Here is an 88,953-nt window from a genome sequence, read left to right as displayed (position 1 = left end):
GCGGCATGAAGCCGGCGATGACGGCGATCTCGTCATTTTCCTGCGCGGCTTCGCCGAGACCTTCTCCACCACGACCGCCTTGCTGCGGCCATGGCTGAAGCTCTGGCGAACCGTGCTGTGTTCGGGTCCGGCGGGTTTCTTCAGACTGAGCGTTTTACCGGTCAGGCTGATGGTCTTCTCGCCAGGGGTCTTCTCATCGGTCATTCGGTTCTGGTCCTGCGCCTAGCGGCTGGTCCTTAAGAATTTCAGTGTTTCGGCTCGTTGACGGGAGCCGGAAGTGCTCCGCCCGTCATGTCACCGGTGCGGAAAACCTCGAGGGCCGTGCAGCGCGCGAGAAAATGTGAGCTCGGCCCGCCGGCGAGCAGCGCTGCATGTACCACATTCATGCGCCCCAATGCCAAATCCAATTGTGTCGAGGTGAACAGGGCGACACGCGGCAGCCTGTCCTCCCCGTCATCCCGGCTGCGGCGGACGGCCTGGGCCATCTTTCTCACCCCGTCGTCCCCGGCATCGCTGGCGTGGACGAGCGCGGCAAGATGGCCCGACGCGATCGCCGCGTCCACCTTGGCGAAGCCCGTCACCACCGTGCCCGCCTTGTTGGCGAGCGAAAGGGCATCGAGCGCCTGGGCCTCCAGGAGATGATCGACGAGATCGGCAAGTCCCGCCGCCGCCGTCACCGGCCGCTTGAACGCGCGGGCGAACAGATTGCGCCGGACGGCCTCCTCGAGCGCCGCCCGGGTCGGCGTCAGCCAGGCCCCGCGGCCGGGCAGGCGCGCCTTGAGATCCGGCACGACGGCCTCGTCGGGGCCGACGACGAAACGCATGAGCTCGCCGGGCGTTCCCGCCCGGCGGTTGACGATGCAGGTGCGCTCGCTCGCGCCGCGGCGGACCTTGGGTCCCGCGTCGAGCCACAGCTCCTTGATGTCGTCATGCGCTGTCATCATGGGTGGTTAGCGTCTCCGAAGCTCAGGCCTCGGCCTCTTCCTGCGCCGGCTCGGCCTCGGTCTCGGCGGCGGCCTCGATCCAGCCCGCCTTGACGCGCGCCGACATGATCATGGCCTCGGCCTCGTCCTTCGACAGCTCGAAGCCGTCGAGGAAGCCGGCATGCTTGGTGGTCTGGCCGTCCTTGCGCTCGGACCAGCCGATGAGATCGTCGGGCACGCAGCCGGCGAAGTCCTCCAGGGATTTGACGTCGTTCTCGCCGAGCTTGACCATCATGGCCGTGGTCATGCCCTCGACCTCGCGCAGGTCGTCGGCAACGCCGAGCTCCTTGCGCCGGGCATCGTGCTCGGCTTCGACCTTGGCGAGATAGTCGCGGGCGCGGCGCTGCAGCTCCTCGGCGGTCTCCTCGTCGAAGCCTTCGATCCCGGAGAGATCGGACGCCTCGACATAGGCGACCTCCTCGACCGTGCGGAAGCCCTCGGAGGTCAGCAGCTGGCCGACCACCTCGTCGACGTCGAGCGCGCCCATGAACAGCTTGGTGCGGGCCTCGAACTCGGCCTGGCGCCGCTCGCTCTCCTCCTGCTCGGTCAGGATGTCGATGTCCCAGCCGGTGAGCTGCGAGGCGAGGCGGACGTTCTGGCCGCGCCGGCCGATCGCCAGCGACAGCTGCGGATCGGGCACGACCACCTCGATGCGCTCGCGGTCCTCGTCGAGCACCACCTTGGCGACCTCGGCGGGCGCCAGAGCATTGACCACGAAGGTGGCGATGTCGGGGTTCCAGGGGATGATGTCGACCTTCTCGCCCTGCAGCTCGGCGACCACCGCCTGGACGCGCGAGCCGCGCATGCCGACGCAGGCGCCGACCGGGTCGATCGAGGAATCGCGCGAGACGACGGCGATCTTGGCGCGCGAACCGGGATCGCGGGCGACCGCCTTGATCTCGACGATGCCGTCATAGATCTCGGGCACTTCCTGGCCGAACAGCTTGGCCATGAACTGCGGATGGGTGCGCGACAGGAAGATCTGCGGCCCGCGCTGCTCGCGGCGGACGTCGAACAGATAGGCGCGCACACGGTCGCCGTTGCGGAACATTTCGCGCGGGATCAGCTCGTCGCGGCGAATGATGCCTTCGCCGCGGCCGAGATCGACGATGACATTGCCGTATTCGACCCGGCGCACCAGGCCGTTGACGATCTCGCCGACGCGGTCCTTGTACTCGTCGAACTGGCGGTCGCGCTCGGCCTCGCGCACCTTCTGGACGATGACCTGCTTGGCCGACTGGGCGGCGATGCGGCCGAAATCGAAGGGCGGCAGCGTTTCGGCGATCCAGTCGCCCGGCTGGGCGGCCGGATTGCGCCGGCGGGCGTCCTCGGTCGCGATCTGGGTGGCGAGGTTCTCGACGTCGTCGACCACCAGGAGGAGGCGCGACAGCCTGATCTCGCCGGTCTTGCCGTTGATCTCGGCGCGGACCTCGGTCTCCTGGCCGTAGCGCGAGCGCGCGGCCTTCTGGATCGCGTCCTCCATGGCTTCGAGCACGATCTGCCGGTCGATCTGTTTCTCGCGAGCGACGGCGTCGGCGATCTGAAGCAATTCGAGGCGGTTGGCTGAGACGGCCATGTCTCTCTCCCCTTTAGCGGGTCGGCTTTGGTTTGGCATAGCGGCCCGGGCCTTTCGGCTGCGGGCCTCGGGGACCGGCGCTGGGCCGGCCGGGCTTCAATTTTTTCGGCTGCGGCGTCGTCCTGACCGGCCGCGGCGACGGCTGGCGGATCACCAGGATGTCGTCGGCCGCATCATCGTCGAAGGCCTCGTCGGCAGGACCGTCCGCCGCGTCCTCGTCATCCTCGTCGTCATCGAGAGCGCGGCCCGCGGCCTTGCCGCGGCGCAGCGCCTCGCGGATGAGCTCGTCGGTCAGGACCAGGCGGGCCTCGCCGATCTCCTCGATCGGCAGGGCGACCTCCGCCGGCTCGTCCTCCCTGGCATCCGTCCGCCTGAGGCGCGCCGTGGCGCCCTCGGCGCCGAGCACGATGCCCTTGAAACGCTTGCGGCCGGCCTGGGCCACCGCCATCTCGATGCGGGCCTCGTAGCCGGCCCAGCGATCGAAATCACCGGCGCGAACCAGCGGCCGGTCGATGCCCGGCGACGAGATTTCCAGGTTGTAGGCCTGGACGATCGGGTCTTCCACGTCGAGCACCGGCGACAGCGCGCGGCTCGCCGCCTCGCAATCGTCGATGGTGAAGGTGCCGTCGGGCCGCTCGGCCATGATCTGCACGGTCGAGCCGCCACCGGCCGCACCCGACAGGCGCACGCGCACCAGCCGGAAGCCCATGCCGTCGAGAACGGGCTCGACGATGGCCGCGACGCGGGCGGCCATTCCGGTTTCGACGATGAGGCGCGGGTCGTCCGCCGACAATGAGGAGCTCCAGGGCTTTGAGTGGATTCCCGAAACAAAAAGAGCGGGCCCCCGAGGGAACCCACTCTCATGATCGCGTCCAATGGACGTTATGAGATGACGTGAAGTCGGCTCTCACATACGCCGGATCGGCGGTTTTCGCAAGAGGCGCCGGCGCCCCTTGCCGAAAGCTCACTGTTCGTCGTCGGTCTCGATGCCGTCGCCGATCAGGTCGGAGACGTCGTCGCCCTCGTCCTCGTCTTCCTCGAGGAAGGCATCGTCGTCGTTGCCGTCATCCTCGACCTCGACGTCGAGATCGTCGTCGTCGACCGGCGCCGCCTTGCCCGGCGCCGCCGCCTCGTCGTCGGCCTCCTCGAGGCTGACGAGTTCGACGTCGGAATTCTCAAGCTCCGTGTCCTCTTCCTCGGCCGGAGCGGGCTTCGCGGCCGCCGCGCCGCGCCGCGCGGCCGGCTCGAACATGGCGCGCTGCAGCACCTCGCCCGTATAGGGCGAAACGATCGGGTCGCGGTTCAGGTCGTAGAATTTCTTGCCCGTGGTCGGGCAGATGCGCTTCACGCCGAGTTCGGGTCTCGCCAAAGCGGGCTCCTTCAGACAATCCAGGGCTTCTCTTGAAGGCCGGTCAGTTGGGCCCACGATGTCCGCTTGTCAAGAGGGATGAAGCGGGGGATAGAGCGCATTCGTCCGTTTGCCCGCATGGAAGGCCCCCCGATGAGCGCAACCGAAACCAAGATGCCGATGACGGCGAGGCGCGGCAAGCCTCTCGCCGGAACGGTGACCGTCCCCGGCGACAAGTCGATTTCGCACCGGGCGCTGATGTTCGGCCTCCTGACCGTCGGCGAGACCCGCATCACCGGCCTCCTGGAGGGCGAGGACGTCATCAACACCGCCAAGGCCTGCCGGGCGCTCGGCGCGCGGGTGGAGCGGACCGGGCCCGGCGCATGGTCGGTGCACGGCGTCGGCGTCGGCGGCCTGGTCCAGCCGTCCACCCCGCTCGACTTCGGCAATTCCGGCACCGGCTGCCGCCTGATGATGGGTGTCGTCGGCTGCCATCCGATCCGCGCGACCTTCGACGGCGACGCCTCGCTCAGGAAGCGGCCGATGCGGCGCGCGCTCGACCCGCTGGCGCTGTTCGGCGTGCGTGTCGTCGAACAGGGCGACGGCGGCCGCCTGCCGATCACCATCGAGGGACCGGCCAATGCCGTGCCGGTCGTCTACGAATCGCCCGTCGCCTCCGCCCAGGTCAAATCGGCCGTGCTGCTCGCCGGCCTCAACGCGCCCGGCGTCACCAGCGTGATCGAGACGGAGGCGACACGCGACCATACCGAGCGCATGCTGGCGCATTTCGGCGCCAAGGTGACGGTGACGCCGCATGGCGCCCATGGCCGGCGCATCGACCTCGTCGGCCAGCCGGAGCTGAAGCCGGCACCCGTCGTGGTGCCGGCCGATCCCTCCTCCGCCGCCTTTCCGCTGGTGGCCGCGGCCATCGTGCCGGGCTCCGACGTCACCATTACGGGCGTGATGATGAACAGCCTGCGCACCGGCCTCATCACCACGCTGATCGAGATGGGCGCGCGGATCGAGAAGCTGAACCCGCGCGTCGAATCGGGCGAGGAGATCGCCGATCTGCGCGTGACCGGCGGCCGGCTTGCCGGCGTCGACGTGCCGGCCCATCGGGCGCCGGCGATGATCGACGAATATCCGGTGCTGGCGGTGGCGGCGGCCTTCGCCGAGGGCACGACGCGCATGCGCGGCCTGCACGAGCTGCGGGTGAAGGAATCCGACCGCCTCGCGGCGGTGGCCGACGGCCTCGCCGCCGCCGGCGTCGATCACGCGATCGAGGGCGACGACCTGGTCGTGCGCGGCACCGGCCGGGTGCGCGGCGGCGGCACGGTCGCGACCCACATGGACCACCGCATCGCCATGAGCTTCCTGGTCATGGGTCTGGCCGCGGACACGCCCGTCACCGTCGACGATACCGGCTTCATCGCGACGAGCTTCCCGGACTTCGTTCCCCTGATGCGTGGACTTGGGGCGGATCTTTCATGATCATCGCGATCGACGGGCCGGCCGCATCGGGCAAGGGCACGCTGGCGCGGCGCCTGGCCGGCCACTACGGCCTGCCTCATCTCGATACCGGCCTGCTCTATCGTGCCGTCGGGCGAGCCATGCTCGACCGCGGCCTGCCGCTCGATGACGCAGCGGCGGCTGCCGGCGTCGCGGCCCAGCTCGATCTCGACGGCCTCGATCCGGAGGCGCTGCGCACCGGCCCGGTCGGCGCGGCAGCCTCCGTCGTCGCCGCCCATCCCGCGGTGCGCCAGGCGCTGATCGCCCTGCAGCGCGCCTTTGCCGCCCAGCCGGGGGGCGCGGTGCTCGACGGCCGCGACATCGGCACGGTGATCGCGCCGGAAGCGCCGGCGAAGCTGTTCGTCACGGCGAGCGCCGAGGAGCGCGCCCGTCGCCGGTTCAGGGAACTGGTCGGCCGCGGCGAGCTTGCCGACACACCCGAAGGCCTTGCCGGCGTCCTCGCCGATATCAGGCAGCGCGATGCCCGCGATTCCGGCCGCGCCGCGGCGCCGCTGAAGGTCGCCGACGACGCCGTGACCATCGACACGACCGCGCTCGGCATCGAGGAGGCCTTCGCGGCGGCGCTCACCGCCGTCGAGGCGCACCGGCCTTGACCCCGTTCGGCGCCCGCGTCCGCCAGCTGCGCGAGGCCAAGGGCGCGACGCTCACCGCCATGGCCGAGGCGATCGGCGTCTCGGCCGCCTATCTCTCGGCGCTGGAGCACGGCAAGCGCGGCCGGCCGAGCTGGTATCTCGTGCAGCGCATCATCGCCTATTTCGGCATCATCTGGGACGAGGCGGAGGAGCTCGCCAAGCTCGCCGAGATCTCCCATCCGCGCATCGTCATCGACACGTCGGGCCTGTCGCCCCAGGCGACCGAGCTTGCCAACCTGCTCGCCCGCCGCATCAACCTGCTCGCCGATGCCGAGATCGCCGAGCTGCTGTTCGTGCTGAAGTCGAAACTGCCGGGAAGCTGACAGCGGCCTGGAGAAGGCGGGTGGCAAGTGCTCAGCCGAGGCCCTGGCGCACCGCCGGGCTCGGCCGCAGCGCCGGCTTGAAGATCTGGATCGCCCGCTCGCGCCGGACCGGCGCCGGCCGGTAGACCTGCTTGGTCGCCTCGACGAGATGGACCCCGGCAAACGGCAGGGACAGCGCCGAGCCGACCTTCTCCCAGGCGCTGGCCGAGCCGAGCACCAGCGATTTCGTCACCGGCGGCACCCACAGCGCCTGGCTCCAGGCCACCGGCGTGAACGAGCTTTCGCGCATCAGCTCGGTGAGCTGGCTCGACGAATAGGGCCGGCCCTGTCCGAACGGCGTCGTGTCGCGCTGGGCCCAGAGCCCGCGCCGGTTGGGCACGACGGCGAGCACCCGGCCGCCGGCCGCCAGCACCCGCCAGACTTCGCCGAGCACGGCCTGGACGTCGTCCGCCACCTCCAGGCTGTGGACGATCAGCACCCGGTCGACCGCGGCATCGGCGAGCGGCAGGCGATCCTCTTCCACCAGCGCCGCCTTGCTCGGCCGCGCGGTCGGCCAGTGGATCACGCCCTGACGCGCCGGCATGAAGGCGATCGACCGTTCCGCATCCTCGCGGAACAGGCCGAGATAGGGCGTGCAGTAGCCGAGGCCGACGAGGCTCAGGCCGCGCGCCGTCGGCCAGTGCGCCTGGATGGCATTGTTGACCACGCGCCGGGCCACCATGCCGAGCGAGGAGGAGTAGAAGGCGCGCAGGTCGATGACGTCGGACACGTGAGCCGGGAACCTTGGGCTACAGAACTTTCAGGCAAGCTTTGCCGAGAATGAAATGGCGCAAGGCCGCCGGCAATGACATAAACCGCCGAGCCGCGCCGCGGAAGGTCAAAGCCGAGGGAGACGATCATGGCTGCCGACATCGAGCTCTTCACCTGCCTCAGCGACAATTACGGCGTGCTGATGCATGATCCCGCGACCGGCGCGACCGCCGCGATCGACGTGCCGGAGGCGGCGCCCGTGCTCGCCGCCGCGGCCCGGCGCGGCTGGACGATCAGCCATATCCTGGTGACCCATCATCATCCCGACCATGTCCAGGGCATTGCCGAGGTGAAGCAGGCGACCGGCGCGCGGGTCATCGCCAATGCCGCCGACGCCCATCGCATCCCGCTGGTCGACGAGACCGTGCTCGCCGGCGGCACGGCGCGGTTCGGCAACCAGAGCGCCGACATCATCGATACGCCGGGCCACACCGTCGGCCATATCGCCTATCATTTCGGCGCGGAGAGCCTGCTGTTCGCCGGCGACACCCTGTTCGCGCTCGGCTGCGGCCGCCTGTTCGAGGGCACGCCGGCGCAGATGTGGGCCGCGCTGCAGGCGCTTGCGGCGCTGCCGCCGGAGACGCAGGTCTATTGCGGCCACGAATATACCGAGTCCAATGCCCGCTTCGCGCTGACCGTCGATCCCGGCAATGCGGCGCTTCAGGCGCGCGCCAAGGCGGTGGCCGAGCTGCGGGCCGCCGGCCGGCCGACCATTCCGACCACCATCGCGCTCGAAAAGGCGACCAACCCGTTCCTGCGCGCCGGCGATCCGGCCATCGCCGCCGCGCTCGGCATGGCCGGCGCGACGCCGCTCGCCGTGTTCACTGAGCTGCGCGAGCGCAAGAACCGCGGCTGATCCGCCGGCCTGTGGCGTTTTCCGAGCGAAGCGGCGGCCGATCCGCGAAGAAAGCGCGTCAGGACGACGGTCTAGAAGTCGACGGCGATGCCGCCGACCTCCCAGTCGTCATAACGCACGGGATCGGCGCCGCCGCGGCCGTGATGTTCGGGATTGCGGGCGAGCTCGGCCGCCTTGGCTTCGAGGGCGGCGCGCCGTTCGGCGGCTTCGGCGAGCGCGCGCTTGGCCGCTTCGCTCAACACCTTCGGCGCGTCGGGCGCCGCGAGCGTCGAGGGCTGAGCCACCTCGACCGCGGTCGAAAAACGTGGGTTTCCGGTCATGGCGGCATGAGAAACGCCCGGCGCCGTACAAAGTCAAGCGGCCGCCGTTGACCGCTCGCGGCGGCCCGCTATAGTCCGCCGCGCGTTGCCCCTATGGCGGAATTGGTAGACGCGCTCGACTCAAAATCGAGTTCCGCAAGGAGTGCTGGTTCGATCCCGGCTAGGGGCACCATCCTGATTTCCAGCGGCGTCCGCCGGAGACCGGATTTTATATTAAAATCAAAACGATGAGCCGATTGTTCCGCGGCACCGACTGCACGCCGTGGGGGGCGGATTCCCGTCCAGCCTGTTGGCACGGCTGGTGGTATGCGGCCCGATGGCCGGCGGCGATACCACCATCGCCGTCGCGGACGCGACGACGGTCCTGATATCAGCCCGAGCCTCGCCGTGATGCCACGGAAGCGTGGCTGCCTGCCGGCCATGACCCTGCTCCAGCGAGATACGGCACAGCGAAACGTCCTTGCGAGCGGCAGGCACGGCGGCGACGCTCGGTCGCCGGCCGGGGCGCGGAAGGGCGGCGGGACCATCGCCGGCAACGGGTGCATTTTCGACAGTCGAGCAGCGCACCCGACGACCTCTCTAGTCAATCAGGCGAACACAGTCGCGCCCATCGCTTTTGGCCTGGTAGAGCGCGCGATCGGCCCGATTCAGCAGCGCGTAAAGGTCTTCGTTCTCGCGCGCGATGGCGATGCCGAAGCTGGCGGTCGGGCGCGCTTCGCCCGAAACGATGCCTGGTGCGACGTCCTTGAATGCCGACCGGGCCTGTTCGGCCAGCGCCTGTGCGGTGAGGCCCTTGCCTGGCGAAAGCAGGATGGCGAATTCCTCGCCGCCGAGGCGGGCCATGATCGCGTCGCGCGGCGCCGTCTTCTTGAGGACCTCGGAAAAGCTCTGGATGATCCTGTCGCCGCTGATATGGCCGAACCGATCGTTGATCGATTTGAAGTGATCGAGATCGCTCAGGATCATCGCGACCGGCGCGCCGGCGGTCTGCCGCGCCAGCGCTTTGAGCGCGCGCGGCTCGAAGCCGCGGCGATTGAACAGCCCCGACAAGGCGTCGACCTGCGCATCCGACTTGATGCTGTCCATGACGTCGCTCGCGATCACCGCGAATATCCCCACCGCCATCATCGCGCAGATGAGCGCATCGGAGATCGAGACGATCAGCCAATAGGCACCCTCGAACTGCTCGTCCGCGATGCCGGACGCGAGCAGAAAGAAGGGACGAAGAATGAAGCCGACGCACGAAACGATGATCAGTCCAAAGAGCACGTGCTCGACAGGCGTGGCGCCCGCGCGCTTCCTGACGTCAAACAGCATCAGCAGGCCGACGGCAGTGAGCCCCGAATTGAGGCAAACGACTCTCGCCAGCAGGCTGGGTTCGACGAACTGATAATAATAGAGAATTCCCAATGTGACGGCGGCGACGACCAGCAGGACGCCATGGCGTGGCGGCTGCCCGCGCCGGGCGGACAGACCGGCGGACAGCAAGGTCATCGACAGCATCAGGAACACGTTGGCCGAGAACCGAAGCACCGGATCCTGCAGTGCAAAGGCGAAATAGAAGATGCCGAAGCCCAGGGCCCGCGTCGCATATGACAGCGCGAGCACCCTGATATAGGCCAGATCGCGGTGATGATACCAAAGGGCGGAGAGCGCGGCGCAGAAGAGTGCGGGCATGCTGGAATTCAGAAGCCCGATCACATCCCTATAAGTCATGCTTCGCCACGCATGGTGACCAACTCTCGCACCCGCCTTCACTCTGCAACGGCGCGATAGCACATCGCCCGTAAATTGCAGGTGAACTCGGACGCACCCAAACGGACAACCGCCCGCCCGCTCGCGACCCCGGCACCTGCCGGGCAAGCCGCGACCGGGCCACGGCTTGACGAGCCGCGCCAAGGAAATGGCGCATCCCTACCGTCGAGAGATGGAAAGCCCGCCGGGTCGATCCGCGCCCGCGGCGCCGTGGGGCCGCATTCGACCTGGGTGGGCCACGGACAGAAAAAGGCCCGCCTTTGGGGGAAGGAAAGGCGGGCCAAGTGACTTGAGGGCTAAGAATGCGGCATTCAAGGGAGCCCTTCGAGCGTCACGCGCCTCGTGAGCGAACGGAGCGTCCGGGCTACGGTGTCCCGTCTCCGCATGTGCGGAGGGCGGGGTCGGGACACTGTATGTCGCCGAACGCGGCGGGCCCCAATAGGTTCCCGGCAAAACAATATTTCCTGCAGAAAAATCAGAAGAAGCCGGCGCGGCTACACCATGATACCTTGGCTTGCAATGGCGTGAATACTCGCCTACCAATAGTGGATCTCGCAGGCGGCTCTATGAGCTTTCGGCCGCCTTCCCTCTTCTCCAGCGCAGCAACATCACGCCGAGCCATCCGGCCGTCTCCGGCTGCGCAATTTGGTGCGCCGGTGGGGAAGCAGACGGACATTCTCCAAGCAGGTCAGCGCGCCGATTTGCCGTCAGCGCGGGAAGGGAATTTTTCCATGCCCCAAACCTTGCGCAATCTCACCGAGCGCGGCGTCTATGACGCCGAGGCGCTCGCCACGCTCGAGTGCATATATCTTGCCGTATGCGGCATGCTCGATATTGGCTGCGACGACCTGGATGGCCGGCATATCATCGCCAAGGCCGTGCTCTTCGCGTTCGATCGCGGCACGCGCGATATCGATCAGCTGAAGGCTGCGGCGATCATCGCCAGCAAGACGCCCCTTCTGGAGCGCGGGCGCCAGCGCACCGCGGCCTGAGCGCCGGCTATGACGCGCGAAAAGCCGGCCGCGCGGGTTTAGCGGCCTTCGGCGATGCGCTTGGCGGACCGCCTTCGCGCGCTCTCAGAACTCGGCATAGACCTCGACGACGTTTCCCTCCGGATCGCGCACGAAAATGGCACGATGACGGGGCCGCGGCAGGTCGATCGGGCCGTTGATGATCTCCGCGCCCTTGGCGACGAGCTCGGCATGACAGGCCTCGATCGCCGAGGGCGGAACGCGGAAGGCGAGCTGCACGGCGGCCGAGCCGGGCACGGCGGGACCGTCCTCCCAGCCGAGCCATGGGCCGCGCGGCCGGAGGGTGAGCAAGGTCGACCCGACCCGGAACTCGACCCATCTCTCGCCGTCATGGCCGATCGGAAAGCCCATGACGTCGGCATAGAAGCGGCGCGTCTCGGTCATCCTGTCGCAGAGCAGGATGATGTAGTCGCAGATGCGGATCTCTCTCAGGCTCATCGCAGTCGCTCCTCGCCGGGATACCGCGATCGGCGTCGCGGCCAATCGACAATCGCCCTTGCTCAAATTATCTATAAATACATGAGCAAGCCGACCGAAGAAACACTTGCCGCGCGCATCAGCCGCATCCTGGCCGACCGCATCATTGCCGGTGAGATCGCGCCCGGCGCGCGGCTGCGCCAGGACCATGTCGCGGCAGAATTCGGCGCGAGCCATGTGCCGGTGCGGGAGGCTTTCCGCCGCCTGGAGGCGCAGGGCCTGGCGGTCAGCGAGCCGCGCCGTGGCGTGAAGGTCGCCTCCTTCGCCCTTGCCGAGGTGAAGGAAGTGGCGGAGATGCGCGCGGCGCTCGAGGCGCTCGCCCTGCGCCATGCCGCGCCGAACCTGACGCCGGCCATTCTCGCCGCGGCGGAGGATGCGACGCGCGCGGGCGACAATTCGCGCGACGTGCGGTCCTGGGAAGCGGCCAATCGCGGCTTCCATCGGCTGATCCTCGCGCCTTGCGGCATGGCCCGCCTGATGGCCTCCATCGACGATCTGCACGCGGCGAGCGCGCGTTTCCTGTTCGCCGCCTGGCGCTCCGACTGGGAAGCCCGCACCGACCACGACCACCGTGCCATCCTGGCCGCCCTGCGCCAGGGCGACGTCGAGACCGCCTGCGCAACCCTGGCCCGCCACGTCCAGTGGGTCGGCCACCGCCCGGTCGTCACAGCCGGCGGGCGCCCGCGCAAGGTCTTCGCGATCGTCGGCTAGATTATCTATAAAATCGACTTTCGCGCTTGCGAATCCGATCATCCTGTGGATTCGCTATAGATGATGATCAATATTATCTATAATTTACAGGACCAGATATGACGGAGATCGTCTCGACGAACAAGCCACGCCCGCAATCGGCCGCGCGCACCATCGCAACGATTGCCCTCGGCGTCGTCTTCATCACCATCTGCGCCAAGCTGCGCGTGCCCTCCTGGCCGGTGCCGATGACCCTGCACACCCTGGCGGTCATGACATTGGCGGTCGGTTTCGGGCCAAGGCTCGCGACCGCGACCTTCCTCACCTATCTCGCCGTCGGCGCGGCCGGCCTGCCGGTCTTCTCCGGCTCGCCCGAGCGCGGCATCGGCCTTGCCTATCTGATGGGGCCGACCGGGGGCTATCTCGCCGGCTATCTCGCCGCCTCATGGGTCACGGGCACGCTGGCGCTCGGCCGCCGCACCCTCGGCCGCACGCTCGCCATGCTGGCGGGCCTCGCCGTGACCTATCTCGCCGGCCTGGCCTGGCTCGCGCTGTTCGTACCGCTCCGCGACGTCATGGCGCTCGGCTTCATGCCCTTCATCGGAGGCGACCTCGTCAACATCGCCATGGTCGCGACCGGCGCCCTCGTCCTGCCCGCCCGTCTTGCCGCGAGGCTCGGCCGATGAGCTGCGCCGAGGCACCGACGAAACCGGCCGGCCGGCCGCCGGAGCCGGCGGCGCCGCCGCGCGGCGACTGGAGCCAGGCAGAGGCCCGGGCGATCTACGACCTGCCCTTTCCGGACCTGATGTTCCGCGCCCAGGCGATCCATCGCCGCCATTTCGATCCGACCGCGATCGAAACGGCGACGCTGCTGTCGATCAAGACCGGCGGCTGTCCCGAGGATTGCGGCTATTGCTCGCAGAGCGCCCGCTATCGGACCGGCGTCAAGGCGACCAAGCTGATGCCGCGCGAGGCCGTGCTGGCGGAAGCACGGCGCGCAAAGGAGGCGGGCGCCACCCGCTTCTGCATGGGCGCCGCCTGGCGCAGTCCGAAGGACCGTGATCTCGACGCGGTCTGCGCCATGGTCGCGGACGTCAAGGCGCTGGGCCTCCAAACCTGCGTGACGCTCGGCATGCTGACGCCGGCGCAGGTCGGACGGCTCGCGGCCGCCGGCCTCGACTACTACAGCCACAACATCGACACCTCGCCGGCCTTCTATCCCGAGATCATCACCACCCGGACGATCGACGACCGGCTGGAGACGCTCGGCCATGTCAGGGCCGGCGGCATCAAGGTCTGCTGCGGCGGCATCGTCGGCATGGGTGAGACCATCGACGATCGCATCGCCATGCTGGTCACGCTCGCCAGCCTTCCGGCCCATCCCGAAAGCGTGCCCATCAACCTGTGGAACCCGGTAGCTGGCACGCCGGTCATGGACCGGGCCGAGCCGGCCGAGCCGATCGCCTTCGTGCGCCTCGTCGCGCTGGCCCGCATCCTGATGCCGGCCAGTGTCGTCAGACTGTCGGCCGGTCGGCAGGCCATGAGCGACGAATGGCAGGCGCTCTGCTTCCTCGCCGGCGCCGGCTCGATCTTCACCGGCGACGTGCTGCTGACCACCGCCAATCCCGCGCGCTCGAAGGATGCCGAGCTCATGGCCCGGCTTGGCCTGAGGCCGGCGGCGCTCGACGCCGGAGCGACGCGGGCGCCGTGACCGCGCTGGCGCCGGTCCCACGCATCAGCGTCACCGGCACCGATACCGGGGCCGGCAAAGACCGTCTTCGCCGCCGGTCGCCCCGGCGGCGCGACTTTGCGGCGCTGCGGCGCGCCTGCCGCGCCGCTGTCGATCCCGCCCGCCCAGGCATCTGAAACGGCAAAAGCCAATCCCGCCACACTTGTCACTCACGGGGCCCGCGCGAGCGGACCTAGCCTGCGCTCCGACGCCCCCACCCGTTGGAGTTGCCGATGTCCGCGCCCATGCATCAGACCCCTCCCTGGTCGCCCTCGACCTGGGCTGCCGTCGCCTCGCTCGCCTTCGGCAGCCTCGCGCTGGTGTCGAGCGAGCTCCTGCCCATGGGCCTGCTCACCCCGCTTGCCCGCGACATCGGTGTGAGCGAGGGCGCCGCGGGCCAGGCCGTCACACTGACCGCGATCTTCGCCGGCATCGCCGCCCCCACCATCGCCCTCCTCATCGGCCGCACCGACCGCAAGCTCATCATGCTCGCGCTCTGCCTGCTGGTGACCGCATCCAATGTCGCGGCCGCTTTCGCCTGGACCTACTGGGCGCTGCTCGGCGCCCGGATTCTGCTCGGCATTGCGATCGGCGGCTTCTTCGCGCTCGCCGGCGCCACCGTCGCCCGCATCGTCTCGATGGACGGTTTCGGCCGCGGCATGTCGATCGTCTTCCTCGGCGTGTCGGCGGCAACCGTCGCCGCGCCGCCGCTCGGCGCCCTGATCACCGAGGCCTATGGCTGGCGTGCCGCCTTCCTCGCGGCGGCCGGCTTCGGCCTCGTCGCGCTGGCGCTCCAGGCGGTTTGGCTGCCGCGCGTGCCGGCAGGCGGCGCCACCAGCCTTGCCGCCCTGTTCGGCCTGACGGCCCGCGTCGACGTGCGTGTCGGCCTGGTTGCCGCCCTGCTGATCGTCGGCGGTCATTTTGCCGGCTTCACCTTCATCCGCCCCTATCTCGAAACCGGCACGCAGCTCGGCGCCGGCGCGATCGCCGCCGTCCTCTTCGCCTATGGCCTGGCGAGCCTCGTCGGCAATGCCGTCGCCGGCCCGTTGGCCGACCGGTCCCTGCGCAGCGGCTTCGCCCTGACCGGACTGGTGCTCGGCGCCGCCGCGTTCGGCCTCGCGGCCCTCGGCGGCAGCCTCGCGCCCGCCCTCCTCTTCAGCGCGCTCTGGGGGCTCGGCTTCGGCGCTGCGCCGGTGATGATCCAGACCTGGATGGGCCGCTCCGCGCCCGATCAGCTCGAAGGCGTCGGCGGCCTGTTCCTCGCCGCCCTGCAGTTCGCCATCGCGCTCGGCGCCATCGGCGGCGGCGTGGCGGTCGACCACTACGGCCCGACCGTGCCGCTCGGCATCACCGCCGCCTGCGGCCTCACGGCCGCAGTCCTCATCGCCGGCCGGTCGTCGCCCGGCACGCCGCGCGACGACGCCCTCGCCGCGGCCAGGTGACCGCTCCGCCGCCGTTCCCGTTTCAGGAGACCATCATGTCCACGCCATCCGATCGCACGCCCCGCGATGCCATATCGCGGCGGCACGTCGTCCAGGCCGCCGCCACCCTCGCAACCGCCGCGACGGCCGGCCCGGCTCTCGCCGACGGCCGCGCAGCGAGCCTCGCGGGCCTCACGCCGTTCAAGGTGGCGGTGCCGGAAGCCGCCCTCGAGGATCTCAAGCGGCGGCTCGCCATGACCCGCTGGCCGGAGCCGGCCACCGAACCGGGATGGTCGCAGGGCGTGCCGGTCGACAGGCTGCGGCGGCTCGTCGACTTCTGGCAGGCCGGTTACGACTGGCGAGGCTTCGAAGCCAGGATCAACGCCTTTCCGCAATTTCGCACCGAGATCGACGGGCTCGGCTTCCATTTCCTGCATGTGCGCTCGAAACACGAAAACGCCTTGCCCATTATCCTGACCCATGGCTGGCCCGGCTCGGTCGTGGAGTTCCTGAAGGTGATCGGCCCGCTCAGCGACCCGACGGCCCATGGCGGACGGGCGGAGGACGCCTTCCACCTCGTCATTCCCTCGCTGCCGGGCTACGGCTTTTCCGACCGGCCTTCGGCCGCCGGCTGGGACGCGCGCCGCATCGCGCGCGCCTGGACCGACCTGATGGCGCGGCTCGGCTACACCCGCTGGGTCGCCCAGGGCGGCGACTGGGGCGCGGTCGTCACCAATGTGCTGGCCCTGCAGAAACCGCCGGGCCTTGCCGCCATCCATCTCAACCTGCCGCTCGCCATCCCCGCGAGCCTCGAGGGCGAAGGCGCGACGCCAGCGGAAGGCGCAGCACTCGCCGCGCTCCGGCGTTTCGTCACCGACGGCTGGGGCTACAACCTCATGCAGCAGACCAGGCCGCAGACCATCGGCTACGCGCTGGCCGATTCGCCGGTCGCGCTCGCCGCCTGGATCTACGAAAAATTCGCCACCTGGACCGACAATGACGGCGATCCCGAAACCGCGCTGTCGCGCGACGACATGCTCGACGACATCACGCTCTACTGGCTGACCAATACCGGCGCGTCGTCCGCACGGCTCTACCGCGAGAACGCCAAGCTCGGCATGAGCCAGGGCGTCGTCGACTTTCCGGTCGGCCTCAGCATCTTTCCGAAGGAGATCTTCCGCACGCCGCGCAGCTGGGCCGACAGGACCTATCCGAACCTCATCCACTGGAACGAGCTCGACCGGGGCGGCCATTTCGCCGCCTTCGAGCAGCCGGCCTTGTTCACGCGGGAACTGCGCGACTGCTTCCGCACGGTGCGCCGCGCCTGATCCCGTTCGGGAGGCGGGCGCCGGCGAGCGACCGGCCATCATGCGGCCCGATTCGTCCTGTGTCTCACCGGCCGTCGGCGGTCCCCGCCCACGGCACGCATTCCATGACCGAAGCAGCCCCTGCTCCGCCCGCCTTTCCCGCCGAATGGCGCATCGTCGCGGCCGAACTCATGGCCGACACCGTCTCGAGCCATGTCTGGCTGGTGCACCGGGCCGACGGCGGCCGCGCCGTGGTCAAGGACGGCAAGCCGATCCCCGATCTCGCCGACGTGCTGCGCGGCGCCCGCTATCTTGCCTGGCGCGAGGGCGACGGGGCGGCCCGGCTCCTCGCCGAACATGGCCGGATGATGCTCATCGAACATGCCGGCGACCATATGCTCGCCGAGGAGATCGCAACGGCGGGCGATGCTGCGGCCACGCGCATCGCCGCCGATCTGCTGGCGCGCCTGCTGGCCCCTGCGCCGGTGCCCGATGCCGCGGACTTCCAGCCGCTGCGCCGGCGCTTCGCCGGCCTGTTCGCCAAGGCCGATGCCGACCGCAAGGCGGGCCGGCCGGGGCTCTATGGCGAGGCCGCCGCGCTCGCCGAGCGGCTCACCGCCGCGCCGGCGCGCAGTGTGCCGCTGCACGGCGACGTGCACCACGAGAACATCCTGAAAGGGCCGCGCGGCTGGCTGATCATCGATCCCGTCGGTCTCATTGGCGATCCCGCCTATGACGCCGCCAACCTCTTTTCCAATCCGCTCGACCGCGACGATCTCTGCCTCAGCCCGGAGCGCATTGCCGGCATGGCCGCGATCCTCGGGGAAGCGCTCGGCATTGCGCCCCGCCGCCTCCTCGACCACGCCTTCGTCCATGCCTGCCTGTCGGCCGCCTGGCACGCCGAGGACGGGAGCGACGAGGACGAAGCGCGCGAGCTCGCTGTCGCCCTGGCCGTCCGAAGCGTGCGCGACGCAGGCGACTGAACGCGCCCCATGGCGCTTGCGGACGAAGGCTACGCTTCGCGTGACCGAAACGCGTCGGAAAGCCTCTAGCCCAGAGCCGCTGCGCGCGTCACCAGCTCAGCCTTGCGGATCTTGCGGGTCGGCGTCATCGGCATGTCGTCGATCAGCTCCAGCCGCTCCGGCCAGCGCAGCCGTGCCACGCCCTCGGCCTCGAGAAAGGCACGGAGCCCGGCAAGGTCGAGCTGTGTCCCCTCGCGCGCCACTGCGAAGCAGCAGGCCCGTTCGCCCAGAACCGGATCGGGCATCGGCACGATGGCGCAGATCTCGACGGCCGGGTGGCGCGCGATCGTCGCCTCGACATCGGCCGGATTGAACTTGACGCCGCCGCGGTTGATCACCTCCTTGAGCCGGCCGGTCAGGGTGAGATTGCCACCGGCATCGAGGCGGCCGAGGTCGCCGGTGCGGAACCAGCCGTCCGCGGTGAAGGCCGCCGCGCTCGCTTCGGTATTGTCGAGATAGCCGGCAAAAACCGAGACACCACGCACCTGCAGCTCGCCCTCCTCGTCCGCGGCCGCCGGCCCCGCCTCGCCGGCAATGCGCAGCTCGGTGCCCGGGCTCGCCCGGCCGACCGTGCCGAGCCGCGCCGCCTCGGCATCGCCGGGCCGGGTGAAGCTGCCCGCCTGCAGCTCGCTCATGCCCCAGAGCTGGCACACCTTGCCGTCGGGCATGAGGTCCTGCAGCGCCCGCGCGAGGTCCGGCGGGCAGAGGCTGCCGGAAATCAGCACGAAGCGCAGCGAAGCCAGCCTGTCGCGGTCGATCAGCCCCTGAGCGAGGCCGGCCGCCAGATGCGCCGGCGCGACGAACAGGCCACTCGGCCGGTGGCAGGTCAGCGCCTCGGCGAGGCCGGCGGGCGTATAGGCGGGCAGGATCGCTGTGGCGGCGCCGGCGGCGAGCGCGAGATTGACCGAGAACAGGCCGTAGAGATGGCTGAACGGGGCCGCCGACAGCAGCACGGCGCGCGCGTCGATGCCGAGCTCGGCCGCGCTCAGCCGGGCATTGGCGAGGAACCTGCGCGCCGGCACGGGCACGCCCTTGGGCGCGGCCGTCGTGCCCGACGTGTAGAGCAGGACGAAACGGTCGTCGGGGCCTGGCCGCGCATCGGGCAGCGCCGTGGGCGCGGCCCTCAGCGCCTCGAAGGCGATCGCCTCGGGCGTGCCCGCCCCGACCGCCGCCACCAGGCGCAGATGCGGCAGGCGCGGCCGCAGCGACAGGACCAGCCGGGCCGGGCTGCCGTCCTTGCCGGCGCCGAGGCAGATCATCGCCCTGGCGCGCGAGTGGGCGACGAGCGGCTCGATCTCACCCGCGCGATAGGGCATGTGAACGGTCTGCAGCACGGCGCCGAGATAGCCGCAGGCGAGATAGGTCGTGACGAAGGCGGCGCCGTTCGGCAGCTGCACCGCAACGACATCGCCCCGGCCGATGCCGTGGGCCGCAAGCCCGGCCGCGAGCGACATGGCCGCCGCCCGCAGCGCGCCGTAGCTGAACGTGCCGTCGGGCCCCGCAAGCGCCGGGGCATCGGCGTGCATCGCGGCATGACGGTCGAGCCAGGCGGCGAGCGTGTCCGGCACCGGCGCCACATCCTGCACTGCGGCAACCATGACCGGCCTCCCTCGTCGATCGTGTCAGGCGGCGCGCGCCGGCTCCCGTCGGGCCAGCCCGCCATGGAGGTCCAGCATGGCCTCGCGCCAGGCCGCCAGCCGGTCGGCCGGATCGAGCAGCTCGAACCGGCTGACGATGCGCGCCCACTGGAACAGGCTGAACAGGATGTAGTCGGCATAGGCCGGCTGCGCCCCGCAGAGGAACGGCTGGCCGCGCAGGGTGGCGCGGAACGGATCCAGCAGCTTGCGGAAGCCGAGGATATCGGTGTCGCGCGCCGCGGCGAGCTCCTCGAGCGAGCGGCGGAACAGGCCCTCGATCTGACCGCGCAGATGCCCGGCATCTTCGGGCCCGACGCAGGCGACGACGTCGACCATCACCAGCGGCACGAGCTGGGGCACCAGGCTGCGGTCGACATAGGTATTGACGAAGCGGCTGAGGCCCGTGCCGATCGGTCCGCCGAACAGGCTCGGCCGGTCCGGCCAGGCCTGCTCGAGATAGGCCGCGATGGCCCAGGAATCGGACACGACCGTGTCGCCGTCGACCAGGATCGGCACCTTGTCCTGGCCGCTGAAGGCGATGGCCTGCTTGTCGCTGACGGCAACCGGCCGGACGTCCGCGGCAAGCCCCTTGTGGGCCAGGGCGAGTCGTGTCCGCCAGGAGAACTGGCTGTAGCGGCGCCCGTCCAGCCCACCGAGCTCGTAGAGGATCAGGGTCATGGCAACCGCACCGGTTCCGTGCTTAAGTCATCACTGATTTTACGTCGCACTTTCAGTGAGTCAATGACCATGCCGGCGCATCGCAAGGCCCCCGCCCGGATCGAGGCCACCGACGGCAAGGCGGCAGGCCGGCGTTCCGCCCCGCCGGCGCCGGCGCATCTTGCCTCGGGCGATCACGAGGCGGCGGTGACCGAGTTCGAGCAGGCGCTGATCTGCGCGGGCGAAGCCTTCGTGCGCTTCGCCGGCGCCCTGCTCGGTCCCGAGGCGCGCGAGCACAATCTTTCCGGCCAGGACTGCGTGATCCTGCAGCAGCTGGTCACCGCCGGCGAGCCCCGGCGGGTCGCCGACCTCCTGCGCTTCGCCAATCGCGAGGACGTCTCGAACGTGCAGTACAGCCTGCGCAAGCTGATCAAGGCCGGGCTCGTCCGCCTCATCCGCGGTGCCACCAACCGCGACGCCGCCTATGCCGTCACCGGCGAGGGCCTTGCCGTCACCGGGCGGCTGGTGGCCGCGCGGCGCGAGCTGTTGATGCGGCCGACCGGCGCGATCCCCGGGCTCGACGGCCAGCTCCGTGCGCTGACCGACACGCTCGGTCTGCTCACCGGGCTCTACGACCACGGCACACGCCTGCTCGCCGGACGCCGCCCGGGCTAGGGTTCGACCGCTCTCGCGCCAGGTCCGCGGGCCCGCCGGCAGGACAAGGCGGCCGGACGGCGCGCAGCCCTGCCCGCCGCGCTGGACTGGCGCGCGATTTGGACCGACAAGGGCCACGGCGGGCCGACGGCCCCGCCCCGGCGGATGCCGGACCGCACGGAGAGCGAGGCATGCGGCTCAACAGACGGCTCGTCCCCGACATCCGGACGCTGCAGGCCTTCGAATGCGCCGCGCGGCATCTCAGCTTCACCCGTGCGGCGGTCGAGCTGAACCTGACCCAGAGCGCCGTCAGCCGGCAGATCCGCGAGCTCGAAGTCCAGCTCGGCGTCGCGCTGTTCGAGCGGGTGCGCCAGCGCGTGGTGCTGACCGCGAGCGGCGAGGCGCTGCTGCGCGACGCGCAGAAGCTGCTGGTCCAGACCGAGGATGCGGTGATGCGCGCCATGGCGACCGCCCATGCCGCGGTCTCGCTCGACATCGCGGCGCTGTCGACCTTCGGCAGCCGCTGGCTGATGCCGCGGCTTCCGCGCTTTCTCGCGGCCCATCCCGGCACCGTGCTGCACATGGCGACGCGCGACGCCCCGTTCAGCTTCGAGGACGAACCCTTCGATCTTGCCATCCATCACGGCAAGCCGGCCTGGCCGGGCGCGACCTGCACCTTCCTGTGCGACGAATGGATCCTGCCGGTGGCAGCTCCCGCGGTCATCGCCGCGCACCGGCCCGCCGGCCCGGGCGATCTCGCCGCGCTGCCGCTGCTGCACCTGTCGACGCGCCCGGGGCTCTGGGCCCAATGGTTCGCCGACAATGGCGTCGAGACCGGCAGCGCCTATCGCGGCCACCGGCTCGACCAGTTCGCGCTGGTCATCGAGGCGGTGACCGCCGGGCTCGGCCTCGCCCTGCTGCCGCGCTATCTCATCGAGAAGGAGCTGGAGGCCGGCACGCTGGCGGCCGTCTTCGACCGGCCGCTGCAGACCGACAGCCGCTACTATCTCGCCGTGCCCGACAACCGCGCCGGCAGCGCGCTGACCCAGGCCTTCTCGGCCTGGATCATCGGCCAGGTCAGCCCGGCCGGCCGGGCGCGCGGCCCGGCCTGACCTTCATCGGCCCGGCGCCGCGCCGATCAGCCGGCGCGCGGCGTCGGTGGCCTCGGTCATGCTCATGCCGCCGCGCGGCGCGCGCAGCAGCATGACGCCATGGCTGAGCGCCAGCTTTTCGCTCAGGCAGCGCCGCTGCCGGTCGGTGATGGCGTCATAGTCGGGCGTATGCGCCCGGCCGAGCGTGCGGCGGATCATCTCGACGCCGGCAAAGCCGAGGGCATCGGCGAGCACGTCCTGGAGATAGCGCGCCAGCACCGCCTCGAGCGCCGCCGCCTCGGGGAAAAGGCGCATGGGATAGGCGTCGCCCGTGCGCTTTTCGCGCCAGAGCGCCGCGAAGCGCGCGGCAAAACCGGTCCAGATCTCCTCGACCGCGCCGAGCACGAAGGCGCGGTAGGCGGCGCGGCCGCCTGGCTCGGTCTCGTAGGCGAGCTGGGCGAAGCAATTGAGGAAGAGGTTGCCGATCAGCATGCCGATGTCGAAACCCATCGGGCCGAACACCGCGAATTCGGGATCGATCACGCGCGTATCGGTCTCGGTCAGCATGATCGAGCCGGTATGGAGGTCGGCATGAAGCAGGGCGTCGCTGCGCGTCAGGAAGGCGAGCTTCAGCGCGCTGACCGCCTGTTTCAGCACCTCGTCGCCGCGGATCGCCGCGGCCTCCGCGTCGAGCTCGGGGCTCGTCCAGCGGTTGTTGTCGGACAGCGTGAACGGCTCGGTGAAGACGAGGCGCTCGGTGATCTCGCACAGCTCGACATTGCCGGCGAAGCGGGCAACCTTCCGTCGCTTGTCCGAGGCGGTGAGCGCGAAGTCGGAGGTGGCGAACAGGCAGGCCGACAGATAGGCCGCCATATGCTCGGCGAAATGCGGATAGACGACGCCGTCCATCATGCCCTTGCGCATGATCACGTGCGGGCTGAGGAATTCCTGGCCGAGCAGGGCGCGCTCGGCGTCGAAATGATGGATGGCCGGCACATGGGCCGGCGCATGGCGGGCGAACTCCTCGAGGGCGAGCTTCTCGTAGGTCAGCCGCTCGGCGGTCAGCGCCCGCGCACCGCCCGACATGCGCGAATAGGGCATGGCCTGCTTGATCGCCAGCGCCCGGCCGCCGCCGGCGACATGAAAGACGAAATTGAGATTGCCGTCGCCGATCTCGCGGATGCTGAGGTTGGCCATGTCCGCGCCGAAGAAGGCGGACAGCCCGGGATCGGCGGCAATGTGCGCGGCGAGCGCCGCGGCATCGAGCGGCTGGGACGGGGCGGCGATGGCCGGAGAGGCTGTCATGGGGAGGTCTCGTCGGTCGAACGGCTGGCCGGCCGTCCCGGGGACGGCGCGGCGCGGGAATAGGGGCAGGTCCTGCGGCCTCGCATCCGGCGCGCCGCGCCCGGACCTCCGCTATCGGGGACCCGATAAGCTGAATCCGGTTGAAACTCGAAAAAGAAATATCACAATAGCGCCAACATGCGTCAATATGGTGCTGCCGATGCGGCGCCATGCGGGCGGCATTGTCCACGCCCCATTGCGCGCGGGCCGGAACGGCGATAGCGGCGGAGGTCCTGGAAGAAGCGCCATGAACGACCAAGCCCCCGAATCACATCCTGCCGAGCAGCAGGCCGCGCCGGCGCCCGGCGGCGTCACCCGTCATATCGCCGACAGCATCCGCGCCCGCATTCTGGCAGGCGGGCTGAAGAGCGACGAGCGGCTGCCGACCGAGGACGAGCTCGCCGAGACCTTCGGGGTCTCCCGCCCGACCATTCGCGAGGCCCTGAAGCGGCTCGCCGCCCAGCATCTGATTCGCTCCAAGCGCGGCCCGGGCGGCGGCGTCTTCGTCAACCGGCCGAGCCTCGAGCAGACGCGCGAGAGCGTGGTCGGCATGATGGCGCTGCTCAGCAGCATGGGCTCGTTCTCGCTGGTCGACATTGCCGAGGTGCGCCACGATCTCGGCATGGTCTGCCTGCGCTACGCCATCCAGCGCCGCAGCAATGACGACCTCGCGGCCATGGAGAGCCAGCTCCTGCTGCAGGAGGACGCCTCCCTTTCCGATACCGAATTCTGCGCTGCAGACGTCGGCTTCCACCGCGCCATCGCCGGCGCCGCGGGCAACAGCGTGATGAGCTTCGTCATGCAGGTCCTGCTCGACGCGCTGATGCCACCGGCCAACATGGTGGTGTTCAAGTTCCGCGACCGCGAGAAGATCGCCGCCTATCACCGGCGCATCCTGCTGGCGGTCCACGCCCGCAACCCACGCGCCGGCGAAGAGGCCTTCACCGAGCTGATGGACTACCTGCGTGCCCGCTATGCCGAGGCCCAGGACTGGCGCCGCCGGCGCGACGGCGACGAGCGCGCGGGCTGACGGCTGCGCCGGGCGCTGTCGCCGCCCGGCCACGGCCGGCGCTGTCGCGGCAGCTCTGCTGAATTGATATTGATATTTTGAATTATCATATTGTAATTATCCGGCGCCCGGACCGTTCCGGCGCCGGCTGCCGCATGCAGCCGCCGATCCCAGGTGCCCGATGTCCGACATAGCCGTGACCATGCCGACCCTGATGCGCGAGAGCGTGCTGCTCGAGCCCGATCGCGTGCGCATCCTCGACCGGCGGGTCTTCCCCTTCGAGACGCGCTTCGTCGACTGCGCCACGGTCGAGGCGGTCGCCCGGGCCATCGAGGAGATGGTCACGCAGAGCGGCGGCCCGTTCTATGCCGCCAGCGCCGGCCTCGTCCTCGCCGCGCGCGAGGCGGCGTCGCTGGCGACCGCGGAGGCCCGTCTGGATCACCTGCGCGCCGCCGGCCGCCGGCTGGTCGCAACCCGCGCGACCAACGACCATATTGCGGGCGTCGTGAAGAGCCTGATCGGCGAGGCCGAGGCTCTGGCCGGCACCGATGTCGATTTCGCCGCGGCCTTCGAGGCCGCGACGCGCGCCGCCTGGGAGGCGCGCCGCGAACGCGGCCGCAGCCTCGGCCGCCACGGCGCCTCGGTCATCGCCGACGGCGACACCGTCATGACCCATTGCTGGGCCGAGGCGACCATCGTCGAGACCATGGCCGCGGCGATCCGGGCCGGCAAGACGGTCAAGGTCATCTGCACCGAGACCCGGCCCTATCTGCAGGGCGCGCGGCTGACCGCCCACAGCCTCGCCGAGATGGGCCTCCATGTCACCGTCATCACCGACAATATGGGCGCCCATGCCATGGATCGCGGCCTGGTGCAGCGGCTGATGACCGCCGCCGACCGGGTCACCATGTCCGGCCATGTGGTCAACAAGGTCGGCACGCTGCAGCTCGCCATCGCCGCCCAGCGCTACCGGATCCCCTATTTCGCCATGGTCCAGGCTCCCGATCCGCGCGCGGCGGGACCGGCCGACGTGCCCATGGAGGAGCGCGATCCGCAGGAGAGCCTCACCTGCATGGGCCAGCGCACGGCAACACCGCTGGCGCAGGGCTGGTATCCCGCTTTCGACGTGACGCCGCCGGACCTCGTTTCCGGTATCGTCACCAGCAAGGGCGTGTTCCCGGCGGCGGCGCTGCCGGTGCATTTCCAGAGCGCGGGAGACCATGGACCATGACCGCCTTCATCAGCGTGGCGGAGCTTGCCGCCAGCATCACGCCGGGCCAGCGCCTGGCCGTCCCGGTCGACTATGCCGGTGTCGCCATGGCGGTGACGGACGAGATCATGCGCCGGGAAACCGGCGACCTCAGGCTCGTCTGCGTGCCGACCGGCGGCATGCAGGTCGACCTCCTCATCGGCGCCGGCCTCGTCGCGTCGGTCGAGACCAGCGCGGTCAGCCTCGGCGAAGCGGGCGGCGCGCCCTGCTTCAACCGCGCGGTGCGCGAGGCTGCGATCAAGATCATCGACGCCACCTGCCCCGCCGTCCATGCCGGCCTGATGGCGGCGCAGAAGGGCGTTCCGTTCATGCCCATGCGCGGCCTGATCGGCACCGACGTGCTGGCCAACCGGCCGGACTGGCTGACCATCGCCAATCCCTTCGCGCCCGACGATCCGATCGTCGCGATCCCGGCCATCCATCCCGACGTCGCCCTGTTCCACGCGCCGGTCGCCGACCGCGCGGGCAATGTCTGGATCGGCCGCCGGCGCGAGCTCGCGGCCATGGCCTATGCCGCCCGCCGCAGCCTCGTGACCGTCGAGCGGATCAGCGAGACCTCGCTGCTGGCCGACGAGAAGACCGCCGCCGGCATCATTCCGGCGCTCTATATCGACCGGATCGCGGTCGCGCCGAACGGTGCCTGGCCCTATGGCCTGTGGGGCGAATATGCGCCGGATACCGCCGAGCTCGTGCGTTATGCGGAGGCCGCCCGCAGCCCCGACGGCTTCCGGGCCTATGTCGCGGCACGCGGCGAGAAGCTGAGGAGCGCGGCATGAAACCGGCAAGCCACCGCGAACGGCTGATCGCGACCATCGCCGACCTGCTCGCCGGCGTCCGCCATGTCGCGGTCGGCGCCTCCTCGCCGATACCCGCGGCGGCGGCCATGCTGCTGCGGGCCCGCCAGGAGGCGGCCGGAGGCGACGACGTCCGGCTCTCGATCCTCGGCTCGGTCGAGCACAACTTCTTCACCAACGGCAGCGCCGAACTGTTCGACTGCGCCGGCCAGGGCCGCATCGACGCCTTCTTCCTCGGCGGCGGCCAGATCGACGGCGCCGGCAACATCAATCTCGTCGGCGTCGGCGACTATCCCAACACCAAGGTGCGCTGGCCCGGCTCGTTCGGCTCGAGCTACCTCTATTTTGTCGTGCCGCGGGTCATCCTGTTCCGCGAGGAGCATACGCCGCGGGTGCTGGTCGAGAAGGTCGACTTCATCAGCGCGCCGGGCACCAGCGCGCCCGGCGTCCACCGGACCGGTGGACCTCACGCCCTGCTGACCAGTCTGGCGCTGTTCGCCTTCGACAAGGACAGGGGCCGCTTCCGGCTGACCAGCATCCATCCCGGCCACGACCTCGCCGAGGTCCAGGCGGCCACCGGCTTCGCCTTCGACGCGCCCGACACGGTGCCGGCGACGCCGGATCCCGACCCGGACACTCTCGCGCTGATCCGCGGCCGGATCCTCGACGAGCTCGCGGAAACCTATCCCCATTTCGCCGGCCTCCTGAAGGCCGAACTCGCCGGCGCCGACGCCGCGGCATGATGACGGAGTTGCAGAGGATGACGAGCGCCAGCCAGGACGCGGGCACCCCGACCGAAACGCCGCCGGGCGCGCTTGCGGGCCTTAAGGTCATCGATGTCAGCCGGGTCCTGGGCGGCCCCTACAGCACCCAGATCCTGGCCGACCACGGCGCCGAGGTGATCAAGATCGAGCCGCCCCAGGGCGACGAGACGCGCGGCTGGGGACCGCCGTTCCAGGGCGACGCGGCGAGCTACTTCCTTGGCCTCAACCGCAACAAGAAGGCGATGGCCATCGACTTCTCGCAGGCCGCCGGCCAGGAGCTGCTGCTGCACCTGCTCGCCGATGCCGACGTCTTCGTCGAGAACTTCAAGATCGGCACGCTGGAGAAATGGGGCCTCGGCCAGGACGTGCTCCGGGAGCGTTTTCCGCGCCTGATCCACTGCCGCGTCTCGGGCTTCGGCGCCGACGGCCCCTATGGCGGCCGCCCCGGCTATGACGCCGCCATCCAGGCCCTGTCGGGCATCATGAGCGTCAACGGCGAACGCGGCGGCGAAGGCCTGCGCGTCGGCCTGCCGGTCGTCGACATGGTCACCGGCCTCAATGCCGCGCTCGGCGTCCTGATGGCGCTGCAGGAACGCGAGCGCAGCGGCCGCGGCCAGTTCGTCGAGGCGACGCTCTACGATTGCGGCTTCTCGCTGCTGCACCCGCACCTGCCGAACTTCTATCTCAACGGCAAGGTGCCGAAACCGTCGGGCAACGCCCATCCGAACATCTGTCCCTACGACACCTATGCCACCGCCACCGACCCGCTGTTCCTCGCCGTCGGCAACAACAGGCAGTTCGCCTCGCTCTGCCGGGTGCTCGGGGTCGAGGCCATTCCGGCGGATGAGCGCTTCGCCAGCAATGCCGCGCGCAACGTCAACCGTGACGCGCTGAAGGTGCTGCTGGAACAGGCGCTGTCGAAACGCGACTGCGCCGAGGTGGCCGAAACCCTGATCAAGGCCGGCGTGCCCTGCGGGCCGGTCCGCTCGATCGATGCCGTGGTCGCCGACCCGCACACCCATGCCCGCGAGATGGTCGTCGACATCGGCGACTATCGCGGCACCGGCAGCCCGATCAAGCTGTCGCGGACGCCGGCGAGCTACCGTCTCAAACCCCCGGCCTTCGCCGAGCATGTCGACGAGATCCTCGCCGCGGCGGGCGTCGACGCGACCACCTACGCGCCGGTCCTGCCGCGCAAACCCGTCACCTGAACCGGCCGGCCCCGCCGACCCGTTCCCGCAGCCAGTGAGCCTTCGTTCCATGTCCGCCTTCCGCGCCCTCGTCGTCGACAAATCCGAAGCCGGCTATGGCTGCCGGCTCGACATGCTCGACCGGTCCGCCCTGCCAGCCAGCGGCAATGTCACGGTCCGCGTCGAGCGCTCGACGCTCAACTACAAGGATGCCCTCGCCATCACCGGCAAGGCGCCGGTCGTCCGCAGCTTCCCGATGGTGCCGGGCATCGACCTCGCCGGCACGGTCGAGGCGAGCGACGATCCCGCCTGGAAGGCTGGCGATGCCGTCGTGCTCAACGGCTGGGGCGTCGGCGAAACCCATTGGGGTGGCCTTGCCGAACTCTCCCGGGTCAAGGGCGACTGGCTGATCCGCCGGCCGGCCGGCCTCACGGCCGAGGACTGCATGGCGCTGGGCACCGCCGGCTATACCGCCATGCTCTGCGTCATGGCGCTGGAGCGCCAGGGCGTGACGCCCGACAAGGGCGACGTGCTGGTGACCGGTGCCTGTGGCGGCGTCGGCTCGGTGGCCATCGCGCTGCTCGCCAGGCGCGGCTACGGCGTGATCGCCGCGACCGGCCGGCGCGAGGAGGAGGCCTATCTGAAGGAGCTCGGCGCGAAGGACCTGATCGACCGCGCCGAACTCTCCGGTCCGGGCAAGCCGCTCGGCAAGGAGCGCTGGGCCGGCGCCGTCGACACGGTCGGCAGCCACACGCTCGCCAATGTCTGCGCCGGCACGCGCTACGGCGGCGCCGTGGCCGCCTGCGGCCTCGCCCAGGGCCTGGATTTCCCGGCTACCGTCGCGCCCTTCATCCTGCGCGGCGTGACGCTTGCCGGCATCGACAGCGTGATGGCGCCCAAGGCGCTGCGCGAGACGGCCTGGCGCCTGCTCGATGCCGAGATCGACCGGCCGCGCCTCGCCGCCATGACGAGCCGCATCGGCCTTGCCGACGCGCAAGGCGTCGCATCCGATCTCATCGCCGGCAAGGTCCGCGGCCGCGTGGTCGTCGACCCCAGCGCCTGACCAGCCCCTTACGCCCCCGTTTCCACCCGACCAGCGAGGCCATCATGAGCCAGCATCCGATCAGCCGGTTTCCGGTTCCCGCCATTGCCGACATGCCCGAGGATATCCGCACCCGCATCCTCGCGGTGCAGGAGAAGTCCGGCTTCGTGCCCAATGTCTTCCTCGTCCTGGCACACCGGCCGGACGAATTCCGCGCGTTCTTCGCCTATCACGACGCGCTGATGGACAAGCCCGGCAACCTGACCAAGGCCGAACGCGAGATGATCGTGGTGGCCACCAGCAATGCCAACCAGTGCCAGTACTGCGTGGTCGCCCACGGCGCCATCCTGCGCATCCGCGCCAAGAACCCGCTGATCGCCGACCAGGTCGCCATCAACTACCGCAAGGCCGACATCACCGAGAAGCAGAAGGCCATGCTCGACTACGCCATGAAGGTGGCGTTCGAGGCCTACGCGATCTCCGATGCGGATCTCGCCACCCTCAAGTCCCACGGCTTCACCGACGAGGACGCCTGGGACATCAGCGCGATCGCGGCCTTCTTCGGCATGTCGAACCGCCTCGCCAACGTCACCAGCATGCGCCCCAACGACGAGTTCTACACGCTCGGACGCGCCTGACCCCTTAGCCCCGATCCCCTGCCCGAGCCGAAGCCCGGCGAGCCGGCTGACCTTGCACGGTCCGCCCGGCAACGGCTCCGGCTGCTCCGAAAGACGATGCCGGTCATGACCGCACCCTCCCCCGCACCAGCCCTTGCCGTCGGCGTCATCGGCGACGGCTTCATGCAGCCGTCCTATTTCGTCGATGCGCTGAACGAGCGTCTCGCCGGCCGTGCCCTCGCCATCGAGACCATGGCGCTCAACTGGCCGATCGAGCGCAACATCACCAAGGTCGACCCCGAGCTCTCGGTCCAGGAATTCGTCGGCCGCCCCGAGCAGTTCTACGACTTCATCGGCCGCGCCGAGATCCTGATCAATCACCTCGCCCCGGTGACCCGCGAGACCTTCGCCCGCGCGCCGAAGCTGAAGCTGATCGCGGTGTCGCGCGGCGGCCCGATCAATATCGACATGGCGGCCGCGCGCGAGCACGGCGTCCGGGTCGTCAACACGCCCGGCCGCAATGCCTCGGCGGTGGCCGAATTCACCATCGCCTCGCTGCTCGCCGAGACCCGCAATCTCATCCGCGGCCACGTGGCGCTCGCCGCCGGCGACTATCGCGGCGACCTCTACCATCGCGACATTGCCGGTCCCGAGCTGTGCGAGCTGACCGTCGGCGTCATCGGCTATGGCCATGTCGGCACGCTGGTGGTCAGGATGCTCAAGGGTTTCGGCTGCCGCATCCTGGTCCACGATCCCTACAAGCAGCTCTCGCGCGCCGACCAGGACGACGGCGTCACCATGGTCGACCTCGATACGCTCATCGCCTCGAGCGACATCGTCACCCTGCATCCGCGCGTCACCAGGGAGACGCGCGGCATGATCGGCGCCGCCGAGTTCGCGGCGATGAAGCGCGGTGCCTATTTCGTCAACACGGCACGCGGCCCGCTCGTCGACTATGCCGCGCTCTACGAGGCGCTGACCTCCGGCCAGCTTGCCGGCGCCGCCCTCGACACGTTCGAGTTCGAGCCGCCGCCCGCCGACTGGCCGCTTCTGAAACTGCCCAACGTGACGCTGTCGCCGCATATTGCCGGCGCCTCGCGCTACACCATCCGCAAGGCCGCCGTGATGATCGCCGAGGACGTCGCGCGCTTCCTCTCGGGCGAAGTCCTGCTCAACCCGTGTGACGGCCAATGACCGACAGTGAACTGAAGCTTCGGCTCGAGCTGATCGAGACCTGCCGCGGCATGAACCGGCTCGGCATCAACAAGGGCACGTCGGGCAATGTCAGCGTGCGCCACGGCAAGGGCCTGCTCGTCTCGCCGACGGGCATCGGCTACGACGCGATGCGCCCCGAGGATGTCGTGCAGCTCGACTGGGACGGCGGTTTCGACGGCGACGTCCTGCCGACCAGCGAATGGCGCTTTCACCGCGACATCCTCGCGGCGAGGCCCGACCTCAACGCCGTCGTGCACACCCATTCGGTGCATGCGACCGCCGTCGCCATCATGGGCCGTGGCATTCCGGCCATCCACTACATGATCGCCGCGGCCGGCGGCCCGGACATTCGCTGCGCGCCCTATGCCACTTTCGGCACCCAGGAGCTGGCCGATGCGGTGCTCGAGGCCATGGCCGGCCGGCGCGCCTGCCTGCTCGCCCACCACGGCGTGATCGCCGGCCATGTCAGCATGGCGCGCGCGCTGGCGCTTGCCGGCACGGTCGAGGAGCTCGCCCAGCAATATCTGCTCTGCCTGCCGCATGGCGAGCCGCCGGTGCTCGCGCCGGACGAGATCGCCCGCGTCATCGAGAAATTCCGCAGCTACGGCCAGCAGCCGAAGCGGCAGGACTGAGCGGCACCATGACCGGCGCCATCCTCTGTCTCGATTCCGGCACGACGGTGGTGAAGGCGGCCCTGTTCTCCGCCGACGGCCATCTCGTCGCGCTGGAGGAGGCGCCGAACCCCGCGCTGCGGCGCGCCCGCCTGCATGTCGAGCAGGACATGGCCGCAACCGCGGCCATCGCCATGAGCCTGCTCGCCCGCCTCGCGCAACGCCTCGGCGGCCATGGGCCCGGCGTCCTCGTCGTCACCGGCCAGGGCGACGGCCTCTGGCCGGTCGATGCGGCGGGCCGCCCGGCCGGCCCCGCCATGACCTGGCTCGACGGCCGCGCCGCCGAGCTGCTGCCGGAGCTCGAGGCAGCCGGCGCGCTCGACCGGATCAGGCAGGTCACCCTGTCGCAGCCGACCGCCGCCTCGCAGCCGCTGCAGCTGCTCTGGCTCGCACGCCGCGAGCCGGCCCGCTTCGCCGCGGTCCACCGCGCCCTGCGCTGCAAGGAATGGCTGCAGCTCGCCCTCACCGGCGCCACCCTGACCGATCCCTCGGCCGTGCTGCCGAGCTGGGGCGACTGGCGCCGCCAGATGCTTTCGCGCGAGGTCGAAACCTGCCTCGGCCTTGCCCGCGGCGTCGATCTCCTGCCCGACATGGTCGCCATGGCCGAAGCCGTGCGGCCGCTTTCGGCAGCCGCCGCGGCGGCGACCGGCCTGCCCGCCGGGCTGCCGGTCCTGCTCGGGCCGGGCGATGCCCAGGCCTCGGCGCTCGGGCTCGGCATCGGCCTCCTGCCCGGCATCGCGCGCGTCTCGCTGTTCGGCACCAGCGCCATCCACATCCGCCACCTCGCCGATCTCGCCGACGTGCGGGCCGAGCCGCCCGGCGCGATGCTCCTCCCCTTCGCCGAGCCCGGCCAGTTCCTGCGCCTGATGCCCTCGCTCAACGGCGCCGCGGCTCTCGCCCATCTCGCGCCTCTCGTCGGCGACACGCAGGCCTCGCCCTATCGGCCGTCGGGCCTGCTCGTGCAGTCCTTCTTCGAGCCGGTCGGCGAGCGCGCTCCGGTGACGTCGCCTCATGCCCGCGGCACGGTGCTCGGCTGGGCCGCCGGCGAGGAGCCGGCCGCCCTTGCCGCCGCAGCCCGCGAGGGCCTCGCCTTCGCCGCCCGCATGAGCCACGACCTGATGGGCCTGGAGCCGGGTCCGGTCGTGCTCGGCGGCGGCCTCGCCGCCGACGCCGACTTCGCCCGCATCATGGCGGCGACGCTCGGGCGGCCGGTGCTGCGCCCACCGGCGCGCCACGCATCGCTCACCGGCCTCGGCCTTGTCGGCATGCGCCATCTCGCCGGCGGCCGCCTGGCCGACCATGCCGGCCGCTGGCTCGGCGGGAAGCCGGTGGTCGACGCACCGGACGACGGACCCTTCGGCACCTATATCGCGCGCAAATACGCGCTCTACGCCAGCCTGATGGAGCGCATCGCGCCGCTCTGGCCGGACCTTGCCGCCGTCGCCGACCTCGCCGCGCGGCTCAGCCACCCATCAACACCTTCAAAAAATTGAGGACATTCTCGGGATGAGGAAAACGCTCGCAGCTCTCCTGGCGCTCGTGACCCTGTCGGGCGCGGCCGCCGCCCAGGAGCGCATCCGTATCGCCGCCGCCGCCCAGCCTGGCTCGGTCATGGAAGGCATCATCAAGACCTTCATGGACGACTTCAACGCCAAGGCCGGCGGCGCCTACCGGATGGAATATCAGTTCGTCGGCTCCGACCAGGAGCTGACCCAGCAGGTCGTGCGCGGCCGCCTGGAGATCGGCACGACCTCGCTCGCCGGCGCCTCGGTGACGGTGCCGGAGGGCGGCGTGCTGTCCATGCCCTATCTGTGGAAGACCGACGCCGAGCGGCGCTGGGTCATCGACAATGTCGCGCTTCCCGCGATCGCCGATCTCTACCGCCAGCGCGGACTGGTGGTGATCGGGCTCGGCGATACCGGCTGGTCCAACGTGTTCTGCAAGGCGCGCTGCGACAGCCCGGCCGAGCTCGCCGGCCGGCGTTTCCGCCTGCCGCCGGCAACCGCCGCCAAGATGTTCTGGGACCGCCTCGGCGTGAACGGCGTGCAGCTGTCGCTGCCGGATTTCTTCACCGGCCTCGAGCAGGGCATGGTCGAGGGCGGCGACCTGCCCTTCACCTTCTACGTGACGACGCCGGCCGCCCAGATCGCCCGCCACTATGTGCTGACCCAGAACTATCACCACGACCAGGTCTTTTTCGTCAACAAGCGCTTCTTCGATGGGTTGCCGGCAAACATTCAGGCGCTGGTGCGCAGCGCCATGCCCTCGGCCGCCGAAATGCGCCGGCGCCAGGACGCCGACCTGAAGGAGCGGATGGACGCCTTCGTCGCCGCCGGCGGCACCATCGTCGCGCTGACCGACGATGAGCGCGCCGCCTGGGCCGCCAAGGTCGTCGACGGCCTTGGCGCCCTCGTCGCCAGCCTGCCCGGCCAGTCGCGGGCGCTCTACGACACGGTCATGGAAGGCAAGCGCCGCTATGCAGCCCAACAGTGACCCGGCGGCGGCCGCCGCCGCTCCCTCGGGCGGCCTCGCCAAGGCCTATGCCGCCCTCCAGAAGGTCGAGGCCTTCATCTGCTTCGCCGCGCTGATGGCCGGCACGCTCGCCCTGTTCGCCGACATTGTCGGCCGCGAGATCCTCGGCCAGGGCATTTTCGGTGCCCAGCGCACCGCCGTCTACTGCATGGCGGTCGCCGGTGTCCTCGGCTTTTCCTATGTCGTCTCGCAGGGCGGCCACCTGCGCCCGAACATCGTCGACAAGCTGCTGCCGCGCCATCTCGACCCGCTCATGAGCCGCATCGGCGATTTCGTCTCCGGCCTCATCTGCGCGGGGCTCGCCTATGCCGCGGCGCTGTTCGTCGACGGCACCTACGGGCTCGGCGAATACAGCATGACGCTGCCGATCCCGATCTGGACGGTGCAGATCGTGCTGCCGATCGCCTTCGGTCTCGCCGCGCTCAAATATTTCCTCTTCGTCCTGTCGCCCGCGCTGCGGCCGCAGGAAGCGAGTTCCGAACTATGACCGGCGCCGCGATCACGTTCGGCAGCCTGCTGCTGCTCATCCTGCGCCAGCCGGTCGTGCTGGTGCTCGCCGTGGCCGTCGCCGCGATCCACCAGTTCGTCGCGCGCAACTCCTCGGCCGAATTCCTGATCCAGGACTTCTGGTTCACCATCGACCGCGACGTGCTGCTGCCGATCCCGATGTTCATCCTGGCCGGCAACATCATGAGCCGCGGCGAGATCGCCCAGCGCCTCATCGACATCATGGTCGAGCTGACCGGCGGTATCCGGGGCGGCCTCGCGGTCGCCGCTGTGCTCGCCTGCGCCGCCTTCGCCGCCATTTCCGGCTCGTCGATCGTCACCCTCGCGGCGATCGGCTCGATCATGTATCCGGCGCTGCTCAAGGAAGGCTATTCGAAGCAGTTCTCGCTCGGCCTGCTGTGCTCGGCGGGAACGCTCGGCATCCTGATCCCGCCGTCGATCCCGATGATGCTCTACGGCATCATCACCGACACCTCGATCATCAAGCTGTTCATGGGCGGCATCGGGCCCGGCCTGCTGCTGACCGTGGTCCTGGCGCTCTATTGCGTGAAGGCCTCGCCGGTCGCGGCGCGCGGCCGCTTCTCGCCCAGGGGCTTCCTGCGCGCGCTCGGGCGCGGCGGCCCGGCCCTGCTGCTGCCGATCATCCTGCTCGGCGGCATCTATTCCGGACACTTCACAACCACGGAGGCGGCGGTCGTCTCGCTGATCTACGCGCTGCTGGTGGAGGGCCTCTACTACCGTGACCTGACCTGGCCGGTACTGCTCGGCATGATCGGCGAGACGGTGAAGCTGTTCGGCACGCTCCTGCCGCTGCTGGCGCTCGCGGGCAGCTTCAACACCATCCTCGACTACGAGGGCATTCCCAAGCTGATGGTCGAATGGCTGAGCCAGTGGATCCACAGCCCGCTGACCGCCGGCCTGACGCTGAACGTGATCCTTCTGATCGCCGGCTGCTTCATGGATGTCGGCTCGGCGATCCTGATCCTGTCGCCGCTCCTGCTGCCGCTGATGAAGGCCCAGGGCTTCGACCCGGTCCATGTCGGCGTGATCACCACGATGAACCTGGAGATCGGCTACATCACGCCGCCGGTCGGGCTCAACCTGTTCGTCGCCATGGCGGTGTTCAAGGAGAGCTTCGGCACCATCGTGCGCGGCGCCTGGCCTTTCGTCGTCCTGATGATCATTCCGCTGCTGATCGTCACCTACTACCCGGCGATCGTCTTCCTGTTCGTCAAATGAGCCCGGCGCGGAGGGGCGCCCCGCCGCCTCCGCGCCATCGGCCCGGAAAACCCAATTCCACCGTTCCCGATCGAGGACCAGCCATGAACCGACGCACCATGAAGGCAGCGCTGCTCGCGCTCGCCGCATCGGCCCTGATGACATCGGCCGCCACCGCGGCGGAGACGATCCGCATCGCCGGCTCGCTCCGTCCCGGCTCGATGATGGATGGCATCATCCAGACCTTCATCACCAACTTCAACAAGGAGGCCGGGCCGGACTACCGCATGGAGTACCAGCTGGTCGCCAACGACCAGGAGATGACCCAGCAGGTCATCCGCGGCCGGCTCGAGATCGGCACGACCGGCCTTGCCGGCGCGGCGGTCTCGATCCCGCCGGGCGCCGTCCTGTCCATGCCCTATCTCTGGGACAACGACGCCCAGCGCCGCTGGGGCACCGACAATGTCGTGCGCCCGGTGCTGGAAAGCATCTTCGCCGGCAACGGCCTGGTGCTGATCGGCGTCGGTGACGCCGGCTGGTCCAACATTTTCTGCAAGGGCACCTGCGACACGCCCGACGAACTGCGCGGCCGGCGCTTCCGCGTGCCGCCGGCGGCTTCCGCCCGCGCGTTCTGGGAAAAGGTCGGCGTCAACGGCGTCCAGCTCTCGCTGCCCGATTTCTTCACCGGGCTGGAGCAGGGCATGATCGAGGGCGGCGACCTGCCGCTCACCTTCTTCGTCACGACCCCGGCTGCGCAGTTCGCCCGCCGCTACGTGCTGACCCGCGCCTATCACCACGAACAGGTGTTCTTCGTGAACAAGCGCTTCTACGAGAAGCTGCCGCCGCGCATCCAGGCGCTCCTGAAGAGCGCCATGCCGTCGACCGACGAGATGCGCCGGCGCCAGGACGAGGACGAGACCCGGCAGGCCGAGCTGTTCACCGCCAATGGCGGCACGGTGGTGCAGCTCTCGGCCGAGCAGCGCGCGGTCTGGGCGCAGCGCGTCGGCAATGTCCACGACAGCCTGCTCGCCGCCCTGCCGGGCCGTGCGCGCGAGCTCTACGACGCGGTCCAGGACGCCAAGCGGCGCTACGCGGCCCGCACCAACTGACCGAGGCCGGCCGGCGATCGGCCGCTCCGTGCCTGAACGCCATGCCCCGCAGCCGTTGCCACGGCGCGCGGGGCAATTTTTCATGTGGCCGAATTCCCACGACCGGACAATTGATAATGCAAATTGCCGAAGGCATTTGCAATCGGTTGTTCGCTCATGCAATTTCAACGAGGCGATTGCCGCCGCCGTCCGGCGGCAGAGGAATCCGCACGAGAGGTTGCAAAAGGCAGCGGATGACGAGCTCCGTCAGCGAACCAAGGCCCCGGGTCAATCTGCGCCGCCTCGCCGACGCGGTCGGCGTCCATCCCTCCACCGTCTCGCGCGCCCTCGATCCGGCCAAGCGCCATCTCGTCGCCGACGACGTGGCCGACCGGATCATCGCGGCCGCGCGCGAGCTCGGCTACCGGCCGAACCCGGTGGCGGCGAGCCTGCGCACCCGCCGCTCGACCCTGGTCGGCGTGCTGGTTCCCGACATCACCAATCCGGTCTTTTCGCCGATCATATCGGGCATTGCCGAAGTGCTCGGCGCCGAGGGCTATTCGACCATCGTCGCCGATGCCGGCAGCGAGTTCGGCGCCCGCATGGCGCTCATCGACGAACTGATCGCCCGCCGTGTCGACGGCCTCGTTCTGGCGACGGTGAGCCGCGACGACCCGATGCTGGAGCATTGCCTTGCGGAAGGCATCCACGTCGTGCTGGTCAACCGCGCCGACGATGCCGACCGCGCGCCGTCGGTCGTCTCCGACGATGTCGCCGGCATGCGCGTGGCTGTCGAGCATCTCCACCGGCTCGGCCACCGGGCGATCGGTCATCTCGCCGGCCCGTCGACACTGTCGACCGGCCATCTGAGGCGCCTTGGCTTCGAACAGGTGATGCGCGAGCACGGCCTCGCGGTGCCGGCCGGGGCCATCGTCGAGGCGCGCAGCTACGACCGCGACGAGGGCGAACGCGCCACCGCCGCCATGCTCGACGCCTGCCCCGGCGTCACCGCCATCGCCGCCGCCAACGACCTGCTCGCGCTCGGGGCCTACAAGGCGCTCGCCGCCCGCGGCCTCGCCTGCCCGCGCGACGTTTCGGTCGTCGGCCACAACGACATGCCGCTGGTCGACATGGTCGAGCCGCCGCTGACCACGATCCGCATCGGACCGCGCGACATGGGACGCGATGCCGCACGCCTGCTGCTCGAACGCATGACCGGCTCGACCCTGCCGGCGCGGCGCATCGTTCTCGCCCCCGATCTCGTCGAGCGCGCCTCCACTGCGCCGCCGCGCGCCGGCGCCTGACCGGCCGCGCCGGCCGTTTCGGCTGTCCCCAAAGGCGGATAGCGGCTTCGCCCGGTGCCGCCGCAGGGACGGTCCAAGCCGTTCTGCCGCGGTCCGGACGCCCGTCGTGCCGGGGCGGCCGCGCCGCCGCCGGGCGGCAGCGCCCAGCCTGCCGCATTGCTGGAACCCGGTCCCGTACGACAAACTCCGATTGACTCGCCGCGCCGTCTCGACCTAGCTTGCAATCGATTGTAGTCGATCATTCGGGCCGCTCGGAGGCGTTCCGCGTGATGGGCTCGGTTTGACGACACACAGAAAATGACAAGAGGGGTGCTATGGCCAGGATCACGCGGCGCGGGTTCGTGGGTGCATCGGTCGCAGCAGCGGGCCTGGTGCAGAGCCCGCTGGTTTTCGCGCAGTCCAACTTCATGGACCCGGTGCGCATCCGCATGGGCTTCGCGCCCTATATTTCGGCCGGCCCCTATCTGATCGCCGAGGCCCGCGGCTACTTCAAGAAGCTGAACGTCGAGATCGTGCCCTCGAGCCATGTCGACGGCAGCCTGTCGATGCCGGCGCTCGCCGCGGGCGAGCTCGACATCACAGGCGCGACGCTGAGCGCCGGCCTGTTCAACCTGATGGCCAAGGGCGCGGGCCTCAGGATGTTCTTCGAGCGCGGCCGCGAGGCGGCCGGCTGGGGCTCCAATTCGATCATGGTGTCGAACGAGCTCTGGGAGAAGGGCTTCCGCGGACCGGAGGGCTACCGCCATGCCAAGGGCGCCGTCATCGGCATCTCCTCGCGCGGCAGCGTCGCCCATTATCTGCACACGATGGGCCTCGAACGGGCCGGCCTGAAGGCCGACGACGTCGAATGGTCGTGGGGCATGACACCGAGCGTCAGCCTGCCGCTGATGAAGCAGAACCGCGTCGGCATCATCAACATGCCGCTGCCCGGCGCCTATGCGGCACAGAAGCAGGGCATCGGCAAGGTCGCGACCTGGAGCGACGAACTGGCGCCCGATTTCGTGCTCGCCTGTTCGGTGGCGAGCGAGAAGTTCCTGCGCGACCAGCATTCCGCGGCGGTCCGCTTCTCCATGGCGATCATGCAGGGCAATGCCGACTTCATGGCCGCCGCCAAGGACGGCAATGCCGAGGTGCTGAAGATCATTGCCGACGGCACCGGCCTGACCCCGCCGGTCATCGACGAGACACGGCCGCGCTGGACCTTCATGACCGTCGACGGCACGCCCAACATGCCCTCGATCATCGCCCAGCAGAAATTCTGGCGCGAACGCACCGACCTGCTGGCCCGTGCCGTGCCCGACGACAAGCTGTTCGACGACCGCGCGATCAAGGAGGCCAAGCAGCGCATGACCGAGAAGAACCCGTTCATCTGACCGTATCGGGGCCGCGCGCTGCGCCGCGGCCCCGAACGGCGACGAGGCATAGGAAAGAGCGCGAGGGAGGCGCTTGCCGCACCATGCAATTCGAAGCGATCTCGATCGAAGGTCTGTCGCACCGGTTCCTCAGCCGGACGCGCCCGCCGACCACTGCGCTGACCGACGTCAACTGCATCTTTCCGGCCGGCAAGGTCACCGCGATCGTCGGGCCCAGCGGCTGCGGCAAGTCGACCCTGCTCCTGATCCTGCGCGGTCTCGTCGAGGCCAGCAGCGGCAAGGTCCGCTTCCTCTACGGCGACGGCTCCGGCCAGCGCAGCGCCGGCGAGGCGCCGCGCATGGCCACGGTCTGGCAGTCGTTCAACCTCCTGCCCTGGCGCTCGGTCCTCGACAATGTCGCCTTCGGCCTGGAGCTCGCCGGCGTGCCGCTGGCCGAACGCCAGGCCAAGGCCGCCGAGGCGATCAAGGCGGTCGAGCTCGCCGGTTTCGAGAAACACTATCCGGGCCAGCTGTCGGGCGGCATGAAGCAGCGCGTCGGCCTCGCCCGCGGCCTCGTCCAGTCCCCCGACATCCTGTTCCTGGACGAGCCTTTCGGCGCGCTCGACGCGCAGACGCGGCTCTACCTGCAGGAGCAGCTCTCGAGCCTGGTCGAGACCAGCGCCAAGACCGTCATCCTCATCACCCACTCGATCGAGGAGGCGATCTTCCTCGCCGACCACGTCGTCGTCATGACCGCCCGCCCCGGCCGGATCGCCAAGAGCCTCGACATCGATCTCGCCCGGCCGCGCGGCATCGACGTGCAGAACGACAAGCGCTTCGGCGAATATTTCTCCGAGATCTACGGGCTGCTGCGCGACGAAGTCCGCAAGGCGATGATGAACTGAAGAGGCAAGCGCGATGTCGGACACCAACCGGTCGGCGCTGGCCGACCCCAAGGCCATGATGGACACCCGAACCACCGCCCAGAGCAAGCCGCAGCCCGACGTCAAGGACGAAAGGCTGCGCGACGACACCTGGTATTACGGGCCGGTCGCGATGGCCCTGTTCCTGGCCTTCTGGGAACTCTCGGTCCCGCTCTTCGACGTGCCCGAGATCTTCCTGCCGCGGCCATCCCTCGTCATCGTCACGCTCTATGACCTGTTTGCCACCAAGGCGCTCGCCTACGACCTGGTGCTGACGCTCTACCGCATCTTCGCCGGCTTCTTCCTGGCGGCCGTGATCGGCATCGCCCTCGGTCTGCTGATGGGCATGTCGCGCCGCATCTATGCGATCTGCGACGTCTTCGTGGCCGCGCTCTATCCGGTGCCGAAGATCGCCCTCGTGCCGCTCCTGGTCATCTGGCTCGGCAGCGGCAACGCCTTCCAGATCGCCCTCTCGGCGCTCGGCTGCATCTTCCCGATCCTGGTCAACACCATCATCGGCGTGCGCCAGTGCGACGAGGGCCTGATCCTGGCGGCGCGCGATCTCGGCGCCAGCGCCGTGCAGATCCAGCGCAAGGTGGTGCTGCCGGCCGCCGTGCCCGCCATCTTCGGCGGCCTGCGTCTGGCGCTCGGCATTTCCATCATCCTGGTCGTCGCGGCCGAAATGCAGACCGCCCGCTATGGGCTGGGCGCCAAGCTGCAGCTCGCCGGCCAGATCCTGGAAACCGGCCAGGTCTTCGCCATCCTGCTGCTGCTCGCGATCCTCGGCATCCTGCTGACCAAGGGCCAGCAATATCTCGACGGCAAGATCAACCGCTGGCGCACCCGCTGAGGCCGGATGAGACCGACGACGGCGGCCGTTCCTAGACCGGCCGCCGCCATGTGAAGGATCGCACCCGGCCGCTCGTCCGCACCGCCTGCGGACCGAAGCCGGCCGCGCCGGTCATTGATTGATGTGAGTGCCGTCTCGACCGCGACGCCCTGCCCTGCGCCCCCAAGCAGCGCGACCGGCCGGCATTCGCGATCACGGCACGATGGGAGAGACGCCATGAAACGGACGCTGATCGAATGCGGCTGGCTGGTCACGATGGACGAAACCATCGGCGACCACCGCGACGCCCGCATCCTGATCGAGGGCAATCGCATCCTCGCCGCCGGCAAGGGCATCGAGGCGGACGCCGACGAGGTGATCGACGCACGCGACAAGATCGTCATGCCCGGCCTGATCGACGCCCATGTCCACACCTGGCAGACCGGCCTGCGCGCCATCGGCTCGGAATGGCTCGGACCGGACTATCACGCCAATATCCATGCCAATCTCGCCACCCGCTACGGCCCCGACGACAACTATATCGGCAACCTCATCGGCGCCCTCGGCAAGATCGACGGCGGCACCACCACCATTCTCGACTGGTGCCACAACCTGACCTCGCTCGACCATGCCGAGCGTTCGGTCGACGGCCTGGAGGAATCCGGCATCCGCGCGGTCTTCGCCCACGGCACCGCCAAACCGCCGGCAAAGCCCGGCGAACTGCCCTATACCCACGTGCCGCACCCGCGCGACCGCATCGAGGCTCTGCGCAGGGGGCGCTTTGCCTCCGACGACCGGCGGGTGACGCTCGCCATGGCCATTCTCGGCCCCCACTGGGGCACCTATGAGGTGGCCGAGCAGGACCTCAGGCTCGCCCGCGAGCTGAATCTCCTGTCGAGCTCCCACGCGACCCGCAAGATCCCCGACCAGGTGGCGCCCGGCGGCTACGGCAAGCTCGTGGCGGCCGGCCTCATCGGCCCCGACCACAATCTCGTCCACGGCAACTACATCGAGGACGACGAGCTGAAAGCCCTGGTCGAGGCCGGCGCCTCGGTCACCGGCACGGTGCTGGTCGAGCTGCACGGCCATGCCGCCGAACCGGTGACGCTGCGCGTGCGCAATTTCGGCGGCATGCCGTCGATCGGCATCGACGTCGAGCCGATCGTCACCGGCGAGATGTTCCGCGAGATGCAGGCCGCGCTCCTGCACGCCCGCTGGGCTTCGCTGCGCGACAATGCCGCTGCCGGCAGGCCGCCGCTGAAGACCATTCCGATCCGCTCGCGCGAGGCGTTGACCTGGGCGACCATCGGCAACGCCCGGGCGATCGGCCTGGAGAACGAGATCGGCTCGCTCACCCCCGGCAAGAAGGCCGACATCGTCATGCTCAGGGCGAACGACCTCAACCTCTTCCCGGTGCACGACCCGCTTCTGTCGATCGTCGAGCAGGCCCATGCCGGCAATGTCGACACCGTCATCGTCGACGGCGTGGTGCGCAAGCAGGCCGGCCGGCGCCTCTTCGCCGACGACGTGCTGGCGCGCCGCAAGGCCGAGCTCGTCGCCTCCGTCGAGCGCGTCATGCGCGACGGCGGCTTCACGATCAAGCCGGCCTGAGGAGCAGCGGTCATGACGCGGACATTGATCAAGTGCGGCTGGATCGTCTCCATGGATCCGGCCATCGGCGACCTCATCGGCGGCGAGATCCTGATCGAGGACGACCGCATCGTCGCGGTCGGCCGGAACCTCGAGGCGACGGCGGCAACGGTCGTCGAGGCCGGCGAGATGATCGCCATGCCCGGCATGGTGAACGCCCATCTGCACACCTGGCAGACGGGCCTGCGCGCCATCGGCTGCGAATGGGCCCATGGCGAATATTTCAAGTATCTGCACGGCGGCATGGCGACGCGCTACGGCCCCGAGGACAATTACCTCGGCAACCTGATCGGCGCGCTCAACCAGATCGACGGCGGCGTCACCACGCTCAACGACTACTGCCACAACATCACCTCGACCGAGCAGGCCGAGCGCTCGATCGACGCGCTGGTGGACAGCGGCATCCGCGCGGTCTTCACGCTCGGCGCCGGCAAGCTGCCGCCCGAGCGCGAGGCGCTCGAGCCCTTCGAAAAGCGCATCAATCCGCGCGAGCGGGTCGAGCGCTTCCGCAGGGGGCGGCTCGCCAGCGACGATGCCCTGGTCACCATGGCGCTCGGCGTCGCCGGCCCGCACTGGGCCGAAATGGAGCCGACCCGCATCAATCTGCGGCTCGCCCGCGAGCTCGGCCTGCGCTCATCGAGCCATGCCACCAAGCGGCCGGAATTGGCAGTCGATCCCCGCGGCTATTTCCCGCTGCTCGACGAGGGGCTGATCGGCGCCGACCACACCGTGGTGCACGGCAACTATCTCGGCGACGAGGAGTTGCGGCGGCTCGTCGGCGCCGGCGTCACCGCCTGCGCCACTGTCCAGACCGAGTTGCGCGGCTATGCCGGCGACCCGCTGGTCGGGCGTGTCCGCGCGCTCGGCGGCATGCCCTCGCTCGGCGTCGACGTCGAGCCGCGCGTCTCCGGCGAGATGTTCCGGGAAATGCAGATCGCGCTGCTCTATGCGCTGTCGGTCTGCCAGCGCGAGAATGCCCGCGACATGAAGCCGCCGTTCCAGGTCGTGCCGATCCGCTCGCGCGAGGCGCTGGCCTGGGCGACCATCGGCGGCGCCGAGGCGCTCGGCCTCGGCCACCGCATCGGCACGCTGACGCCGAAGAAGCAGGCCGACATCGTGCTGCTGCGCGGCACCGATCTCAACCTCTTCCCGGTCCACGACCCCGTCCTGTCGATCGTCGAGCAGGCCAATGCCGGCAATGTCGACACCGTCTTCATCGGCGGCGTGGTGCGCAAGCGCGGCGGCAAGCTGGTCTTCCCCGAGGATGTCAGGCGCCGACGCATGGCCGAGCTCGCCCAGTCGGTGGAGCGGATCATGGGTGAAGCCGGCTACGTGCCGTTCGGACGCTGACCGCCATGACCCGCACGCTGATCCGCTGCGGCTGGGTGATCACCATGGACGAGGCCCTCGGCGATCTCGCCGGGGCCGAGATCCTGGTGGAGGGCGACCGCATCGCGGCGGTCGGGCACCGGCTCGGCGCCGGGGCCGAAACCGTCATCGACGCGTCGGACATGATCGTCATGCCCGGCCTCGTCAACATGCATCTGCACACGTTCCAGGCCGGCCTGCGGGCGATCGGCTCGCAATGGCTGGCGCCGGACTATTTCCGCCACTTCTACGGCGATATCGCCACCCGCTTCGGCCCCGAGGACAATTATCTCGGCACCCTCTTCGGCGCCCTGAACCAGCTCGACAGCGGCGTCACCACGCTGTTCGACTATTGCCACAACATCCGCTCGCTGGAACAGGCGGAACGCTCGGTCGATGCGCTCGCCGATGCCGGCCTGCGCGCCGTCTTCGTCCATGGCGACGGCCTGCGCGAGCCGGCCGCCCCCGGCCGGCTGCCGGAACGCCGGCTGCATCCGCGCGAGCGTGTCGCCGCGCTCGTCGACAGCCGTTTCTCGGGCGCAGGCAAGGCCGCCCATGGCGGACGCGTCACGCTGGCGCTCGGCATTGCCGGCCCGCACTGGGCCGACTGGGAAGCCTCGCTCGCCAACGTCCGCCTCGCCCGCGATCTCGGCCTCCTCGCCTCCTCGCACGTCACCAAGGCGCGGCGTGACGCCGTCGTGCCCGACGGCTATGACCGGCTGGCGGCCATGGGCCTGCTCGGCCCAGACCACAATCTCGTGCACTGCAACCTCCTGGACGAGGAGGAGATCGGCCGGCTCCTGGATGCCGGCTGCTCGATCACCTCGACCAACATGAACGAGCTGCACGACTATCCGCACGGCTCGGCTCTGACCAAGGTGCGCGCCCGCGGCGGCATGCCCTCGATCGGCATCGATGTCGAGCCGATGGTGTCGGGCGACATGTGGCGCGAAATGCAGATGGCCTTGCTGTTCGCGCGCAACCGCGGGATCCGCGAGCGGGCAGCCGCCGGCCTCGGACCGGCCATGATCCGCTCGCGCGAGGCGCTCGCCTGGGCGACCGTCGGCGGTGCCCAGGCGCTCGGCATGGCCGACACGATCGGCCGGCTCAAGCCGGGCTTCAAGGCCGATCTGATCATGCTGCGCAGCGGCGACCTGAACCTCTTTCCGGTCCACGATCCGGTCTACGCGGCAGTCGAGCAGGCGCACGCCGGCAATGTCGACACGGTGATGGTCGACGGCATCCTGCGCAAGCAGGCGGGCCGCCTCCTGTTCCCGACCGATCGCCGCCAGGCGCTGGGCGAGGCGCTGGCGGCCTCCGCGGCGCGGCTGATGGCGGAGGCCGGCTATCGGCCGGCCCCGGCATGACGACGCCGGGAGCGGCCATGCCGCGGCCCCCCGGCCGACAACCCCAAAAATCCCGGCGTTGCGGCTCGCGCGACTGTGAAAGTCGCGGCCTTGACCATTGCAATCGTTTGCAATAGATCTTGAGCAGGGAGCAAACGAATGATCATCGAACGCCAGGAACAGGTAACCGAGGCCGTCCTAGCCGCCATGGCGGGAACGCCGGATCCGCGCCTCGCCGAGATCATGACCGCCTTCGTCAGGCACCTTCACGCCTTTGCCCGCGAGGTCCGCCTGACCGAAGCGGAGTGGGAGAAGGCGATCGAATTCGTCGTCGGCCTCGGCCAGTTCACCAACGACACCCACAACGAGGCCGTGCTCGCCTCCGATGCCGTCGGCTTCTCGACGCTGGTCTGCCTTCTCAACAACGGCAATGCCGGCAACAGCGAGGCGGCGAGCGCCCTGCTCGGACCGTTCTGGCGCATGAACTCGCCGCGCACGGAGAACGGTGGCTCCATCGTCCGCTCGCCGACGCCCGGCGATGAGCTCGTCGCGACCTGCCGCGTGCTCGACGGCACGGGCCAGCCGATCGCCGGGGCGGAGGTCGACGTCTGGCAGGCCTCGCCCGTCGGCATGTACGAGAACCAGGACGACAGCCAGGCCGACATGAACCTGCGCGGCAAGTTCACCACCGATGCCGACGGCCGCTTCGCGTTCCGGTCGGTCAAGCCGGCAGGCTACCCAGTGCCGGTCCATGGCGTGGTCGGCAAGCTCCTGGCGGCACAGAACCGCCATCCGTTCCGGCCGGCCCATGTTCATTTCCTGATCTACAAGCCGGGCTTCAAGACCCTCATCACCCAGATCTTCGTGCCCGGCGACGAGTATCTGGAGACGGACGTGGTGTTCGGCGTGACCAAGGCGCTGATCGGCGGCATCGACAGGGCTGCCGATGGCTATACGTTGAACTACGATTTCGTGATGGAGCCAGGCGAGGCGGTGCTGCCCGTGCCGCCAATCAAGTGAGGCTGCGGCCACCAGGCGAGGCGGCGCCGATCGAATGAGGTGCCGCGCATCGGGCAAGGCCCGGCCCATCAAGCGAGGACGATCATGAGCCAAGGAACGACATTGAAGGACAAGGTCGCCGTGGTGCTGGGCGGATCCGGCGGCATCGGCGCCGCCGCGGCCTATCAGTTCGCCGCCGAGGGCGCCCGGGTCGTGGTGGTCTACCGCAACGACAAGGCCGGCGCCGACGTGGTGGTGGCGAGCCTGCCCGGCAGCGGCCATCTCGCGGCGACGGCGACGGTGGAAGACACGCCCACCCTCGAGGCGCTCGCCGCCCTGGTCGCGGAGACCTTCGGCCGGGCCGACATCCTCGTCAATTCGGCCGGCTTCACCAAGCCGGTGCCGGCTGGCGATCTCGACGCGCTGGACGATGCCTTCATCGACAAGATGTTCCAGGTCAACTGGCGTGGCCAGTTCGCCGCCATCCGCGCCTTCCGCAAGCTGCTCGAGGCGAGCGGCGCCGGGCTCGTCGTCAACGTCTCCTCGATCGCCGCGCTGAACGGCGTCGGCTCGAACATCGCCTATGCCGCGGTCAAGGCCGGCATGGACACGCTGACCAAGTCGCTGGCCCGCGCGCTGGCGCCCGACATCCGCGTCATGAGCGTCTCGCCCGGCGTGGTCGATACCGATTTCGTGCCCGGCCGCGGTGCCGAACAGCTCGCCCGCATCGCCCCGACCATTCCCCTGAAGCGGGTCGCGACGCCGGACGATGTCGGCCGGGCGATCGTCGCCTGTGCCACCCACCTCACCTATTCCACCGGCTCGCTGATCGTCGTCGACGGCGGACGCGCACTCTAGATCCTTTTGCCGTTTCACGAAGACGGCAAAAGGATCCCAGTTTTTGTTTTGACGCGTTTTCTTCGCGCGGACCGGTCCCCGCTTCGCTCGCAAACGCTACAGAGGCCCGACAAGGAACAGATCATGCGCCCGATGCGGAACAAGATCGTCATCACCTGCGCCGTCACCGGCAACCTGACGACACCGGACCAGACGCCACACCTGCCGATCACGCCCGAGGAGATCGCCGAGGCCTGCCTCGGCGCAGCGGAGGCCGGCGCGGCCGTCACCCATATCCATGTCCGCGACCCGGCCACCGGCCGGCCGTCCATGGCGCTCGAATATTACCAGGACGTCGTCGCCCGCATCCGCGCCCGCAACAGGAAGCTGATCCTCAACATCACGACCGGCCCGGGCGGCCGTTTCGTGCCCTCCGAGGACGATCCGAAGGTTGCCGCCGCCGGCACCACCCTGCTGGCGCCGGAAAAGCGCGTCGAACACATCGCCGCGCTGAAGCCCGACATCTGCACGCTCGACCTCAACACGATGAACTCCGGCGGACAGGTGGTGATCAACACGCCGGGCAATGTCCGGCGCATGGCCAAGGTGATCCGCGAGGCCGGCGTCAAGCCGGAGATCGAGCTGTTCGATTCCGGCGACATCGCGTTGATGCACGACCTCCTGAAGGACGGCTCGATCTCCGGTCCGTCGATCGCCTCCTTCGTGCTGGGCGTGAAATACGGCTTCCAGCCGAGCCCGGAGACGGTCATCTACGCCCGCGACCTGCTGCCGCCCGAGACCGAGTTCACCGTGATCGGCACCGGCCGCTCCTGCTTCCCGATGGTCGCGCAGTCGGTGCTGGCCGGCGGCCATGCCCGCACCGGCCTCGAGGACGGCGTCTATCTCGAGCGCGGCGTGCTCGCCCCCTCGAACGCCGCCATGGTCGAGAAGGCCCGGCGCATCGTCGAGGAGCTGGGCGTGCAGATCGCGACGCCCGGCGAAGCGCGCGAGATTTTCCATCTGCCCTCGGCCGCGGCCTGAACCGGAGCCCCTCATGCACGCCAAGACCGACAGCGGCAGGATCGACAGCGCGGCGTCAGCGACGATCGCCGCGCGCTGCCTGCGATTGACCGCCAAGGCCGAAACCGTGGAGGCCGTGGCGCCGAGCATCGAGACCCTGCCGCTCGGCTGCGCCGGCCCGGCCGACGCGCTGGTCGAGATCCGCGCGGCCGCCGTCAATCCGTCCGACGCCAAGGCGGCGATCGGCCTGATGCCCTATGCCAAGTTTCCGCGCACGCCGGGCCGCGACTTCGCAGGCATCGTGATCGACGGTCCGGCCGAGCTGGTCGGCAAGGAGGTCTTCGGCTCCTCCGGCGATCTCGGCATCCGGCGCGACGGCACCCACGCCTCGCATCTGGTGGTCGAGGCGGCGGCCCTCGTCGAGAAGCCCGCCGGCATCGGCCTTGCCGAGGCAGCCGGCATCGGCGTGCCTTTCGTCACGGCCCAGGAGGGCTTCCGCCGCGCCGGCATGCCCAAGGCCGGCGAGACCGTGCTCATCCTCGGCCTCAACGGCAAGGTCGGCCAGGCGGCGACGCAGATCGCCACCTGGCAGGGCGCGCGCGTCATCGGCGTGGTGCGCCGCGCCGAGGACTATGCCGGCCATGCCAGCGCCGCGGTGACCGTCATCGATTCCTCGCGCGAGGACGTGGTGGCGCGGGTGCGCGAGCTGACCGGCGGCCAGGGCGCCGACATCGTGTTCAACACGGTGGGCGAGCCCTATTTTGCGGCCGGCACCGGCTCGCTGCGCGTCACCGGCCGGCAGATCTTCATCGCAGCGCTCAAGCAGACGGTGCCCTTCGACATCTTCTCCTTCTACCGCGGCCGCCACACCTATGTCGGCATCGACACGCTGGCGCTGTCGTCGACCGCCACCGCCGAGGTCCTGCGCGATCTCGTGCCCGGCTTCGCGAGCGGCGCGCTGAAGCCCTTCCCGATCGAGGCGCGGGCGATCTATCCGCTCGACCGCGCGCGCGAGGCCTATGTCGCAGTGCTCAGCGCGGCCCGCGACCGGGTCGTCTTCCTGCCCAACGGATGAGCCGAGAAGGGACGAGCCCATGCACGTCAACCGCTTCGCCGATCTGAAGCCCTACGAGGCGCCCGGCCATCACGACATGCGCATGCTGCGCATGCAGGGCCGCGAGGCCGGCCCCGCCGACACCACCTGGCTCGGCGTTTCGCAGATCCTGCCGGGCGGACGCGTCGACCTCTCCGGTTCGCCGGACGAGAAGTTCTATGTCGTGCTCGAAGGCGAGTTGACCGTCGAGACCGAGACCGGTTCGGCCCTGCTCGGCGTCTGGGACAGCTGCCGCATCGCGCCGAACGAGAAGCGGGCGCTGAGGAACCAGACCAACCGCACCGTCGTGGTGCTCATCGCCATGCCCCTGCCCAAAGCATCGTCGTGACGGCCGCCGTCATGACCGGTTGAAACCGAACGCGCCGGCAAGAGCGCGGCAAGCAGTGATCCGGAGGAATCGCCATGCCGTGCCTTGATGATCTCTCGAAAGCCCGCCTCGACCGCCGCGCGGCGCTCGGCCTTGCCGCCGTGGCGGCCTTTCTCGCCGCCCGCCGCGCGGCCGTGGCGCAGGGCGCCGGCGCCACCGGCTTCCCCAGCCAGATGGTTCGGCTGATCGTGCCGTTCAGCGCCGGCAGCATGACCGATATTCTCGCCCGCTCGCTCGCCGAGAAGCTGCGGGAGAGATGGCGCCAGCAGGTCATCGTCGAGAACCGGCCGGGCATTGCCGGCACTGGCGGCGTCGCCCGCTCGGCACCCGACGGCCTGACCCTGATGCTGACCTCGAACGGCCACACCGTCATTCGCAGCGTCAATCGCGAGGTCACCTTCGACCCGGTGAAGGATTTCACCGCCATCGCCAAGGTCGCCTCCATGCCCTCGATCATGGTGGCGCCCGCGGAGGGCGACATCAAGACGCTGAACGACCTGATCGCCGCGGCCAAGGCGAAGCCAGGCCAGCTCAATTACGGTTCCGCCGGCCTCGGCAGCTCGACCGGCATCGCGGCCGAGCTGTTCCGCCACGTCACCGGCACCCGCATGCAGCTGGTGCCCTATCGGGGCATGCCGGAAAGCCAGACCAGCGTGCTGCGCGGCGACAGCGTCTTCTGCTTCACCTTCTTCAATGTCGGCGGCGACCTGATCCAGGCCGGACGCTTGCGGGCCCTCGCCGTCACCGGGGCGAGCCGCATGCGGCAATTGCCCGACGTGCCGACCTTCCGCGAGGCCGGCCTTGCCGACTTCGATTACGATGCCTGGTTCGGCGTCATGGCGCCCGCCGGCCTCCCCGCCGCGCTGACCCGGCAGATCGCCGCCGACATCGCCGCCAGCCTCGGCGACGCCGATATCAGGACGCGCTTCGCCGAGCAGGGCGTCGACCTCGTCACCACGACGCCCGCCGCCTTCACGGCCGAAATCGCTGCCGACGCCGAACGCTACGGTCCGCTGGTGCGCCAGGCGGCCGGGGGTTAAAGCGCGATCATTTGAGGATGATCGGCCCTTCATGCAGGACAGACGGCCGCGGCCGGCTCAGGCGGCGAGCGCTTCGCGGCCGTCGTGGCCGGCAACCGTCAGGCCGAGGATCTGCCCGGGCTCGACCGGGCTGCGGAACCGCACCGGGGTGAAGTGCTCGGTGCGGCCGAGATCGCGCGTTTCGGTCAGCACCTGCACCTGCCGGCCGACCATGGCCTCGAGATGGGCGGCAAGCGCCGCTTCCCCGCGGCCACGCAGACGGCGGGCGCGTTCCTTCACCACCTCGCGTGGCACCTGCGGCATGCGTGCCGCCGGCGTGCCCGGCCGGGCCGAGAACGGGAAGACGTGCAGATGGGTCAACCCGCATTCCCCGACGATGTCGAGCGAGCGGGCGAACATGGCTTCGGTCTCGGTCGGAAAGCCGGCAATGATGTCGGCGCCGAACACCATGTCCGGGCGCAGGCGGCGCACCTGGTCGCAGAAGGCGATGGCGTCGGCACGCAGATGCCGGCGCTTCATGCGCTTCAGCACCATGTCGTCGCCCGCCTGCAGGGAGAGGTGCAGGTGCGGCATGAACCGGGCTTCGCCGGCGATCACGTCGTAGAGGTCGGTGTCGGCCTCCACCGAATCGATCGAGGAGATCCTCAGCCGCTCCAGCTCCGGCACGTGCCGGAGGATCGCCTTGACCAGCGCGCCGAGCTTCGGCTCGCCCGGCAGGCCCTGGCCGTAGCTGGTGATGTCGACGCCGGTCAGCACCACCTCGCGATAGCCGTTCTCGGCGAGCCGGCGCACCTGGGCGACGACCTCGCCCATCGGCACCGAGCGTGAATTGCCGCGGCCGAAGGGGATGATGCAGAAGGTGCAGCGGTGGTCGCAGCCGTTCTGCACCTGCACGAAGGCGCGCGAGCGGCCCGTCAGCCCGTCGACGAGATGCAGGGCCTGCTCGCGCACGGCCATGATGTCGTTGACCGCGACCTTCTCGCTCGCCGCGAGGCCGAAATCGGGCCCGCGCGCCAGCGCCTGCCGGGTCTCGCCCCAGGCCGATGCCTGCATCTTCTCGTCATTGCCGATGACGCGGTCGACCTCGCCCATGGCGGCGAACATCTCCGGCTCGGTCTGCGCCGCGCAGCCGGTGACGACGATGCGTGCCGTCGGGTTCTCGCGCTTCATCCGCCGGATCGTCTGGCGCGCCTGGCGCGTGGCTTCCGCCGTCACCGCGCAGGTGTTGATGACGATCGCATCCTGAAGGCCCGCCTCGGCCGCGAGCTTCTGCATCACCTCGGACTCGGAGGTGTTCAGGCGGCAGCCGAACGTGACGACTTCGACGGCCATGGCTCAGGCCGCCGCCTGGAACAGGGCGGGGTCGAAATGGCCGCGATGTTCGAGCTCGGTCGGGCCGCTCATGATCACGTGATTGTCGTCGCGCCAGTCGATCGTGAGCTCGCCGCCGGGCAGCGACACGCGTGCCGACCGGCCGGTGCGCCGGGTCCGCGCCGCCGAGACGAGCGCCGCGCAGGCCGCGGTACCGCAGGCGCGGGTGATGCCGGCGCCGCGCTCCCAGACCCAGAGCACGATATGATCGGGTGCCTTCACCGCCGCGAGCGAGATATTGGCGCGGTCGGGAAAGATCGGATGGTGTTCGAGCAGCGGGCCGATCCTGGCGAGGTCGTAGGCATAGGGATCCTCGACCCAGAACACCGCATGGGGATTGCCCATCGAGACCACCGAGGGGGAATGCAGGATGGGCGCGTCGATCGGCCCGATCTGCAGCTCGATGGCGCGGGTGTCGCGGAACTCCTCGGCAAGCGGAATGTCGCGCCAGTCGAACCTGGGTTCGCCCATGTCGACCGAGAAGACGGCCGGGCCCAGCCGGCGGCAGGCGAGCAGACCCGCCCTGGTCTCGACCACCAGCCGGTCGCGGTCGGTCCCCTCGGTCAGCACCCAGGCGACGCAGCGCGTGCCGTTGCCGCAGGCGCCGGCTTCCGATCCGTCGGTATTGTAGATCCGGATGAGGGCGTCGGTGCCAGCCGTCACCGGCGCATGCATCGCCATCAGCTGGTCGAAACGCGAGCCTTCGGCGGCGGCGATGGCGCGCGCCTCCGCGGCGGTCACGACATGGCTCGAACGCCTGAGGTCGACGACCACGATCTCATTTCCAGCACCGTTCATCTTCCAGAACGGATGGTTGCCGAGCGGGCTCATGGGACGAGCTCTATCCAGAAAGCTTGAGGCCACAAACAAAAATGGCGTGCCGCTAAAAAGTCACGGCCGGGGGTTTGCCTCTTCTATATAGGTTATCGTCGATCTGTCCAAAACGGTCGCGCATGCCGCATACGGGGTTCGCGCCGAACGCGTGTGAGAGGCAACTGCCATGAAGCCAGTTCTTCTGTTCGCTTCCGTTGCCGGCCTGATGGCCTTTGCCCCGCTCGGCCAGGCTGCGGCGCAGGCACCGGCCCCCGCCCCGCAGACCACGCAGCCCGCCGAACCGGCGCCGTCTCAGACCCAGGCCGCTCCCGCCGCGCCGGCACCGGCCGATCCGGCGGCCCCGCAGGCCCAGCCGCAGCCGGCGACGCCAGCCCCCAACGCCGCCACCGCGCAGACAGGTGACGGTGTCGACGCCGCCGGCTTCGGCGACGAGGTGACGCTCACCGCACGGCCGGCCCTGGTCCTGCCGGGCAAGGCGACATGGGATGATCTCTACGGCACCTTCCGCCGCAGCCTCGACGAGCTGGCCGGTATTGCAGCGGCGCAGAACCTCACCCGTTCCGGTCCGCCGATGATCCGCTTCCTGTCGTCGACGGACGAGCAGGCCGATTTCGAGGCGATCTTGCCGGTCTCCAGCCCGCTCGACCAGCCCGACAAGCTGCTGCCTGCCCTGCCCGGCATGACCCCCGGCGGGCAGGCCTACCGCTTCGTCCATTTCGGCGGCTACGACACGATGGAACAGACCTACGACGAGATCACCAATTTCCTCGACGAGCGCTCGATTCAGGCCGAGGATTCCTTCGTCGAGGAATATGTCCGCGATCCCAAGTCCACCTCCGAGGTGGACCTGGCGACCTATATCTACGTCTTCCCGAAACGCTGACGTCGCGCTGCTCCCTCCGGCCGGAGCGCTCGGCCGGAGCGCGCGCGGGCCAGAGACCGGCATCCGAGCTTCGCCGGCCCCTCGCGGGCGCCGGCGATGGATCAGCGCGTCACGACCACGCGCGTGCCGACGGTCACCCGGTTCATCAGGTCGACGATGTCCTCGTTGAACATGCGGAAGCAGCCATAGGACACGGCGCGCCCCACCGAACGCGGCAGATTGGTGCCGTGAATGGCATATTCGCCGCCGGCCAGCGTCATCGCGGCCTCGCCCATCGGATTGTTCGGCGCGCCGCCCGGGATCATGTCCGGCAGGTTGGGAACATCCCGCTTCACCACCGCTGGAGGCGCCCAGGCGGGCCGGACATGCCGGCCGTTGATGACCGTTTCGCCTTCCCATTGCCGGCTGCTGGCGCCGACCGCCACCGTGTAGCGGATCGCCGTGCCGTCGCCCTGCACCAGGTAGAGCCGGCGCTCCGAATTGCGGATGACGATCGTGCCCGGCTCGGCCTGCATATGAAATGGCACGATCTCGCGCGCTTCTACTTGCCCCATCGCGCCGAATATTGGCGCAACACAACATGCGGCGGCGAACAGCCGCCTCGCACTCGTCCCCATAACACTCTCCCACGCCGCTACTTCCGTCCCAGCGGTCGAGCGCCAGGAAACAGGGCTGCGCTTTCTATTCAGTTGTTGAGTGAAGTTTTTTGGCGACAAGAGTCAACGAGTGGTTGCTTGGCCGCGCCAAGGTTCCGACAGCGTGTTGCCGCCGTGCAACGTTGCGTCAGCTTGATGACACTCCGTTCACCATGATGACGGCGAACGCTTCCTTAACCACGATGCGAAACCCCTCCCTCATCGGCGGCCTTCATGCTTCGTGCACCAGCAGGAGTTGCCGTGGCCGAAACCGGTACCGAACGTTGCGCGACGACGCCGCAGCCGCCGTGGCCGAAGGCCCGGCGCAACCTCGCCGTGCTCGCCGCCCTGTTCGGCCTCGCTTTGGCGGTTCCCGCGCTCGCCCTGTCGACGGCATCGCCGGAGCGCGGGGTCCAGCCGCCAGCCGGCGCCGCGCCGGCCGTACCGGCCTGGCAGATCGCCGGCCCGCGTCACGGCGGCTTCGACCTCGACGCGCCGCGCTGGCGGCCGCTCGGCCAGACGAGCCGGGTGCTGCGTCGTGCCGATGGCCTGACCCGTGATCTCTTCCTGTTCGGCGATGCCACCGGCAGCCGGCGCCATGCGGCGCTCGCGGTCGATCGCGGCGCCACCGGCACGGCCAGCGCCGCCGCCGACCTTGCCGCCCTTCTTGCCGATCTCGGCCTGCCGGCCCGGCTGCTGCCGAACCATCTCGCGCTCGACAGCAAGTTCGGGCCGCTATCGACCGCCGACATCGCCATGGACGGGCCGGACGGGCCCAAGGCCTGCCTCGGTTTCGCCCTGCGCTCGGCCGAGGCCGAGCTGCGTGTCGCCGGCTGGATCTGCAACGCCGGACCGGAAATCGTCAGCCGCACCGAGGCGAGCTGCTTCATCGACCGCCTGGTGACCATCGGTGCCGGCGACGCGTCTTTGACGCGGCTCTTCGCCCAGGCGGAGCTGCAGCGGCGGCCCTGCAATCCCGCTCAGCCGGGCGCCAGCGCGGGCGCGGGCCGGACCATCGACAGCCTGTCCGGGCGGCTGCGCCTGCGCCGGCTGTAAGGGGCCCATTTACCGACGGTTAACCATGATGGGCCAATGTTGCTCCGCAACAGGATCGGAGACGACCATGGCTATCGGGCAGGTGGGTGCGCCGGGTGCCGGCGCCGCGGCGCCGGTCGGCCCGTCCGCGGGAGGCGCCGCGGGCGGCGCGCGCAATGCCGCGCCGCAGCGGCTCGCCAGCACCGACGTCCGCGTGACCCTGTCGCCGGCAGCCCGCCAGCATCTCTCCCGGGTCGAGGGTTTCGTCGCCACGATCGGCACGCCGAAACAGCCGAAGAGCATGGAAAAGCCCGGCGGCAATATCGATCTCAGGATCTGACGGGCCGGACGGCCCGCCCCTCCCACGCAGGATCGCAGCGGCGCTCCTCCGGCCTCTCAGGCCGACAGGCGCTCGAGTTCGGCCAGGATCGCGTCGCCCATCGCGGCCGTGCCGACCACGTGGGTGTTGTCCGACTGGATGTCGGCCGTGCGCAGGCCGGCGGCCAGCACGTTGGTGATCGCCTTGTCGAGCAGGTCGGCGGCCGCGATCGCCTTGAACGAATAGCGCAGCGCCATCGAGAAGGACGAGACGGTCGCGATCGGGTTGGCGATGCCCTTGCCGGCAATGTCGGGGGCCGAACCGTGCACGGGCTCGTAGAGCGCCTTGCGCTTGCCGGTCGCCGGATCCTCGGCGCCGAGCGAGGCCGACGGCAGCATGCCGAGCGAGCCGGTGAGCATGGCGGCGATGTCGGAGAGGATGTCGCCGAACAGGTTGTCGGTGACCAGCACGTCGTACTGCTTGGGCCGGCGCACCAGCTGCATGGCGCAATTGTCGGCGAGGACATGTTCGAGCTCGACATCGGCGAACTCGGCCTTGTGTACGCGCGTCACGACCTGCTTCCACAGGACGCCCGACTTCATGACATTGTGCTTCTCGGCCGACGACACCTTGTTGCGCCGGGTCTTGGCAAGTTCGAAGGCGACGCGGGTGATCCGCTCGATCTCGCCGGTCGTGTAGAGCTGGGTGTCGACGGCGCGCTGCGAGCCGTCCTCCAGCGTCACGATCTCCTTGGGCTCGCCGAAATAGACGCCGCCGGTCAGCTCGCGCACGATGAGGATGTCGAGGCCTTCGACCACTTCCGGCTTCAGCGACGAGGCCGCTGCGAGCGCCGGGAAGCAGATCGCCGGCCGGAGATTGGCGAACAGGCCGAGATCGCGGCGCAGCCTGAGCAGGCCCGCTTCCGGGCGCTTGGAATAGGGCACATCGGCCCATTTCGGTCCGCCGACCGCACCGAACAGCACCGCGTCGGCCGCCTGGGCCAGGGCCATGTCGGCATTGGAAATGGACTCGCCATGGGCGTCATAGGCCGAGCCGCCGACCAGGCCGCGCTCGATCTCGAACGCGGCGACACCCCGGCGGGTGAACCAGCCGACGATCTTCTCGACTTCGCCCATCACCTCGGGACCGATGCCGTCGCCGGGCAGGACGAGAAGCTTTTGCGTGGCCATGACTGTCTTCCATTGTTGGCAGGCCCGGCGGCTTTAGCGTGCCTCACGGCTCCGGCGCAAGATGCCAAAATGCCGGGCCGCCCGAACGAAAAAGGCGCACCCGGCCACGCCGGATGCGCCTTTGAGATCTTGAGCCGCAGCCCCCGATTATTCGGCGGTCGACTTCTCGGTGCTGGTCTCCGCCGCGGTTTCTTCGCTCGCGCTGATCCGCGGGGTGCGCCGCCGCCGCGGCTTCGGCGCCAGAGCCGGCTCTTCCGCCACCGCCTGGGCCGCCACCGGGGCGGTGCCGCCGCCAGTGATGAAGGCCGGCAGGCCGATATTCACATCCTCCTCGCGCGGCGCCGGAGCCGGCGCTGCGGCCGGAGCCGGCGGGCCGTCCTGGGCCTGAACCGGCGCCTGGCCTTCGCCTTCCGGCGCACCGTCACGGCGGCTGCGCTCGGCGAAACGCTCGGCGCGGCGGCGCTCGAAGCGCTCGCGGCGGCTCTCGTAGGGCCGCCCCTCGGGGCGGCCGCCCTCGCGCGCGACGCCGCCCTCACCATCGCCCTGGCCACCGGCAATGTCGGGCTGCTCGGCATTGGCCGGGTCACCCTGGAAGCGCTGGCGGTCCTGGAAACGCTGGCGATCCGGGAACCGGTCGCCACGGCCCTGGCCCTGGAAATCCCGGCGCTCGCCCTGGTAGTCGCGGCCCTGCTCGCGGAATTCCCGGTTCTGGCCCTGGAAATCGCGGTTCTGACCTTGATAGTCGCGGTTCTGACCGCCGCCCTGCTGGCCTTGCGGCTGGCCGTGCTGCTCCTGGCGGGTCTGCAGCGGCGATTCGAAGCGCTTGTCGAAGGGGCTGGCGAACTCGTCGTCGTCCTCCCCCTCGTCGCCCTCGTCCTCGCTCGCCGGCTGGCCATCCTGCCGGCCGAAGGAGTTCTGCTGGCGCAGCGCCTCCTGGGCGGCCGCGATGATGCGGAAATAGTGCTCGGCGTGCTGCAGGTAATTCTCCGCCGCGACCGGATCGCCCGAGGAATGGGCGTCGCGCGCGAGCTGCAGGTATTTTTCGGCGATATGCTGCGCAGTGCCGCGGATTTTCACGTCCGGCCCGTTCGACTCATATCCGCGCGAGAGCGGATTCGGGCCCTTGCCGCCGCGATTGTTGCGGCCGCGCATGCGCTTGTTGTTGCCGTTTCTCATGTCGGTCCTTCTTCGACCTGGACTGGCCGCCCCATACACGCGGTGCGGCCTGATTCCGGAGCCGCTGCCGACAGAGACCACAGGCCGTCAAGGCCCGGTCCTGCCGCACGCGCGGCGTTCTTCGATCCTGCAGGTGACCGGCGCGGACACTTGGCCCGGCCTGCTTCGCTGTCGTCTTGCGAAGTCCCTTCTCGGGTTCGGCTCGTGACGCCCCTCGCGTCGCGTGTCCGAAGTTTCGACCCCACCAGATCTGTTTGATATCTCTGGCCGATGCGCGGATTTTACCCGGACCGCACCGATTCCCATGGCCTCAAGCTAGCCGGTCCTTCCGCCGATTCCAAGCGGTTTCTGCTGCAATGTCGTCATCAAGGCGAGGGGTTACCCCTTAACTGGTGCACCGCATCGACCTTCGCAAGCACATCGGCGGGCAAAATCCGTGTCCCCGCATCGATCGCGATCTTCAGCTGCTCGAGCGAGGTCGCCCCGATGATCGTCGAGGTGACGAAGCTGCGGCTGGCGACAAAGGCGATGGCCAGCGTCGCGCCATCCATGCCGGCCTCGCGGGCGATGCCGAGATAATCCCTGATCGCCGCCTCCGCGCCCGGCTTCTGGTAGCGCTGCTGGCGGTCGAACAGCGTGACGCGCGCGCCCGGCGGCCGCGCGCCATCGAGATATTTGCCGGTCAGGAAGCCCTGCGCCAGCGGCGAATAGGCGAGCAGGCCCACCTGCTCGCGCAGCGCGACCTCGGCCAGGGCCGTCTCGAAGGTGCGGTTCAGCAGATGATAGGCGTTCTGCACCGACTGCACCCGCGGATGGCCGTGCCGGTCGCTCGCGGCGAGGAACGACATGATGCCCCAGGCGCTTTCGTTGGAGAGGCCGATATGGCGGACCTTGCCGGCGGCAACGAAGTCGGCCAGCACGGAAAGCTGTTCGGCGATCGGGGTCTCGTCGGGGCGCGGCGCCCACAGATCCGCCTCGAACCGGGTCGGATTGGCGCCGAACGGCGCCGGCCGGTCCGGCCAATGCAGCTGGTAGAGATCGATATAGTCGGTGCCGAGCCGCTTCAGGCTGTTGTCGAGCGCCTCGGTCATTTGCCGGCGGTCGAGCCGGGTCGGCCGCCGGTCGGCGCGCAGCCAGTCCATCGGGCCGGCGCCGGCGATCTTGGTCGCGATCACGATATCGTCACGTCGGCCGCGCCGCTTGAGCCACGACCCGACGATTCGTTCGGTCGCGCCGTAGGTTTCCGGCTTTGGCGGCACCGAATACATTTCGGCCGTATCGAAGAAAGTGACGCCGCGCGACACGGCGTAGTCCATCTGGGCGTGGCCTTCCGCCTCGCTGTTCTGCTGGCCGAAGGTCATGGTGCCGAGGCAGATGGCGGAAACCTTGAGACCGGTGCGGCCGAGAGGGCGGGTCTGCATGAAGGGCCGTTCTTTCGATGAGGATGGGCGTGGTTAGCCGCATTTTCGCGCCGGCGCTGTGGCATCGCCGCAACCCGCGGGCGGAAAATGCAGGCGGCAAGCCTTTGCCGGGCCCTAGCCGCCGCTGGATCGCGCCTGGGCGATCAGGTCCTCGACCTTCGGCAGGATGCGCTCGACCATGACGCCGACGCCGCGCGCGTTCGGATGCATGCCGTCGGGCAGGGTCATGCCCGCCACGGTCATCACCCCTTCGAGAAAGAACGGATCGAGGATCAGCCCGTATTTCGCCGCCAGTTCGGGAAAGATCGGATTGAACGCCTCGGCATAGGCCGCGCCCATATTGGGCGGGGCGAGCATGCCGGCGAGGAGGATCGGGATCCGCCGCGCCTTCAGCCGCTCGATGATCGCCTCCAGGTTGCGCCGGGTGATGGCCGGGTCGATGCCGCGCAGCGCGTCATTGCCGCCGAGCTCCAGGATCACCGCGTCGGTGCCTTCGCCCACCGACCAGTCGAGCCGCTCGAGGCCGCCCGTCGAGGTGTCCCCGGAGACGCCGGCATTGTCCACCTGGACGGCCTGTCCACGCGCCTTCAACGCCGCCTGCAGCCTGGCCGGGAAGGCGTCGGCGGCCGGCAGCTGATAGCCCGCGCTGAGGCTGTCGCCGAGCACGACGATGCGCACCTCACGCCCCGGCGCGCCCGCCGTCTGTGCGGCAGTCTGCCACAGGCCGGCCAGCGACAGTCCGGCAACCAACAACGAAGTGAACAGGCCGCGCATGCTATTGCCTCTTTCAAAGCCGGCTGAGACCGCCATCTAAGAGTCTTCATTGACCGCCGCAATCGCCGAGCCCCGTTGACGTGCCAGACGATGTGACAGACGACGTGACCATGGATGCCCTGACACCCTCATCGCTCACCACACGCCGGTCGATCAGCCTGCAGCATGTCGATCTCTCGCTCGGCCGCGGGGCCTCGCGCGTCCACATCCTGAAAGACCTGACGCTGTCGATCGCCGCAGGCGAGAGCGTCGGGCTGGTCGGCCCGTCCGGCTCGGGCAAGTCGACGCTGCTGATGGTCATGGCGGGATTGGAACGGCCCGATTCGGGCGCGGTCATGGTCGCCGGCGAAGACATTACGCGTTTCGACGAGGACGGCCTTGCCCGTTTCCGCGGCCGCCATGTCGGCATCGTCTTCCAGTCGTTTCACCTCATCCCGACCATGACGGCGCTGGAGAACGTGGCGGTGCCGCTGGAGCTGGCGGGCGACGGCGAAGCCTTCGACAAGGCGGCAGCCGAGCTCGAGGCGGTCGGCCTCGGCTCCCGCCTCAATCACTATCCCGCGCAGATGTCGGGCGGCGAGCAGCAGCGCACGGCGCTGGCGCGTGCCCTGTCGGTCAGGCCGGAGATCCTGTTCGCCGACGAGCCCACCGGCAATCTCGACGAGGGCATAGGCCGCCACATCATCGACCTGATGTTCGCCAAGCAGGCCGAGCGCGGCACCACCCTGGTGCTGGTGACCCATGACCGCGGCCTGGCGGAGCGCTGCGACCGCGTGGTGCGGCTACGCTCCGGCACCATCGTCGAGGATGTCAGGCCGGCGGAGCGGGTGGGATGACGAGCTTCGTCGCCCGTCCCTCGCGCCTGCCCACGCCCATCCGCCTCGGCCTGCGCGAACTGCGCGGCGGCGTCAGGGGCTTCGGCATCTTCCTGGCCTGCATCGCGCTCGGCGTGACCGCGATTGCCGGCGTCGGATCGTTCTCGCGCGGCCTCGTCGAAGGCCTGCATCGCGAGGGCCGTGCCATTCTGGGCGCCGACGTCTCATTCCAAGTCATGCACCAGGAACTGCCGCCGGCCATCGTCGCGGCCATCGCCCGCAACGGCACGCTCGCCACCATGGCGACGACGCGCGCCATGGCACGCACCGACGGCGGCTCGGCGCTGGTCGAGCTGAAGGCCGTAGATCCCGTGCTCTACCCCCTGATCGGCAGCCTGGAGAGCGAGCCGTCCGGCAGCACGGCCGACCTGCTGGCGGAGACCGGCGGCCGGCCCGGCGTGCTGGTGGAGCCAGCCCTGCTCGCGCGCCTCAACCTCAAGGCCGGGGACCAGTTCATCCTCGGCGACCTGCCCGTCACCATTCGCGGCGTGATCCGCCAGGAGCCCGACCGGCTCGCCGGCGGCGTCGGCTTCGGGCCGCGCCTGATGATCTCGCTCGACGGCTTTCGCAAGACCGGCCTGATCCAGCCGGGCTCGCTGATCCGCTGGCTCTATCAGCTCCGCCTCGATGGCCGGCTGGCCGGCGATTCGGATGTCCGCCGGGTCGTCGCCGACATGCGCGAGCGCTTTCCGGAAGCCGGCTTCGAAGTGCGCACGCGCATGAACGCCTCGCCCCAGCTCGCCAACCAGGTCCAGCGCTTCTCGCAGTTCCTCACCCTGGTCGGGCTGACCGCACTGCTCGTCGGCGGCGTCGGGGTGGCCAATGCGGTGGCGAGCCTCATCGACCGCAAGCGCAATGATTTCGCCACCCTCAAGGCGCTCGGCGCGACCGGCGGCCTGGTCTTTTCCATCACGCTCACCCAGATCGGCGGCCTCGCCCTGATCGGCACGCTGATCGGCCTCGTCCTCGGCGCGGCGCTGCCCTATGCCATCGTCTCGCTGGCCGGTACGCTCATTCCGATCCCGATCGCCGCCGACATCTATCCCGGCGAGCTCCTGGTCGCAGCCGGCTACGGTCTCCTCGTCGCCCTCGCCTTCACCCTCTGGCCGCTGGGCCGCGCCCACGACGTGCCGGTGGCCGCGCTGTTTCGCGACACGGTCGACAGCGACGGCCGGCTGCCCCGCAAGCGTTATGTCGCCATGACGGTCGCCGCCCTCGGCGGCCTGGTCGCGCTGGCGGTCGCGGTCGCCTTCAACCCGCGCCTCGCGCTGATGTTCATTGCCGGGGCCGCCGGCGCCTTCGTCATCCTGCGGCTCGTCGCCCATGGCCTGATGGCGCTGGCGCGCCGCCTGCCGCGGCCCCGCCATACCGGCCTGCGCCTCGCCCTCGGCAATCTCCACCGGCCCGGCGCCCTGACGCCGGCGGTGGTGCTGTCCCTCGGCCTCGGCCTGACCCTGCTCGCGGTCATCGCACTCGTCGATTCCAGCTTCCGCCGCCAGATCGAGACGGCCCTGCCGGAGCGGGCGCCGTCCTTCTTCTTCGTCGACATCGCCAATTCCGAGGTGCCGCGCTTCGACGCCTTCATTGCCGAGCATGCGCCGGGGGCCGTCCTCGACCGCGTGCCCATGCTGCGCGGCCGCTTCGTCCGGCTCGGCGGCCGGCCGGTCGAGGAGATCCGGGCCCGCGACGAGATCCGCTGGGCGCTGTCGGGCGATCGCGGCATCACCTATTCGACGGATGTACCGAAGAATTCGCATGTCGTCGAAGGCGCATGGTGGCCGGCGGACTATGCCGGGCCGCCGCTGGTCTCCTTCGACGAGCGGATGGGCGCGGGTTTCGGCCTCAAGCTCGGCGACGAGGTCGTGGTCAATGTGCTCGGCCGCAACATGACCGCGCGGATCGCCAATTTCCGGCGCATCCAGTGGGACAATCTCGGCATCAACTTCATCGTCGTGTTCTCGCCCAACACGTTCCGCGGGGCGCCCCACAGCCATCTGGCCACCCTCACCTATCCCCGCCAGCAGTCGACCGCGGCGGAGATCCAGCTGCTGCAGGCGGTGGCCGGCGCCTTTCCGGCGGTGACCACCGTCAGGGTCAAGGATGCGCTGGAGGCGGTGGGCGAGCTTGCGACCCAGATCGGCACCGCCATTCGCGGCGCGAGCGTCGTGACCCTGATCGCCTCCATCCTGGTGCTGGCCGGGGCGCTCGCCGCCGGCCATCGCGCGCGTGTCTATGACGCGGTGATCCTGAAGACGCTGGGGGCCAGCCGCGCCATGCTGATCGGCACCTATGCAATCGAATACGCCGTGCTCGGTCTGGTCACCGCGCTGTTCGGCATCGTCGCCGGCAGTCTCGCCGCCTATCTGATCACCACCGAAGTCATGACCATTCCTTTCACCTTCTCGGCCACGGCGGCGATCGGCATCGTCGGTCTTGCCGTCATCTTGACCGTCGGCTTCGGCCTCTTCGGAACCTGGCGCGCGCTTGGAGAAAAACCTGCTCCCGTCCTGCGCAACATGTGAGCGTTACATATAGCTGTCATGATTAATGCTCGTCCGGGGCGCCGCGAGACGCTCGGAAATTGCGACAAAGGGCCGCGCTGGGAGCGGTTTTTCTGGCCGCGTCATCGTGAGCACTTGTGCCGCCCTGCCCGTCCGCCATATTTTAGCGTCCAAGGCAGCTATGCCTGCGCCGTCCACGTCCTGAGGGAAAACCCAGAGGTTCATCGATGACCAATTACGATCCCAACGCCCAGGCCTATGGTGGCTATGGTTATGGCCAGGCCACGGCCGCCCAGCAGGCCCAGGTCGACCAGGGCCTGCGGTCGTACATGATCGGCGTCTACAACTACATGATGCTCGGCCTGGCCATCACCGGCTTCGCCGCGCTCGGCATCTACATGCTGTCGGTGACCGGCGACGCCTCGCTCGCGGCACGCGGTGCCCGCGGCGGCGCGCTGGCCGTTTCGCAGGGCCAGTATCTGACCCAGTTCGGCGCCTTCCTGTTCGCCAGCTGGTTCAAGTTCGTCGTCATCCTGGCGCCGCTCGGCGTCGTGATGCTGCTGTCGTTCCGCGCCGACCGGATGAGCGCCTCGGCCGCGCAGATGACCTTCTGGGTCTATGCCGCCCTGGTCGGCGTGTCGCTGACGACCATCCTGCTGGTCTATGCGCACACCTCGGTCGCCCGCGTGTTCTTCATCACGGCCGCCTCGTTCGGCGCGCTGTCGCTCTGGGGCTACACCACCAAGCGCGACCTGTCCGGCATGGGCACCTTCCTGATGATGGGCCTGTTCGGCCTGATCATCGCCTCGCTCGTCAATATCGGCATCGCCGCCTTCACCGGCACGGCCTCGACCATGCTGCAGTGGATCATCTCGGTGGTCGGCGTTCTCGTCTTCGCGGGCCTGACCGCCTACGACACGCAGAACATCAAGAACGAGTACATCTACAGCCTTGCCTATGCCAATGATGGCTCGCTGGTGCAGAAGGCCGCCATCTTCGGCGCCCTCCAGCTCTACATCGACTTCGTCGGCATGTTCCAGTTCCTGATGTCGATCCTCGGCAACCGCGAGTAATCGCGCCAGGATCGCCCTCGCAGTGGACGATCAGCCCCCGGCCTTCCCAGGCCGGGGGCTTTTTCATGTGCAGGTCGTTCCCCTCCCACGGGGCAGCGCCATTTCCGTGACGCCGGCACGCACGCTATATTGCAAATCGAAGGGACCGCCTGTACAAGGCGGCGCGTGTCGCCGCGGTAGCTCAGCTGGTAGAGCAACGCATTCGTAATGCGTGGGTCGGGGGTTCGAATCCCTTCCGCGGCACCATTTCCCGCAATGTCCGACCGAGTTGCCCGGGCCGATCTCGTGATCCCCGGCCGGCCTGGATGCGGCAGCCGCACGGGTCTCCCAGCCGCGCCGCGGCACCTCCCGCGACCGCCGACGTCCCTTCCCTACCGGCAAATGCCAGTGCCCCGCCTTTCCATGCTCTGCTAGCGTGCTTGCCGGGGACCATGAGCGCCCCGGCCGCACGGCGACCGAACGGTTCACCCGGACGGAGGACAAATGGCGGACGAGGACGTCGCGGACCTGATCTACGAAGCCGCCTTCAATCCCGATCAATGGGTGCCCGTGCTCGACGGCCTCGGCCATATCAGCCGGACGATCGGAGGCTGCATGGCGCTGATCAACGGCTACGAGCCGCTCGGCGCGAAAAACAGCGAGGCGACGCGCGCGCTCGGCGAGGAGATGACCCGCAATCCCGACCCGGCCTCGCTTCGCCGTTTCGGATATTTCCACGCCAATGCACCGCCGGGCTTCATCGTCGCATCGGCCTTCTTTCCGAGAGAGCTGCAAGACGCCGATCCCGTCGTGCGCATCAAGCTCATGCGAGGCCTGGCCGAAGAGGCCGCGACGATCATCGCCCTGCCCTCGGGCGAAACCGCCGTCTTCTCGCTCGACCGCCGGAGCGAGAACGGGCCGTTCCTCGCCGAGGAGATCGCGCGCCTCGATGGGCTCCGCCCGCATCTCGCCCGCGCCTCCCTGGTGTCGGCCAGGCTGCGCATGGAGCGGGCGCGGGCGGCCGTCTCGACCCTGCAGGCACTCGGCATACCGGCCGCCGTGCTTGCCCGCTCGGGCCGGGTCCTCGCCGGCAACGAGGAGCTCGAGCGCATCACCGACCGGCTGATGCCCGTCGCCTTCGGCGGCATGGCCATTGCCCATGCGCCGGCCAACAGACTGTTCCAGGAGGCGATCAAGCTCTCGGACCGGACCCATGACGGCATCGTCCGCTCGATCCCGGTGCCGGCGCAGGAGGGCGCGCCCGCCCTCGTCGTCCATGTCCTGCCGCTGAAACGCTCGGCCCACGACATCTTTTCCGGCGCCGACGTCCTGGTCGCGGCGACCGTGGTCGGCGCGGACCAGGGCGTGCCGTCACCGGGCATCCTCACCGGCCTGTTCGACCTGACTCCGGCCGAGGCGCGGCTCGCCTCGGCGCTCACCAGCGGCATGCCGCTGAAGGCCGCCGCCGCCGCCGGCGGCATCAGGTTCACGACCGCCCGGGCCTATCTCGAGAAGATCTTCCGCAAGACCGGCACCAACCAGCAGAGCCAGCTCGTGGCGCTCCTGAAAACCGTCCACGGCGCTCTGCCGCCCGCGAATCCGGGCTGACGCGGGGCCCGTCCAGTGCATCGACCGCCGGGGTCGTCGAACCGGGATTACGGACGACGGGCGGTGCTGTGACCAGACAGGCCGCGCCGGCCGGATGGGAGGCTGAATGGCTGAGAACGCGGTAGCCGACCTGATCTACGAAGCCGCCTTCAATCCCGACCAGTGGCTGCCCGTCCTGGATAGGCTCGGCGATGTCGGCGGCGCGGCGGGCGGCTGCATCGCGCTGGTCAACGGCCAGCGGCTGCTCGGCCTCAGGAACAGCGAGATCATCCGCCGGATCGGCGGCGATCTCGCGCGCAATCCCGATCCCCGTACATTTCGCCGCCTCGACTACCTCCGTCCCGATCCGCCCCCGGGCTTCATCGTCACGTCGACCTTCTTTCCGCAGGACATCCTCGACACCGACCCTTTCATCCATATCAAGCAGACGCATGGCCTGGCGGAGGAGGCGGCGACCTACATCCCCCTGCCATCGGGCGAGCTGGCCATGGTGTCCCTCGACCGCCGAACGGAGAACGGCCCGTTCCTCGCCGCGGAGATCGCGCGCCTCGACGCGCTCCGCCCGCATCTCGCCCGCGCGTCCCTGGTCTCCGCCCGGCTGCGCATGGAGCAGGCGCGGGCGACCGTCTCGACCTTGCAGGCGCTCGGCATACCTGCCGCCGTGCTTGCGCGGTCGGGCCGGGTTCTGGCCGGCAACGACGAGCTCGAACGCATTGCCGACCGGCTGGTGCCGGTCGCCTTCGGCGGCATGGCCATTGCCCACCCATCGGCCAACAGGCTGTTCCAGGACGCGGTCAGGCTGTCGCACCGGACCGATGACGACATCGTCCGCTCGATCCCGGTCCCCGCCGCGGACGACGCGCCCGCCCTGGTCGTCCACATCCTGCCGCTGAAGCGTTCGGCCCACGACATCTTTTCCGGCGCCGACGTCCTGGTCGCGGTGTCGGTGGTCGGCGCGGATCAGGGCATTCCTTCGCCCGCCGTGCTCGCTGGCCTGTTCGACCTGACGCCGGCCGAGGCGCGGCTCGCCGCAGCGCTCACCAGCGGCACGCCGCTGAAAGCCGCCGCCGCGGCCAACGGCATCAAGTTCACGACCGCCAGATCCTATCTCGAAAAGATCTTCCGCAAGACCGGCACCAACCAGCAGAGCCAGCTGGTGACGCTGCTCAAGACCGTCCGCGGCGCGCTGCCGCGACCGGCCGCCTGACGATCGCGCCCGGCCTCACGGCCGGCCTTTGCCGCGGCGGGGCGTGATCACGATCATCAGCACACCGACCAGCACCACCGCCGTGCCCGCCGCCATGCGCCCGTCGAACCGGTCGCCGAGCAGCACCACGCCGAGCCCGATGGCCATGAGCGGGCACATCAGCGTCAGCGTCGAGATCAGGTTCGCCTCGTATTTCTGGACGAGCCGGAAGAACAGCGAATGACCGGCGAGCGAAACCGCCAGCGCCGCATAGACGACGGTGGCGACGAACCACCAGCCCGCGTCCAGCGCCAGCCTCACCTGCCCCGTTTCGAGCATGGCCGAGGCGATGCCGAGCGGCACGGCCGAGGCGAGCCCGACCCAGGCCTGGAACTGGAACGGCTGGACGCTGCCGAGCTGCTTCACCAGCACGATGCCCAGCGCCGAGGCGAAGGCGCTCAGCAGAACGAAGATGAGGCCGTAGGAGAGCGACAGGCCGCTCGGGTTCCACATCACGGCCATGGCCCCCGAAAAGGCGAGCGCTATGCCGATGCCCCTGCGCCAGCTGATGCGCTCGCCGAGCATGACGACCGACAGCAGGGCGGTGATCGGCACGCCGAGCTGGGTGACGACCGCCGCGCTCGACGGGCTCGCCGTCAGAAGGCCGATGCTGACGAGGCCGAAACCGCCCGCCCCCATCAGGAGGCCGACGGCCAGCATGCGCCAGCGCGGTCGCGGCATGGGCAGAAGCCACGGCAGGGTCGCGAGCAGGACCAGGGCGAACCGCACCGCCGAGAAGAACAGCGGCGGGGTATGCAGCTCGGTCAGCGCGATCTTGGAAATGATGAAGTTGGACGCCCAGGTCAGGCAGACGAAGACCAGGATGGCGAAGTCGCGCGGGAGCATGATCCTCGCCTAAGGGTCGGGGCGGGCGCGATCAACCGATCCGCCCGCGCCTCAGACATGCATGCGCCGGCCGCGCAGCCGGCATGAGCGGTCCTTAGCCGCCTGAAGGCCCGACGATCAGTTGAGCGTCTGCTGGTAGAGAAAGTCGATATAGGGCAAGGTCAGATAGGTCCGGCCCGGCGGCTGGGCGGCCATGGCGGCGCGGCCGCAGCCGGTGCTGGCCACCATGCCCGAGCGCCGGCACAGCGCTTCCGGGCTGTCGAGGAACCGCAGCCGCCCGCGGCGCTCGACGATCTCGGTCTTGCCGACCGTGCCGGTCTCCGCCGCCGGCGTGACGAGCACGGTGCAAAAGGTCACAAAGGCCGCGCCGAGGCCGGCAGCGACCAGAAAGACCAGGATGAGCCTCATCATCATCTCCTTCACGACGCGCCAACCTCTAAGGTGACGCAAGGGAAGGAAAGTAGACCCCGCATATGGGGCCAGACGATGGCAGGATCCGTTCAGGCGAGCGCAGGCCGGCGCACCGGGACGCCGCTATTCCTTGGCCGCGATCAGGCCGAAGATCAGATGCAGCGTCGCGGCGGCAAGGCCGAGAAACAGCACGTCCGTCACGGCCGGCGTCAACGGCACCTGGCCACCGAACAGCACGAGCGAGAGAACTACCGCCACCAGCCCCGAGACAGCGGTCGCAACCATTTGACGCCCCCATACAATCCCCGGCGGAGACAAGCCACGGCGACCCTTAATGTTTCGCCAAAAGACGACGGCGCGATGAAAAGATTCGCCGGCGATCCGGCTCACGCCCGATCCGGGCTGCGGCTGCCCGCCGCGGCGATCGCCATGCCGGCGAGCGCGGCGACGATCAGGGCGATCTGCGCGCCGATGGCCTCCCAGGAGCCGTTGTTGAGCCCATAGTCCACGACCCATTGCGGCACGACCGCCGGATGCACGTCGACATAGGCCTGCTCCTGGAACTCCTGCACGGCGCTGGCGACGAACCGCAGGCCCATGACGAAGAGGAACAGCGAGGTGAGGAGGAACAGCGGCCGCAGCGGCAACCGGAAGGCGATGACCTGCATGACGGCGAAGAGCACCGCCAGCAGCGCGATCGCGCCGGCGAGCCCGGCGAGGAGCGCAAGGCTCCAGCCGCCCGAACTCTTGGCCAGCGCATGCAGGAACAGGACGGTCTCGGCTCCCTCGCGGAACACCGCGAGAAAGGCGAGCAGAGCGAAGGAGAGCGCCGAGCCGGCGGCGACCGCCCGGCCCGCCGCGGCATTGAGATCGGCCTGCCAGCGTCGCGGGTCCTGCCGCAGGAACAGCCAGCCGCTCGCATAGAAGAGCAGGGCCGCGGCGGCCAGCATGACCACGCCTTCGACGGTGTCGTCATGGACGCCGCCGAACCAGGTCTCGAAAACATAGGCCGCGGCGAGGCTCGCGAGAATGGCGGCGAGCGCGCCCGAATAGAGCATGGCAAGCCGGTCGGCGGCACCCGCGCGGCGCAGGAAGGCGGCGAGCGCCGCCACCACGAGCAGTGCTTCCAGCCCCTCGCGCAGCAGGATGGCGCCGCTCTGCAGTGCGATCGACCAGGCGTTCATGGCGGACCTCGCATCTCCAGCCGGCCTCGCGGAACCGGCCTTCCGCGGCCGCTATAGACCATGACCCGTCTTTCCGGCATTCGCCAAATTACATAGATTTTACCGCGACTTAGGATAGCTCTAAACTGACAGGACGATGACGCGGTCAGGCCTGTCGCAGCACCAGCGCGCGCGGCACGCCGGCAAGATCGGACCTGAGGCCCGCGACGCCCAGGCCATGCAGACGGCCGATGCCGGCGACGGCCGCCGCCTGGCCGATGCCGAGTTCCAGGACGACGTGACCGCCGCCCGCCAGGAGGCCGGGCACGGCCGCGAGAATGGCGCGATAGGCATCGAGCCCGTCCGGCCCGCCGTCGAGCGCGAGGCGGGGATCGTGCTCGCGCACTTCGCGCGCCAGGCCATCGCAGGTCGCCGAGGGAATATAGGGCGGATTGGAAACGATGAGATCGAAGCGTCCTTCGGCCGCCGCCGCCCAGTCACTTTCCACGAAGCAGGCGCGGTCGCCAAGCCCCAGCGCCGCCGCGTTGAGCCGGGCCGCCTCCAGCGCCTCCACCGAACGGTCGAGACCGAGCCCTTGGGCGGCCGGCCGCTCGGCGAGCAGGGCGAGAAGGATCGTGCCGGGCCCGGTGCCGAGATCGAGCACGCGCACCGCGCGGTCGCCGGGAAGCCGCTCGAGCGCGGCCTCGACCACGGTTTCGGTATCCGGCCGCGGCACCAGGCAGGCCGCGTTCAGCACGAAATCGTGGCCGTGGAATTCGCGCCGGCCGAGGATGCGCGCCACCGGCTCGCCGGCCAGCCGGCGTCCGGCAAAACCTTCGATGAGCTTCGCGGCCGCGACGCCGAGCGGCCGGTCCGAAGCCGCGCCCGGCAGGGCCGGGTCGAGGCCGGTCGCATGGCGCACCAGCACGCGGGCGTCGAGCTCGGCCTCGTCGACGCCGCCGGCGGCAAAGGCCCGCGCAAGGAGCCGGCGCGCGTCGCGCACCGTCAGCTCCGGGCGCAGAACGGGTGCGGCGGCGGTCAAGCCGCGTTCTCGAGCGCGAGCAGGCTCGCCTGATGATCGGCCACCAGCGCGTCGATGATCTCGCCCAGCGCCGTGCCGGCCATGATCTCCGGCAGCTTGTAAAGGGTCAGCTCGATGCGGTGGTCGGTGACCCGTCCTTGCGGGAAATTGTAGGTGCGGATGCGTTCCGAGCGGTCGCCGGAGCCGACCTGCAGCCGACGATCGGCGGCACGGCCGGCCGCCTGGCGGCGACGCTCCTCGTCGAACAGGCGCGCGCGCAGGATGGCAAGCGCGCGGGCCTTGTTCTTGTGCTGCGACCGCTCGTCCTGGACCAGCACCACCGTGCCCGTCGGCACGTGGGTGATGCGCACCGCCGACTCGGTCTTGTTGACGTGCTGGCCGCCGGCGCCGCCGGCGCGCATCGTGTCGATGCGCAGGTCGTCATCGTTGAGCGCGACATCGACATCCTCGGCTTCGGGCAGGACCGCGACGGTGGCGGCCGAGGTATGGATGCGCCCGCCCGACTCGGTCGCCGGCACGCGCTGCACGCGGTGCACGCCGCTCTCGAATTTCAGCTTGGCATAGGCGCCGGCGCCGCGCACCTCGGCGACGATTTCCTTGTAGCCGCCGACCGTGCCTTCGCTGGCCGAGATCGTTTCGACCGTCCAGCCCTGCAGGGCGGCGAAGCGCTCGTACATGCGGTAGAGGTCGCCCGCGAACAGCGAGGCTTCGTCGCCGCCGGTGCCGGCACGGATTTCGAGAATGACGTTCTTGGCGTCCGCCGCGTCCTTGGGCAGCAGGGCGATGCGGAGATCGGCCTCCAGCGTGGCGATGCGCGTTTCCAGCGCGTCGCGTTCGACGCGCGCGAGATCGGCCATCTCGGCATCGGTCGCGGGGTCGGCCATCATCTGGTCGAGGTCGTCGCGCTCGGCGAGCGCCGCGCGGTAGGCCTTGACCGCACCGACCACCGGATCCAGCTCGGCGAATTCGCGCGACAGCGCCACATAGCGGTCGCCGTCGACGCCTCCGGACAGTTCCGCCTCGATGACGGCATGGCGCGTCACCAGCGTATCAAGCTTCGCGATCGGCAGCATCAGAGCGTCACGCCCTCGGCCTCGACGAACTCCATCAGCTTGTCGCGGATCGAAACGCCCTGCCTGGGCTCGTCGATGAGTTTGGTCAGCACGGCCTCCAGGCGCCCGAGATCGAGCTCGAGCAGCATGGACTTGACCGGCCCCATGGCTGCCGGCGACAGCGACAGCGAGCGATAGCCGAGCCCGGCAAGCACCATGGCCTCGAGCGGCCGCGAGGCGAGCTCGCCGCACAGCGTCACCGGCTTGCCGTGCTCGCGGCCCTTGGCCGCCAGCGACCGCAGCGCCCTGAGGATCGGCGGCGACAGGACGTCGAACCGGTTGGCGACGCGGTTGTTGCCGCGGTCGACGGCGAACATGAACTGGATCAGGTCGTTGGACCCGACCGACAGGAAGTCGACCCGCGGCAGCAGTTCGTCGAGCTGGAACAGCAGGGCCGGCACCTCGACCATGGCGCCGATCTGGACCCGGTCGGGCATGCGGTGATCGTGCCGGCGCAAATGGGTCAGCTCGCGCTCGACGATGGCTTTCGCCTCGTCGAACTCCTCGACCGCGGCGATCATCGGGAACATGATCCTGACTTCCCGGCCGGCGCCGGCGCGCAGCATGGCGCGCACCTGGCTGCGCAGCAGGCCCGGACGGTCGAGGCCGAGCCGGATCGCCCGCCAGCCGAGCGCCGGGTTCTCCTCCTGGATCACCTCCATATAGGGCAGCACCTTGTCGCCGCCGATATCAAGGGTGCGGAAGGTCACGGGGCGGTCGCCGGCGGCGTCCAGCACCTTGCGATAGAGGTCCAATTGCTCGGCGACGCGCGGCAGGGCATTGGCCACCATGAACTGCAGCTCGGTGCGGAACAGGCCGATGCCCGAGGCGCCCGTCTCGTCGAGGAACGGCAGGTCGACGAACAGGCCCGCATTCAGCAGCAGGCGGATCTCGACGCCGTCCCTGGTCACGGCCGGCTTGTTGCGGATCGCCTGATATTGCGCCTGCCGCCGGGCGCGGAAGCGCACCTTCTCGGCATAGGCGTTCTCGACGTCGCTGGTCGGCCTGAGCTGCACCTCGCCGGTGGCGCCGTCGATGATGATGGCATCGCCCGGATCGGCGAGGCTGGTGGCATTCTCCACCTGGCCGACGGTGGGAATGCCGAGCGCCCGCGCGACGATCGCCACGTGGCTGGTCGCCCCGCCCTCCTCGAGCACAAGGCCACGCAGCCGCGTGCGGTCGTAGTCGAGCAGCGAGGCCGGCCCCATATGGCGGGCCACCACGATGGCATTGTCGGGCAGGTCGGCGGAGGCGGCGGGATGGTCGCTGCCGGTGAGCTGGCGCAGGATGCGCATGGCAAGATCGTCGAGATCGTGCAGCCGCTCGCGCAGGTAGGGATCGGTCTGGCGCATCATGCGCGCCCGGTTGTCGGACTGGACGCGCTCGACCGCCGCCTCCGCGGTGATGCCCGTGCCGATCGCCTCCTTCATGCGCCGCATGAAGCCGCGGTCGTGCGCGAACATCCGGTAGGCCTCGAGGATGTCCTTGTGCTCGCCGCCGCGGGCGACGTCCTCGGTCTCGAGCATGTCGTCGATCGCCGCGCGGATGGCCTCGACCGCCTGGTCGAGGCGCGCCATCTCGCGGTTCGGATCGTCCGCGATGAGCTGCTTCACCAGGATGCGCGGCTCGTGCAGCACGACATAGCCGAGGCCGACGCCATCGGCGAGCGGCTCGCCGCCGAGCCGCAGCGGCCGGCGCGCCGCGGGCTCCTGGCCAGGCGGGGCGAGCGCGGAGAGCTCGCCCGAGGCGATCATCTCGGCCAGCACCATCGAGGTCGTCTGCAGCGCCTCGATCTCGTCTTCTTCGTATTTGCGGTGCGCGCGGTTCTGCACCACGAGCACGCCGAGCGTATTGCCGCCGCGCAGGATCGGTACGCCGAGGAAGGAGTGGAAGATCTCCTCGCCCGTCTCCGGCTTGTAGGAATATTGCGGATGGTCCTGGGCGTCGGAGAGATTGAGCGGGTCGGCGGTCTGGGCGACGAGGCCGACGAGACCTTCCCCGGCCCGCATGACGGTCAGGTGCACCGCCTCGCGGTTGAGGCCCTGGGTGGCATAGAGTTCGAGCGTGCCGTCGACGCGCAGGACATAGACCGAGCAGACCTCGGCCACCATGTTGGCCGCGATCAGCACGACGATCTTATCGAGGCGCTCCTGCGCGGAAATCTGCTCGGCCATCACCTCGCGCAGGCGACGGAGCAGAAGGCGCGGACCACCGAAGGCGGCACGAATCGGCATGGTCACGTTCTGGGCATCATGCCCTTCATCCTGGCAGCAGGAACGACGGGGGCCCCCGCCGCGCCCTCACCATTAAGGGCGCGATCGGCATTTGCAAAGGGCGGGCCGGATTCGCAAGATCGTGATTGGCCGATATTGCGGCGCAATGTCGGGAAAATGGACCGGAACCGGCGACCGGCCGCGCCCTGCCCCGGCGGCCGGCGGTCGCCGGGCGCTCAGCCCGCCTTGTCGAGGCCGTAGAGCGAATGGAGCGTGCGGGCGGCAAGCTCGGTATAGGCCGCGTCGATCAGCACCGAGAACTTGATCTCGGAGGTGGTGATGGCGCGGATGTTGATGCCCTTTTCGGCGAGCGCCTGGAACGCCCGCGCCGCAACGCCGGCATGGCTGCGCATGCCGACCCCGATGCACGACACCTTGACCACGTCGGAGGCGGTCTCCAGCGCTGTGTAGCCGATCGTCTCGCGCACATCGAGCAGCACCTTCTGGGCGCGTTCGAGATCCGCGCCCGGGCAGGTGAAGGTGATGTCGGTGGTCGCGCCGTCCGACGAGACGTTCTGCACGATCATGTCGACATTGATATTGGCGTCCGCCAGCGGGCCGAAGATCGCCGCGGCGACGCCCGGCTTGTCGGCGACCGACCGGATGCTCACCTGGGCCTCGTCCTTCGAGAAGGCAATGCCCGTGACGACCTGCTTTTCCACGATTTCCTCCTCGTCGCAAATGAGAGTGCCGAGCTGCGGCTGGTCCGGATTGTCGAAAGACGAGCGGACATAGGTGCGCACGCCGTGAATCATCGAAAGCTCGACCGAGCGGACCTGCAGGACCTTGGACCCGAGCGATGCCATTTCCAGCATCTCCTCGAAGCCGACCTTGTCGAGGCGGCGCGCCTTCGGAACGATGCGCGGATCGGTCGTATAGACGCCGTCGACATCGGTGTAGATGTCACAGCGCTCAGCCTTGATCGCCGCGGCGATCGCCACCGCCGACGTGTCCGAACCGCCGCGGCCGAGCGTGGTGATGCGGCCGGTCGCCTCGTGGATGCCCTGGAAGCCCGAGATCACCGCGACCTGCCCCTCGGCAAAGGCAGCGTCGAGATTGGCCGAGGGAATGTCGGCGATGCGCGCCACGGCATGGGCGGAATCGGTAAGGATCGGGATCTGCCAGCCCTGCCACGACCGTGCCTTGATGCCCATGGAATTCAGCACGATGGCGAGCAGACCCGAGGTGACCTGTTCGCCGGAGGCGACCACGGTATCGTATTCGGCCTGCTCGTAGAGCCCCGCCGCCTCCTTGCACCAGGCCACCAGCTCGTTGGTCTTGCCCGACATGGCCGAGACCACCACCGCCACCTGATGACCGGCCTCGACCTCGCGTTTGACATGGCGGGCAACGTTCTTGATCCGGTCGACATTGGCGACGGAGGTACCGCCGAACTTCATCACGAGACGGGACATGGTGAAACGTTCTCTGGCGCGACGCCGCGCACGCTTTGAAAAAAGGCGCGTATGCATAACGATCGATCGGGGGTATGGCAACGCGTCAGGAAGACCGGCGCTTCATTTGGAAATTCGGGGTGAACCATGGCGGCCACGAGCCTCGACCAGGCGGAAGTCGAAAAATTCTCCCAGCTGGCTGAGGAATGGTGGAATCCGACCGGCAAGATGGCGGTGCTGCACAAGTTCAACCCGGTGCGGCTGCGTTATGTCCGGGACCACGCCGTCGCGGCCTTCGACCGCGATCGGAAGGCGATGCGGCCACTCGCCGGCCTGCGGCTGCTCGACATCGGCTGCGGCGGCGGGCTGATCGCCGAGCCGCTCGCGCGCATGGGCGCCGAAGTGGTCGGCATCGATCCGGCCCGCACCAATGTCGAGACGGCGCGCATCCACGCCGCCCAGTCCGGCCTCGCGGTGGACTATCGCAACACCACGGCCGAGGCGCTGGCCGAGGCCGGCGAGCGCTTCGACATCGTGCTGGCCATGGAGGTGGTCGAGCATGTCGCCAACGTCGACCTCTTCACCCGCACCTGCTGCGACCTCGTCCGTCCGGACGGGCTGCTCGTCATGGCCACCATCAATCGCACCATGGCCAGTTTCGGCCTCGCCATCGTCGGCGCCGAATATGTGCTGGGCTGGCTGCCGCGCGGCACCCACGACTGGAACAAGTTCGTCACCCCGCGGGAGCTCGAGACGGCCATCGCCGCGGGCGGGCTGCGCGTCTTCGACGACCGCGGCGTCTGGTACAATCTTCTCGCCGGCCGCTGGGAGGAGACCCGCAGCCTCGACGTCAACTACATGATGGCGGCGCGCAAACCGGCATGACGGCTGGATTCCGGCCGCCCGAACGGCGCCGGCGTTCCTTTGCGAAAACCGTAGCCGACACCAAAATTCCACGCTAATCTTCGAGATTATGCGCCGGACGGTCTTCTCGCTCCTCGCCGTCGCGCTGGTCGCAGGGTCCGCGATGGCCCAGTCCGGCGATACGCCGCGCCGCGAGCCGTTCACGCCGGGCCCCCCCGTGGCCCTGCCGGATTGCACCTGCCGGGCGCAGGGGCGTGAATGGGGTCTTGGCCAGACGGTCTGCCTGAAGACCGCGTCCGGCGAGCGCCTGGCCGTCTGCACGATGGATCAGAACGTGACCTCGTGGCGTATTAGCGAGGTCCCCTGCGCCACGTCTTCTTTGAAACCCTGGGTAACGGCGGCCTTGACACAGCGCAATCGGCCGTAAATCCGTAAAAATCGGGGTTGTACAGCTTGAATTTTCCAGGTTACGCTTGTGGTGGCTCTCAGGTTCGGGCGGCAAGGACCTGGCGGCGGATCGAGTGTGCCATGCGCTTGATGCAACGCGGATATTCCTGGTCCGGGGCCCTGACAGGTTCGCAATCGTGCGGAACCGGCAGTGCATACGGAAAGGCTGACCGGCATGTCGATGACGGGGATCGTCAAATTTTTCAACACCGAGAAGGGCTACGGCTTCATCAAGCCTGACGACGGAGGCAAGGACATTTTTGTCCATATCTCGGCCGTCCAGCGCTCAGGGCTCGCCACACTGGCCGAGGGCCAGAAGCTGGAATACGAGCTCGAACCGGATAAGCGCGGCAAAGGACCGAAAGCGGTCAACCTCGCCATCCGTGCCTGAGGCGGCTGTCTGACCGCCAACGATCGCGCCGCACGGCTCTGCGTGCGGCGGGGTCAGTATTGCGCCGTGCCTGCGGCCAGCCTGTCGACCACCCCGGGCGGATCTCGACGATCGCCGTCGATAGGCCTCGTTCCGCGCGCTGCAGGGCGCGCCGGTCGCACGCAAGGCCATGCGCGCTCGCCATGCCGGCGCTTTTCCGGTAACACCGCGGCCATGAACACCGCCGCCAGCACCGATCGCGCCCCCTCGGCCTCGCGCGCCGATATCGTGATTGCCGGTGCCGGCCTTGCCGGCCTCTCGCTCGCGGCCGCGCTGAAAACGAGCCTCGGGACCGACCTCGCCGTCGTCATCGTCGACCCCGCCGCGGCAAGGCCGCCGGCCGAGGACGGCCGCGCCTCCTCGTTCGTCGCCGCCGCGCGACGGCTGCTGGAGACCGTCGGCGCCTGGGACGCGATCGCGCCGGACGCCCAGCCGATCGTCGACATGGTGGTGACCGACAGCCGGACGCTCGACGTGGTCCGCCCGGTCTTCCTCACCTTCGACGGCGATGTCGCGCCCGGCGAAGCCTTTGCCCATATGGCGCCCAACACGACGGTGGCGCGCGCCCTGCGCGGCCGCGCCGAGGCGCTCGGCGTCCAGTTCCGCGCCGCCCGCGTCACCGCCCTCGAGACGACGCCCGGCGCCGCCGCCGTCACTCTCGACGACGGCTCGCGCATCGACGCGAGCCTCATCGCCGCCTGCGACGGCGGCCGCTCGCCGCTGCGCGGCATGGCCGGCATCCGCACGGTCGGCTGGGACTATGGCCAGTCCGGCATCGTCTGCACGGTGGCCCACGAATACGACCATGGCGGCCGCGCCGAGGAGCATTTCCTGCCGGCCGGCCCCTTCGCCATCCTGCCGATGACCGGCCGCCGCTCCTCCATCGTCTGGACCGAGGAGACGGCCCGCGCCGAACGGCTCTGCGCCCTGCCGAAAATACTGTTCCAGGACGAGCTGGAAACCCGCTTCGGCCTGAAGCTCGGCGCGATCGAGGTCGTCGACCAGCCCAGGGCCTATCCGCTCGGCCTGAAGGTCGCCCGCAGCTTCGTCAGCGAGCGGCTGGCCCTCGTCGGCGACGCCGCCCATGTCATTCACCCGATCGCCGGCCAGGGCATCAATATGGGCTTCCGCGACGTCGCGGCGCTCGCCGAGTGCATCGTCGACGCCGCCCGGCTCGGGCTCGACCCGGGCGGGCCGGACGTGCTGGCCCGCTATCAGCGTTGGCGGCGCTTCGACACGGTCGTCATGGGCGCGGCCACCGACGGGCTCAACCGGCTGTTCTCCAACGCCTCCGATCCCTTGCGCTTCGTGCGCGACCTGGGGCTCGGCCTGGTCGACCGCATGCCGGGCCTCAAGCGTTTCTTCATCCGCCAGGCCGCCGGCCTCGGCGGCGAGGTGCCGCGCCTTCTGAAGGGCGAGGCGCTCTAGCCGTCCGGCGCGGGACGCCAGGCGCGGGACTGCCCGGGCATGGTGGTTTTTCCGTAGTTTCCGATCGCCGGCGGACGCCGCACGATCGTCCCGCCAGAATGACTGGCGGGAGGAATTCTCGATGAAAAGAAGCTTGCTCGGCCTCGCGCTGACGCTCCTCGTCGCGACGGGAGCCTTGGCGCAGGGCAACTACATCATCGTCGCCAATGACGAAAAGACCTTCTTCGAGGCCAACGGAACGCGCAACGGCGAGCCCGGCAAGGACACGGTGACGATCGTCGACATCAGCCGGCCGCTCAACCCGCGCATCGTCACCAGCCTGCCGCTGATCAATTCCGTCTTCGGCCCGCCGACCAATCTGCAGATCACCCCCGACGGACGCCTCGCGCTGGTCGCCAATCCCGTCGTGATGAACCAGGACGGCGCCAACTGGCGCGCCGCCCCCGACAACAAGCTGCACGTCATCGACCTCACCGCCGATCCGCCGAAGCTCGTCGAGACGATCACGGTCGGCCGCCAGCCCTCGGGAATGGCGATCTCGCGCCGGGGCGATCTCGCGCTCGTCGCCAACCGCAACGGCAAGAGCGTCTCGGTGCTCACCATATCCGGCACCACGGTGCGCCAGATCGCCGAGATTCCCATGGAGGACGAGGTGGCGGCGGTCGCCATCACCCCCGACGGCCGGCGCGCCTTCGTGGCCAAGAACGCCGCCCACAAGGTGGCCGTGCTGGCGATCGACGGCACCACCGTCACCTATGACAAGAGCCAGGACATGGTCGTCGGCTACGGCGTCTACAATATCGAGACGACGCCGGACGGACGCTATGCGCTCGCCGCCAATACCGGCATCGGCGGCGACGGTCATTCCGACACGATCAGCGTGATCGACGCCCGGGCCAATCCGCCGCGCGTCGTCGACAACGTCAATGTCGGCGACGGGCCGGAGGGTTTCGCGATCGCCCCGAACGGCCGCCACGCGGTCGCGGTGCTGCTGCGCGGTTCGGCCGCCGTGCATTCGTCCTGGTCCTATAGCCGCAACGGCTCGGCGCGGCTGATCCGCATCGGATCGAACGGCCGGCTGACCCCGCTCAACGACGTACCCGCGGGCGCGCTGCCGGAGGGCATCGCCTTCAGTCCCGACAGCCGCTACGTCTTCATCGGCAACTATATCGACCGCAACCTGCAGGTCTTCCGGATCAACGGCGACCGCCTGGTCGACACCGGCGTGAAGCTCGCCCTGCCGGGACAGCCCGCCTCGATCCGCGGCCGGCCCTGACCGCGCTCAGAGCTGCGACGCGAGCCAGTGCAGGTTCGCGTCGCGGAACCCCTGCTCCTCGATCGCCGCCACCGTGTTCTTGACGTAGTCCCGGTTGGCGCCGGAGTGGCCGTGCCCCTGCCGCACGAGATGGAGCTGCTCGTCGGGCTTGAGGCGGCCGGCATACTGGGCATGGCCGCGGTCGGCGATATAGGTGATCGCGCGGACCCGCGGCTCGCCGGGCTGCTGCAGCGTGACGACGCGCTCCACCTCCAGATAGACCGAAGTCACCTGCTCGCGCTCGCGCAGATACTGGATGGTGGCGGCCCGATTCGCCGCGGCGACGCGGAAGGCGATGCCCCGGCAGGCGCCGCCCCGGTCGAGGCCGAGCACCAGTCCCGGCCGTTCCGGCGTGCCGCGATGGACGTGGGAGAAGACGCACAGGGCCCGATGCAGCCCGATCAGCCGCGCCTGCGCCCGTTCGACGAAGTCGAAACCCGGGCGCCACATCAACGAGCCGTAGCCGAAGACCCAAAGATCGCCTTTTTCACCGGTCATCGGGAGCGGCATCGAAATGAGGAAAAGCAGACCGGGTTCTGGTAAAGACCCAGACTTCGCGATGCAAGCCTTGCCCAGGGATCATCACCCATGCCCCGTCTGCGTACCGTCATCCTTCCCCTCGGCGCCGCCGCTCTGGCCTTTGCCGGCTGGACCGCCGTCTGGCACTGGGGCGCCAACCGGGCCGAGGAGATGATCGACCGGGCCATTGCCAGCGAAGCCGCCAATGGCCGGGTGATCCAGTGCGCCGAGCGCACGCGCGGCGGCTATCCTTTCCGGCTGGAGCTCACCTGCGCCAAGCCGGTCGTCGAGCTGCGCGACGAAAGCCAGCCGATGCGCACCATCCGGCTGGAGCGCCTGCAGGCGGTCTCGCAGATCTGGAGTCCCGGCCATGTCATCGCCGAATGGACCGGGCCGCTGACGGCCAGCGTCGAGGGCGATCCGGCCGTCTACAGCGCGCAATGGCGGCTCGCCCAGACCTCGGCGCAGTTGAGCGTCAACGGCTTCGAAAGCTCGAATGTGGTGATCGACGCCTTCCAGCTCTCGCGCGACAGCACCGTGCTCCTGCGCGCAACGCGCGGCGAGCTGCATACCCGGCCGAGCCCGGCCGATCCGGTCAGCCTCGACGTCGTGGCGAACCTGCAGGGCGCCGCCCTCGGCGATGCCGTCCGGCCGCCGGTGGATGCCGAGATCCAGTTCACCGCGCGCAAGCTGCTGCGCAGCCCAAACCGCCCGCAACCGCTGCCGCTGCGCCAGTGGCAGGCCGCCGGCGGCGCCATCGACCTCGTTCTGCTGCGGGTCGCCCAGGCGAATGCCCTGGCGATCGCCAAAGGCAATCTGAAGCTGACCGCCGACGGCAAACCCGACGGCCAGATCGAGCTGCGCGTCGCCAATCTCGAAAGCGCGGTTCAGGCCAACGGCCTCGGCGGCACGGTCGGCGCGATCGTCGCCGGCCTGAATTTCACCAGCCAGCCGACCGATGTCGACGGCCGGCCCGGCCGCCTCCTGACCTTGCGCGCGAGCGATGGCCGGCTGCAGCTCGGGCCAATCCGCATCGGCCTGCCCTCGCTGCTGCCCTGACCTCGGCTTCCGTCCCGTGCAGCGGCGCGCCTCAGGCCGCGCCGGTCGGCTGGGCGAGCACCAGCGCCCAGAACACCCGATAGCGCGAGCCCGGGCGATAGCCGGTGGCAAGGCCGAGCCGGGTCACCGCCGGGTGCAGCATGTTGGCCCGGTGCGGCGGCGAATCGCGCCAGCCGGAAAAGGCTTCGGCGAGCGTCATGTAGCCGGCGGAGGTGTTCTCCACCGCCGCGCCATGGGCATAGCCCTGGGCATTGAGCCGGGCACCGACCGTGCCGGTCCTGACGCCGACCTGGTCGGCCCGCGCCATGGCGCTTGCCTGCGCCTCCGCGATCCGCATCAGCACCGGATCGACGGCCAGCGGGCCGCGGCCGTTGTTGCGCCGGTAGCCGGTGATCATCTCGGCCGCCATGGCCGCATCCACCCGCGCGCCCGCCTCTGCGAGATTGCGATAGAAGCTCGGCTGCCCCGGCGGCGGCGGTGGCGGCGGCGCGGAACAGGCCGACAGAATGAGCAGCGATCCGCCGCCGATCACGATCTGGCGACGTCCCAGGATCCTGTCCGTCGCCTTCAGCTCACGTTCAGCCATTGAACCTTTTCCTGTATGCGCGTCACCCACGTTCGCGCGAGTGATGCGCGCTAAAAGTTAACCGATCCTGTCAAGCCTCTATCAACCCTATGGTGGTTGAGTGACGGCTGGGGACAGATTGGGAAGAGGGACAGGATAGTCTGTATGCCTTGGTATCGATGTGAGGCGCGCGGCCTGGAGGCCGCCGGCGCCGGGAATTCCTTTGCCGCCACCCGCTTCGTCGAAGCCGATGCCGCCGAGACGGCCGCCCTGAACGTGCGCCGGAGTGTCGGCCGTGAACTGGTGCGCCGCGGCGTCGATCCGCTCGCAGCCGAAGCCTGCGTCAAGGTCGACGAGGTGAGAAGGATCGACGAGGAGGACGTGCCCGGCATCGTCGCCCCCGATCTCGTCTGGCTCGCCCGCGCCTGACGGAACACGCACCGCCTGGCGGGGCCTATGGCGGCCCCGCGGCGGCCGGGCACCGGCCGCCGATGCCGCCCGGCGCGAAAGCCTCGAATGTCGGGATCGTCGCGTTACTGGAAGCGCGCCATCGCCGCGCCGAGCACGGGCCCCGGATGACGCGGGCCGCCGGCCTGGACCAGCACCACCGCCCGCTCGCAGCCGGGTGCGAAACGCTCCAGCCGCGAGGCGGTGAAGCTCTGCGCCGCGCCGGTCCATTCGCCGAGCCGGGTCTGCGACCGCACCACATTGCGATATGTGACGGAATGGCCGCGGTTCTCGCCGCGGGAAATGTCCACCGCCTGGCGCGAGGAGACGCCGAGCAGCACGATGCTCGCGGGCTTTTCGGCCGAGACCAGCGGCCCGTCATAAGCCGGCAGCGACACCGTCACCGTGTCGCCGGAATAGCTCAGCGTCACGGGGATGCTCAGCACGCCGGCCTGGCCCGCCGACTGCTCGATGGCCCGCTCGACAGCCGGGCGGTCCGAACCGATCGCATGGGCGACGCCATTGATCACCATTTGCGGGGTATAGACCTGCCGGTCGCCGCGGACATAGGCATAGGCCTTCTGCCGCTTGGCATTGGCCGGATCGGCGAGCGTGTCGCGCCAGCCGAGATAATCCCAATAGTCGACCGGAAAGGTCAGCGCGATGACGTCGGGGCGATCGGCGATCTCGGCGAGATGGCGGTCGGCCGGCGGGCAGGACGAGCAGCCCTGGCTGGTGAACAGCTCGATGACGGCATGGACCTGGCCGCCCGCCTCGACCGGTGCGGCGGTGAGCGGCGCCGTCCTCAGCGCCATCAGGCCGAGCACGGCCACTCCCCAGATCTTCGCCCTCAGCATCGGTCTCCGCCCCGATCCAACCCTACACAGACAGTGCGTTTGTCCTAGCTTGTCGCATGGCGGTCAGGCGAGTCACGGTTGGGTGAAAATCCCACAAGCGCGCGTGATGAGCCGCCAAAAAGCACAGGGGCGGCGACGGCCACGCACCGTCGCCGCCCCGGCATTCAGGCCTCAGGCCGCAAGGTCGCGCAGCACATATTGCAGGATGCCGCCGTTCTTGAAGTAGTCGATCTCGTCCAGCGTATCGATGCGGCAGAGGATCGGCACCTTCTTCACCTTGCCGTCGGAGAAGGTGACCTCGGCCTCCATCTTCTGGCGCGGCTTCACCGTTTCGAGGCCATGGATGGTGACGGTCTCGTCACCCTTCAGGCCGAGCGAGGCCCAGGTCGTGCCCTCTTCCAGCGTGAACGGCACGATGCCCATGCCGACGAGGTTCGAGCGGTGGATGCGCTCGAAGGACTGCGCGATGACCGCGCGCACGCCGAGCAGGTTGGTGCCTTTGGCCGCCCAGTCGCGCGACGAGCCGTTGCCGTATTCGACGCCGGCGAAGACGACGAGCGGCACCTTTTCCTGGCGATACTTCATCGCCGCGTCGTAGATCGGCATCTCCTCCTTGGACGGATAGTGGATCGTATAGCCGCCTTCGCGGCCGTTGGGCCCCATCATGAAGTTGCGGATGCGGATATTGGCGAAGGTGCCGCGCATCATCACTTCATGGTTGCCGCGCCGGGTGCCGTACTGGTTGAAGTCGGCGACCTCGACCTTGTGGTCGATAAGGTACTTGCCCGCCGGGCTCGCCGCCTTGATCGAACCGGCCGGCGATATGTGGTCGGTGGTGATCTTGTCGCCGAACAGGCCGAGGATGCGCGCGCCCTTGATGTCGCTGATCGCCGCCGGCTTCATGCCCATGCCGACGAAATAGGGCGGGTTCTGCACGTAGGTCGACTTGTCGTCCCAGCTGTAGGTCTGGCCGGCAGGCGCCTTGACCTTGGCCCAGTTGGCATCGCCCTTGAACACGTCGGCGTATTTTTCCTTGAACAGCTTCTTGGTGACGTTCTTGGCGATGAAGGCCTGAATTTCCTTCGACGACGGCCAGATGTCCTTCAGGTAGACCGGCTGGCCCTTCTTGTCGGTGCCGAGCGGATCCTTGGTGAGGTCGAGCTGGACCGAGCCGGCCAGCGCATAGGCGACCACCAGCGGCGGCGAGGCGAGATAGTTCGCCTGCACGTCGGGCGACACGCGGCCCTCGAAGTTGCGGTTGCCCGAGAGCACCGCCGCGGCGATCAGGCCCTGGTCGTTGATCGCCTTGGAGATCTCCGCCGGCAGCGGACCGGAATTGCCGATGCAGGTGGTGCAGCCGAAGCCGACCAGGTTGAAGCCGAGCTTGTCGAGGTCCTTCTGCAGACCCGAATTGGCGAGATAGTCGGCCACGACCTGCGAGCCGGGAGCGAGCGAGGTCTTCACCCACGGCTTGGTCTTCAGCCCCCGGGCGACCGCGTTGCGGGCCAGCAGGCCGGCGGCGAACAGCACGGCCGGGTTCGACGTATTGGTGCAGGAGGTGATGGCGGCGATCGCGACGTCGCCGTGGCCGAGCGTGAAGTCGCGGCCCTCAACCTTGACGCGGCGCGAGATCTCGGCCGCCTTCTTGTAGTCGGTCTCCATGGCGGCGGCGAAGCCGGCGCCGACCGCCTCCAGCGCGACACGGCCCTCGGGACGCTTCGGACCGGCCATGGACGGCACCACCGTGCCGAGATCGAGCTCGAGCGTGTCGGTGAAGACCGGGTCGGGCATCGTCCTGGTACGGAACAGGCCCTGGGCCTTGGCATATTTCTCGACGAGGGCGATGCGCTGGCTCTTGCGGCCCGACGTGGTCAGATAGTTCAGCGTCTCCTCGTCGATCGGGAAGAAGCCGCAGGTCGCGCCGTATTCCGGCGCCATGTTGGCGATGGTGGCGCGGTCGGCCAGCGTCATGTTGTTGAGGCCGTTGCCGAAGAACTCGACGAACTTGCCGACCACGCCCTTCTTGCGCAGCATCTGGGTGACGGTCAGCACCAGGTCGGTCGCGGTCACGCCTTCCTTCAGCTTGCCGGTCAGCTTGAAGCCGATCACCTCGGGCAGCAGCATGGACTGCGGCTGGCCGAGCATGGCGGCCTCTGCCTCGATGCCGCCGACGCCCCAGCCGAGCACGGCGAGGCCGTTGACCATGGTGGTGTGGCTGTCGGTGCCGACCAGCGTATCGGGATAGGCGACCTCGACCGTCTCGGACTTCTTCTTGCCGCCGACGATGCGCGTCACCTTCTCCTTGCGGGTCCAGACCGTCTGGGCGAGGTATTCCAGGTTGACCTGATGGCAGATGCCAGTGCCAGGCGGCACCACCGAGAAGTTCTTGAACGCCTGCTGGCCCCATTTCAGGAAGCGGTAGCGCTCGCCGTTGCGCTGATATTCGAGGTCGACGTTCTTCTTGAAGGCCTTGGCCGAGCCGAACTCGTCGACGATCACCGAATGGTCGATGACCAGGTCGACCGGCACCAGCGGGTTGATCTTCTGCGGATCGCCGCCGAGCGCCTTCATCGCATCGCGCATGGCGGCGAGGTCGACCACCGCCGGAACGCCAGTGAAGTCCTGCATCAGCACGCGCGCCGGGCGGAAGGCGATTTCCTTGCCGGCCTTGCCCTTGTCCTTCAGCCAGGCGGCCACCGCCTGGATGTCGGCCTTGGTGACCGAGCGGCCGTCCTCGGCGCGCAGCAGGTTCTCGAGCAGCACCTTCATCGAGAAAGGCAGCGCCGCAATGCCCTTCAGCCCGTTCTTCTCGGCATCCTTCAGACTGTAATAGATGTAGCTCTTGGTACCGACCTTGAGCGTCTTGCGGGCCTTGAAGCTGTCGAGCGACATGGGGCGATGATCCCTTCGAGTAGGAAGGCCGACATCGCGTCCGAAGTTCCCGGCGCAGTCCGTGGACCAGAGTGGGCGCGGCGACCAATCGGCGGCGTTATAGAGGGATTCCAATCAACCCGCCATATGGCTAGCGGCAATGATCGGCCCTGCACGCTCACTCTTTCGTCGCGGGGCATCCGCCGTCCGCGGGAGGCCCCGTGCCCGCGCTGGCAGCCGGCATCGCTCCGGCCGCAGCCGAACCCTATTCATGGTGCGCAACTGCCTCTAAGAACGAGCCATGATGCGCCTTCATGCCGAGGCCCTCGCCTGTCAGCGCGGCGGCCGGACCGTGTTCCGGGATTTGAGCTTTCAGGCCGAGGCCGGAGAAGCCCTGCAGGTGGTCGGCCGCAACGGCGCCGGCAAATCGAGCCTGCTGCGCATGATCGCCGGCCTCGTGCCGGTGGCGGCGGGAGCGATCCGGCTCGACGGCGGCGATCCCGAAGCCTCGATCGGCGAGCAGGCCCATTATTGCGGCCATCAGGACGCCTTCAAGCCGGCCCTGACCGTGAAGGAGAATCTCGCCTTCTGGACCGCCTTCCTCGGCGGGCCGGCGACCGGAGACGATCTGCTCGCAGCCCTCGCCCGCCTCGGCCTCGACCATCTCGCCGACCTGCCGGCCGGCTATCTCTCCGCCGGCCAGCGCCGGCGCCTGGCGCTCGCCCGACTCGTCAGCATCGCCCGCCCGCTCTGGCTCCTGGACGAGCCGACCGCCGCGCTCGACCAGGCGAGCCAGCAGGTGCTCGCCAGCCTCATGGCGGCGCACCTGGCCGGCGGCGGGCTGATCCTCGCCGCCACGCACGGGCCGCTCGGCATCGCCGCGCGCGCGCTCGTGGTCGGTCCCGCGCCATGACCGGTCCGTTGAAGGCGCTGTTCCTGCGCGATCTCCGGCTCGCCGCCCGCATCGGCGGCGGCGCCATGGTCGGCGTCGTCTTCTTCCTGTCGGTCGTGACCATCGTGCCCTTCGGCGTCGGCCCCGACATGAACCTGCTCGCCCGCATCGGCCCGGCCATCCTGTGGATCGGCGCCCTGCTGGCGAGTCTTCTCGGCCTCGACCGGCTGTTCCAGGCCGATGCCGACGACGGCTCGCTCGACCTGATGATGATGGCCGGCACGCCGCTCGCGCTCACCGTTCTCGTCAAGACCGCGGCCCATTGGCTGGCGACCGGCCTGCCCCTGGTGATCGCCGCGCCCGTGCTCGGCCTTTTGATGAACGTGCCAGCCGAGGCCATGGCGGCGGTCGCTCTGACGCTCGTCGCCGGCACGCCGGCGTTGACCGGGCTCGGCACGATCGGCGCGGCGCTCTCCGTCGGCCTGCGCCGCGGCGGCCTGCTCATGGCCGTGCTGGTGCTGCCGCTGTGCATTCCGGTTCTGGTCTTCGGCGTCGCCGCCACCCAGGCGGCGATCGCCGGCCCGGCGCCCTTCGGGCCGCCCTTCGCCATTCTGGCGGCGCTGTCGCTGGCAAGCCTGGTGCTCGGCCCGGTGGCCGCGGCGGCGGCGCTGAAGTTCGGCCTCGAATGAACGCCCGGCCCGCTCGGGTGCGTCCGCGCCGGCCCGGTCTTGTTCTCGCCGCATCGCGGCGTGACAGTGTTCCGGCTGCCCATCCGGGTGTCGCGATGTCGAAGACCGCCCCGATCCCCATGCCGAGCACTTGAGCGGCCTTCGAAAGCA

87 protein-coding genes and 2 tRNA genes are annotated in these 88,953 nt (G+C 69.3%); 58 read left to right on the top strand and 31 right to left on the bottom strand.

What is annotated here, in order from left to right:
• The 5 genes from OZ671_RS11340 to OZ671_RS11320 form a co-directional block, all read right to left on the bottom strand.
• The coding region (locus tag OZ671_RS11340) for a translation initiation factor IF-2 associated domain-containing protein (protein ID WP_268860844.1) at nucleotides 1–204 on the bottom strand (204 nt) is incomplete at its 3' end.
• Between the two features lie 41 nt (nucleotides 205–245).
• Nucleotides 246–944: an RNA-binding protein gene (locus tag OZ671_RS11335; protein WP_268860843.1), complete on the bottom strand. Its 699-nt coding sequence runs from the start codon at nucleotides 942–944 to the stop codon at nucleotides 246–248.
• A gap of 22 nt (nucleotides 945–966) precedes the next feature.
• Nucleotides 967–2,559, bottom strand: coding sequence for a transcription termination factor NusA (gene nusA, locus OZ671_RS11330; RefSeq protein ID WP_268860842.1), 1,593 nt, complete (start codon nucleotides 2,557–2,559; stop codon nucleotides 967–969).
• A gap of 13 nt (nucleotides 2,560–2,572) precedes the next feature.
• A complete protein-coding gene (gene rimP, locus OZ671_RS11325; protein ID WP_268860841.1) occupies nucleotides 2,573–3,352 on the bottom strand; it encodes a ribosome maturation factor RimP in 780 nt (259 codons plus the stop codon).
• 171 nt (nucleotides 3,353–3,523) lie between these two features.
• Nucleotides 3,524–3,928, bottom strand: a complete 405-nt coding sequence (locus tag OZ671_RS11320; RefSeq protein ID WP_268860840.1) for a TIGR02300 family protein — start codon at nucleotides 3,926–3,928, stop codon at nucleotides 3,524–3,526.
• A gap of 132 nt (nucleotides 3,929–4,060) precedes the next feature.
• On the opposite strand from OZ671_RS11320, the gene aroA reads away from it, so the two are divergent.
• Genes aroA through OZ671_RS11305 form a run of 3 tightly spaced genes read left to right on the top strand, consistent with a single transcriptional unit; the run spans nucleotide 4,061 to nucleotide 6,392 of the window.
• Entirely contained in the window at nucleotides 4,061–5,398 is a 1,338-nt protein-coding gene (aroA, locus tag OZ671_RS11315) for a 3-phosphoshikimate 1-carboxyvinyltransferase (protein ID WP_268860839.1), read from the top strand.
• Complete coding sequence (cmk, locus tag OZ671_RS11310; protein WP_268860838.1) at nucleotides 5,395–6,030, top strand: (d)CMP kinase; 636 nt, start codon at nucleotides 5,395–5,397, stop codon at nucleotides 6,028–6,030. Before aroA ends, cmk begins: the two co-directional genes overlap by 4 nt.
• A complete protein-coding gene (locus OZ671_RS11305; protein ID WP_268860837.1) occupies nucleotides 6,027–6,392 on the top strand; it encodes a helix-turn-helix domain-containing protein in 366 nt (121 codons plus the stop codon). Before cmk ends, OZ671_RS11305 begins: the two co-directional genes overlap by 4 nt.
• 31 nt (nucleotides 6,393–6,423) lie before the next feature.
• Here the strand turns inward: OZ671_RS11305 and OZ671_RS11300 are convergent, their stop codons facing one another.
• A complete protein-coding gene (locus OZ671_RS11300; protein ID WP_268860852.1) occupies nucleotides 6,424–7,113 on the bottom strand; it encodes a class I SAM-dependent methyltransferase in 690 nt (229 codons plus the stop codon).
• 177 nt (nucleotides 7,114–7,290) lie between these two features.
• Between OZ671_RS11300 and gloB the strand changes: the two genes are divergently transcribed.
• On the top strand, nucleotides 7,291–8,058 hold the full coding sequence (gene gloB / locus OZ671_RS11295) for a hydroxyacylglutathione hydrolase (RefSeq protein WP_268860836.1): 768 nt from the start codon (nucleotides 7,291–7,293) through the stop codon (nucleotides 8,056–8,058).
• Between the two features lie 71 nt (nucleotides 8,059–8,129).
• Here gloB and OZ671_RS11290 read toward each other — a convergent pair whose 3' ends face one another.
• The gene (locus OZ671_RS11290) at nucleotides 8,130–8,378 is read right to left on the bottom strand and encodes a DUF1674 domain-containing protein (protein ID WP_268860835.1); all 249 of its coding nucleotides are present in this window, start codon (nucleotides 8,376–8,378) and stop codon (nucleotides 8,130–8,132) included.
• Nucleotides 8,379–8,465: 87 nt separating this feature from the next.
• Here OZ671_RS11290 and OZ671_RS11285 point away from each other — a divergent pair.
• Nucleotides 8,466–8,550: transfer RNA gene (locus OZ671_RS11285), tRNA-Leu, on the top strand.
• Between the two features lie 407 nt (nucleotides 8,551–8,957).
• Here the strand turns inward: OZ671_RS11285 and OZ671_RS11280 are convergent.
• A complete protein-coding gene (locus OZ671_RS11280) occupies nucleotides 8,958–10,055 on the bottom strand; it encodes a GGDEF domain-containing protein (RefSeq protein ID WP_268860834.1) in 1,098 nt (365 codons plus the stop codon).
• Between the two features lie 491 nt (nucleotides 10,056–10,546).
• Between OZ671_RS11280 and OZ671_RS11275 the strand changes: the two genes are divergently transcribed.
• On the top strand, nucleotides 10,547–11,125 hold the full coding sequence (locus tag OZ671_RS11275; RefSeq protein ID WP_268860833.1) for a hypothetical protein: 579 nt from the start codon (nucleotides 10,547–10,549) through the stop codon (nucleotides 11,123–11,125).
• 84 nt (nucleotides 11,126–11,209) lie between these two features.
• Here OZ671_RS11275 and OZ671_RS11270 read toward each other — a convergent pair whose 3' ends face one another.
• Nucleotides 11,210–11,602: a VOC family protein gene (locus tag OZ671_RS11270; protein ID WP_038303037.1), complete on the bottom strand. Its 393-nt coding sequence runs from the start codon at nucleotides 11,600–11,602 to the stop codon at nucleotides 11,210–11,212.
• 81 nt (nucleotides 11,603–11,683) lie between these two features.
• Between OZ671_RS11270 and OZ671_RS11265 the strand changes: the two genes are divergently transcribed.
• The 6 genes from OZ671_RS11265 (at nucleotide 11,684) to OZ671_RS11240 (ending at nucleotide 17,771) form a co-directional block, all read left to right on the top strand.
• The gene (locus tag OZ671_RS11265; RefSeq protein ID WP_268860832.1) at nucleotides 11,684–12,352 is read left to right on the top strand and encodes a GntR family transcriptional regulator; all 669 of its coding nucleotides are present in this window, start codon (nucleotides 11,684–11,686) and stop codon (nucleotides 12,350–12,352) included.
• A gap of 98 nt (nucleotides 12,353–12,450) precedes the next feature.
• Complete coding sequence (locus OZ671_RS11260) at nucleotides 12,451–13,017, top strand: biotin transporter BioY (RefSeq protein WP_268860831.1); 567 nt, start codon at nucleotides 12,451–12,453, stop codon at nucleotides 13,015–13,017.
• Nucleotides 13,014–14,042: a biotin synthase BioB gene (gene bioB / locus OZ671_RS11255; protein ID WP_268860830.1), complete on the top strand. Its 1,029-nt coding sequence runs from the start codon at nucleotides 13,014–13,016 to the stop codon at nucleotides 14,040–14,042. The genes OZ671_RS11260 and bioB overlap by 4 nt, the downstream gene beginning before the upstream one ends.
• Before the next feature lie 263 nt (nucleotides 14,043–14,305).
• Nucleotides 14,306–15,502 (top strand): MFS transporter, encoded by a 1,197-nt coding sequence (locus OZ671_RS11250; protein ID WP_268860829.1) that lies wholly within the window; start codon nucleotides 14,306–14,308, stop codon nucleotides 15,500–15,502.
• A gap of 35 nt (nucleotides 15,503–15,537) precedes the next feature.
• Nucleotides 15,538–16,809, top strand: coding sequence for an epoxide hydrolase family protein (locus tag OZ671_RS11245; RefSeq protein WP_268860828.1), 1,272 nt, complete (start codon nucleotides 15,538–15,540; stop codon nucleotides 16,807–16,809).
• Nucleotides 16,810–16,913: 104 nt separating this feature from the next.
• Nucleotides 16,914–17,771: an aminoglycoside phosphotransferase family protein gene (locus OZ671_RS11240; RefSeq protein WP_268860827.1), complete on the top strand. Its 858-nt coding sequence runs from the start codon at nucleotides 16,914–16,916 to the stop codon at nucleotides 17,769–17,771.
• Nucleotides 17,772–17,836: 65 nt separating this feature from the next.
• Here the strand turns inward: OZ671_RS11240 and OZ671_RS11235 are convergent, their stop codons facing one another.
• Together OZ671_RS11235 and OZ671_RS11230 are read right to left on the bottom strand one after the other, a co-directional pair.
• On the bottom strand, nucleotides 17,837–19,408 hold the full coding sequence (locus OZ671_RS11235) for a class I adenylate-forming enzyme family protein (RefSeq protein ID WP_268860826.1): 1,572 nt from the start codon (nucleotides 19,406–19,408) through the stop codon (nucleotides 17,837–17,839).
• Between the two features lie 24 nt (nucleotides 19,409–19,432).
• On the bottom strand, nucleotides 19,433–20,125 hold the full coding sequence (locus OZ671_RS11230; protein WP_268860825.1) for a glutathione S-transferase N-terminal domain-containing protein: 693 nt from the start codon (nucleotides 20,123–20,125) through the stop codon (nucleotides 19,433–19,435).
• 69 nt (nucleotides 20,126–20,194) lie between these two features.
• Here OZ671_RS11230 and OZ671_RS11225 point away from each other — a divergent pair, with 69 nt between their 5' ends.
• On the top strand, nucleotides 20,195–20,779 hold the full coding sequence (locus OZ671_RS11225; RefSeq protein ID WP_038303069.1) for a winged helix DNA-binding protein: 585 nt from the start codon (nucleotides 20,195–20,197) through the stop codon (nucleotides 20,777–20,779).
• Nucleotides 20,780–20,949: 170 nt separating this feature from the next.
• Nucleotides 20,950–21,870 (top strand): LysR family transcriptional regulator, encoded by a 921-nt coding sequence (locus tag OZ671_RS11220; RefSeq protein ID WP_268860824.1) that lies wholly within the window; start codon nucleotides 20,950–20,952, stop codon nucleotides 21,868–21,870.
• Nucleotides 21,871–21,873: 3 nt separating this feature from the next.
• On the opposite strand, the gene mtnK is transcribed toward OZ671_RS11220, so the two are convergent.
• Nucleotides 21,874–23,154 (bottom strand): S-methyl-5-thioribose kinase, encoded by a 1,281-nt coding sequence (mtnK, locus tag OZ671_RS11215; RefSeq protein ID WP_268860823.1) that lies wholly within the window; start codon nucleotides 23,152–23,154, stop codon nucleotides 21,874–21,876.
• A gap of 286 nt (nucleotides 23,155–23,440) precedes the next feature.
• On the opposite strand from mtnK, the gene OZ671_RS11210 reads away from it, so the two are divergent.
• The 27 genes from OZ671_RS11210 (at nucleotide 23,441) to OZ671_RS11080 (ending at nucleotide 51,259) form a co-directional block, all read left to right on the top strand.
• Nucleotides 23,441–24,223: a FadR/GntR family transcriptional regulator gene (locus tag OZ671_RS11210; protein ID WP_268860822.1), complete on the top strand. Its 783-nt coding sequence runs from the start codon at nucleotides 23,441–23,443 to the stop codon at nucleotides 24,221–24,223.
• 160 nt (nucleotides 24,224–24,383) lie between these two features.
• Nucleotides 24,384–25,433 carry a s-methyl-5-thioribose-1-phosphate isomerase gene (locus OZ671_RS11205; protein ID WP_268860821.1) on the top strand — a complete coding sequence of 350 codons (1,050 nt, stop codon included), beginning with the start codon at nucleotides 24,384–24,386 and terminating at the stop codon, nucleotides 25,431–25,433.
• Entirely contained in the window at nucleotides 25,430–26,248 is an 819-nt protein-coding gene (locus OZ671_RS11200; RefSeq protein ID WP_268860820.1) for a CoA transferase subunit A, read from the top strand. Before OZ671_RS11205 ends, OZ671_RS11200 begins: the two co-directional genes overlap by 4 nt.
• Nucleotides 26,245–27,009 (top strand): CoA-transferase, encoded by a 765-nt coding sequence (locus OZ671_RS11195; protein WP_268860819.1) that lies wholly within the window; start codon nucleotides 26,245–26,247, stop codon nucleotides 27,007–27,009. Before OZ671_RS11200 ends, OZ671_RS11195 begins: the two co-directional genes overlap by 4 nt.
• Nucleotides 27,010–27,026: 17 nt before the next feature.
• Complete coding sequence (locus tag OZ671_RS11190; RefSeq protein WP_103167943.1) at nucleotides 27,027–28,241, top strand: CaiB/BaiF CoA transferase family protein; 1,215 nt, start codon at nucleotides 27,027–27,029, stop codon at nucleotides 28,239–28,241.
• Nucleotides 28,242–28,290: 49 nt separating this feature from the next.
• Nucleotides 28,291–29,283, top strand: coding sequence for an acrylyl-CoA reductase (NADPH) (gene acuI / locus OZ671_RS11185; RefSeq protein WP_268860818.1), 993 nt, complete (start codon nucleotides 28,291–28,293; stop codon nucleotides 29,281–29,283).
• Between the two features lie 44 nt (nucleotides 29,284–29,327).
• Entirely contained in the window at nucleotides 29,328–29,900 is a 573-nt protein-coding gene (locus OZ671_RS11180) for a peroxidase-related enzyme (RefSeq protein ID WP_038303088.1), read from the top strand.
• 105 nt (nucleotides 29,901–30,005) lie between these two features.
• Nucleotides 30,006–31,073, top strand: coding sequence for a 2-hydroxyacid dehydrogenase (locus OZ671_RS11175; RefSeq protein WP_268860817.1), 1,068 nt, complete (start codon nucleotides 30,006–30,008; stop codon nucleotides 31,071–31,073).
• A complete protein-coding gene (locus tag OZ671_RS11170; protein WP_268860816.1) occupies nucleotides 31,070–31,726 on the top strand; it encodes an L-fuculose-phosphate aldolase in 657 nt (218 codons plus the stop codon). The genes OZ671_RS11175 and OZ671_RS11170 overlap by 4 nt, the downstream gene beginning before the upstream one ends.
• 8 nt (nucleotides 31,727–31,734) lie before the next feature.
• Nucleotides 31,735–33,258 carry an FGGY family carbohydrate kinase gene (locus OZ671_RS11165; protein ID WP_268860815.1) on the top strand — a complete coding sequence of 508 codons (1,524 nt, stop codon included), beginning with the start codon at nucleotides 31,735–31,737 and terminating at the stop codon, nucleotides 33,256–33,258.
• Between the two features lie 13 nt (nucleotides 33,259–33,271).
• Nucleotides 33,272–34,258, top strand: coding sequence for a TRAP transporter substrate-binding protein (locus tag OZ671_RS11160; protein WP_268860814.1), 987 nt, complete (start codon nucleotides 33,272–33,274; stop codon nucleotides 34,256–34,258).
• Nucleotides 34,242–34,784 (top strand): TRAP transporter small permease, encoded by a 543-nt coding sequence (locus tag OZ671_RS11155; protein WP_038303105.1) that lies wholly within the window; start codon nucleotides 34,242–34,244, stop codon nucleotides 34,782–34,784. Before OZ671_RS11160 ends, OZ671_RS11155 begins: the two co-directional genes overlap by 17 nt.
• A complete protein-coding gene (locus tag OZ671_RS11150; protein WP_268860813.1) occupies nucleotides 34,781–36,043 on the top strand; it encodes a TRAP transporter large permease in 1,263 nt (420 codons plus the stop codon). The genes OZ671_RS11155 and OZ671_RS11150 overlap by 4 nt, the downstream gene beginning before the upstream one ends.
• 83 nt (nucleotides 36,044–36,126) lie before the next feature.
• Complete coding sequence (locus OZ671_RS11145; RefSeq protein WP_038303109.1) at nucleotides 36,127–37,131, top strand: TRAP transporter substrate-binding protein; 1,005 nt, start codon at nucleotides 36,127–36,129, stop codon at nucleotides 37,129–37,131.
• Between the two features lie 233 nt (nucleotides 37,132–37,364).
• Nucleotides 37,365–38,414: a LacI family DNA-binding transcriptional regulator gene (locus OZ671_RS11140; RefSeq protein ID WP_268860812.1), complete on the top strand. Its 1,050-nt coding sequence runs from the start codon at nucleotides 37,365–37,367 to the stop codon at nucleotides 38,412–38,414.
• A 314-nt stretch (nucleotides 38,415–38,728) separates the two neighbouring features.
• Nucleotides 38,729–39,787, top strand: a complete 1,059-nt coding sequence (locus OZ671_RS11135; protein WP_038303112.1) for an ABC transporter substrate-binding protein — start codon at nucleotides 38,729–38,731, stop codon at nucleotides 39,785–39,787.
• An 83-nt stretch (nucleotides 39,788–39,870) separates the two neighbouring features.
• A complete protein-coding gene (locus OZ671_RS11130) occupies nucleotides 39,871–40,671 on the top strand; it encodes an ABC transporter ATP-binding protein (RefSeq protein ID WP_038303114.1) in 801 nt (266 codons plus the stop codon).
• Between the two features lie 13 nt (nucleotides 40,672–40,684).
• On the top strand, nucleotides 40,685–41,539 hold the full coding sequence (locus OZ671_RS11125; protein WP_038303116.1) for an ABC transporter permease: 855 nt from the start codon (nucleotides 40,685–40,687) through the stop codon (nucleotides 41,537–41,539).
• A 216-nt stretch (nucleotides 41,540–41,755) separates the two neighbouring features.
• Entirely contained in the window at nucleotides 41,756–43,129 is a 1,374-nt protein-coding gene (locus tag OZ671_RS11120; protein WP_268860811.1) for an amidohydrolase family protein, read from the top strand.
• Nucleotides 43,130–43,141: 12 nt separating this feature from the next.
• Nucleotides 43,142–44,518 (top strand): amidohydrolase family protein, encoded by a 1,377-nt coding sequence (locus OZ671_RS11115; protein WP_268860810.1) that lies wholly within the window; start codon nucleotides 43,142–43,144, stop codon nucleotides 44,516–44,518.
• A 5-nt stretch (nucleotides 44,519–44,523) separates the two neighbouring features.
• Entirely contained in the window at nucleotides 44,524–45,903 is a 1,380-nt protein-coding gene (locus tag OZ671_RS11110; RefSeq protein WP_268860809.1) for an amidohydrolase family protein, read from the top strand.
• A 138-nt stretch (nucleotides 45,904–46,041) separates the two neighbouring features.
• Nucleotides 46,042–46,902, top strand: a complete 861-nt coding sequence (locus tag OZ671_RS11105) for a dioxygenase family protein (protein ID WP_268860808.1) — start codon at nucleotides 46,042–46,044, stop codon at nucleotides 46,900–46,902.
• A gap of 84 nt (nucleotides 46,903–46,986) precedes the next feature.
• Entirely contained in the window at nucleotides 46,987–47,739 is a 753-nt protein-coding gene (locus OZ671_RS11100; RefSeq protein WP_268860807.1) for an SDR family NAD(P)-dependent oxidoreductase, read from the top strand.
• Nucleotides 47,740–47,871: 132 nt separating this feature from the next.
• Nucleotides 47,872–48,759: a 3-keto-5-aminohexanoate cleavage protein gene (locus tag OZ671_RS11095; RefSeq protein WP_268860851.1), complete on the top strand. Its 888-nt coding sequence runs from the start codon at nucleotides 47,872–47,874 to the stop codon at nucleotides 48,757–48,759.
• Nucleotides 48,760–48,772: 13 nt separating this feature from the next.
• A complete protein-coding gene (locus OZ671_RS11090; RefSeq protein WP_268860806.1) occupies nucleotides 48,773–49,813 on the top strand; it encodes a quinone oxidoreductase family protein in 1,041 nt (346 codons plus the stop codon).
• A gap of 19 nt (nucleotides 49,814–49,832) precedes the next feature.
• Entirely contained in the window at nucleotides 49,833–50,180 is a 348-nt protein-coding gene (locus OZ671_RS11085; protein WP_268860805.1) for a cupin domain-containing protein, read from the top strand.
• Nucleotides 50,181–50,254: 74 nt separating this feature from the next.
• Nucleotides 50,255–51,259: a tripartite tricarboxylate transporter substrate-binding protein gene (locus OZ671_RS11080; RefSeq protein WP_268860804.1), complete on the top strand. Its 1,005-nt coding sequence runs from the start codon at nucleotides 50,255–50,257 to the stop codon at nucleotides 51,257–51,259.
• Nucleotides 51,260–51,316: 57 nt separating this feature from the next.
• Here OZ671_RS11080 and mtaB read toward each other — a convergent pair whose 3' ends face one another.
• Entirely contained in the window at nucleotides 51,317–52,591 is a 1,275-nt protein-coding gene (mtaB, locus tag OZ671_RS11075) for a tRNA (N(6)-L-threonylcarbamoyladenosine(37)-C(2))-methylthiotransferase MtaB (protein ID WP_268860803.1), read from the bottom strand.
• A gap of 3 nt (nucleotides 52,592–52,594) precedes the next feature.
• Complete coding sequence (gene dapF, locus OZ671_RS11070; RefSeq protein ID WP_268860802.1) at nucleotides 52,595–53,461, bottom strand: diaminopimelate epimerase; 867 nt, start codon at nucleotides 53,459–53,461, stop codon at nucleotides 52,595–52,597.
• A gap of 169 nt (nucleotides 53,462–53,630) precedes the next feature.
• Between dapF and OZ671_RS11065 the strand changes: the two genes are divergently transcribed.
• On the top strand, nucleotides 53,631–54,347 hold the full coding sequence (locus OZ671_RS11065; RefSeq protein WP_268860801.1) for a GyrI-like domain-containing protein: 717 nt from the start codon (nucleotides 53,631–53,633) through the stop codon (nucleotides 54,345–54,347).
• A 101-nt stretch (nucleotides 54,348–54,448) separates the two neighbouring features.
• Here OZ671_RS11065 and OZ671_RS11060 read toward each other — a convergent pair whose 3' ends face one another.
• Nucleotides 54,449–54,964 (bottom strand): L,D-transpeptidase, encoded by a 516-nt coding sequence (locus OZ671_RS11060; protein WP_442957072.1) that lies wholly within the window; start codon nucleotides 54,962–54,964, stop codon nucleotides 54,449–54,451.
• Nucleotides 54,965–55,243: 279 nt separating this feature from the next.
• Here OZ671_RS11060 and OZ671_RS11055 point away from each other — a divergent pair, with 279 nt between their 5' ends.
• Together OZ671_RS11055 and OZ671_RS11050 are read left to right on the top strand one after the other, a co-directional pair.
• Nucleotides 55,244–56,038, top strand: coding sequence for a hypothetical protein (locus tag OZ671_RS11055; RefSeq protein ID WP_268860799.1), 795 nt, complete (start codon nucleotides 55,244–55,246; stop codon nucleotides 56,036–56,038).
• 67 nt (nucleotides 56,039–56,105) lie between these two features.
• Nucleotides 56,106–56,357, top strand: a complete 252-nt coding sequence (locus OZ671_RS11050; RefSeq protein ID WP_268860798.1) for a hypothetical protein — start codon at nucleotides 56,106–56,108, stop codon at nucleotides 56,355–56,357.
• A gap of 56 nt (nucleotides 56,358–56,413) precedes the next feature.
• On the opposite strand, the gene leuB is transcribed toward OZ671_RS11050, so the two are convergent.
• The 4 genes from leuB to OZ671_RS11030 all read right to left on the bottom strand — a co-directional run bounded on the left by leuB (nucleotide 56,414) and on the right by OZ671_RS11030 (nucleotide 60,897).
• The gene (gene leuB, locus OZ671_RS11045) at nucleotides 56,414–57,526 is read right to left on the bottom strand and encodes a 3-isopropylmalate dehydrogenase (RefSeq protein ID WP_038303152.1); all 1,113 of its coding nucleotides are present in this window, start codon (nucleotides 57,524–57,526) and stop codon (nucleotides 56,414–56,416) included.
• A 147-nt stretch (nucleotides 57,527–57,673) separates the two neighbouring features.
• Nucleotides 57,674–58,702 (bottom strand): DUF4167 domain-containing protein, encoded by a 1,029-nt coding sequence (locus tag OZ671_RS11040; RefSeq protein ID WP_268860797.1) that lies wholly within the window; start codon nucleotides 58,700–58,702, stop codon nucleotides 57,674–57,676.
• 365 nt (nucleotides 58,703–59,067) lie between these two features.
• Nucleotides 59,068–60,123, bottom strand: a complete 1,056-nt coding sequence (locus OZ671_RS11035) for an aldo/keto reductase (RefSeq protein ID WP_268860796.1) — start codon at nucleotides 60,121–60,123, stop codon at nucleotides 59,068–59,070.
• Nucleotides 60,124–60,237: 114 nt separating this feature from the next.
• Entirely contained in the window at nucleotides 60,238–60,897 is a 660-nt protein-coding gene (locus OZ671_RS11030) for an arylesterase (RefSeq protein WP_268860795.1), read from the bottom strand.
• A 110-nt stretch (nucleotides 60,898–61,007) separates the two neighbouring features.
• Here OZ671_RS11030 and OZ671_RS11025 point away from each other — a divergent pair, with 110 nt between their 5' ends.
• The 6 genes from OZ671_RS11025 (at nucleotide 61,008) to OZ671_RS11000 (ending at nucleotide 68,140) form a co-directional block, all read left to right on the top strand.
• Complete coding sequence (locus OZ671_RS11025) at nucleotides 61,008–61,733, top strand: ABC transporter ATP-binding protein (RefSeq protein WP_038303161.1); 726 nt, start codon at nucleotides 61,008–61,010, stop codon at nucleotides 61,731–61,733.
• Nucleotides 61,730–64,294: an ABC transporter permease gene (locus OZ671_RS11020; protein WP_268860794.1), complete on the top strand. Its 2,565-nt coding sequence runs from the start codon at nucleotides 61,730–61,732 to the stop codon at nucleotides 64,292–64,294. Before OZ671_RS11025 ends, OZ671_RS11020 begins: the two co-directional genes overlap by 4 nt.
• Nucleotides 64,295–64,500: 206 nt before the next feature.
• The gene (locus OZ671_RS11015) at nucleotides 64,501–65,346 is read left to right on the top strand and encodes a Bax inhibitor-1/YccA family protein (RefSeq protein ID WP_268860793.1); all 846 of its coding nucleotides are present in this window, start codon (nucleotides 64,501–64,503) and stop codon (nucleotides 65,344–65,346) included.
• Between the two features lie 170 nt (nucleotides 65,347–65,516).
• Nucleotides 65,517–65,592: transfer RNA gene (locus OZ671_RS11010), tRNA-Thr, on the top strand.
• A 237-nt stretch (nucleotides 65,593–65,829) separates the two neighbouring features.
• The gene (locus tag OZ671_RS11005) at nucleotides 65,830–66,933 is read left to right on the top strand and encodes a helix-turn-helix transcriptional regulator (protein ID WP_268860792.1); all 1,104 of its coding nucleotides are present in this window, start codon (nucleotides 65,830–65,832) and stop codon (nucleotides 66,931–66,933) included.
• A 106-nt stretch (nucleotides 66,934–67,039) separates the two neighbouring features.
• Nucleotides 67,040–68,140 carry a helix-turn-helix transcriptional regulator gene (locus OZ671_RS11000; protein ID WP_268860791.1) on the top strand — a complete coding sequence of 367 codons (1,101 nt, stop codon included), beginning with the start codon at nucleotides 67,040–67,042 and terminating at the stop codon, nucleotides 68,138–68,140.
• A gap of 15 nt (nucleotides 68,141–68,155) precedes the next feature.
• Here the strand turns inward: OZ671_RS11000 and OZ671_RS10995 are convergent, their stop codons facing one another.
• From OZ671_RS10995 to OZ671_RS10960, 8 genes are all read right to left on the bottom strand, one after another.
• On the bottom strand, nucleotides 68,156–69,025 hold the full coding sequence (locus OZ671_RS10995; RefSeq protein ID WP_268860790.1) for a DMT family transporter: 870 nt from the start codon (nucleotides 69,023–69,025) through the stop codon (nucleotides 68,156–68,158).
• A gap of 117 nt (nucleotides 69,026–69,142) precedes the next feature.
• The gene (locus OZ671_RS10990) at nucleotides 69,143–69,433 is read right to left on the bottom strand and encodes a hypothetical protein (RefSeq protein ID WP_268860789.1); all 291 of its coding nucleotides are present in this window, start codon (nucleotides 69,431–69,433) and stop codon (nucleotides 69,143–69,145) included.
• A 126-nt stretch (nucleotides 69,434–69,559) separates the two neighbouring features.
• Entirely contained in the window at nucleotides 69,560–69,721 is a 162-nt protein-coding gene (locus OZ671_RS10985) for a hypothetical protein (protein WP_268860788.1), read from the bottom strand.
• Nucleotides 69,722–69,822: 101 nt separating this feature from the next.
• Complete coding sequence (locus tag OZ671_RS10980; RefSeq protein WP_268860787.1) at nucleotides 69,823–70,620, bottom strand: FTR1 family protein; 798 nt, start codon at nucleotides 70,618–70,620, stop codon at nucleotides 69,823–69,825.
• Between the two features lie 145 nt (nucleotides 70,621–70,765).
• The gene (prmC, locus tag OZ671_RS10975) at nucleotides 70,766–71,641 is read right to left on the bottom strand and encodes a peptide chain release factor N(5)-glutamine methyltransferase (RefSeq protein ID WP_268860786.1); all 876 of its coding nucleotides are present in this window, start codon (nucleotides 71,639–71,641) and stop codon (nucleotides 70,766–70,768) included.
• On the bottom strand, nucleotides 71,638–72,714 hold the full coding sequence (gene prfA / locus OZ671_RS10970) for a peptide chain release factor 1 (RefSeq protein WP_268860785.1): 1,077 nt from the start codon (nucleotides 72,712–72,714) through the stop codon (nucleotides 71,638–71,640). The genes prmC and prfA overlap by 4 nt, the downstream gene beginning before the upstream one ends.
• Entirely contained in the window at nucleotides 72,714–74,981 is a 2,268-nt protein-coding gene (ptsP, locus tag OZ671_RS10965) for a phosphoenolpyruvate--protein phosphotransferase (RefSeq protein ID WP_268860850.1), read from the bottom strand. The genes prfA and ptsP overlap by 1 nt, the downstream gene beginning before the upstream one ends.
• A gap of 221 nt (nucleotides 74,982–75,202) precedes the next feature.
• The gene (locus OZ671_RS10960; protein WP_268860784.1) at nucleotides 75,203–76,441 is read right to left on the bottom strand and encodes an aspartate kinase; all 1,239 of its coding nucleotides are present in this window, start codon (nucleotides 76,439–76,441) and stop codon (nucleotides 75,203–75,205) included.
• 126 nt (nucleotides 76,442–76,567) lie between these two features.
• Between OZ671_RS10960 and ubiG the strand changes: the two genes are divergently transcribed.
• The 4 genes from ubiG (at nucleotide 76,568) to OZ671_RS10940 (ending at nucleotide 80,865) form a co-directional block, all read left to right on the top strand.
• A complete protein-coding gene (gene ubiG / locus OZ671_RS10955; RefSeq protein WP_268860783.1) occupies nucleotides 76,568–77,305 on the top strand; it encodes a bifunctional 2-polyprenyl-6-hydroxyphenol methylase/3-demethylubiquinol 3-O-methyltransferase UbiG in 738 nt (245 codons plus the stop codon).
• A 601-nt stretch (nucleotides 77,306–77,906) separates the two neighbouring features.
• Entirely contained in the window at nucleotides 77,907–78,122 is a 216-nt protein-coding gene (locus OZ671_RS10950; RefSeq protein ID WP_038303237.1) for a cold-shock protein, read from the top strand.
• A 213-nt stretch (nucleotides 78,123–78,335) separates the two neighbouring features.
• Nucleotides 78,336–79,589 carry a ubiquinone biosynthesis hydroxylase gene (locus OZ671_RS10945; protein ID WP_268860782.1) on the top strand — a complete coding sequence of 418 codons (1,254 nt, stop codon included), beginning with the start codon at nucleotides 78,336–78,338 and terminating at the stop codon, nucleotides 79,587–79,589.
• Nucleotides 79,590–79,710: 121 nt separating this feature from the next.
• Nucleotides 79,711–80,865: a lactonase family protein gene (locus OZ671_RS10940; RefSeq protein WP_268860781.1), complete on the top strand. Its 1,155-nt coding sequence runs from the start codon at nucleotides 79,711–79,713 to the stop codon at nucleotides 80,863–80,865.
• A gap of 6 nt (nucleotides 80,866–80,871) precedes the next feature.
• Here the strand turns inward: OZ671_RS10940 and OZ671_RS10935 are convergent, their stop codons facing one another.
• Nucleotides 80,872–81,402, bottom strand: a complete 531-nt coding sequence (locus OZ671_RS10935; protein WP_268860780.1) for a gamma-glutamylcyclotransferase — start codon at nucleotides 81,400–81,402, stop codon at nucleotides 80,872–80,874.
• 90 nt (nucleotides 81,403–81,492) lie between these two features.
• Between OZ671_RS10935 and OZ671_RS10930 the strand changes: the two genes are divergently transcribed.
• Nucleotides 81,493–82,482, top strand: a complete 990-nt coding sequence (locus tag OZ671_RS10930) for a DUF2125 domain-containing protein (RefSeq protein WP_038303201.1) — start codon at nucleotides 81,493–81,495, stop codon at nucleotides 82,480–82,482.
• 31 nt (nucleotides 82,483–82,513) lie between these two features.
• Here OZ671_RS10930 and OZ671_RS10925 read toward each other — a convergent pair whose 3' ends face one another.
• A complete protein-coding gene (locus OZ671_RS10925) occupies nucleotides 82,514–83,068 on the bottom strand; it encodes a CAP domain-containing protein (protein ID WP_268860779.1) in 555 nt (184 codons plus the stop codon).
• 144 nt (nucleotides 83,069–83,212) lie between these two features.
• Here OZ671_RS10925 and OZ671_RS10920 point away from each other — a divergent pair, with 144 nt between their 5' ends.
• Entirely contained in the window at nucleotides 83,213–83,476 is a 264-nt protein-coding gene (locus OZ671_RS10920; protein ID WP_268860778.1) for a hypothetical protein, read from the top strand.
• Between the two features lie 104 nt (nucleotides 83,477–83,580).
• Here the strand turns inward: OZ671_RS10920 and OZ671_RS10915 are convergent, their stop codons facing one another.
• Together OZ671_RS10915 and acnA are read right to left on the bottom strand one after the other, a co-directional pair.
• Nucleotides 83,581–84,351: a DUF1223 domain-containing protein gene (locus OZ671_RS10915; RefSeq protein WP_038303205.1), complete on the bottom strand. Its 771-nt coding sequence runs from the start codon at nucleotides 84,349–84,351 to the stop codon at nucleotides 83,581–83,583.
• Nucleotides 84,352–84,522: 171 nt separating this feature from the next.
• A complete protein-coding gene (gene acnA / locus OZ671_RS10910; RefSeq protein WP_268860777.1) occupies nucleotides 84,523–87,243 on the bottom strand; it encodes an aconitate hydratase AcnA in 2,721 nt (906 codons plus the stop codon).
• 283 nt (nucleotides 87,244–87,526) lie between these two features.
• On the opposite strand from acnA, the gene ccmA reads away from it, so the two are divergent.
• Both ccmA and ccmB read left to right on the top strand, forming a co-directional pair.
• Nucleotides 87,527–88,135: a heme ABC exporter ATP-binding protein CcmA gene (gene ccmA, locus OZ671_RS10905; protein WP_268860849.1), complete on the top strand. Its 609-nt coding sequence runs from the start codon at nucleotides 87,527–87,529 to the stop codon at nucleotides 88,133–88,135.
• Nucleotides 88,132–88,803 (top strand): heme exporter protein CcmB, encoded by a 672-nt coding sequence (gene ccmB / locus OZ671_RS10900; protein ID WP_268860776.1) that lies wholly within the window; start codon nucleotides 88,132–88,134, stop codon nucleotides 88,801–88,803. Before ccmA ends, ccmB begins: the two co-directional genes overlap by 4 nt.
• The last annotated feature ends 150 nt before the right edge of the window (nucleotides 88,804–88,953 follow it).

The organism is Phreatobacter sp. AB_2022a (genome assembly GCF_026847585.1).
Taxonomy (GTDB): Bacteria; Pseudomonadota; Alphaproteobacteria; order Rhizobiales; family Phreatobacteraceae; genus Phreatobacter.
Note: the sequence above shows the minus strand (reverse complement) of the source record. Positions and strands in the feature narration are given on the sequence as shown.

What these genes read in the sequence shown, in the direction of transcription:
- OZ671_RS11300 (WP_268860852.1), bottom strand. Translation starts at nt 7,113, where the DNA reads ATGGTGGCCCGGCGCGTGGTCAACAATGCCATCCAGGCGCACTGGCCG.
- OZ671_RS11040 (WP_268860797.1), bottom strand. Translation starts at nt 58,702, where the DNA reads ATGAGAAACGGCAACAACAAGCGCATGCGCGGCCGCAACAATCGCGGC.
- acnA (WP_268860777.1), bottom strand. Translation starts at nt 87,243, where the DNA reads ATGTCGCTCGACAGCTTCAAGGCCCGCAAGACGCTCAAGGTCGGTACC.
- acuI (WP_268860818.1), top strand. Translation starts at nt 28,291, where the DNA reads ATGTCCGCCTTCCGCGCCCTCGTCGTCGACAAATCCGAAGCCGGCTAT.
- OZ671_RS11270 (WP_038303037.1), bottom strand. Translation starts at nt 11,602, where the DNA reads ATGAGCCTGAGAGAGATCCGCATCTGCGACTACATCATCCTGCTCTGC.
- OZ671_RS11015 (WP_268860793.1), top strand. Translation starts at nt 64,501, where the DNA reads ATGACCAATTACGATCCCAACGCCCAGGCCTATGGTGGCTATGGTTAT.
- OZ671_RS11035 (WP_268860796.1), bottom strand. Translation starts at nt 60,123, where the DNA reads ATGCAGACCCGCCCTCTCGGCCGCACCGGTCTCAAGGTTTCCGCCATC.
- OZ671_RS11225 (WP_038303069.1), top strand. Translation starts at nt 20,195, where the DNA reads ATGCCGGCGCATCGCAAGGCCCCCGCCCGGATCGAGGCCACCGACGGC.
- mtnK (WP_268860823.1), bottom strand. Translation starts at nt 23,154, where the DNA reads ATGACAGCCTCTCCGGCCATCGCCGCCCCGTCCCAGCCGCTCGATGCC.
- OZ671_RS11335 (WP_268860843.1), bottom strand. Translation starts at nt 944, where the DNA reads ATGATGACAGCGCATGACGACATCAAGGAGCTGTGGCTCGACGCGGGA.
- OZ671_RS11005 (WP_268860792.1), top strand. Translation starts at nt 65,830, where the DNA reads ATGGCGGACGAGGACGTCGCGGACCTGATCTACGAAGCCGCCTTCAAT.
- OZ671_RS11150 (WP_268860813.1), top strand. Translation starts at nt 34,781, where the DNA reads ATGACCGGCGCCGCGATCACGTTCGGCAGCCTGCTGCTGCTCATCCTG.
- OZ671_RS10945 (WP_268860782.1), top strand. Translation starts at nt 78,336, where the DNA reads ATGAACACCGCCGCCAGCACCGATCGCGCCCCCTCGGCCTCGCGCGCC.
- OZ671_RS11240 (WP_268860827.1), top strand. Translation starts at nt 16,914, where the DNA reads ATGACCGAAGCAGCCCCTGCTCCGCCCGCCTTTCCCGCCGAATGGCGC.
- nusA (WP_268860842.1), bottom strand. Translation starts at nt 2,559, where the DNA reads ATGGCCGTCTCAGCCAACCGCCTCGAATTGCTTCAGATCGCCGACGCC.
- OZ671_RS11200 (WP_268860820.1), top strand. Translation starts at nt 25,430, where the DNA reads ATGACCGCCTTCATCAGCGTGGCGGAGCTTGCCGCCAGCATCACGCCG.
- OZ671_RS11245 (WP_268860828.1), top strand. Translation starts at nt 15,538, where the DNA reads ATGTCCACGCCATCCGATCGCACGCCCCGCGATGCCATATCGCGGCGG.
- OZ671_RS10985 (WP_268860788.1), bottom strand. Translation starts at nt 69,721, where the DNA reads ATGGTTGCGACCGCTGTCTCGGGGCTGGTGGCGGTAGTTCTCTCGCTC.
- gloB (WP_268860836.1), top strand. Translation starts at nt 7,291, where the DNA reads ATGGCTGCCGACATCGAGCTCTTCACCTGCCTCAGCGACAATTACGGC.
- OZ671_RS11105 (WP_268860808.1), top strand. Translation starts at nt 46,042, where the DNA reads ATGATCATCGAACGCCAGGAACAGGTAACCGAGGCCGTCCTAGCCGCC.
- leuB (WP_038303152.1), bottom strand. Translation starts at nt 57,526, where the DNA reads ATGGCCACGCAAAAGCTTCTCGTCCTGCCCGGCGACGGCATCGGTCCC.
- OZ671_RS11090 (WP_268860806.1), top strand. Translation starts at nt 48,773, where the DNA reads ATGCACGCCAAGACCGACAGCGGCAGGATCGACAGCGCGGCGTCAGCG.
- ccmB (WP_268860776.1), top strand. Translation starts at nt 88,132, where the DNA reads ATGACCGGTCCGTTGAAGGCGCTGTTCCTGCGCGATCTCCGGCTCGCC.
- OZ671_RS11275 (WP_268860833.1), top strand. Translation starts at nt 10,547, where the DNA reads ATGTCGCCGAACGCGGCGGGCCCCAATAGGTTCCCGGCAAAACAATAT.
- OZ671_RS11125 (WP_038303116.1), top strand. Translation starts at nt 40,685, where the DNA reads ATGTCGGACACCAACCGGTCGGCGCTGGCCGACCCCAAGGCCATGATG.
- mtaB (WP_268860803.1), bottom strand. Translation starts at nt 52,591, where the DNA reads ATGGCCGTCGAAGTCGTCACGTTCGGCTGCCGCCTGAACACCTCCGAG.
- OZ671_RS11135 (WP_038303112.1), top strand. Translation starts at nt 38,729, where the DNA reads ATGGCCAGGATCACGCGGCGCGGGTTCGTGGGTGCATCGGTCGCAGCA.
- OZ671_RS10925 (WP_268860779.1), bottom strand. Translation starts at nt 83,068, where the DNA reads ATGGCTGAACGTGAGCTGAAGGCGACGGACAGGATCCTGGGACGTCGC.
- OZ671_RS10980 (WP_268860787.1), bottom strand. Translation starts at nt 70,620, where the DNA reads ATGAACGCCTGGTCGATCGCACTGCAGAGCGGCGCCATCCTGCTGCGC.
- OZ671_RS11115 (WP_268860810.1), top strand. Translation starts at nt 43,142, where the DNA reads ATGACGCGGACATTGATCAAGTGCGGCTGGATCGTCTCCATGGATCCG.
- OZ671_RS11280 (WP_268860834.1), bottom strand. Translation starts at nt 10,055, where the DNA reads ATGCCCGCACTCTTCTGCGCCGCGCTCTCCGCCCTTTGGTATCATCAC.
- OZ671_RS11120 (WP_268860811.1), top strand. Translation starts at nt 41,756, where the DNA reads ATGAAACGGACGCTGATCGAATGCGGCTGGCTGGTCACGATGGACGAA.
- OZ671_RS11170 (WP_268860816.1), top strand. Translation starts at nt 31,070, where the DNA reads ATGACCGACAGTGAACTGAAGCTTCGGCTCGAGCTGATCGAGACCTGC.
- OZ671_RS11190 (WP_103167943.1), top strand. Translation starts at nt 27,027, where the DNA reads ATGACGAGCGCCAGCCAGGACGCGGGCACCCCGACCGAAACGCCGCCG.
- OZ671_RS10990 (WP_268860789.1), bottom strand. Translation starts at nt 69,433, where the DNA reads ATGAGGCTCATCCTGGTCTTTCTGGTCGCTGCCGGCCTCGGCGCGGCC.
- OZ671_RS11025 (WP_038303161.1), top strand. Translation starts at nt 61,008, where the DNA reads ATGGATGCCCTGACACCCTCATCGCTCACCACACGCCGGTCGATCAGC.
- OZ671_RS11130 (WP_038303114.1), top strand. Translation starts at nt 39,871, where the DNA reads ATGCAATTCGAAGCGATCTCGATCGAAGGTCTGTCGCACCGGTTCCTC.
- OZ671_RS11000 (WP_268860791.1), top strand. Translation starts at nt 67,040, where the DNA reads ATGGCTGAGAACGCGGTAGCCGACCTGATCTACGAAGCCGCCTTCAAT.
- ccmA (WP_268860849.1), top strand. Translation starts at nt 87,527, where the DNA reads ATGCGCCTTCATGCCGAGGCCCTCGCCTGTCAGCGCGGCGGCCGGACC.
- bioB (WP_268860830.1), top strand. Translation starts at nt 13,014, where the DNA reads ATGAGCTGCGCCGAGGCACCGACGAAACCGGCCGGCCGGCCGCCGGAG.
- OZ671_RS11020 (WP_268860794.1), top strand. Translation starts at nt 61,730, where the DNA reads ATGACGAGCTTCGTCGCCCGTCCCTCGCGCCTGCCCACGCCCATCCGC.
- OZ671_RS10995 (WP_268860790.1), bottom strand. Translation starts at nt 69,025, where the DNA reads ATGCTCCCGCGCGACTTCGCCATCCTGGTCTTCGTCTGCCTGACCTGG.
- OZ671_RS11160 (WP_268860814.1), top strand. Translation starts at nt 33,272, where the DNA reads ATGAGGAAAACGCTCGCAGCTCTCCTGGCGCTCGTGACCCTGTCGGGC.
- OZ671_RS11065 (WP_268860801.1), top strand. Translation starts at nt 53,631, where the DNA reads ATGAAGCCAGTTCTTCTGTTCGCTTCCGTTGCCGGCCTGATGGCCTTT.
- OZ671_RS11155 (WP_038303105.1), top strand. Translation starts at nt 34,242, where the DNA reads ATGCAGCCCAACAGTGACCCGGCGGCGGCCGCCGCCGCTCCCTCGGGC.
- OZ671_RS11230 (WP_268860825.1), bottom strand. Translation starts at nt 20,125, where the DNA reads ATGACCCTGATCCTCTACGAGCTCGGTGGGCTGGACGGGCGCCGCTAC.
- OZ671_RS11175 (WP_268860817.1), top strand. Translation starts at nt 30,006, where the DNA reads ATGACCGCACCCTCCCCCGCACCAGCCCTTGCCGTCGGCGTCATCGGC.
- OZ671_RS11220 (WP_268860824.1), top strand. Translation starts at nt 20,950, where the DNA reads ATGCGGCTCAACAGACGGCTCGTCCCCGACATCCGGACGCTGCAGGCC.
- OZ671_RS11180 (WP_038303088.1), top strand. Translation starts at nt 29,328, where the DNA reads ATGAGCCAGCATCCGATCAGCCGGTTTCCGGTTCCCGCCATTGCCGAC.
- cmk (WP_268860838.1), top strand. Translation starts at nt 5,395, where the DNA reads ATGATCATCGCGATCGACGGGCCGGCCGCATCGGGCAAGGGCACGCTG.
- prfA (WP_268860785.1), bottom strand. Translation starts at nt 72,714, where the DNA reads ATGCTGCCGATCGCGAAGCTTGATACGCTGGTGACGCGCCATGCCGTC.
- OZ671_RS11030 (WP_268860795.1), bottom strand. Translation starts at nt 60,897, where the DNA reads ATGCGCGGCCTGTTCACTTCGTTGTTGGTTGCCGGACTGTCGCTGGCC.
- dapF (WP_268860802.1), bottom strand. Translation starts at nt 53,461, where the DNA reads ATGAGCCCGCTCGGCAACCATCCGTTCTGGAAGATGAACGGTGCTGGA.
- OZ671_RS10940 (WP_268860781.1), top strand. Translation starts at nt 79,711, where the DNA reads ATGAAAAGAAGCTTGCTCGGCCTCGCGCTGACGCTCCTCGTCGCGACG.
- OZ671_RS11080 (WP_268860804.1), top strand. Translation starts at nt 50,255, where the DNA reads ATGCCGTGCCTTGATGATCTCTCGAAAGCCCGCCTCGACCGCCGCGCG.
- OZ671_RS11110 (WP_268860809.1), top strand. Translation starts at nt 44,524, where the DNA reads ATGACCCGCACGCTGATCCGCTGCGGCTGGGTGATCACCATGGACGAG.
- OZ671_RS11235 (WP_268860826.1), bottom strand. Translation starts at nt 19,408, where the DNA reads ATGGTTGCCGCAGTGCAGGATGTGGCGCCGGTGCCGGACACGCTCGCC.
- OZ671_RS11140 (WP_268860812.1), top strand. Translation starts at nt 37,365, where the DNA reads ATGACGAGCTCCGTCAGCGAACCAAGGCCCCGGGTCAATCTGCGCCGC.
- OZ671_RS10930 (WP_038303201.1), top strand. Translation starts at nt 81,493, where the DNA reads ATGCCCCGTCTGCGTACCGTCATCCTTCCCCTCGGCGCCGCCGCTCTG.
- OZ671_RS11210 (WP_268860822.1), top strand. Translation starts at nt 23,441, where the DNA reads ATGAACGACCAAGCCCCCGAATCACATCCTGCCGAGCAGCAGGCCGCG.
- OZ671_RS11265 (WP_268860832.1), top strand. Translation starts at nt 11,684, where the DNA reads ATGAGCAAGCCGACCGAAGAAACACTTGCCGCGCGCATCAGCCGCATC.
- OZ671_RS11060 (WP_442957072.1), bottom strand. Translation starts at nt 54,964, where the DNA reads ATGGGGACGAGTGCGAGGCGGCTGTTCGCCGCCGCATGTTGTGTTGCG.
- OZ671_RS11165 (WP_268860815.1), top strand. Translation starts at nt 31,735, where the DNA reads ATGACCGGCGCCATCCTCTGTCTCGATTCCGGCACGACGGTGGTGAAG.
- OZ671_RS10935 (WP_268860780.1), bottom strand. Translation starts at nt 81,402, where the DNA reads ATGACCGGTGAAAAAGGCGATCTTTGGGTCTTCGGCTACGGCTCGTTG.
- OZ671_RS11085 (WP_268860805.1), top strand. Translation starts at nt 49,833, where the DNA reads ATGCACGTCAACCGCTTCGCCGATCTGAAGCCCTACGAGGCGCCCGGC.
- ubiG (WP_268860783.1), top strand. Translation starts at nt 76,568, where the DNA reads ATGGCGGCCACGAGCCTCGACCAGGCGGAAGTCGAAAAATTCTCCCAG.
- OZ671_RS11050 (WP_268860798.1), top strand. Translation starts at nt 56,106, where the DNA reads ATGGCTATCGGGCAGGTGGGTGCGCCGGGTGCCGGCGCCGCGGCGCCG.
- OZ671_RS11145 (WP_038303109.1), top strand. Translation starts at nt 36,127, where the DNA reads ATGAACCGACGCACCATGAAGGCAGCGCTGCTCGCGCTCGCCGCATCG.
- OZ671_RS10960 (WP_268860784.1), bottom strand. Translation starts at nt 76,441, where the DNA reads ATGTCCCGTCTCGTGATGAAGTTCGGCGGTACCTCCGTCGCCAATGTC.
- OZ671_RS10950 (WP_038303237.1), top strand. Translation starts at nt 77,907, where the DNA reads ATGTCGATGACGGGGATCGTCAAATTTTTCAACACCGAGAAGGGCTAC.
- OZ671_RS10915 (WP_038303205.1), bottom strand. Translation starts at nt 84,351, where the DNA reads ATGCTGAGGGCGAAGATCTGGGGAGTGGCCGTGCTCGGCCTGATGGCG.
- OZ671_RS11250 (WP_268860829.1), top strand. Translation starts at nt 14,306, where the DNA reads ATGCATCAGACCCCTCCCTGGTCGCCCTCGACCTGGGCTGCCGTCGCC.
- OZ671_RS10920 (WP_268860778.1), top strand. Translation starts at nt 83,213, where the DNA reads ATGCCTTGGTATCGATGTGAGGCGCGCGGCCTGGAGGCCGCCGGCGCC.
- OZ671_RS11095 (WP_268860851.1), top strand. Translation starts at nt 47,872, where the DNA reads ATGCGGAACAAGATCGTCATCACCTGCGCCGTCACCGGCAACCTGACG.
- OZ671_RS11260 (WP_268860831.1), top strand. Translation starts at nt 12,451, where the DNA reads ATGACGGAGATCGTCTCGACGAACAAGCCACGCCCGCAATCGGCCGCG.
- OZ671_RS11290 (WP_268860835.1), bottom strand. Translation starts at nt 8,378, where the DNA reads ATGACCGGAAACCCACGTTTTTCGACCGCGGTCGAGGTGGCTCAGCCC.
- OZ671_RS11195 (WP_268860819.1), top strand. Translation starts at nt 26,245, where the DNA reads ATGAAACCGGCAAGCCACCGCGAACGGCTGATCGCGACCATCGCCGAC.
- OZ671_RS11205 (WP_268860821.1), top strand. Translation starts at nt 24,384, where the DNA reads ATGTCCGACATAGCCGTGACCATGCCGACCCTGATGCGCGAGAGCGTG.
- OZ671_RS11100 (WP_268860807.1), top strand. Translation starts at nt 46,987, where the DNA reads ATGAGCCAAGGAACGACATTGAAGGACAAGGTCGCCGTGGTGCTGGGC.
- aroA (WP_268860839.1), top strand. Translation starts at nt 4,061, where the DNA reads ATGAGCGCAACCGAAACCAAGATGCCGATGACGGCGAGGCGCGGCAAG.